The 115,343-nt window shown below is 37.5% G+C and carries 127 protein-coding genes, 1 tRNA gene, 1 riboswitch and 1 other annotated feature (2 of these 130 running past the window's edge); of the genes, 25 read left to right on the top strand and 103 right to left on the bottom strand.

All coding sequences use genetic code 11. From position 1 onward, the window contains the following. Positions 1-1,636 carry the 3' portion of a DEAD/DEAH box helicase gene (locus Gferi_RS23460; protein ID WP_069980553.1) on the top strand. 872 nt of this gene lie to the left of the window's left edge, so 1,636 of the gene's 2,508 nt are visible here — the last part of the coding sequence; the start codon falls outside the window, past its left edge; the stop codon is at positions 1,634-1,636. Between the two features lie 406 nt (positions 1,637-2,042). On the opposite strand, the gene rlmD is transcribed toward Gferi_RS23460, so the two are convergent. The 10 genes from rlmD to Gferi_RS23410 form a co-directional block, all read right to left on the bottom strand. Next, on the bottom strand, positions 2,043-3,419 hold the full coding sequence (gene rlmD / locus Gferi_RS23455; RefSeq protein ID WP_069980552.1) for a 23S rRNA (uracil(1939)-C(5))-methyltransferase RlmD: 1,377 nt from the start codon (positions 3,417-3,419) through the stop codon (positions 2,043-2,045). Between the two features lie 60 nt (positions 3,420-3,479). Further along, a complete protein-coding gene (locus tag Gferi_RS23450) occupies positions 3,480-4,844 on the bottom strand; it encodes an RsmF rRNA methyltransferase first C-terminal domain-containing protein (RefSeq protein WP_069980551.1) in 1,365 nt (454 codons plus the stop codon). A 121-nt stretch (positions 4,845-4,965) separates the two neighbouring features. Next, on the bottom strand, positions 4,966-5,619 hold the full coding sequence (locus Gferi_RS23445) for an HAD family hydrolase (protein WP_069980550.1): 654 nt from the start codon (positions 5,617-5,619) through the stop codon (positions 4,966-4,968). 148 nt (positions 5,620-5,767) lie between these two features. Next, positions 5,768-6,193 (bottom strand): thioesterase family protein, encoded by a 426-nt coding sequence (locus tag Gferi_RS23440; RefSeq protein ID WP_083273737.1) that lies wholly within the window; start codon positions 6,191-6,193, stop codon positions 5,768-5,770. Positions 6,194-7,398: 1,205 nt separating this feature from the next. Further along, positions 7,399-7,935, bottom strand: coding sequence for a GNAT family N-acetyltransferase (locus Gferi_RS23435; protein WP_069980549.1), 537 nt, complete (start codon positions 7,933-7,935; stop codon positions 7,399-7,401). A 48-nt stretch (positions 7,936-7,983) separates the two neighbouring features. Further along, complete coding sequence (locus Gferi_RS23430) at positions 7,984-8,502, bottom strand: methyl-accepting chemotaxis protein (RefSeq protein ID WP_069980548.1); 519 nt, start codon at positions 8,500-8,502, stop codon at positions 7,984-7,986. Between the two features lie 510 nt (positions 8,503-9,012). Beyond that, positions 9,013-9,210: a putative motility protein gene (locus Gferi_RS23425; protein ID WP_069980547.1), complete on the bottom strand. Its 198-nt coding sequence runs from the start codon at positions 9,208-9,210 to the stop codon at positions 9,013-9,015. 447 nt (positions 9,211-9,657) lie between these two features. Next, positions 9,658-11,025 (bottom strand): M20/M25/M40 family metallo-hydrolase, encoded by a 1,368-nt coding sequence (locus tag Gferi_RS29135; protein ID WP_069980546.1) that lies wholly within the window; start codon positions 11,023-11,025, stop codon positions 9,658-9,660. 580 nt (positions 11,026-11,605) lie between these two features. Continuing rightward, the gene (locus tag Gferi_RS23415) at positions 11,606-13,591 is read right to left on the bottom strand and encodes a methyl-accepting chemotaxis protein (RefSeq protein WP_069980545.1); all 1,986 of its coding nucleotides are present in this window, start codon (positions 13,589-13,591) and stop codon (positions 11,606-11,608) included. Between the two features lie 242 nt (positions 13,592-13,833). Then, positions 13,834-14,970, bottom strand: coding sequence for a copper amine oxidase N-terminal domain-containing protein (locus Gferi_RS23410; RefSeq protein WP_069980544.1), 1,137 nt, complete (start codon positions 14,968-14,970; stop codon positions 13,834-13,836). A 293-nt stretch (positions 14,971-15,263) separates the two neighbouring features. On the opposite strand from Gferi_RS23410, the gene Gferi_RS23405 reads away from it, so the two are divergent. After that, on the top strand, positions 15,264-15,575 hold the full coding sequence (locus tag Gferi_RS23405) for a hypothetical protein (RefSeq protein WP_069980543.1): 312 nt from the start codon (positions 15,264-15,266) through the stop codon (positions 15,573-15,575). Positions 15,576-15,746: 171 nt separating this feature from the next. On the opposite strand, the gene Gferi_RS23400 is transcribed toward Gferi_RS23405, so the two are convergent. The 4 genes from Gferi_RS23400 to Gferi_RS23385 all read right to left on the bottom strand — a co-directional run bounded on the left by Gferi_RS23400 (position 15,747) and on the right by Gferi_RS23385 (position 18,359). Further along, positions 15,747-16,172, bottom strand: coding sequence for a DUF3795 domain-containing protein (locus tag Gferi_RS23400; RefSeq protein WP_069980542.1), 426 nt, complete (start codon positions 16,170-16,172; stop codon positions 15,747-15,749). A gap of 454 nt (positions 16,173-16,626) precedes the next feature. Then, complete coding sequence (locus Gferi_RS23395; protein ID WP_330389490.1) at positions 16,627-17,121, bottom strand: manganese catalase family protein; 495 nt, start codon at positions 17,119-17,121, stop codon at positions 16,627-16,629. 200 nt (positions 17,122-17,321) lie between these two features. Next, positions 17,322-17,984: a SecDF P1 head subdomain-containing protein gene (locus Gferi_RS23390; protein WP_069980540.1), complete on the bottom strand. Its 663-nt coding sequence runs from the start codon at positions 17,982-17,984 to the stop codon at positions 17,322-17,324. Between the two features lie 150 nt (positions 17,985-18,134). Continuing rightward, positions 18,135-18,359, bottom strand: coding sequence for a hypothetical protein (locus tag Gferi_RS23385; protein WP_069980539.1), 225 nt, complete (start codon positions 18,357-18,359; stop codon positions 18,135-18,137). Between the two features lie 283 nt (positions 18,360-18,642). Here Gferi_RS23385 and Gferi_RS23380 point away from each other — a divergent pair, with 283 nt between their 5' ends. Next, a complete protein-coding gene (locus Gferi_RS23380; protein WP_069980538.1) occupies positions 18,643-18,891 on the top strand; it encodes a hypothetical protein in 249 nt (82 codons plus the stop codon). A gap of 987 nt (positions 18,892-19,878) precedes the next feature. Here Gferi_RS23380 and Gferi_RS23370 read toward each other — a convergent pair. From Gferi_RS23370 to Gferi_RS23360, 3 genes are all read right to left on the bottom strand, one after another. Beyond that, positions 19,879-20,097, bottom strand: a complete 219-nt coding sequence (locus tag Gferi_RS23370; RefSeq protein ID WP_069980536.1) for a hypothetical protein — start codon at positions 20,095-20,097, stop codon at positions 19,879-19,881. Positions 20,098-20,108: 11 nt separating this feature from the next. Beyond that, positions 20,109-20,312 (bottom strand): hypothetical protein, encoded by a 204-nt coding sequence (locus tag Gferi_RS23365; RefSeq protein WP_069980535.1) that lies wholly within the window; start codon positions 20,310-20,312, stop codon positions 20,109-20,111. 424 nt (positions 20,313-20,736) lie between these two features. Continuing rightward, on the bottom strand, positions 20,737-20,931 hold the full coding sequence (locus Gferi_RS23360; RefSeq protein WP_069980534.1) for a helix-turn-helix transcriptional regulator: 195 nt from the start codon (positions 20,929-20,931) through the stop codon (positions 20,737-20,739). A 197-nt stretch (positions 20,932-21,128) separates the two neighbouring features. Between Gferi_RS23360 and Gferi_RS23355 the strand changes: the two genes are divergently transcribed. The 6 genes from Gferi_RS23355 (at position 21,129) to Gferi_RS23335 (ending at position 25,128) form a co-directional block, all read left to right on the top strand. Next, positions 21,129-21,518, top strand: coding sequence for a hypothetical protein (locus tag Gferi_RS23355; protein ID WP_069980533.1), 390 nt, complete (start codon positions 21,129-21,131; stop codon positions 21,516-21,518). Beyond that, the gene (locus Gferi_RS23350; protein ID WP_069980532.1) at positions 21,496-21,876 is read left to right on the top strand and encodes an ASCH domain-containing protein; all 381 of its coding nucleotides are present in this window, start codon (positions 21,496-21,498) and stop codon (positions 21,874-21,876) included. The genes Gferi_RS23355 and Gferi_RS23350 overlap by 23 nt, the downstream gene beginning before the upstream one ends. Positions 21,877-22,025: 149 nt before the next feature. Further along, entirely contained in the window at positions 22,026-22,748 is a 723-nt protein-coding gene (locus tag Gferi_RS23345) for a hypothetical protein (protein WP_207645776.1), read from the top strand. A gap of 318 nt (positions 22,749-23,066) precedes the next feature. Continuing rightward, complete coding sequence (locus Gferi_RS28930) at positions 23,067-23,315, top strand: hypothetical protein (RefSeq protein WP_236932650.1); 249 nt, start codon at positions 23,067-23,069, stop codon at positions 23,313-23,315. Between the two features lie 74 nt (positions 23,316-23,389). Continuing rightward, the gene (locus tag Gferi_RS28925; protein ID WP_236932649.1) at positions 23,390-23,572 is read left to right on the top strand and encodes a hypothetical protein; all 183 of its coding nucleotides are present in this window, start codon (positions 23,390-23,392) and stop codon (positions 23,570-23,572) included. 110 nt (positions 23,573-23,682) lie between these two features. Continuing rightward, positions 23,683-25,128, top strand: coding sequence for a recombinase family protein (locus Gferi_RS23335; protein ID WP_069980531.1), 1,446 nt, complete (start codon positions 23,683-23,685; stop codon positions 25,126-25,128). 197 nt (positions 25,129-25,325) lie between these two features. On the opposite strand, the gene fosXCC is transcribed toward Gferi_RS23335, so the two are convergent. The 10 genes from fosXCC to Gferi_RS23285 all read right to left on the bottom strand — a co-directional run bounded on the left by fosXCC (position 25,326) and on the right by Gferi_RS23285 (position 30,938). Continuing rightward, positions 25,326-25,736, bottom strand: a complete 411-nt coding sequence (gene fosXCC / locus Gferi_RS23330) for a fosfomycin resistance hydrolase FosXCC (protein ID WP_069980530.1) — start codon at positions 25,734-25,736, stop codon at positions 25,326-25,328. A 60-nt stretch (positions 25,737-25,796) separates the two neighbouring features. After that, a complete protein-coding gene (locus tag Gferi_RS23325) occupies positions 25,797-26,195 on the bottom strand; it encodes a hypothetical protein (RefSeq protein WP_069980529.1) in 399 nt (132 codons plus the stop codon). A gap of 463 nt (positions 26,196-26,658) precedes the next feature. Continuing rightward, entirely contained in the window at positions 26,659-27,108 is a 450-nt protein-coding gene (locus Gferi_RS23315; protein WP_069980527.1) for a hypothetical protein, read from the bottom strand. Positions 27,109-27,553: 445 nt separating this feature from the next. Further along, positions 27,554-27,751, bottom strand: a complete 198-nt coding sequence (locus tag Gferi_RS23310) for a DUF6366 family protein (RefSeq protein WP_069980526.1) — start codon at positions 27,749-27,751, stop codon at positions 27,554-27,556. Positions 27,752-27,824: 73 nt separating this feature from the next. Further along, the gene (locus Gferi_RS23305) at positions 27,825-28,523 is read right to left on the bottom strand and encodes a hypothetical protein (protein ID WP_069980525.1); all 699 of its coding nucleotides are present in this window, start codon (positions 28,521-28,523) and stop codon (positions 27,825-27,827) included. Positions 28,524-28,844: 321 nt separating this feature from the next. Beyond that, positions 28,845-28,958, bottom strand: a complete 114-nt coding sequence (locus tag Gferi_RS27790) for a manganese catalase family protein (protein WP_156782474.1) — start codon at positions 28,956-28,958, stop codon at positions 28,845-28,847. 13 nt (positions 28,959-28,971) lie between these two features. Then, the gene (locus tag Gferi_RS23300; protein ID WP_069980524.1) at positions 28,972-29,229 is read right to left on the bottom strand and encodes a spore coat protein CotJB; all 258 of its coding nucleotides are present in this window, start codon (positions 29,227-29,229) and stop codon (positions 28,972-28,974) included. Between the two features lie 24 nt (positions 29,230-29,253). Further along, complete coding sequence (locus tag Gferi_RS23295; RefSeq protein WP_069980523.1) at positions 29,254-29,460, bottom strand: spore coat associated protein CotJA; 207 nt, start codon at positions 29,458-29,460, stop codon at positions 29,254-29,256. 127 nt (positions 29,461-29,587) lie between these two features. Further along, the gene (locus Gferi_RS23290) at positions 29,588-30,310 is read right to left on the bottom strand and encodes a PrsW family intramembrane metalloprotease (protein WP_069980522.1); all 723 of its coding nucleotides are present in this window, start codon (positions 30,308-30,310) and stop codon (positions 29,588-29,590) included. A 76-nt stretch (positions 30,311-30,386) separates the two neighbouring features. After that, a complete protein-coding gene (locus tag Gferi_RS23285; RefSeq protein WP_069980521.1) occupies positions 30,387-30,938 on the bottom strand; it encodes a GNAT family N-acetyltransferase in 552 nt (183 codons plus the stop codon). A gap of 156 nt (positions 30,939-31,094) precedes the next feature. On the opposite strand from Gferi_RS23285, the gene Gferi_RS28350 reads away from it, so the two are divergent. Further along, positions 31,095-31,265: a hypothetical protein gene (locus Gferi_RS28350; RefSeq protein WP_156782473.1), complete on the top strand. Its 171-nt coding sequence runs from the start codon at positions 31,095-31,097 to the stop codon at positions 31,263-31,265. A 65-nt stretch (positions 31,266-31,330) separates the two neighbouring features. Here Gferi_RS28350 and Gferi_RS23280 read toward each other — a convergent pair whose 3' ends face one another. After that, entirely contained in the window at positions 31,331-31,885 is a 555-nt protein-coding gene (locus tag Gferi_RS23280) for a DUF6648 family protein (protein WP_069980520.1), read from the bottom strand. A gap of 135 nt (positions 31,886-32,020) precedes the next feature. Continuing rightward, the gene (locus Gferi_RS23275; protein ID WP_069980519.1) at positions 32,021-32,347 is read right to left on the bottom strand and encodes a DUF1904 domain-containing protein; all 327 of its coding nucleotides are present in this window, start codon (positions 32,345-32,347) and stop codon (positions 32,021-32,023) included. Positions 32,348-32,418: 71 nt separating this feature from the next. Between Gferi_RS23275 and Gferi_RS28345 the strand changes: the two genes are divergently transcribed. Continuing rightward, on the top strand, positions 32,419-32,562 hold the full coding sequence (locus Gferi_RS28345) for a hypothetical protein (RefSeq protein WP_156782472.1): 144 nt from the start codon (positions 32,419-32,421) through the stop codon (positions 32,560-32,562). Between the two features lie 4 nt (positions 32,563-32,566). Here the strand turns inward: Gferi_RS28345 and Gferi_RS23270 are convergent, their stop codons facing one another. The 5 genes from Gferi_RS23270 to Gferi_RS23250 form a co-directional block, all read right to left on the bottom strand. Then, complete coding sequence (locus Gferi_RS23270; protein WP_069980518.1) at positions 32,567-33,127, bottom strand: hypothetical protein; 561 nt, start codon at positions 33,125-33,127, stop codon at positions 32,567-32,569. Between the two features lie 65 nt (positions 33,128-33,192). Beyond that, on the bottom strand, positions 33,193-33,924 hold the full coding sequence (gene pflA / locus Gferi_RS23265; RefSeq protein ID WP_156782471.1) for a pyruvate formate-lyase-activating protein: 732 nt from the start codon (positions 33,922-33,924) through the stop codon (positions 33,193-33,195). A 19-nt stretch (positions 33,925-33,943) separates the two neighbouring features. Then, positions 33,944-36,172 carry a formate C-acetyltransferase gene (gene pflB, locus Gferi_RS23260; protein WP_269466099.1) on the bottom strand — a complete coding sequence of 743 codons (2,229 nt, stop codon included), beginning with the start codon at positions 36,170-36,172 and terminating at the stop codon, positions 33,944-33,946. A gap of 277 nt (positions 36,173-36,449) precedes the next feature. After that, entirely contained in the window at positions 36,450-36,878 is a 429-nt protein-coding gene (locus tag Gferi_RS23255; protein WP_069980515.1) for a zinc ribbon domain-containing protein, read from the bottom strand. Positions 36,879-36,973: 95 nt separating this feature from the next. Continuing rightward, positions 36,974-37,666 (bottom strand): metallophosphoesterase, encoded by a 693-nt coding sequence (locus tag Gferi_RS23250; protein WP_069980514.1) that lies wholly within the window; start codon positions 37,664-37,666, stop codon positions 36,974-36,976. A 107-nt stretch (positions 37,667-37,773) separates the two neighbouring features. On the opposite strand from Gferi_RS23250, the gene Gferi_RS23245 reads away from it, so the two are divergent. Continuing rightward, positions 37,774-38,355, top strand: coding sequence for a flavin reductase family protein (locus tag Gferi_RS23245; protein ID WP_207645775.1), 582 nt, complete (start codon positions 37,774-37,776; stop codon positions 38,353-38,355). Positions 38,356-38,384: 29 nt separating this feature from the next. On the opposite strand, the gene Gferi_RS23240 is transcribed toward Gferi_RS23245, so the two are convergent. The 12 genes from Gferi_RS23240 to Gferi_RS23185 form a co-directional block, all read right to left on the bottom strand. Beyond that, entirely contained in the window at positions 38,385-38,984 is a 600-nt protein-coding gene (locus tag Gferi_RS23240; protein ID WP_069980513.1) for a coiled-coil domain-containing protein, read from the bottom strand. Positions 38,985-39,016: 32 nt separating this feature from the next. Next, a complete protein-coding gene (locus Gferi_RS23235; RefSeq protein WP_069980512.1) occupies positions 39,017-39,820 on the bottom strand; it encodes a GTP pyrophosphokinase in 804 nt (267 codons plus the stop codon). Between the two features lie 184 nt (positions 39,821-40,004). Then, positions 40,005-41,282 (bottom strand): SLC13 family permease, encoded by a 1,278-nt coding sequence (locus Gferi_RS23230; protein ID WP_069980511.1) that lies wholly within the window; start codon positions 41,280-41,282, stop codon positions 40,005-40,007. A gap of 253 nt (positions 41,283-41,535) precedes the next feature. Continuing rightward, the gene (locus tag Gferi_RS23225; RefSeq protein ID WP_069980510.1) at positions 41,536-42,069 is read right to left on the bottom strand and encodes a LysM peptidoglycan-binding domain-containing protein; all 534 of its coding nucleotides are present in this window, start codon (positions 42,067-42,069) and stop codon (positions 41,536-41,538) included. Positions 42,070-42,197: 128 nt separating this feature from the next. Beyond that, the gene (locus Gferi_RS23220) at positions 42,198-42,992 is read right to left on the bottom strand and encodes a hypothetical protein (protein ID WP_069980509.1); all 795 of its coding nucleotides are present in this window, start codon (positions 42,990-42,992) and stop codon (positions 42,198-42,200) included. Between the two features lie 73 nt (positions 42,993-43,065). Then, positions 43,066-43,404 carry a 4a-hydroxytetrahydrobiopterin dehydratase gene (locus Gferi_RS23215; RefSeq protein ID WP_069980508.1) on the bottom strand — a complete coding sequence of 113 codons (339 nt, stop codon included), beginning with the start codon at positions 43,402-43,404 and terminating at the stop codon, positions 43,066-43,068. Positions 43,405-43,433: 29 nt separating this feature from the next. Continuing rightward, on the bottom strand, positions 43,434-45,425 hold the full coding sequence (gene tkt, locus Gferi_RS23210; protein ID WP_069981580.1) for a transketolase: 1,992 nt from the start codon (positions 45,423-45,425) through the stop codon (positions 43,434-43,436). 196 nt (positions 45,426-45,621) lie between these two features. Then, the gene (locus tag Gferi_RS23205; protein WP_069980507.1) at positions 45,622-46,119 is read right to left on the bottom strand and encodes an AbrB family transcriptional regulator; all 498 of its coding nucleotides are present in this window, start codon (positions 46,117-46,119) and stop codon (positions 45,622-45,624) included. Between the two features lie 12 nt (positions 46,120-46,131). Further along, on the bottom strand, positions 46,132-46,824 hold the full coding sequence (locus tag Gferi_RS23200) for an HAD family hydrolase (protein ID WP_069980506.1): 693 nt from the start codon (positions 46,822-46,824) through the stop codon (positions 46,132-46,134). A gap of 171 nt (positions 46,825-46,995) precedes the next feature. Continuing rightward, the gene (locus Gferi_RS23195) at positions 46,996-47,751 is read right to left on the bottom strand and encodes a gamma-glutamyl-gamma-aminobutyrate hydrolase family protein (protein ID WP_069980505.1); all 756 of its coding nucleotides are present in this window, start codon (positions 47,749-47,751) and stop codon (positions 46,996-46,998) included. Between the two features lie 72 nt (positions 47,752-47,823). Next, the gene (locus Gferi_RS23190) at positions 47,824-48,789 is read right to left on the bottom strand and encodes a TIGR01212 family radical SAM protein (protein ID WP_069980504.1); all 966 of its coding nucleotides are present in this window, start codon (positions 48,787-48,789) and stop codon (positions 47,824-47,826) included. A gap of 166 nt (positions 48,790-48,955) precedes the next feature. Beyond that, positions 48,956-49,363: a universal stress protein gene (locus Gferi_RS23185; RefSeq protein WP_069980503.1), complete on the bottom strand. Its 408-nt coding sequence runs from the start codon at positions 49,361-49,363 to the stop codon at positions 48,956-48,958. A gap of 230 nt (positions 49,364-49,593) precedes the next feature. On the opposite strand from Gferi_RS23185, the gene Gferi_RS23180 reads away from it, so the two are divergent. Further along, complete coding sequence (locus Gferi_RS23180; protein WP_069980502.1) at positions 49,594-49,839, top strand: hypothetical protein; 246 nt, start codon at positions 49,594-49,596, stop codon at positions 49,837-49,839. Between the two features lie 14 nt (positions 49,840-49,853). Here Gferi_RS23180 and Gferi_RS23175 read toward each other — a convergent pair whose 3' ends face one another. The 18 genes from Gferi_RS23175 to Gferi_RS23090 all read right to left on the bottom strand — a co-directional run bounded on the left by Gferi_RS23175 (position 49,854) and on the right by Gferi_RS23090 (position 62,224). Beyond that, complete coding sequence (locus Gferi_RS23175) at positions 49,854-50,651, bottom strand: hypothetical protein (RefSeq protein WP_069980501.1); 798 nt, start codon at positions 50,649-50,651, stop codon at positions 49,854-49,856. Positions 50,652-50,735: 84 nt separating this feature from the next. Continuing rightward, a complete protein-coding gene (locus tag Gferi_RS23170; RefSeq protein ID WP_069980500.1) occupies positions 50,736-50,948 on the bottom strand; it encodes a nitroreductase family protein in 213 nt (70 codons plus the stop codon). Positions 50,949-51,044: 96 nt separating this feature from the next. Continuing rightward, positions 51,045-51,245 (bottom strand): cold-shock protein, encoded by a 201-nt coding sequence (locus tag Gferi_RS23165; RefSeq protein ID WP_069980499.1) that lies wholly within the window; start codon positions 51,243-51,245, stop codon positions 51,045-51,047. Positions 51,246-51,374: 129 nt separating this feature from the next. Then, complete coding sequence (locus tag Gferi_RS23160) at positions 51,375-51,737, bottom strand: hypothetical protein (RefSeq protein WP_069980498.1); 363 nt, start codon at positions 51,735-51,737, stop codon at positions 51,375-51,377. A 74-nt stretch (positions 51,738-51,811) separates the two neighbouring features. Further along, positions 51,812-52,225 (bottom strand): hypothetical protein, encoded by a 414-nt coding sequence (locus tag Gferi_RS23155; protein ID WP_069980497.1) that lies wholly within the window; start codon positions 52,223-52,225, stop codon positions 51,812-51,814. A gap of 155 nt (positions 52,226-52,380) precedes the next feature. Next, positions 52,381-53,427, bottom strand: a complete 1,047-nt coding sequence (gene rlmN, locus Gferi_RS23150) for a 23S rRNA (adenine(2503)-C(2))-methyltransferase RlmN (protein ID WP_069980496.1) — start codon at positions 53,425-53,427, stop codon at positions 52,381-52,383. A gap of 60 nt (positions 53,428-53,487) precedes the next feature. Further along, complete coding sequence (locus tag Gferi_RS23145; RefSeq protein WP_069980495.1) at positions 53,488-53,886, bottom strand: DUF6762 family protein; 399 nt, start codon at positions 53,884-53,886, stop codon at positions 53,488-53,490. 11 nt (positions 53,887-53,897) lie between these two features. Continuing rightward, a complete protein-coding gene (locus Gferi_RS23140; RefSeq protein ID WP_069980494.1) occupies positions 53,898-54,143 on the bottom strand; it encodes a DUF1292 domain-containing protein in 246 nt (81 codons plus the stop codon). A 205-nt stretch (positions 54,144-54,348) separates the two neighbouring features. Next, positions 54,349-55,269 (bottom strand): DMT family transporter, encoded by a 921-nt coding sequence (locus Gferi_RS23135; RefSeq protein ID WP_257785951.1) that lies wholly within the window; start codon positions 55,267-55,269, stop codon positions 54,349-54,351. An 87-nt stretch (positions 55,270-55,356) separates the two neighbouring features. Further along, the gene (locus Gferi_RS23130; RefSeq protein WP_069980493.1) at positions 55,357-55,851 is read right to left on the bottom strand and encodes a YajQ family cyclic di-GMP-binding protein; all 495 of its coding nucleotides are present in this window, start codon (positions 55,849-55,851) and stop codon (positions 55,357-55,359) included. A 272-nt stretch (positions 55,852-56,123) separates the two neighbouring features. Beyond that, a complete protein-coding gene (locus tag Gferi_RS23125; RefSeq protein ID WP_069980492.1) occupies positions 56,124-56,333 on the bottom strand; it encodes a hypothetical protein in 210 nt (69 codons plus the stop codon). A gap of 126 nt (positions 56,334-56,459) precedes the next feature. After that, positions 56,460-57,215 (bottom strand): LytR/AlgR family response regulator transcription factor, encoded by a 756-nt coding sequence (locus Gferi_RS23120; RefSeq protein WP_069980491.1) that lies wholly within the window; start codon positions 57,213-57,215, stop codon positions 56,460-56,462. A 13-nt stretch (positions 57,216-57,228) separates the two neighbouring features. Further along, complete coding sequence (locus Gferi_RS23115) at positions 57,229-58,911, bottom strand: LytS/YhcK type 5TM receptor domain-containing protein (protein ID WP_069980490.1); 1,683 nt, start codon at positions 58,909-58,911, stop codon at positions 57,229-57,231. 248 nt (positions 58,912-59,159) lie between these two features. Beyond that, positions 59,160-59,918: a peptidylprolyl isomerase gene (locus tag Gferi_RS23110; RefSeq protein WP_069980489.1), complete on the bottom strand. Its 759-nt coding sequence runs from the start codon at positions 59,916-59,918 to the stop codon at positions 59,160-59,162. A gap of 108 nt (positions 59,919-60,026) precedes the next feature. Continuing rightward, complete coding sequence (gene nfsA, locus Gferi_RS23105) at positions 60,027-60,764, bottom strand: oxygen-insensitive NADPH nitroreductase (RefSeq protein WP_069980488.1); 738 nt, start codon at positions 60,762-60,764, stop codon at positions 60,027-60,029. 79 nt (positions 60,765-60,843) lie between these two features. After that, positions 60,844-61,563 carry a zinc dependent phospholipase C family protein gene (locus tag Gferi_RS23100; protein ID WP_069980487.1) on the bottom strand — a complete coding sequence of 240 codons (720 nt, stop codon included), beginning with the start codon at positions 61,561-61,563 and terminating at the stop codon, positions 60,844-60,846. A 130-nt stretch (positions 61,564-61,693) separates the two neighbouring features. Next, complete coding sequence (locus Gferi_RS23095; protein ID WP_156782470.1) at positions 61,694-61,963, bottom strand: carboxymuconolactone decarboxylase family protein; 270 nt, start codon at positions 61,961-61,963, stop codon at positions 61,694-61,696. Positions 61,964-61,981: 18 nt separating this feature from the next. Further along, complete coding sequence (locus tag Gferi_RS23090; RefSeq protein WP_069980485.1) at positions 61,982-62,224, bottom strand: carboxymuconolactone decarboxylase family protein; 243 nt, start codon at positions 62,222-62,224, stop codon at positions 61,982-61,984. Positions 62,225-62,339: 115 nt separating this feature from the next. On the opposite strand from Gferi_RS23090, the gene Gferi_RS23085 reads away from it, so the two are divergent. After that, positions 62,340-62,918 (top strand): YdcF family protein, encoded by a 579-nt coding sequence (locus Gferi_RS23085; RefSeq protein WP_069980484.1) that lies wholly within the window; start codon positions 62,340-62,342, stop codon positions 62,916-62,918. Positions 62,919-62,952: 34 nt separating this feature from the next. Here Gferi_RS23085 and Gferi_RS23080 read toward each other — a convergent pair whose 3' ends face one another. From Gferi_RS23080 to Gferi_RS23045, 8 genes are all read right to left on the bottom strand, one after another. After that, positions 62,953-63,669, bottom strand: coding sequence for a phosphatase (locus Gferi_RS23080; RefSeq protein WP_069980483.1), 717 nt, complete (start codon positions 63,667-63,669; stop codon positions 62,953-62,955). A 19-nt stretch (positions 63,670-63,688) separates the two neighbouring features. Beyond that, positions 63,689-65,032 (bottom strand): glucose-6-phosphate isomerase, encoded by a 1,344-nt coding sequence (locus Gferi_RS23075; protein WP_069980482.1) that lies wholly within the window; start codon positions 65,030-65,032, stop codon positions 63,689-63,691. 58 nt (positions 65,033-65,090) lie between these two features. Then, the gene (locus Gferi_RS23070) at positions 65,091-66,041 is read right to left on the bottom strand and encodes an ROK family protein (protein ID WP_069980481.1); all 951 of its coding nucleotides are present in this window, start codon (positions 66,039-66,041) and stop codon (positions 65,091-65,093) included. A 132-nt stretch (positions 66,042-66,173) separates the two neighbouring features. Further along, positions 66,174-67,115, bottom strand: coding sequence for a phosphoglycerate dehydrogenase (locus Gferi_RS23065; RefSeq protein ID WP_083273733.1), 942 nt, complete (start codon positions 67,113-67,115; stop codon positions 66,174-66,176). 41 nt (positions 67,116-67,156) lie between these two features. Further along, the gene (locus Gferi_RS23060; protein WP_069980479.1) at positions 67,157-68,347 is read right to left on the bottom strand and encodes a DEAD/DEAH box helicase; all 1,191 of its coding nucleotides are present in this window, start codon (positions 68,345-68,347) and stop codon (positions 67,157-67,159) included. Positions 68,348-68,486: 139 nt separating this feature from the next. Further along, positions 68,487-69,305, bottom strand: a complete 819-nt coding sequence (locus Gferi_RS23055; protein ID WP_069980478.1) for a M55 family metallopeptidase — start codon at positions 69,303-69,305, stop codon at positions 68,487-68,489. 40 nt (positions 69,306-69,345) lie between these two features. Further along, positions 69,346-70,695, bottom strand: coding sequence for a D-serine ammonia-lyase (locus Gferi_RS23050; RefSeq protein WP_069980477.1), 1,350 nt, complete (start codon positions 70,693-70,695; stop codon positions 69,346-69,348). A gap of 53 nt (positions 70,696-70,748) precedes the next feature. Beyond that, positions 70,749-71,102 (bottom strand): PilZ domain-containing protein, encoded by a 354-nt coding sequence (locus tag Gferi_RS23045; RefSeq protein WP_069980476.1) that lies wholly within the window; start codon positions 71,100-71,102, stop codon positions 70,749-70,751. A 189-nt stretch (positions 71,103-71,291) separates the two neighbouring features. Here Gferi_RS23045 and Gferi_RS23040 point away from each other — a divergent pair, with 189 nt between their 5' ends. Together Gferi_RS23040 and Gferi_RS23035 are read left to right on the top strand one after the other, a co-directional pair. Then, positions 71,292-71,735 (top strand): cell wall hydrolase, encoded by a 444-nt coding sequence (locus tag Gferi_RS23040; protein ID WP_069980475.1) that lies wholly within the window; start codon positions 71,292-71,294, stop codon positions 71,733-71,735. A 110-nt stretch (positions 71,736-71,845) separates the two neighbouring features. Next, positions 71,846-72,379 (top strand): hypothetical protein, encoded by a 534-nt coding sequence (locus Gferi_RS23035; RefSeq protein ID WP_069980474.1) that lies wholly within the window; start codon positions 71,846-71,848, stop codon positions 72,377-72,379. Positions 72,380-72,820: 441 nt separating this feature from the next. On the opposite strand, the gene Gferi_RS23030 is transcribed toward Gferi_RS23035, so the two are convergent. Further along, positions 72,821-73,453, bottom strand: a complete 633-nt coding sequence (locus tag Gferi_RS23030) for a class I SAM-dependent methyltransferase (protein WP_069980473.1) — start codon at positions 73,451-73,453, stop codon at positions 72,821-72,823. Between the two features lie 93 nt (positions 73,454-73,546). Between Gferi_RS23030 and yeiL the strand changes: the two genes are divergently transcribed. From yeiL to Gferi_RS23015, 3 genes are all read left to right on the top strand, one after another. Continuing rightward, on the top strand, positions 73,547-74,212 hold the full coding sequence (yeiL, locus tag Gferi_RS23025; RefSeq protein WP_236932648.1) for a transcriptional regulator YeiL: 666 nt from the start codon (positions 73,547-73,549) through the stop codon (positions 74,210-74,212). 180 nt (positions 74,213-74,392) lie between these two features. Next, positions 74,393-75,028: a DUF4397 domain-containing protein gene (locus Gferi_RS23020; RefSeq protein WP_069980472.1), complete on the top strand. Its 636-nt coding sequence runs from the start codon at positions 74,393-74,395 to the stop codon at positions 75,026-75,028. Between the two features lie 166 nt (positions 75,029-75,194). Further along, complete coding sequence (locus tag Gferi_RS23015; protein ID WP_069980471.1) at positions 75,195-75,800, top strand: DUF502 domain-containing protein; 606 nt, start codon at positions 75,195-75,197, stop codon at positions 75,798-75,800. A gap of 45 nt (positions 75,801-75,845) precedes the next feature. Here the strand turns inward: Gferi_RS23015 and asnB are convergent, their stop codons facing one another. Both asnB and Gferi_RS23005 read right to left on the bottom strand, forming a co-directional pair. Further along, entirely contained in the window at positions 75,846-77,690 is a 1,845-nt protein-coding gene (asnB, locus tag Gferi_RS23010; RefSeq protein ID WP_069980470.1) for an asparagine synthase (glutamine-hydrolyzing), read from the bottom strand. Positions 77,691-77,867: 177 nt separating this feature from the next. Further along, a complete protein-coding gene (locus Gferi_RS23005; RefSeq protein WP_069980469.1) occupies positions 77,868-78,635 on the bottom strand; it encodes a DUF2935 domain-containing protein in 768 nt (255 codons plus the stop codon). A gap of 338 nt (positions 78,636-78,973) precedes the next feature. Further along, a riboswitch (cyclic di-GMP riboswitch) is annotated at positions 78,974-79,058 on the top strand. A gap of 71 nt (positions 79,059-79,129) precedes the next feature. On the opposite strand from Gferi_RS23005, the gene Gferi_RS23000 reads away from it, so the two are divergent. After that, positions 79,130-81,103, top strand: coding sequence for a methyl-accepting chemotaxis protein (locus tag Gferi_RS23000; protein WP_069980468.1), 1,974 nt, complete (start codon positions 79,130-79,132; stop codon positions 81,101-81,103). A 50-nt stretch (positions 81,104-81,153) separates the two neighbouring features. Here the strand turns inward: Gferi_RS23000 and Gferi_RS22995 are convergent, their stop codons facing one another. The 4 genes from Gferi_RS22995 to mnmA form a co-directional block, all read right to left on the bottom strand. After that, positions 81,154-82,095 carry a dipeptidase gene (locus tag Gferi_RS22995; protein ID WP_069980467.1) on the bottom strand — a complete coding sequence of 314 codons (942 nt, stop codon included), beginning with the start codon at positions 82,093-82,095 and terminating at the stop codon, positions 81,154-81,156. A gap of 98 nt (positions 82,096-82,193) precedes the next feature. Further along, entirely contained in the window at positions 82,194-84,629 is a 2,436-nt protein-coding gene (locus tag Gferi_RS22990; protein WP_069980466.1) for a sensor domain-containing protein, read from the bottom strand. Between the two features lie 171 nt (positions 84,630-84,800). Next, positions 84,801-87,899 carry an isoleucine--tRNA ligase gene (gene ileS / locus Gferi_RS22985; RefSeq protein ID WP_069980465.1) on the bottom strand — a complete coding sequence of 1,033 codons (3,099 nt, stop codon included), beginning with the start codon at positions 87,897-87,899 and terminating at the stop codon, positions 84,801-84,803. 56 nt (positions 87,900-87,955) lie between these two features. After that, positions 87,956-88,173, bottom strand: a binding site (T-box leader). 178 nt (positions 88,174-88,351) lie between these two features. Further along, positions 88,352-89,482: a tRNA 2-thiouridine(34) synthase MnmA gene (gene mnmA / locus Gferi_RS22980; protein ID WP_069980464.1), complete on the bottom strand. Its 1,131-nt coding sequence runs from the start codon at positions 89,480-89,482 to the stop codon at positions 88,352-88,354. 273 nt (positions 89,483-89,755) lie between these two features. On the opposite strand from mnmA, the gene arcA reads away from it, so the two are divergent. Then, positions 89,756-90,982, top strand: coding sequence for an arginine deiminase (gene arcA / locus Gferi_RS22975; RefSeq protein WP_069980463.1), 1,227 nt, complete (start codon positions 89,756-89,758; stop codon positions 90,980-90,982). Between the two features lie 109 nt (positions 90,983-91,091). Next, positions 91,092-91,319, top strand: a complete 228-nt coding sequence (locus Gferi_RS22970) for a hypothetical protein (RefSeq protein WP_069980462.1) — start codon at positions 91,092-91,094, stop codon at positions 91,317-91,319. Between the two features lie 129 nt (positions 91,320-91,448). Here Gferi_RS22970 and Gferi_RS22965 read toward each other — a convergent pair whose 3' ends face one another. The 3 genes from Gferi_RS22965 to Gferi_RS22955 form a co-directional block, all read right to left on the bottom strand. Then, positions 91,449-91,649 (bottom strand): small, acid-soluble spore protein, alpha/beta type, encoded by a 201-nt coding sequence (locus Gferi_RS22965; RefSeq protein ID WP_069980461.1) that lies wholly within the window; start codon positions 91,647-91,649, stop codon positions 91,449-91,451. 283 nt (positions 91,650-91,932) lie between these two features. Further along, the gene (locus tag Gferi_RS29245; RefSeq protein WP_330389487.1) at positions 91,933-92,757 is read right to left on the bottom strand and encodes a LysM peptidoglycan-binding domain-containing protein; all 825 of its coding nucleotides are present in this window, start codon (positions 92,755-92,757) and stop codon (positions 91,933-91,935) included. A gap of 61 nt (positions 92,758-92,818) precedes the next feature. After that, on the bottom strand, positions 92,819-93,514 hold the full coding sequence (locus tag Gferi_RS22955; protein ID WP_069980459.1) for a LysM peptidoglycan-binding domain-containing protein: 696 nt from the start codon (positions 93,512-93,514) through the stop codon (positions 92,819-92,821). A gap of 223 nt (positions 93,515-93,737) precedes the next feature. Here Gferi_RS22955 and Gferi_RS22950 point away from each other — a divergent pair, with 223 nt between their 5' ends. Further along, positions 93,738-95,009: a M14 family metallopeptidase gene (locus Gferi_RS22950; protein WP_069980458.1), complete on the top strand. Its 1,272-nt coding sequence runs from the start codon at positions 93,738-93,740 to the stop codon at positions 95,007-95,009. 84 nt (positions 95,010-95,093) lie between these two features. On the opposite strand, the gene Gferi_RS22945 is transcribed toward Gferi_RS22950, so the two are convergent. From Gferi_RS22945 to Gferi_RS22930, 4 genes are all read right to left on the bottom strand, one after another. Beyond that, positions 95,094-95,169, bottom strand: a tRNA-Thr gene (locus tag Gferi_RS22945). Positions 95,170-95,518: 349 nt separating this feature from the next. Further along, positions 95,519-96,430, bottom strand: coding sequence for a DUF4846 domain-containing protein (locus Gferi_RS22940; RefSeq protein ID WP_069980457.1), 912 nt, complete (start codon positions 96,428-96,430; stop codon positions 95,519-95,521). Continuing rightward, positions 96,427-96,594 (bottom strand): rubredoxin, encoded by a 168-nt coding sequence (locus Gferi_RS22935; RefSeq protein ID WP_069980456.1) that lies wholly within the window; start codon positions 96,592-96,594, stop codon positions 96,427-96,429. Before Gferi_RS22935 ends, Gferi_RS22940 begins: the two co-directional genes overlap by 4 nt. Positions 96,595-96,607: 13 nt before the next feature. Then, a complete protein-coding gene (locus tag Gferi_RS22930) occupies positions 96,608-97,270 on the bottom strand; it encodes a B3/B4 domain-containing protein (protein ID WP_069980455.1) in 663 nt (220 codons plus the stop codon). 293 nt (positions 97,271-97,563) lie between these two features. Between Gferi_RS22930 and Gferi_RS22925 the strand changes: the two genes are divergently transcribed. Next, positions 97,564-97,974: a C-GCAxxG-C-C family (seleno)protein gene (locus Gferi_RS22925; protein ID WP_069980454.1), complete on the top strand. Its 411-nt coding sequence runs from the start codon at positions 97,564-97,566 to the stop codon at positions 97,972-97,974. Positions 97,975-98,067: 93 nt separating this feature from the next. On the opposite strand, the gene Gferi_RS22920 is transcribed toward Gferi_RS22925, so the two are convergent. From Gferi_RS22920 to Gferi_RS22905, 4 genes are all read right to left on the bottom strand, one after another. After that, positions 98,068-98,571, bottom strand: a complete 504-nt coding sequence (locus Gferi_RS22920; protein WP_236932772.1) for a phosphatase PAP2 family protein — start codon at positions 98,569-98,571, stop codon at positions 98,068-98,070. A gap of 48 nt (positions 98,572-98,619) precedes the next feature. Then, positions 98,620-99,816, bottom strand: a complete 1,197-nt coding sequence (locus Gferi_RS22915) for an RtcB family protein (RefSeq protein WP_069980452.1) — start codon at positions 99,814-99,816, stop codon at positions 98,620-98,622. A gap of 170 nt (positions 99,817-99,986) precedes the next feature. After that, entirely contained in the window at positions 99,987-100,868 is an 882-nt protein-coding gene (locus tag Gferi_RS22910; protein WP_069980451.1) for an SPL family radical SAM protein, read from the bottom strand. 82 nt (positions 100,869-100,950) lie between these two features. Then, on the bottom strand, positions 100,951-102,240 hold the full coding sequence (locus Gferi_RS22905) for a homoserine dehydrogenase (protein WP_069980450.1): 1,290 nt from the start codon (positions 102,238-102,240) through the stop codon (positions 100,951-100,953). A gap of 167 nt (positions 102,241-102,407) precedes the next feature. On the opposite strand from Gferi_RS22905, the gene Gferi_RS22900 reads away from it, so the two are divergent. Further along, positions 102,408-102,620, top strand: coding sequence for a hypothetical protein (locus tag Gferi_RS22900; protein ID WP_069980449.1), 213 nt, complete (start codon positions 102,408-102,410; stop codon positions 102,618-102,620). Positions 102,621-102,638: 18 nt separating this feature from the next. Here Gferi_RS22900 and Gferi_RS22895 read toward each other — a convergent pair whose 3' ends face one another. From Gferi_RS22895 to Gferi_RS22835, 13 genes are all read right to left on the bottom strand, one after another. Further along, the gene (locus Gferi_RS22895; protein WP_069980448.1) at positions 102,639-103,106 is read right to left on the bottom strand and encodes a GyrI-like domain-containing protein; all 468 of its coding nucleotides are present in this window, start codon (positions 103,104-103,106) and stop codon (positions 102,639-102,641) included. 117 nt (positions 103,107-103,223) lie between these two features. Then, positions 103,224-105,008 carry an NADH-dependent [FeFe] hydrogenase, group A6 gene (locus Gferi_RS22890; protein ID WP_069980447.1) on the bottom strand — a complete coding sequence of 595 codons (1,785 nt, stop codon included), beginning with the start codon at positions 105,006-105,008 and terminating at the stop codon, positions 103,224-103,226. Between the two features lie 19 nt (positions 105,009-105,027). Further along, a complete protein-coding gene (locus Gferi_RS22885; protein WP_069980446.1) occupies positions 105,028-106,674 on the bottom strand; it encodes a NuoF family protein in 1,647 nt (548 codons plus the stop codon). A gap of 91 nt (positions 106,675-106,765) precedes the next feature. Continuing rightward, a complete protein-coding gene (locus Gferi_RS22880) occupies positions 106,766-107,158 on the bottom strand; it encodes a (2Fe-2S) ferredoxin domain-containing protein (protein ID WP_083273730.1) in 393 nt (130 codons plus the stop codon). Between the two features lie 11 nt (positions 107,159-107,169). Continuing rightward, entirely contained in the window at positions 107,170-107,682 is a 513-nt protein-coding gene (locus tag Gferi_RS22875) for an NADH-quinone oxidoreductase subunit NuoE family protein (RefSeq protein WP_069980444.1), read from the bottom strand. 200 nt (positions 107,683-107,882) lie between these two features. Then, the gene (locus tag Gferi_RS22870) at positions 107,883-108,818 is read right to left on the bottom strand and encodes an AEC family transporter (RefSeq protein WP_069980443.1); all 936 of its coding nucleotides are present in this window, start codon (positions 108,816-108,818) and stop codon (positions 107,883-107,885) included. 82 nt (positions 108,819-108,900) lie between these two features. After that, a complete protein-coding gene (kduI, locus tag Gferi_RS22865; protein WP_069980442.1) occupies positions 108,901-109,728 on the bottom strand; it encodes a 5-dehydro-4-deoxy-D-glucuronate isomerase in 828 nt (275 codons plus the stop codon). 181 nt (positions 109,729-109,909) lie between these two features. After that, complete coding sequence (locus Gferi_RS22860) at positions 109,910-110,653, bottom strand: SDR family NAD(P)-dependent oxidoreductase (protein ID WP_069980441.1); 744 nt, start codon at positions 110,651-110,653, stop codon at positions 109,910-109,912. Positions 110,654-110,738: 85 nt separating this feature from the next. Beyond that, positions 110,739-111,746 (bottom strand): 2-dehydro-3-deoxygalactonokinase, encoded by a 1,008-nt coding sequence (locus Gferi_RS22855; protein WP_069980440.1) that lies wholly within the window; start codon positions 111,744-111,746, stop codon positions 110,739-110,741. Next, complete coding sequence (locus Gferi_RS22850; protein WP_069980439.1) at positions 111,734-113,242, bottom strand: tripartite tricarboxylate transporter permease; 1,509 nt, start codon at positions 113,240-113,242, stop codon at positions 111,734-111,736. Before Gferi_RS22850 ends, Gferi_RS22855 begins: the two co-directional genes overlap by 13 nt. A 10-nt stretch (positions 113,243-113,252) precedes the next feature. Continuing rightward, entirely contained in the window at positions 113,253-113,705 is a 453-nt protein-coding gene (locus tag Gferi_RS22845) for a tripartite tricarboxylate transporter TctB family protein (protein ID WP_069980438.1), read from the bottom strand. 90 nt (positions 113,706-113,795) lie between these two features. Then, positions 113,796-114,761 carry a tripartite tricarboxylate transporter substrate binding protein gene (locus Gferi_RS22840; RefSeq protein ID WP_069980437.1) on the bottom strand — a complete coding sequence of 322 codons (966 nt, stop codon included), beginning with the start codon at positions 114,759-114,761 and terminating at the stop codon, positions 113,796-113,798. A 76-nt stretch (positions 114,762-114,837) separates the two neighbouring features. Beyond that, positions 114,838-115,343, bottom strand: the 3' portion of a protein-coding gene (locus Gferi_RS22835) for a bifunctional 4-hydroxy-2-oxoglutarate aldolase/2-dehydro-3-deoxy-phosphogluconate aldolase (RefSeq protein WP_069980436.1). 124 nt of this gene lie beyond the right edge of the window; 506 of the gene's 630 nt are visible here — the last part of the coding sequence; the start codon falls outside the window, past its right edge — the gene reads right to left on this strand; its stop codon occupies positions 114,838-114,840.

The following is a 115,343-nucleotide window of genomic DNA, read 5'->3' as shown; positions in this document are numbered from 1 at the left end:
TGAGGATGGCAATGAGCGTGAAGCAACTCATACAGACTTAGGAACTTGTATTGATTTATTAGAAGAGTCTATAGGACGAAAATTACAACCTGGCGAGGTTGTTCATACATTTAATGACCGCGGTACACTTAAAGTGCGCGACATTGAAATACAACAAATAGAAGCATCTAGAATAAATGACGAAGAAAACGTAATGGTTGTATTCTTTAAAATGAACCTCTCTACAGGATGGGACTGTCCACGTGCCGAAACAATGATGTCATTCAGGAGTGCACAGGATTATACTTACATTGCTCAATTATTAGGGAGAGTTATTCGTACTCCTTTAGCTAGAAGGATATCTTCCGATGCTGAACTTAACAGCGTCAGCTTATTCCTTCCATACTTTGATGAAAAAACGGTTGAAAATGTTGTCAAGGCTCTACGTGATAGTGAAGCTATTATGCCAACTGAAACTGGGACCAACAAAGAACTTGTAACATTAGGGAGAAACTTGGCTTATACAGACGTATTTGATGCGATGGATAATCTTATCACTTACAGGATAGATTCAACTCGTAAGCAAGCACCTTTAAAATTATTGATACAGATTTCTCGTGCTCTAACTATGGATGGTATCGATTTAGAATCTCAGAAGACTGTAAAAAACGCAGTGTTATTAAAAATGCAGGAAGAAATCACAAAGCTCAAAGAAAGTGGTCTTTTTGAAAACCGAGTAGCTGCAATCACTGGCTTTTCGCTTGGAACGCTGACATTTGACTATGGTGACAACGCCTATTCTTTTGATGAGTCCTCACAGACTATGACAGTGTCAGATTTTGATATTTCCCGTCATTTTGAACAGTCCGGAAAGATTTTAGGTGAAGGGTTGCACAAAGAATACTGGATTAAGAATAGTAGTAGAGATCATATTGATGTAAAAGTTGAAATCATAGTTCTTACTAACGATACAGATGCAATGGAAAGAATAAATGATTTGGCTGAGAAAGAGTTTATCAAACTGTATGAACATAACAAACGCTCTATTGCAAAATTGAATGAAGCTCGTAAAACAAGCTACGAAAGATTAATCAACGCTTCAGTACAACCTATTTCTGTTCCATGGATAATGCCAGATTCAATCGATTTTTATCTGCCAGAAGATAGTGTAAAGTTTGAACAACACCTCTACTGTAATGAAGATGGTACATTCCAAACAACACTAAATAAATGGGAAAGTGGATTGCTTGATGAAGAGCTTAAAAATGGAGCTATCTGCTGGTTGCGTAATCTTGATCGTAAAAAGTGGTCCCTTGAAATTCCATATGAAGTTAACGGTGTCACCACTTCCATGTTCCCAGATTTGGTAGTAGTAAGAGTTGATACAGACGGTTACATTTTTGATATTCTTGAACCACATGACCCTAGTCGTAAAGACAATTACCCTAAAGCAGTTGGTTTAGCAAAGTTTGCAGAAAAACACTGGGATAAATTTGGTAGGATTCAGCTCATTAGGCTAAAAAAAGGTGTTGATGGTCGCGAGCATTTCTATCGACTTGATATGGAAAAAACAACCATTAGAAAGAAGGTTAGGGGTATTACCTCAAATGAAGAGCTTGATAGAATTTTCGATGAGGATGCTGTGAGAGAGGATTAATCTCTTCATATATCATGTCAGCTTCACATCATTGATTTCATAGTAGTTGATAAGTCCCCACGAAAAAAAATAAGGGTTTCCTGGTATTAGCATCATGGTAAAAACAATGACACTAAAGATGCAATGTCAGGAACCCTTTATTTTATTATTATCATTCTTAGGAGAGTTACTTCGAATTCTTTTCACCAACGACACCTATGCTGATTTCGTTAGTCATCTTATCAACTCACCACGTCTTTGCCAGCAATCGTGTCAACTCACCACATCAATATCCATATCATCTTCTTAATCATCTAGCCTGCCTATCTTGGATAAGTTCCCGCAAAACAAATATCCGTGATTATCCTGCCGGCTTGAAACCAGATCTCAAATCACGGAAACCCTTTATTTATAAAGTTTTTTATCCCTAAAACATCGTATTTACCTTCACCCTTGACATCAATACTACCGTCTCAACATGCGATGTATGCGGGAACATATCCATACACTTCACCTTCTCCACACGGTACCCTGCCTGCTGCATATCTTTCAAATTTTCTGCTAAAGTCTTAGGATTACAAGAAACATAAATGATTTCCGCTGCTTTATAATCTAATATCTTTTTTAATGCCTTCGGATGAATCCCGGCCCGTGGCGGATCTAATATAATAATATCCGGTTTTTCCTTTAATTCATCAATCTTTTTCAATACATCTCCTGCAATAAAAACACAATTATCCAATCCGTTTAACCTTGCATTTCGATTTGCTGCAGCCACTGCTTCTTCCACAATCTCAATACCAATAACCTTTTTGGCTTTTTTTGCTGCAATTTGCCCAATAGTACCTGTTCCGCAGTACAAATCAAATACTGTTTTATCTGCTGCTGCTCCCATAAAATCCATTACCAGACTATACAATTTTTCTGCGCCTATAGAATTCGTCTGGAAAAAAGAGAAAGCAGAAATCTGGAAACACAATCCAAGTATTTCTTCAGTAAAATAATCTTGTCCCCAAAGAGTATCGGTTCGATCACTGATAACTACATCAGAAACCCCATCATTAAAGGTATGTAAAAAGCCTACAAGCCTTCCCTCATAATTCTGCTGCTTAAGCAGTTCCACTAGCTCTGTCATATCTACCTGCTGCTGTGTAGACGTTACCAGGTTGACCAATATCTCTTTTGTCTTCTTCGCCTTTCGGACTACCAGATGTCGCAGATAGCCTATATGTGTCTTATTATTATAAAGAGGTATTTTTTTCTCACGAAAATAATGAAGAATCGTGCGCAAAATCAGATTAAAATCCTCATCAGCAATGCGGCACCGATCAACAGTCACTACATCATGAAACTTCCCTTTTTTGTGCATTCCCAGTGTGATCTCTCCACCCTTTTCCTCATCCCCAAAAGAATATTCCATCTTGTTTCGATAAGCAAATGTCTCTGGACTTCCCTCGATGCCTAAGAATTGATAATCCCTGATCCCTGCATCCTCTAGAAGCCTATACACCAAATTTGCTTTCATTTCTAACTGCGCTTCGTAGGGCAATGTTTGATGAGCACATCCTCCACAGCTTCCAAAATGCTCACAGAAAGATTCTACCTCCTGTGGCGATCTTTCTAATACCTCTATCAATTTTCCTTCCGCATAATCATCCTTCACCTTACTGATATTTACGCGAACCAATTGGCCGGGTACTGTATTTTTTACGAATAGCTTTTTCCCATCAATTCGTGCAATTCCTTTGGATGGAAATTCTAAATCTTCAATTTTCGCCTCAACAATATCTCTTTTCTTTACCATAGCTCCATCCCTCCTCATGATTTTTCTTCTTAATCTAATCTTATCGTAAGCTGCTTTTTTCTACCACCGAAGACCTTTCGGGTAATGGTTCTTCAAAACAGATTGTACCAGTTTACCCCATCCAATCGAATAACCCTCCACACATATGAGATTCCAGCCATCTATTCCGCTTGTTTCTATAGTCTCACCCTTTAGATATGAAAGGATTTCTTCTGATACTGCTGAAAAAGATATGACATTCTGTGCTTCAAAGCTTTTCAAACTCAAGGCTAGGGCATGAGAGGGCTCAAACCTGCTTTTTTTCAATGTTCCCAAATGCCAACCGGGCCGAAGGACTCTTAACTGTTCTAAAGAAACCTCTATTTCCGGCAAGCAGTAGAGATTTTCACCAAATTGGATAAAATCTCCCTGCGGTACCTCCTTTAAGTAGTTTTTTCCGAAATCAAAATAATCCTTCATACTATTTTTATCCAAAGGTTTTAATTTTGTCTTGACTTTCTTTGGCAAGTCTCCATCCTCTTTTTTTAGTATTGCAAGAAAGTGCCCTTCTCCCCGCAATCGGTGGGGCCATAGCCGTAATGCCTTTTGAAGTGTTCGGGTTCTATGGGTTGTCCATTCAACCCTTCCAGGCTTAAAGCCTTCAAAAATACTGGCTTCTATTAGCGAGAATTCCTTATGCTCACACAAAAATTGCTCTAGTACTCTTTCATTTTCTTCTGGAGAAAAAGTACATGTAGAGTATACAAGCTTACCTTGTGGTTTGAGCATTGCTGCAGCACAATTTAGAATCTCAAGCTGTCTTACAGCACAAAGCGCCACATTTTCCAAACTCCATTCCTGACAAGCTTCGGGATCTTTGCGAAACATCCCTTCTCCAGAGCAAGGAGCATCTACGAGTATCTTGTCAAAGTAACTTAAAAATTTTTGTTTTAATCGTGGCGGTTCTTCATTGGTAACAATACAATTTCGAATCCCCATTCGCTCTACATTTTGAGACAGAATCTTCGCCCGTGCAGGATGGATTTCGTTGGATACCAGAAGTCCTTCTCCCTGCAGCATCGCAGCGATATGCGTTGATTTCCCTCCTGGCGCAGCACACAGGTCCAATACCCGCTCCCCTGGCTGGGGATCGAGCAGTGCTCCTGCTGCCATGGCACTAGGCTCTTGTATGTAGTATAAGCCCGCTTCATGAAAAGGATGTTTTCCAGGTCTGTCTCCTTCCTGATAGTAGAAACCCTCTATACACCAAGAAACTGATTCCAGATGAAAGGGACTAATCTTTAAAAAATCATCCTTATCAATTTTTAAAGTATTTATGCGAAGTCCTTGTACCTTTCCCTCATTATAACTCGCTTCCAGTTCTTCATACTCTTCGCCCATCAACCTTTTCATTTTTGTTATGAAATCTTCCGGTAGTTGTATCATGACATCACCTCGTCTACGAAGCTGCTTCTTATAACTCTATTGTTTCCATAAAGGGTAAAATTGACTATCATTGACCCTTTTTTCTTTATACTTTTTAGACAAAAAATCAAGCCGAGTAATGCTACCCGACCTGCACAATTTCCTCAAAGCTTTCAATATATTGATCTGCCAGGGATCGAATCTCTTCCGCATAGGCTAGTGAAGTTGCATCAGCGATTGCAATGACTCTCATGCCCGCACGCTTTGCAGCCAAAACCCCTGCATAGGTATCTTCGAAAACCAAACAAGCTTCCGGCTTAACTTTTAAATCTTCTGCCACCTTAAGAAAAATATCCGGATGCGGCTTTCCTTTTTCTACCTCACAGGAAGTTCTTATAGAATGAAAAAATGGTAGCAAATTGTGTTTTCCTATGACCGCTTGTGCTAAATCTTTAGCATTGCTTGTACCGATGCCCATCTTAATATTCTTTTGCTGAAGCGATGAAAGGAAGGTCCATGCGCCATTCTTTAGAGGAATTTGATTTGCATAAAAATCCTCCGCCATTTCCATCCACTCTTTTTTTATATCTTCAAGATTTTCAGAGAGTTGAAACCGATCCTTAAAGTACTTAGCTGTTTCTGTAAAGCTCATGCCCTCAATAGTTTTTTGTAAATCCTCTGGCAATGGTATTCCTCTCTTCTCGAGATAATCAATATCAATCTGCTTCCAGATCCACATCGAATCCACTAAGGTTCCATCCAGATCAAAAATGACTGCTTCAATATCTTTAATCATGGTTCATCTCCAATCTAATTTTCCATTCATCTCACTTGAATTATAGATTACCATAATCAACTTATTCTTTCAATCGATTTGATAAATATTTCAATGAGAAAGAATTGTATATCCTCTAAAAAAGTGACTTCTCAAAGAAGTCACTTTTTTAAAAATCCATATTCTTTAATTTTTCTGCCCGTGACATTGTACGTTCCAACAAGGCATTCTTGTTTACAATGATTCTTTCATGGGTTCCCCTTCCTATCATACCGATCTCATCATAGGCGATCATATCAAATACAATTTTGGCACCGTCAAAGTCTTTCACTTCTACTTTTACACTCACAGTAGCACCAATACCGGTGGGCTTTTCATGCACAATTTCCATTTTCCTGCCTACCGTAATCATTCCTTCCGGCAGCCTATGATCTACCGCATTGACAGCGGCTTCGATCATCAATGCTACCAGGGAAGGTGTTGCCAATAGGGTTTCTAACTTTCCGCTTCCGTAATTTAGGGCTGTATCTTCCTCTACAATCTTTTTTTGAATCGTTACCGATGTACCCACATCAATCATAGGAATTTCTATCATACCATCGCCCCCTTTGTTTTTATATTATATATGTACCGTATATTTATTTAAATATTCAAAATTTTTAAAATATGTTATACAAGCAATAGGTAAGCATACAAAAATATAATTATTCAGCGGTTCAGCTAAATTCATATTTTCTAATATTTCTATCGTTTGACCTACGATTGCCTCGGCTTAAAGAATTCTCTCATTAATCTCCATATTTTCATAGTTAAACTCTCTAAACTAAAATAACATCCTATAGGGATGTCATTCATGTTTTTTCTTATAATACGGCTTCTCTTTTGTTATCATTATCAAACCATTCAAAAACATAGTTATCCTGCATAATAACTTCTATCGCCGAATTCATATTCTGTTTCTTCTGCAACACCTGGTTTCAAGGATCCTTAATATCTTTTTGATTATTTCCAAGTCTCTTTTATCCATATACTCAACCCCTTTCCATTATTTTTTTCGACATATAATAAAAAATTCCTACATAAATCGTTCGACAAATAGGTATTTAGTCCCAAAATTATATTCATTTCTGGATACCCGTAACTTCTGTATAGCTGTAAATAGGTGTGCTAGATGCTCATAATAATCATCCAGCACACCTATTTCTGCAAATATAAAAAGAGCGTCTACGACGCTGAGATCATCGAAAAAAGGACCTATTCTTGAAAAATTTCGAGAATCTGGTCCTTTTTTCGATGATCTCAAACAAGGCAGAACCTTGTTTTTTTGCATACATAAAAAATTCAACGCCATATGTTGGTGAGAACAAAAATTTGTGATATTTTTCTGCCTTTATCTACGTCTTCAATAGTCACACAAAAGCTAATTAAGGTACTTAGTAATAGTATCGGTAATCTCTTTCTTTATTCTTTGAGTACTCCTACCCATTTTATTCTTGGATTTCAAATGATGGTGAAAATGACTTGACCTTGTGTTTAGAATGTATGCATAAACTATCGCTATATCTTCTCTATAAAGAACAATACGGTAATTGCTCTTTTTATACTTAGTTGATTCCGAGTATTTTTTGTATTATATTCTTCGACTTAATAATTTTTTCATCTACCTTCTATTGCCAGAGAATCTCTCAGCTATTCTTTATTTAAGATTCCCAACGGATGGGCAATTTCAACCAATTAGATATTCCGGTGACCGTGCGTAATGTAAAAAACTGCCCTCCTTAGTCCTTTCTGGCATGAATATCATCTGCTATCTAGGTTAAACCAATATCTTCTAATACTTCTATTGCTTGCTTTATCTATTATCTCTGATTCGAAAATTCCTCCGTTTGTTTCGATAATCTTCATTGAAGCAAAATTATCAGATTGGCAGGTAATCAATACATGTGAAATATTCATTTGTGCAGCCTTTTCTAAGCCTAATTTCAATATGAGTTTACCATATCCCTTTCCTCGATATGAAGGAGATATATCATAACCAATATGTCCACCTATTTTCCTTAAGAAATCTGAACCTAATTCTTTTCGAACTCTAATGCCACCCAAAATTCTATTATCTTCATCTGCTAACCATAAAGCCGTATATGCTCCCCATTCTTTTGGTAATCCTATACCTTTCTCTCTACGCTGAAGCTTTTCTACATATTTATCGAAATCATCCAGAGCCTCTTTATACATAACAAAATACTCTCTTTCACCATATTTTTCATAATCTAATATCATTTTCTTTAATCCACTGGAATATTTTGTTGAAAGCTCAACTAAAGATAATCTCCCCATAAATAATCCCTTCTTTTCCTTTTTTTATTCAATAGACACAACATTATATTACCATGTCCTTCCAAAATCATAAATAGTATTTCTTATTATGAAACAATTTTCTACTATGAACTTTTTAAAAAAGAATAAACAAACCACCGTAACCTTTTCAACTTTTTTGGCTACAATATCAATTTCATTCAATATCTCTACAAAACTATCACTTGCTCTATTGACGATTTGCACACCCACTTCAACCTCATTATTATTTTGATCCATAGCATTTACCGCATGTTTTACCTGTCCCTGTATATCTGAAATCAGCATTGCAATCTGCTTAGATGATTCAGATGATTGCTCCGCCAGTTTTCTTACCTCATCGGCAACGACTGCAAATCCTTTTCCGGCGTCGCCGGCTCTAGCCACATCCGCAATTGTTGTAGCTACTTCTTCTGAAGCTACAGCTGATTCTTGTGAGGACGCAGAAAGTTGTTGTGATGTTGCTGCAACTTGATCAGCCACCTGAGAAATTTGACCAATAATGTTTCTTAGGTTAGCTATCATTTTATTAAATGAGTCAGCCAACATACTAATTTCATCCTTTCCAATCACCAGTAATTTCTGCTATTTCCCGCTCATTGGAATCATAAACAAAAAAACCGCCGCCAATGGTTAATATGTTTCCCTTAAAGTATCCAATAGAGTTTCCATCGTTATTGTAAACAAATACTTTTGACCGTAGAAAACTTAACGGTTTCTGGATATAAAATACCAAACTCTGATTTTCAGTATCATAGACATTGATACGATTTGGTAAGAGTAATGTTCCCTATTTTAAAACTGCCTTTTTTAACTAAAATCATGAGAAATACTTAAATTTTTCATGATTTGTTCATATTTTATTCATAATCTTGTTTTAAAATATGTTTATGAGGCCCCCCTCTTTTTATATAGAGTTCTCGCGATTTGCGAGGGCTCGTCTTAATTTTTGATATAAATTATCTAACTTGATATATTTCATTCTCCCCCAACCACCTATAAACATCGGCTTGCTTATCAGCTGCATAAAAAAGACACTCTGTGCAGAGTGCCTATCTCCTAAAGTGAGATATCAACATTTCCACCAATATGTGGTGTTACAGAATTCTCCATAATGCTTTTGTTTACATTTACCATATCCTGCATAAGGGTGCCTACCGTAGTACTGTCCATATGCATTGTCTTCTGGAGCATTGCCATGCTCACAGCACGCTGGACACTGTATAAACCTTGTGCGGCATAGCTGCTTATATCCATATAATCATCCCTCCTTGTTCATTCTCTTAATACTATCATTCTTCATATATCTACAAATACCTTCGTAGAATATTTTAAACCATAAAAAATAGTAAATTTATCCTATTCTCTATGTTAATCAGCAAACAAACAGCTTTACGTCAAAAAGTTTTAGTTTCTTGAAAAAGACAAAGTTTGAGGCACTCATTGCTGAATGCCTCACCTTTACATAGCAGTAGATAGATATTTGTGAGATATGCTCCCTGCTTGTTACCTGCTATTTATCATTTTCCGAGAAATTTTTATGTAAAAATTTCTAATTCAATGTAAACTTATTTTCATGGGTACGTATTTCCTGCTTCACCCGAGTATATATTCTTTCATCTGGATTGCTTAAGTCTCTGCTTATCTCATTCCTCTCCAAAATATAGAAATCATCCATTTGTGGATGCTTCTATAAACCCATATTTATTCCATTGGAGTTTCCGGGTTATGATATTTATTGACTTTAGCCTTACGTCCTCTTTCCGCCTTTGGCATAGGCGTTTTGGCCATATCATATATCATTGCTGTTACAAGGCTGCCCATGTTATATAGTTTATCTTTCTCAATCTTATCTAACGAATCCTGGTCTGTATGATAATATGGGTCTGGACCATAATTTAAGAATACTACCGGTACACCATATGATTCAAATGGCGCATGGTCACTAGCACTGGATGTGCCCCGGTTATAGCGGTGTCCAAACTTTTTAATATAAACTTCAGCTAAATCTGCTATAAAGGATTTTGCATTCTCACTTACGGTCATGACACCCATTGTATTTCCGACTCCGACCATATCCATATTCAGCATGGCAACAATATTTCCAAGTTCCTTTTCACTTAATGATTCTACATATTCCCAAGATCCAACCAATCCTACTTCTTCTGCACCAAAGGCTATAAATTTAATATCGTAGGCAAGTTTTTGTTTGGATAATACTCTTGCAATTTCTAGCATGGTGGCTGTTCCAGATGCATTATCATTTGCGGCAGGAACATCAACGCCATCATAGTGCGCACCGATTACAATTGTTTGAGCATCTTTATTTCCTCTATTGGCTTTCAAGGTTGCAATAATATTTTGAGAAAAGCTGTCTTCTAACTCTGTCATAGCTTTTATTGTTGCTTCCAGAACTTCAGAGTTATTCAGCAGCTTTACAAGCTCCTCACCATCTTCTTGGGTTAAGGCTACAACTGGAATATCAGTAGGGCTCCCCAATGTCCCACTAATTATCCCTGTGCTGTTATTAAATATAATCGCTCCGACAGCTCCTGCTGCTGCTGCATTTTGGGTTTTATCATAAAACGTATAAGTGCCCCGTTTTATCAGCGCAATCTTCCCTCTTACATCAATTTTTTCGAAGTCTTCTTGTGATCCCAGATTAGCATAAACAAGCTCAGCGGATACACCTTCTTCCGCTGTAGGAGGTGTAAATGTAAATGATTTAGACTCATACACTGTACCACTGACGCTTACCTCAGTTCCATGACTTAAGAAGGCTAGAATTGGAAACTCCTGCCTTTCAACTTCTAAGCCATAGCTTTTGAACTGCTCTTCAATATAATCTGCAGCCATGTGCTCTCCAGGGAACCCTGTAACTCTAGCATTATCAACACCATTGGGATTGTCTTCATCTGCTCTTACCAGGGCTTTAATATGATCGAAAATTGCATCTTTTGATACTTCATTAAAGAGATCCTTCTGTACCGGTTCTGCAAAAACAAGAGATGATGAAATCAGAATAAAGATTAAAACAAGTGCAAGGCATTTAAACTTTTTGTTTCTCAACATTTTTTCTCCTCCTCATATTTTTTTTGCAAGATAGACTTGCTTAGAAAAATTATAAAGGACAAGAAAAAATTTTTTTGTAACATCATGTTGTTGAATATGTAAAATTTTCCATCCCATTACGACAACTTGTTCAACTGAACGACAAATAACCTGATTGTAAATTTTCTGAGGGTCTTATCTTTGATATTGCAAATATTTGGTTCGCTATCTCTATGTAATTTTTACGTCCGCATTTTCTAGATTTGATTTCTAATAATAAGCTTTTTCCCTTTCTGCATTATTTCTTTACTTCTTCTCCACACCGTGGACAAATATAGCATCATCCTTGTGGAACCATAGGTGTTCCGCACTCTGGGCACTTCATCTTTAGTCACTCCTCTTCTGTTAGCTCATCCCCCGTTTATTGGATCAGGCATTTGATACTTTTCCTTATACCCCGTTTCTATCCTCTGCCTTCAAAATTCTTAATAAACAGTTTTCCATATAATCATTGCAAATTACATGGGAATTGAAATATGTTATAAATTAGAAAATGGCAACGCTGAAATGTCCATTTTATCAAGAAAAGGTCAAGCCTGCATTATTTAGTTTTAAACCGGTTTGTTTGTTCCCTGAGAATCTTTGAAATATTACTCATTTCCTCGATACTTGCACCAATCTCTTCAAATGTGCCGACTTGTTCTTGAATACTTGAAGTAATTTGTTGTGAAGCTGCTGCACTCTGTTGAGTTGAGCTTGAGATTTCATCCATAGCCCTTGCCATGTCACTTGCAATCTCAGATTGCTGTTTGGCTGTTTGTGAAATAATTGAGATTTTTTCCGTTGTCTGTTCAATTAAACGAAGTATACGCTTAAACTCCAAGTCTGTTTCATTTACTTTTTTCACACTTGTAGTAACCATTGACTGCTCTTCGTTCGTAAAACTATAGGCACTTTTAATCTTATTTTCAATTCCTTTAATCAGCGTGGTAATGTCATCGGCTGAATGTTTGCTTTCTTCTGCAAGTTTTCTTACTTCATCCGCCACTACAGCAAATCCTTTACCGCTTTCTCCAGCTCTGGCCGCTTCAATGGCTGCATTTAAGGCTAATAAATTTGTTTGCTCTGATATTCCTGTTATTAGAGAAGCAATTTCACTTATTCTATTAGAAGATTCTTTTAACTCTCCAATCACTGTAGACATATTGTTTGAAGAATGCTGAACACCATCAATCGCTTTTACCACTTCCGCCAACTTCTCGGCACCATGCTTTGCAGCAGTTAGTACTACTTGACTATTTTTTACAGCATCCTCAGCCTCCTGCGATACAATCAGCGCACCACTAGCCATTTCCTGTATACTTGCAGTTGCTTCTTCAACGATACTTGCATTGTTTTGTAATCCATCTGTTATGGTTGTAATCTCTTTTGCTATACTATCGATTCCCTGATTGGCTTGTTCCGTAGCAGCAGCCAGTTCCTCAGAAGATTCTGCAATCGTATTGGCATTGCTTTGTACAAGGGCTACGATTTCTTTTATTTTATTTGTAAATAGGTTAAACCACATTGCCAGAGTGCCCAATTCATCCTTGGTTTCAACAGATAACTGCTTAGTTAGATCTCCTTCTCCTTCAGCAATATCATGGAGCATATGATTTGCTGCATAAATAGGTTTAGTAATAAACCTCGCTATGAAAAAACTAAATATCACTGCGACAATCAATATGACAAGAGATAAAGTTACCGTGATTTTACGTATATTTTCAACCTTCTTATTCGTCATTCCTGAAATATCGTTGTAAGTATCATTGAGCAATGGCTCTAGCCTATGTATCGCTTTTCGATATTCACCTTTTAAACCTTCATCATCTGTCAATCCGATTTCTTTTTCAATAGCTGCAACCTTATTGAATTTTTCACGATATTCCTCTAAAAGCTTGACTTCTTGGGTATGTCCCGAAGATTGCAGAGAGAGTTTAAGGTCTGCTGCAATTTCATCTAATCTTACAATATAGTTTGGATCCCGCCTTAGAAAATAGTCTTTTTCTGCTCTTCGAGCCTGAAGCATTAGAATAAGATGTCCCGGTTGTGAAATGCTCTTTTCTATACCATGAACGGCACTTCTTAGTTCCCCTTCAAGTCCATAATCCTGAAAACCTCTTTCTTTTGTCTTGTCTACAACCTTTAGAAAACTGTCATGATAAACCTTTGCATCATTAAGAATTTGATCCAATTTCTCAACCAATCCTGCATTGTTTGCAACATCCTTATTCGCTTTGATAAGCATTACATTTTTATTGATTATTTCATAGTTTTTTTCAAAACTATCAAGATATGGACTTTTCCCTTCTTTGAAATAATTTAGATTTGAAGTTTCTCTTATCAGAAAGTCCTTCTCATCTTTTCTCATTTTCAGCATCGCTTTATTAACTTCTTCATTGGCCAATAGTAGAGGCACCATATTGTCATTAATGTCTGCGATAGCAAGGTAAGATTGTCCTACTACGAATAAAAATAAGAGTACCAGTGTCATAAATCCGGCAAAAATCTTTGTTCTTATTTTCCAATCTCTAATTTTAAAACTCATTAATAAATTCCTCCTGTCTATACGATTATTAGCAGCGTCTGCAGTATTTAGCTGTGCTAAATATCATTCGACATATTTCGTCAAATTCCTCCATTTTTCACGTATCGTTCTAAATAAGTCAAGGTGTCTCAGCCACATATCTATAAAATAAATTACAAATAAAGAGCCGGGTTTTCCCGGCTCCTGGTGGCGTATGATATTTTTTCTTTGAAAGTTCTATAGCAACTTATAAGATATGTATTCTAATCCCATTTAGGTTGCTTTTCCGGCCCTTTAATAAAATCAACTATCTTTCCCTCTGACGGTGTCTCATATAAAACTGTAATACTGTCTTTCATATCAATAGGAAAAAATCTTCCAACTGCTTCCCTTCGATTGTAACCAATGGGGATTTGATTATCAGCTTGGTAACTTATAATAATCTTTATTTGATAAAGCCTTCCTCTATCACCATATCTTATTATACATTCTTCTGGGAAATCTTTCAGATCATCTACCGTTACAATATCAATAAAGCCTTTATAATCACTCATTGGATATTTTACAAAATCTATAATATAATACTTTTCATCCTGTTTTATATAATTGATTATATGGCCTCCTTGCCCGCTATCTGCTGAAAAGAATACAAAGCCTACCTCATCATAATCATCTTTTAATATATAATTCGCTAAGTTGGAAGTAGCACCACAGTTACCTTCATTTACTTTTATTGTACTTAAAGCTGGTCTATTAAAACTCCAGTTATAAACTTTTCCTTCTATATGTGTATCACCGCTCACGCTTCTATAGCCTGCAGATTCCATATATTGAATGAAATCATATACTGTTGAAATTTTTTCTTGAATTATTTGTGGATCTGCTCCAACAAGTTCATTAATTTCTTCTTTTGATAATTTAGGCATGCCTAATTCAGGCGGCAGGTTAAATCTAAGTATACTGCTATTTTTTGCAGTTGTTATAAAAACTGTTTGGGCACTTGAATCCCATTTTACCTCTCCGCCATAACTCTCCATTACTTTTCTAATAGGAAGGTAGGTTCTGCCATCTTTAATTCTCGCCGCTGTGTCAATTTCGATTTGCGTATAATTTTTTGTTATATAATTCTTCCCTATTGGTATCTCTACTCTAACTCCGTCTTTTTGTGTTATTACTGTCCTGTTTTGATCGTCCCAAACAACAAATATACCACAGCTTTCAAGAACAGCAGACACAGGAACTTGAATACGACCGTTTTCGTCTATATAAGGAAATCCTGTGTTCTGATCAAATTGAACCTGAAATCCATCGATCATTATTTTTATTTCTGAATCTGCGAATCCCAAATTAGGTATTAAGATCAATAAAACTGCAATCAGTAATAAATATCTTTTTTTCATGTTATGCCCTCCTGTAAGTATTAGATAATTTATTTCTACATTCATCAACAAATTCCTCTAACAATTATAGGTTAGGGATTTTCTACATTTTTTCAGAAGATCTTCAACTACTGCACACAGCTTTTCACCTATAGTTCATTTTCCACTTATTGGATCAGACATTTGATATTTTATATATCCCCTATTTCTTTCTCCTGTGCTCAAGATTATATTTAGTGTATATTACTTTTCATTGTTTTCCATATGATTCCATAGTATGATTATCTTAGTAATTTATATAAGGGAGGATCTATATGAATGAATTGTTAAAGACCGTACGCGCCCTTTTAGTAGCATTATCATATTTTCTCAGCGGCTTCAGTGCATATTCCTGGGCATCAGGCTTACGATTCAAGGGCTCTGAACTTTTACCTATACTAATGTCAACAGTTCTTAATTTACTCTGCTTTATTATTTATAAGATGTTACCATTGAATTCTTTAACAACAGTAAGAATCTCCGAAAATAAAATATATAGATTTCTTCCCTTAATAGGATTTTATATAAATTTCGTTTTTATTGGATTATGTATAATAGTTATTGTAGGCTTTAGCATTATTCCTTAGCAAACTGTAAATTTAACGCAATATTCTTAAAATGCAACATAAAAATACCGTATAACTCATTTCTGAATAATACGGTATTTTTACTAATTCTTCAGTTCCTATATCCCCTACGATAAAGTATGGATATTATTTTATTTTTGTTGCTAATTTCCTATTCTTTCTCTTACAAGTTCAACATTTCTGACATTGTTTTAAATACCAAGAATATCTTGAATTACATTTTGTACATGTCCATTTCTCTTTTTGCAACTCAAGCCATTTTTCCTTGCCAATGTCTTTTAACAAATTAAGATTGCTTATTGATTCGGCATGATGTGGTTTTCCGTCGTTATTAAATTCTTTTAATATCTTGCATGGGAAATCATCACACAAGCTACAATATTCTATCTCTCTATCTCTGGCACAATCTCTTATGCTACAATCTCCACATTGATTTTCTAATCGGCATCCGTGACAAAACTCAAGTGGTTCATTCTTTAAACGGTCATAATACGCTGGCATACGTATTATATGTTCTCGATTATTCTCCTCAAAAGCGACTTTAAAGCTACATGCGCCACAATAAAGACCACAATACGCTATAAGTTCATTCGGCATAAACCCAATCCCCCTCAATTTTTAATTTACTACATAACCGCTTATAATTTAGCCTCACTTTTAAGGAAATTATAGCATATTCTTTATATTTACTATCATTTATTTTACATAATATAGTAAATATTTTACTATCAAATACCGTATTATTCAGTTTGCACGGTTCAATACTACTTAATCAAGAACTAAAACATAATTTAGTTCACTCTTTTCCTTAATGAAAATGAATGCATCGATGCAGAGGTTAAGCAAGCCAGCTTAAATATAATCTGGAGGAAATGTATTGTGGAAAATGAAAAAATAAATTTTTTTAAGAAAGTTATCAAAAGTATTTCTAATTTTGAGTTCTATAATACAGTTTGCCTGGGACGCCTCGTGCCGCTCCGAATAAAATAAGATTTTTCAGCCACACATCTATAAAACAAATCATAAATAAAGAGCCGGGTTTTCCCGGCTTTTAGAATTGCTTTTTCCTTATATCATACTCTTCTACATTACGTAACGCTTCTCCAAATCTTTGGAAATGAACAACTTCACGTTCTCTTAAGAAACGAAGGCCATCTTTAAGCAATGGATCGTCCGTCAAAGTTAATAAATGCTCATATACAGCTCTTGCTTTTTGTTCTGCTGCCAAATCCTCATGGAGATCTGCGACTACATCTCCTATAGATTGGATATATGCAGCAGTCCATGGATTGCCTACAGAATCAGCGGGATAGATTGCCTTATCTCGAATGGCATAGTATCCACCCATATCAGCTTCTTTGATTTCCTCTATCGTTGCCTTTTTTGTCAACATTAAAATCATAGTTTGAATCATTTCCACGTGAGCCATCTCTTCTGTACCAATGTCAGTTAACAGTGCTTTTGCCATTTTTGTTGGCATTGTAAATCTCTGATTTAGATATCGAATTGCTGCAGATAATTCTCCATCCGGACCTCCGGGCTGCAATAGGGTATGATATTGGGACTTGGACGAATAAATGGTTTTTTATTAAGCTTCATATATACAAAATATCCACTTTTCTGCTTCGGTCATTCCTTGTATTAAAAAATGTAATGTTTCCTTATAATAGCAAATTTAGGCAACGTCAACATAAAGGCTGGAAATTAACCCAGCCATCATTTATGGACTTTGATGTTATATCACTTTTACTTAACCATATTTATCTCAACAACATCTAACTCAATGTCTAAAGCTCCACCTTGCAAAAGTGCAACAATTTCACTGGCTTCTTTAATCGTAAAATCTCCAGTTATCACGGCTTTTCCACCTTCGATTGGCTCGCTGATAACAGGTGCAGATATTATCTCTTCATCAATAAATATAAAGAGGGTCCTGTTCTCCACTTCTTTTTCTTTTGACAGTCTATTTGTAGCCTCTGAAAAAACATTTTTCCCTTCTTCATCAAATTCTATAGCTATAGCAGGTTTTTGATTAGCATTGTTCTCAAAAACAACTTGAGCTTCTTTTATATTTTTACCTGTTAAAATTACATCTCCTTGAAATTCAACAAAATTTAATTTCCCCGGTTTTGCAATTAATTGGGCCAGAGATTCTAACTCCTCATACTCAATATCATAGATCTTTAACTTAATATGATTTTCACTGAAACTCACTTTTGTTTCACTATAGCCAGCTATTTCTGCCCTTTTAACCAAGTCTTCAGCTGCATCTTTTAAGGTGGTGTCTGTAAATTCTTCCGACTTTACTGCATAAACAATTTCCCCATATTCTGGTTTTAGAATACAGCCACCTAGGAGTAAGAGAGCACTTGTGAGCGAAAGCAGCAAAATAAATAATCTTTTGAACACCCTTATTCCCTCCATTCTTTCTGTATGTAATAATAATACCATTTTTTTCTAGTTAGGTACAATGCAGTATTTTATTGAGTCTTCCCATATCGTTTAGGCTGTCTGTATTAGAAATTTACGACTTATGAATTTCCTGCTTTACCATCCTTACTATAGTTTTAATACCTTTCCGTAATTTTCACATCCCGGTTCCTGTTTCAGCTCCTCCAGGATCAGATCAATCTCCTCCATCTGTACTTTTGTATGTTCCTTTAAATCCATGAATTTTTTAATCTGAAAGACAATGTTTATCATCTCATCCTGCACCCTGCTGCCGCTAGGCATACCGGTATAATTGATCGCGCCGGGCAGTGAAGGGGCACCCTCCCACTTCAAACGCACGATCTCTCTGTCAATCTGCTCTAAACTGTACTTCAAATTCTTATAATGCCACAGAACTTCGTACTGCTGCTATGGCCTCAAACTCAGTATGTCCATCTTCCACAAGATCTTCAACTATTACCCGCAGTTTCTCCCCCATAGTTCAGCCCGCGTTTATTGGATCAGACATTTGATATTTTGTTTATACCCTATTTCTTTCTCCTGTGCGCAAGATTATATTTCGTTTATACTCTTCTATGTTATAATGGAAATACATTACAATTAGGAGTTGATAATTTTGTCTGTTCTATATTCAGGACTTATTGGCGCATTATCTTTCTTACTGCTTTCTTTACTAAATAAACAGTTTAATTTTAGAAGTGTTCTTCTTAAAAAAGTTAAGTTCAATTTTTTTCATGGCGCACTATTAGGAGCTCTATCTGCAATGATATTTGATTTCCTTAATGTAGGTCTGAATATATCCATGGGCCCAATTTTAGGACTCTGTTGCTTTTTAGCGGCAGAAAGACAGCATCATCCGCGTTAAATATTTATTTAATTCAGTTTCATTCCATCTTTTCCAATATCGTGTATAAATAGAGATACAGTATTCGAGAGGAGCCGACTACTTTGAGTCATGTACCTGATATATTAAAAACCCTCTTGGGTAGTAGCTTATCCGTCATAACCCTATATCTCATTGATAAGAAAACTAAATTATTAGAAAAAATAGAGTTTTTATTACTTTTTTTCATATTTCTTACACTTGGAATACCTTTTATTCTTTATCATAATCCCGGAATGGTTATTGATAGATATTTAAAATTAGGTTTTCTGATAGGTTTTTTTAGTTATTTATTTTCTAATAAACTTCGCTAAATACAACTTTCACGCTATATATTTATGGCAATGCTTATGTTGTTCTGTTATAATTGTCCTATAATCATTTCGAAAAGGACTGTGTTTACATGAATTTAGCATTTTTATTTTTACCTGCATCTATCTTGGTTTTCGTGCTTTATCTATTAAACATAGCATTTAATTATAAAGCTAAATTAATTAATCTCTTTGGCCGTGTTAAGTATCAGGGAATGCTCATAACCATGATGCTGCTTACAAGCTACACTTTGATAATCAAATATGATATCAATCCTTTTAGGAACCCTCTTGGTATATCAATATTTTGGTCCTACCTTTATTTAGTTAGTGTCCCTAGTAAACTTCGCTAAATAAAGCTTTTATCTTGATCATGTCACATAATCACCAAAATACTCTACTCCGTCAGCAGTCTCCTGATCTCTTCCTTCGCCGCTCTCACTCTATCTTCCGGTGATTTAACCGATGTACGAATGAGGCACTTCATGGATAAATTTTTCTTTCCTACATAGGGTCCGCCGTATGCATCCGTTCTACCACGAGAGTAGTGTTTCGCATTTGTATAACCCTTTCGTTATGTATTTGTGTAACTGTTTCGTATCTACGAAACCCTTATGTTCATACCATACAGTGGTGTCTTCCCCGGCTGGTAGTTTTTCTACAGTATGATGTTTTTCTCAATCAACAGCTTTAGTTGGGTCGACACATAGCTTCTTCTTCCACAGGCCTCAGCAAAATCATTTAGTGAAATCCGGTCGTTCATTTCCAGTTCACCTCCTTCTGAGCTTGTCAGGCATATATCTAAAAAACATATCCCAAATACGGGATGATATATAAAACCATTTGCCCATTCTGCGATGAGCTTTCTATGCTGCATGATAATTTCTTCTAGTATGTAGTACTAGTCTTTAGCATTTCGGGTTTTTCCTGTTCTTTCTCTGTGTCTTCCGGCACGTATCCCAGTGAAAGCATAAACTTGTCTTTCAATGCAGAGGCAATCTTCTTCTGTTCTTCTTCAGGCAAGCTGCTGATCAATGTTCTTTCCCCATCTCTTACAATATAGGATTTTACAATTAGTTCCTTGCGTGCCATAATCATCACCTCAATATATTCTATTTTCCATGAAATAGAATAGTTCTCATTTTAATAGCTTTTTTAGAAATTCATCTATTCTCTTCTCCCTATCCATTGATGTAAAATGCGACATGTAGCCTTTACCTACTCTGCTCCCCTGTATCGATAATTGCAATCTCTTTAGAATGCAAAATCTAGAATGATGTAGTTTTAAATCTTAACCCTTAGAGCATAGTCGACCTTTCAAATTTTCATCTTATATTACGCTCTATAGATTGAAACTCAGAGCATGTGATTCTATTTTTTTGCAGCAAATTTAAATTTTCATTTTCAGTTTTTTCAAAAATGCTTATATTTTTCTGCCCCTGGGCTGGAGCATGAGCCTCCAACTAAGCTACCTTTCTTTCTAGCCCCTCCACACGCTGCTCCATAGTTTTATCCATTATTCTCCCAGCTCCACCTCAAACCGTCTGCAAATGCGTGCCATCAAATCGGGCCCGGGAGAGAACTTCTGATTCTCCAGCTTGGACAGATACTCCCGGGTGATTCCCAGTTGCTCCGCCAGCTCCTCCTGGTTCAAGTCGTGGTACTCTCGATACTTTTGGATGTTGTTTTGAATGGTTGCTTGCTTTGCCATTGGAATCAGCTCCTATCGATAGTAATTCAGGCTGATAATTCACAACACTCTTCGTGTAGTCTTTTCTAAAAAAAGAGCATCGATATTTATATGTGGAAATTCATTTTTCAATCTCTTGATGAAATTGTAGCTAGGATGTATCACATACTAATAGCATTCATAAAATTTACATATGTAAAATGAAGCAGGTATCTAGTTTGCGACCTGGAGATATCTTGGTTATCTATAGAACAAAAGATAATAAAGGTCCTGCTGAGTATCGTTCAGTAGTTACATCTGTGTGCGTCGTTGAAGAGATGAAACCTAAAAACCATTTCAACAACTTCAAGCACTTTTATGATTATTGTAGAAATTATAGTATTTTCTCACAAGCCGAGCTCAGTCAGTGGTATAATCATAGTGAGAACATATATACTATAAAAATGACATACAATGCTGCACTAAATAAAAGGCTGACTAGGGGCAAGCTTATTGAAGAAATAGGTATAGAGAGGAACGCGTATGCCGGTTTTATGAAGCTTACAGATGATCAGTTTAGGCAAATTTGTAGGAAAGGTGGTATAAATGAAAGTCTTATTATCGATTAAACCAGAATATGTTGAAAAGATTTTTAACGGCGAGAAGAGATACGAATATAGAAAATCCATCTTTAAGAAAAACATTGATACTATCGTAATCTATTCCACTAAACCAGAGGGGAAAATTGTAGGGGAGTTTAAGATCGAAGATGTATTACATGATAATGTTGATGCCATATGGGATAAAACCAATGAGTACTCTGGTATTAATTATACTTTCTTTAAGGACTATTTTAAAAATAGAGACAATGCATATGCAATAAAAATCGGCAAAATAAAATTATATGATACCCCACTTGATCCCAAAGATTTCAGTAATGTATTTCGAATACCTCAATCATTTTGCTACATTGATAGAGTCCTTTAGGCAAACAGCAACAGTTTTAGTTTATTATGGGCTTTAAAGTGATTTGGATTCTGGTTCCCAAAATCAAAGTCGCTTTAAGGCCTTTAATTCTCCTGATTCAGGATTACACAATAAAGGAATTCGAATAATGAAACTAGAAAGATCAAACGTTGATTATCCGTTATGGAGAAAAAAAGGTTGATTCTTCTCTTTTTAACTACAAAGGAACCGCGCTTCCTACCTGGACATGCAACATGTGGAATATACAATCATACTTTTTTCATTGTAATTCTAAAAAAGACCCTAATTCTCATGTTAAAATTGTTTTTGGAAAATTAGAATATGATGGCTGGGTGACCGTCGCCAAAAACAAAAGAACCACACCAGCCTATAGACTATGGTTTTCTAATGATCTTCTTGGCCGAATAAAGGATGTCTATTTGATGAGTTATATGAGGAACTTAGAAGCACGATTGAGAAATGAAAAACCAAAGAAAATTGAAGACGAAATCCCCTTCTGGGAGTTTTTTGATATAGAATATGACTCAGAGAATAAAACATTCTACTTTACAGTCTATTACACTCAAAAACCTAGCTTTCCTGAATTATTTAAAAGAATGGTTGGTTCCCCTATTCTGCACAAGATTGACGACGAGCTAAATAATAAAGATACTTTCCGGATACATAAACAGGATTGGAAACCAAGATCTGAATTTGAAGCTGAAATCGGTGCCTATAATGTTATCTATACTTTGATTGATACGGAAAACAAGCTTATTTATGTATGTGAAGCTAAAGATATGGTAAAGAAGTTTAAACAAGGTCATCCATCTATATCTCATTGGAATTATTATAGATATAATGTTCTACCTAGCGAAATTGAAAAGCATTGAAAAGCATCGAAAGACTTTTGAAAGAATGGTCATCAGGGATTATACTACGCTGTTAGAAAATAAAAAGAGTATTGATACGATTGCTATCTCAGATTATCAACTAGCTAACGATAAAATAGATAAGTAGCTACAAACATATGCTTTAGAGTTCCAGTATTTCTGGAACTCTTTCTCGTTTTCCATTATATTATCGTAATGATTTTTCTTTTCTATTATATTAAAAATTTCTATCTGCTTCATCCTTTTTCTACTTTTATGGCCAGGAAATCTATGGTAAGATATTTTTCCGAACATATATTCTGTTCAGGAGGTAGTGTTTTGATTGAGACAGACAAACTTGAAAATATCATTGCCAAGTGCCGTATTATCAAGGAATTCATTCCCCTGCCCGAAAAGGTTCTCGGCTATTACTACTATGATGGCAGCTATTATATAATATTTATCAATGAGCGCATCAGGGGTAATGAGCGGTTATACCGGACTGTCCTGACAGAAGAGATCGGACACTACAGGACTACGATTGGAGATATCACACTAAGGAAATACATGTGTTATGCAGACAGGTAAGTGATTGCTAAAAAGGAGCTTGCTGCCCTCAGATGGGCTGCTGATTTTTTGATCCATAAGGCTATGCTACAAGCATGATTAAACGAAAAATAGTTGAAACCTTATATGGTCTGGCAGACTATTTCATGGTGACAGAGGAGTTTGCAAGGCAGAAACTTGAATTCATGGCTAAGCAGGAGATGTTCTGGAAGCTTGATGAGGCAAGAAGCTTATGCTTAACGGGCCTTCCTTCTGTATTTATCCATGAGAACTGTTAGGCTTTATTTAATGTGCTTTTTCTATAGTAAAGGGGGAATGCGATGTACTGATTAACTTTCTTCTTTCATATCATTAACTAAATCAAGGAATACATAAAGAAGGTGATATCATGAAAACAGCCGCCTTATATATCCGGGTCAGTACAGATGAGCAGGTAGAATACAGCCCAGACGCACAGAAAAAGGCGTTGTTTGACTATGCAAAGAGAAATAGGATACTAGTGCCTTCTGAGTATATTTTTGTTGATGAAGGAATCTCCGGCCGCAAGGCAGAAAAAAGACCGGCCTTTATGGAAATGGTCCGGCTGGCTAAGAAAAAACCAAAGCCCTTCGATATAATTTTGGTCCACAAGTTCGACCGCTTTTCCCGTTCACGTGAAGATAGTGTGATATATAAATCGCTGCTGAGAAAAGACTGTGGGATCAAGGTGGTCAGCATCACAGAGCAGCTGGAAGATGATAAGTTTTCTATCATTCTGGAGTCAATGCTGGAAGCTATGGCAGAGTATTATTCTCTCAACCTGGCCGATGAAGTAAAAAAAGGAATGACAGAGAAAGCTAAACGGGGCGGATTGCAGACCAGCGCATCCTATGGATATGAAGTAAAAGAGCAAGGAACGCTTACAGTTGTAGAACATGAAGCAAAGATCGTTCGGTACATATTTGACCAGTACCTGAATCATGATGAGAGTTTTTATAGGATCACAAAGCGGGTAAATGAGATGGGTGCCTTGACGAAGAAGAACAAGTCCTTTGATAATAGAGGGATTGAATATATTCTTAGGAATCCGGTATATATCGGAAAGCTTCGTTGGACCCCTACCGGTAGATTTAAAAGGGATTTTGATAGTGAGGAAATCATGATCGCAGACGGAAAACATGAACCCATCGTATCTGTAGATGTATTTGAAGCAGTTCAAGAAAAGATAAGAACCCGTAAGAAAATATATAAGCCCAAACAAAGACCCATTGATGAGTGCAAGCATTGGTTGTCAGGGTTGGTCCGGTGCAGCAGCTGCAGCTCGACTTTGGTCTACACTGCCACAAAAGCTCCCAGCTTTCAGTGCAGGGGTTATGCCGGAGGACGATGCAAGGTTTCTCACTCTATTACTGTCAAAAAAATCGAGAGAGCCATCCTCAGTGAATTTTCGAAGTTTATATCCGGCAAAGAAACGAAAAGTTATAATATCAGGACTACCAGCAGCGTGGATCTGGAGATAGAAGCTCTAGTCAAACAGTTAGACAAGATTTATACTAAGCTTGAAAGGGCTAAAGAAGCTTTTCTGGCCGGCATTGATACGCTTATGGAGTATAAGTCTAATAAGGAGTTGCTGCAACAAGAAGAATCCAGCCTGAGGGCAAGGATCGATGAGCTGAAAAGCAAGGAAGATAAGTGTAATATGGATGCCTTTAGGGAAAGGATCAATGTGGTATATGATATGCTGGTAAATGACAATGTGCCGATGATCGAAAAGCAAAAATCTATTCGCTCTATTGTTTCGGAAATCAGGTTCAATAAGACTAATGATACCTTGGAACTAGATTATTACTTGTGATAATATATCCTATAACCAATATCTACTCAATTACTAATTTTTTTCTACAAAAAATGATAAATTGTTCATAGTTTATTCACAATCTTGGTTTACACTGTATTTATGAGGTTACCCCCCTCTTTATAATATAGAGCTCTCAGCAGTTATGAAGGCTCGTCCTATTTTTTGTGACGACAAAGCCCTTTTTTGCATTATACTTAACCCATATATTCTTTCTGATAACGAAGAAGTCTAGTTTCTAATGTACCTGTATGAAGTTCAAATAGATGATTGTCATAATCATAAAAATATATTGAATTACCCTCTTCTATAACTCTTTTCCTTCCACTTTTTATTTCCAGGCCAAGTTTTTCTATTCTCTCAAGATACATTTCATAGTCTGATTCATTTATTTTAAAAGCTATATGATTATAGCTTTTTTCAATTTTTTCTCCCTCCATAACTGCAATCCAAAGATTATTTATCAAAAAGAACTTTTCTTTAGATATAGAAAAGGTTTTATCTCCACTAGAATACACTTCTTTAGCCTCGAATATCTCTTCAAAAAAAGTCGCTGCCTTGTCTAAATCTTTAACAATAAAGGTAATATGACTAATTCCTAATATCAAGCTCATCACTCCCCAAATATAATCAACCCCTACTGCACATAATTCTTATTATGGACAATATTACTCTAATAAAGTTTTATATTCATCCGCATCATCAAATATTGCCGGAAAAACTGTTGGAGTAGCACTAATATTTTTCATTTTAATTTGGTTTCCATCATTTAGTTTATTTATAATTATCTCAAAAGAGTTATCATTATTTAGGGTAATTTTAAAATTTTGCTTATCACTTTTCATTTTATATACATTATCATCTAATTTTTCATAGGATCCTCTATCAACTTCTCTGTTATCAATATATTCAACAAAACTATTATCTTTTTGGAGAATAGATATCTGAACAAAATATCCATTCACGTCTTTTTCTGTTTGATAAAGACCTTTTAAAGTAGGTTTTGCACATCCTCCTAATATCAAAATAATTCCTAACGACAAGACAGTAAGCATTATTTTTCTCATAATAATATTCCCCTAAATTTTTTTTGATTAATGAATATAACTTTTCCTATTATAGATTATTTATAAAAATACCGTAAAATACATCATCTGAATAATACGGTGTTTTGCTGATTATCTGTATTTTGGGTTATTACGTTTATAAAAAAATATGCAACATCACTCAGTTACATTTTTGTCTGGTACGAATTTAGAAAAAAACAGGCTTACTCCACTATAAGCAATTATCCATATTGTTAGGTCTATTACAAGGTTTATCAAATTAAACCCTTCAGTAAATACATTATAAGAAAAGCCAATTTTAAAGTTAATTACTTTTACAATACAATAAGCTATTAGAAATTTTATAATTCTACTATTTCTCAATACAATCATCCCCATTAATATTTGTCATTTCTAAGAAAAATGCATATTAAACACAACTGATCATTATGTTCATTTTGCGCAGCTTGCGGAACTTATAAAATCATTCCTTATCATCATCTTCAGTTGCATCATTTATGCTTTGTGTTGCTTGAGGAATGACTCTAATAAGCCCTTCATTGGCATTCCATATCAGTTTCTCTTTATTGTTGTCTTTAAAATAAACATTTTCAATACTTGTGGCATCTACTGATATTGTTATATCAAAATCACCCCAACGGTTAATAAAGCCCAACAATGTATTATGCTTTACACCTATATAAAGGTTACTACCCTCTATCTTATAAATATGCCCCACATAAGCTGGTGCGCTGCTTCCTATTCCTCCTTGTATGCGAACTGAATCATTCTCAACAGAAACAGTTTCAGCGTAAAGCGAACTTGGAGAATCGCACATAGAAAATCCAAATATCCTCCATCCATACCTCGACAAAACAAATATGAATGCAATTACAACAAAGCTTATTGCAGCAGCTTTTAAAAATTTCTTCACTTTATCTTCCCCCTCTACTAAATGTAAATAATCTATATATGACAATAACCTGCTGTTATCACACTTTCATCATACTGTGCCAAGAATGTTATCTTCCAGAGCCTAAATCTCCTTTATTAGTAAACCTTTTTTCATATTTATCAAGTACATACTTTAGGCTATCCTCTAGATTAGTTTCGGTTTGATTTGCAATACCTCAATACTACAAACTTAGTGATTTTCCAACGCCTAAGCATAAATATTGTTAACCGCATACACTTTTTTTCTTTTTTTTGAATACTATATGGAACTATTTCGGAACACGTATGGTAAATGTGGATTCTTTTATATGTTATTAGGCGCTGTCAAAGGAAGTGTTATTTTACATTTCTTTTTCTTTGTGATATCAATAAGGTACTTTACTGAAAAGGCTGGATTTTCCGATTCATTCTACGGTCCATTGCTCTCATCGGGAAAGAAAAAACCATATCCCGATAAATATAGCTATGGTGATAATCGTACTAAGCCATCCTTGTTTTGTTAAATTATTTAAGTCACCTATCTTTGAACGGTTTATTGAATCTGCAAAATTTATCATTGGTTTTTTTTTATACTCTTCTATTTTGCGTTGCTCTTCCTTATCTTGATAATCTCTTTTATTCATAATTTCTCCTTCCTATTATATAATCAGTATGTCTGCAAATAGTCTAAAATAACGATTCTAGGCTTAGGTAAAATCAAGAGCCAAGGCTTTTCTCAATACCTTCCAATCTATCAAAAACACCCTTTACCCATGCCTCATCTTCCCACAAATCGGGATTATTTATCTCTCTTTCCGCCGGATGACCTGTGGCAGAGGTATCTACGCCGTCCTTAGTTCCAAAGTACAGATCAGCAAGCTTTAAGGACTTGTCTTCAACAGTTATGAGTATTTTGCATGTCTGCCCTGAGCCTTCAAATTGAAAGGGGAGCTCAATATAGTAAAGGTTATCTTGTATTTGCTGTATCTCAGCTTGTCCAAACTCATTTTTCAGTCCGTAATTTACAGCACTGCCGCCTTGCAGCTTCCGTTTCTGTGTTAACTCCAACATTTTATCTGTAAATTCTCGTAGATTTTTGTTTGAAATATATTTTTCAAAGGATACTTTCTTTTGATCTCCAACTGCACCGTTATACAAGTTTACAAAGGCCTTCCCAAAGGCTGTGATTGTTTCCTCATCTGCATCAGATAGCTTTTCTCCCGGAATGAAAAATTCCTGGCTTGCAAGTTGGTTTAGTACATCCTCTGTTGATTGAGTTGAAGCTGCTTCACTATACTCTGCCGAATCTGGTTGATTTTCCCTATTTAGTGTATTGTCCTTTATATCATAGGTTTGCCTGCATCCCGGAAATACCACAAGGGAAAATATCATAAAAATCAATACTGCCTTTTTCATATCACTACCTCCTGTACAAATCAATGGACGGTTTCAATAAATTATATACATCCTTGAATGATCAATTTAATGTACAATATTCTATCAATATGAAAAAACATTGTACTATTTTATCTCATATAGTATATTTTTTGTATCATGACTAACTTCTACATAAAAGCATGAAACTCCTTTAAATCCATCTTTAAGGAAGATAGAAAGATGGTTTCAATACCTGCTGTATCTCTCTGATCCCCCATTTATACTTCACAATCCTTTCCGGACTCCCAAGGCCAAGGCTGTTCCATTCCCTGGAAGTAGATTATTACTTGTGATGACGTATCATATCCTATTGCAATCCGGACCACCTAGTTGGGTCATAATATATTTTGCCATTCTTGGATCAGTACAAGATACTTTCACTGGATATTCAAGCTTTTTTTCATAGATCCACATACATTTCCCCCCCTTAGTACTCAATTTCCCATGGCCACGGATCTTCAATCCAAGCCCATGGATACTGACTTTGAGCATACCCAAAATTAGTCATAGGTCCATAGATGCTCTCATATTGCTTTTTTAGCATCATCAGTTGATAGGTATAGCTGTTGTAATCCATTAGTGCTCTTTTATCTGTGGGATGGGTATCCAAGTACAAATTCAAATCAATACAGGCAAACTCTACTTCCTGTATTCTTCTGAGCATTTCTACTCTTTCTTTTTCCATAAATTTTCCCCCTTAATATCAAAACTAACTTCCAGCCACAGGGTCATAGTAGAAAGGTGGCCATGGTTTTACAAGTTCCGGGAACAAAGTCCCTACCTCAAGTGCTTCCGGTAATGGATATTTTATAAAATAGCATTGATAGGGTACATAGGCTCTGGCAAGAATAACTCTCAACTGCCCTATATATTCATTTAGAGCCTCATCTTCGCACATAGGATCATAGTGTTTCAAGCGGACTTCCCCCTTTTATATTATTTTCTTGCACTATCATAGTATTCAGTTTATAGAAATTGGAAACTCAATTCCCTAAATTAAAGGTTTTTCAGATTAAAAAACAGCCCTTTTTTTATAAAGGCTGTTATCTTTTATCTAAATCGTCATATAGAGGAAGATTCATGGTCTCATAAGTTCGTTTTGATTCCTCCGCATATTCATCCAACTTTCTTAAATTGACCATCCAGAGGTAGATTACAAAGGGTATAAACAAAACCATCAATATTGGTATTTGCGCCATTAAAATAAAGTTAAAGGTCCCATGAAGAATCATTGGTATAATTAAAGATCTTCGTAAATATACTTTTCGAAACTCTTCATTGCGTACAAACCGTGACAAGGATAAATAATATCCCATGGTCACGCCAAAAAGCATATGGGCCGGTACAGATAAAATTCCTCTAAATAGACCGACTTGTGGGTTTGCAGTAAATCTAAAGACTACGTACATAATATTTTCAATCGTGGCAAAGCCTAGCGCTGAAAAAACCGCATATACAATTCCATCCAGTTTCTCATTGAAAGCGCGATGATAATAGGCTGTTTTGAGTACTACGGCTCTTTTAAAGTACTCTTCCGTAAAGCCAGCCACAATAAAGGCTGTATAGGCAGCTCCTAAAACCCCAGTAAAAATATTAAAAGACAGTAAAAATCTTTCTACGATAGCAGTGGGGATTACTGACAAGCATCCAAATACAAAAACCTTTACCAATAAATGTATTGGTTCCCGATCATATCGATCTGTCAGATACATTGCCAAAGCCAAAGCAATTCCCGGTGCAACGGCAATGATAAACAATCTTGTCATTCATTCTACATCCTTTCATTGAAAGCAGTATATGTAGTATTTGTCAATCATGGATAATTTACAAAAGGTATTTTTTTCAATCTGCTCCATTGATCCACTCTCTTTGAAGAATTGCCATTTTTACCGTATCTGTATATTCCCCATGGATAAAAAAATCATCTCTCAATATACCTTCGACCTTAAATCCACATTGTTCATAACAATGAATTCCTCTCTTATTATAGGCGCGAACGGTTAATTCAATCTTATTCAACCCTAAACGATTAAATCCGTATTCCTGAAGCAGTCTTATGGCTTCTTTGCCATAGCCTTTATTCTGGTTCTCTTCTTTACCTACAATAATTCCCATAACTGCCTTTCGGTTTTTCCAATCAATTTGAAACAAATCAATCTGTCCAATATATTCTTCTGTGTCCTTATCGGCAATCACAAAACCACAAGTTTCTTTATTGCTTCCGGCAAGCATCATATCCAAAAATGCTTCTGTATTTTTTTCTGTATGTGGAAAAAGAAATATATCTGAAAGCATATCTGTAATGTTAGCATTGTTTACCCATTGTCGAATAAAAGGCAAATCCTCTTTTCGGTATTCCCGTAAAACAATTCGTTGACCATAAACTTTGGGCATTTTATTCGCCTCCTTATAAATTTCTTCTTATGTTCCGCTCTTCCATTCTTACTCTTATTCATTATTTCCACCTCTATATATAAAATCCTGCTTCAGAGATTAATTCTTATTGTAAAAGCAAATACTAAAATATATTGCTAAAGGAGGCTCAAATTTATGGATATTCGTAATAAAAATAACACCGATGTAAACGGTTATCTTAGTGAGTTGATCCGTAGTGATAAAAAGAATCCTACAACCAAAAACCCAAAGCTAGACAATGTCAGAGCTAGATTTTGCAGTGATTGTGTCAATGACGCTATAGGTAAATTAGACATAACCGTATAAAAAATCAATAGAGGCCCCATAGGTTATTTCCTGTTTTGAAAATACCATGGGGCCTTTTATAGTGCTTAATATTTTTCATTGATGTAGTTATCAATGACAGATTTTTTCTTTCCTTCTAAAAAAACGCCCTCTTCCTGCAATCGTTCCAAAAGCCAAGTATTTTTTGAATGAAAAATAACATTTTCATAATCCTTTAATACAATCTCAAATAACTTATCTTTCAAACCAGGAGATTTTACTTTTACAAAATACGCCTCTACATTCTTAAATTCTAAAAATTCCAGCAATTTAAGAGTAGATTTATCCTTTTGATAATAGTAATAGTTAGAGTCCTCTAGAAACTTTTCTGCAAGTCTTGGATGTTTTTGCTGCAGCTTAATATCCTTTGATTTCATATAACAATATTTTGCCAGCATATTAAAGTATTGATAATTGTACAAGCCTTTTTCAAAAGAATCAATTCTTCTTTGAAAGGGTTTTAAGTTTAGTTGTTGAATAAAGTTATAATGTTCTTCTAAAAATTCCCGTTTAGATATATCCCCTTTTTTAAACTGACGAATCAGGGATTCTCTATGTTTGAAGAACTTATCAAAGACATTTTCCTGCACCCTGTAGACCATTTTTAGCACCTAATTTCGCTCTTAGTAAATATCTTTAAATGATATTTTCAGTTCGTTGCAAAATAAAATCTTTTTATCATTATACTATTCATATTATGTATACTGCAAACAATATTATTAATTTTTTGAGGCATGCTAAAAGTGTTTACCATTTTCATAATATCTACGCTTCTCCAATGGCTGAAAGAAAATATCAACTTGGTCACAGCCTGCCTGCTGCAGATACTTGGTGATAGCCTTTGCAGTCTGGTCTTGAACAGACTGTCCGCGATCAAACCAAACAACTTCTACAAAAGGATATCCTTGAATAATCTCTTCATCCTGTATAAAGGTTGAAGCAATATGTTCAATGGTAAAATAATCTCTTGGACACTGTATGATTTTTGTTAATTCATCAATCATACTGCGACTAAACCTACAAATTTTCTCAATCTCCACGCCTCTAAATTTAATTTGGGGCATTATCATCACCTTCCTTAACACATTTATAGTTTGTCCTGTTTAAAGGAATTTTACAAAAGGAGGAATCAAATATGCAAGATTTTTCAGGTAAAGTTGTCCTCGTAACTGGCGGAGGTCAGGGCATCGGTATGGCTATTTCACGCTTTTATGCACAAGCCGGTACGCATCTTGTAATTGATGGGGGCATGACCGTAAAGATGATTTATGAGCCATAGTCCCTCATAGGCTTTTATCTGCATTAAAACGATGGAGTATATTGTTGCACCGAGCTCTTTCTTTGCTGTCATATTCCACCAAAAGCCTTACCTCTGGAATTTGCAGCAATGTTTCCCAGCCCATAAATACGCCCTTAACAAAGGCATCTCTAAGGTCATGAATGCGATCAAGTAGAGGGCATTGATGGATCTGCTCTTTTTCTATTACCATGGACAGTATTCCCTTCTCTAAATGGGGCTCAAAGGGATAGGACCTGCACTGAATCGGACGCAGCTCTCGAAAGCAGCCCTGTTCCTTGTCGCAGTGGAAATAATATAAAAACTTGACCCCTGGTGGGATATAATAGACCTTGCTGCTGTGCTTTTCTACCTTTAGCCGCTGCTCTAATTCAGTTCCTTGATAAACACTTTCGAACTCATGGGGCATCAGGTAGATTCCAATCTTTTCTCCGATTTCTGTTTTGTTTCTGCAGCAATGGCTGTTGCAAAGCTTTCCGCAATCTTCCTCAAGTACTTTCTCCCCCATATATTGATAAGCTTGCAAATAAATTTTTTGATAGTCCACAGTCTTGTCCTCCTAGTAAGAGCTCATATATAGATTATATACAAAAACTCCTGTTTGCACAGGAGTTAATAGGTTTGAATATCATATTTTTCAAATATTTCCCGAATATTTTTCATCTGCTCCTCTGTAGGTGGCTCTACATGCTCCAATTCATAATCAAGGCCCATCTCTTTCCATTTGCTAACACCCATTTTATGATAGGGAAGCAATTCTACCCGCTCGATGTTGTTTAAGGTTTTTAAAAATCGGCATAATTCTTCAATATCCTTTGGATCATCAGAATACCCGGGTACTACCACATATCGAATCCACATAGCAATCTTTCGCGCTGACAAGTCTTTCGCAAAAGCAAGTGTTTTTTTATTGCTAACTCCGGTAAGGATTCTATGCTTCTCCTCATTGATCTGCTTGATGTCTAATAGAACCAGATCTGTATAGGGTAAAAACTTTTCAGCATTCTCTAGATCGCAATATCCTGAGGTGTCTAAGCAAGTGTGGATGCCCTCCAGCTTACATTGTCTAAATAACTCCTCTAATACTGGCCATTGCAAAGTGGGTTCTCCGCCAGAAACCGTGATCCCGCCCTTTGAAAATTTAAAATAGGGCTTATACTTAATCACATCTGCCATAATTTCATCGATCGTCATAACTTCTCCGATATCCTTTTTCCATGTATCACAATTATGGCAGTATTTGCAGCGCAGAGGACATCCGGCTAGAAACAAAATATATCTGATTCCCGGCCCGTCTACTGTACCACAGGTTTCTATTGAATGAACCCTTGCTTTGCTTGGCATGATCATCACTCCGTAGGTATTACATATTTTCGTGGAAAGTACGATGAATTACATCTAATTGTTGTTCTTTCGTCAATTTAATAAAGTTTACCGCATATCCGGAAACACGAACCGTTAACTGCGGATATTTCTCAGGATGTTCCATTGCATCTAATAGTGTCTCTTTATCAAATACATTTACATTAATGTGATGTCCTTCTTGACTAAAATATCCATCTAATAAGCCCACCATGTTGTCTACTTGTCCTTCTCCATCTTTCCCTAGGGCTTTCGGCACAATTGAGAAGGTATATGAGATGCCATCCTGGCTGTGCTCGTAAGGTAATTTAGCTACGGAATTCATTGATGCAATGGCACCTTTTTTATCCCGTTTATGCATTGGATTGGCGCCTGGTGCAAAGGGCTCTCCAGCTTTTCTACCATCCGGTGTATTTCCTGTTTTCTTACCGTAAACTACATTAGAGGTAATCGTCAGTACGCTCATAGTTGCCACAGAATTTCTATAAGTCGGACACTTTCTTAATTTATCCATAAATCGCTTTACGATATCCTTAGCGATTTCATCTGCCCTAGGATCATCATTTCCATAGGCTGGATACTCCCCTTCAACAATATAATCAACTGCCAAGCCTGCATCATTACGAACTACTTTCACTTTTGCATGCTTGATCGCAGATAATGCATCGGTTACAACTGATAATCCCGCAATTCCGCAAGCCATGGTTCTTAATACATCTCTATCATGAAGGGCCATTTCAATTCTCTCATACGCATACTTATCATGCATATAGTGGATAACATTTAAAGTATTCACATACAGCTTGGATAACCAGTCCATTAGAACTTCAAATTTCTCCATCACTTCCTCATAATTTAAATACTCCGAAGTAATCGGTTCAAATTTGGGACCCACTTGCACTCCCAACTTTTCATCAACGCCGCCGTTGATGGCATAAAGCAATGCTTTTGCTAAGTTGGCTCTTGCTCCGAAGAACTGCATTTGCTTTCCAATGCGCATTGCAGATACACAGCAGGCGATTCCATAGTCATCTCCCCAGTATTCTCTCATCAGATCGTCATTTTCATACTGAATAGAGGAGGTTTTAATAGATGCCTTGCCGCAATACTTTTTGAATGCCTCTGGCAGGTTTACAGACCATAATATCGTAAGATTTGGCTCTGGAGCAGGCCCTAAATTGTATAATGTATGCAGCATTCTAAATGAATTTTTGGTTATTAAAGTTCTTCCGTCAATCCCCATACCTGCGATACACTCTGTTACCCAAGTAGGATCTCCGCTGAATAATTCATTGTAGTCAGGTGTTCTTAAAAATCTAACCATTCTAAGCTTCATCACGAAATGGTCCATCATTTCCTGAATTTCAGCCTCTGAATAAACACCATTCTTCAAATCCCTTTCCATATAGATATCCAAGAAAGTAGATATTCTTCCGATACTCATGGCTGCTCCATTTTGTTCTTTTACCGCTGCAAGATATCCGAAGTAAAGCCACTGAATCGCTTCTTTTGTATCTTTCGCAGGTTTTGAAATATCAAAACCGTAATCTTTCGCCATTTGAGCCAGTTCACCAAGAGATTTGATTTGTTCTGTAATTTCTTCTCTCAAACGGATTACTTCTTCAGTCATCGCGTCCATTTCTAAAGAAGCCTTCTGCGCTTTTTTATCTTCAACTAAGCGGTTGATTCCATATAAAGCTACTCTTCGATAATCTCCGATAATTCTTCCTCTTCCATATGCATCTGGCAATCCAGTGATAACCCCTGTTTTTCGGGCCATTTTCATCTCCGGTGTATATACATCAAATACCCCTTGGTTATGGGTTTTTCTATATTTCGTGAAAATTTCCTCGACTTGTGAATCTAGTGTATAGCCATAAGCATCGCAAGCATCCTTTACCATTTTAAATCCACCATAGGGCATCAGGGCTCTCTTTAAAGGAGCATCCGTTTGTAATCCAACAATTGTTTCCAACTCTTTATCAATATATCCTGGTCCGTGAGAAACAATAGACGCAATTGTATTTGCATCCACATCTAGCGTTCCATTTTTCTTTCTTTCTGCTTCAAACAGTCTAAGTACTTGTTCCCATAGTTTCAAAGTTTTTTCTGTGGGTACTTCCAAAAAGCTTTCATCCCCTTCATAGGGCGTATAATTACTTTGTATAAAATCTCGTACATTAATCTCTTCTTGCCATTTCCCAGCTTTAAACCCATTCCAAACCATGATCAGTCACTCCTTATATAATCATTTTTCTTCGTTGAGAAGTTTTATTAACATTATTATAATAAAAAAACGCCTGCTGAATTATGATAGCAACCACACTAATTGAAATTATTTCTCAATGTATACAGTATACTATCATAGGATAATATTACATGATCCATTCATAAAAATCAATAGGCTAGTTCATTTTCATATTATTTTTACATTTGTTTTCCATGTCCGCAATTTTCTTTTTTTAATAAAAAAAGTACCGGGTAATTTCCCGGTATAAAATCGATCACTATTTATGGCGGATGTGCATTTTTGCTTTGTCCACTATATCTACTTTCTTTAGTTGATTTTTCGCACTTTCTATCTCTGCCTCCAACTTACTTCTGCAGGAAGGACAAAATTTATGATGGGCTGATAAAAGAAGGCATCCACATCCTTTACATTCAATATGTACATAATCATTTGGAATTTCTACCAAACGTCCCTCCCTAACAAAATTACTAATTATATGATGCGGAATTCCTAACTCTTGTTCCATTTCAAAGGAAGTCGCTCCAGGATACTGCGCTAAATAATCTCTAATCTTTGTAAAAACTTCATCAATTCTTTTAAAGCACTTTGGACAATAGTCGTACAGTGCATTTTCAGGAATTGCTTCTCTGCATTTTCTGCAAGTTCTGATCGTAATTTCTTTTTGGGATGGATAGCGCTGCTTCATAATTCACCTCAACATAATTTAGATTTCTAATTTGGCTAATTCTTTATAAATATATCGTCAAATCTATCGCGCTTCTATACATACATTTTATTCCACTAATCATAGATCTTTAACGGCTTAAAATTCAAATAGTCACAGGAAGTTAACTGATATTCAACTCCTCTATACCTCCCCTGCAGCGCTCCGCAAAACCCATCGGTTCCATGAAGATGTCCATACACTACCTTTTCTACACCATAATCTTCATAGATTTTCGTAAACTCTGACGGCTCCATTTTATCATTGGTCGGCGGATAATGGGTCATCACAATGATTTTTTTATTTCCTTGCTTCGCACCTGTTTCTAAAGAGAGCTTTAATCGTTGTAATTCACGGTTGTATATTTTCTCATCTTGTAGATCAAATTTATATGAATTTGGACAAATCCATCCTCTGGTACCACAAATTACATAGGCTTCAAAATTCTTCGAATTATTCTGTAAAAAAAACATATTTGGAAAGAGGGTATTTAACTTCCTAACAGACCCCCACCAGTAGTCATGATTTCCACGCAATAATATCTTTTTTCCTGGAAGCTGGTCAATCCATCTTAAATCAACCATTGCTTCCTCTAAACGCATGGCCCAGGATATATCTCCTGGTATTAGAACCATATCATCCTCATGGACGCATTCTCTCCAGTGATATTCTATTTTTTCATGATGATTTGCCCATTGGTTACCGAAGATGTCCATGGGTTTTTGTACACTGCCGCTTAAATGTAAATCTGCGATTACGTATATGGCCATTGTTTCACCTGCTTGCATTTTTCAAATTTCTGAATCCTTATATGTATTTTTTCCGATTTAAGATACAATAGTATAGAAAGATCAAAATTGTTATAGGAGTGGTAGTTTTGGCAAAATTAACTTGGAAACCGGGAACTATGGTCTATCCTATTCCTGCAGTTTTAGTAACCTGTGGTGATTGTGAAGAAAACTATAATATTATTACGATTGCTTGGACAGGTACCGTATGTTCAGATCCTGCAATGACTTATATTTCAGTAAGACCTGAAAGACATTCCTATGAAATCATTGAGAGGACAAAGGAATTTGTTATTAATCTAACCACAGAGGCTTTGGTAAAAGCTACAGATTACTGTGGTGTCAAATCCGGCAGAGACGTTAACAAGTTCTTAGAAATGAACCTAACACCGTCACCTGCCAGTAAAGTAAAAGCACCTCTCATTCAAGAGAGTCCGGTAAACATTGAATGTCAGGTTGAAAAGATACTAAAACTGGGTTCCCATGACATGTTCTTAGCAAAAGTTTTAGCTGTAAATGTAGATGATACATACATGGATCACAAAAACAAGTTCCATCTAGATGCATCTAATCCTATTTGCTATTCTCATGGTCAATATTACGGCCTCAAAAAGTCCTTGGGAGGCTTTGGCTTTTCCGTTGCAAAAAAGAAAAAAGGGTCCAGAAAATAAGGAGGTGGAATATTTCCATCTCCTTTACTCTAATCCTCAACTCCTGGCGGAAAAGCTTTTGGAATCTTTACTTTTGCCACTTCACCCCGATCTACTACATTAATGATCAGTTCCTGAATTACTTCTGGATGATCTACAGAAAAATCACTAAAAACGATTTCTCTTTCTTCTCCGACCTTTAACCGTTCCATCGTATCCATTTTTGTTACAGTGATCTTCGGCTGCGATTTAGGATAGTTTGCATAACTGGTTTCAAGTCTTGCAATGGTTTTTATATCTAAGATATCCTCTTCTGTATTGTTTTTTATCTTTACAGCAGCACTAAATTTACCATAAATTTTCCCCTCCGGTTCACCTTCTTTATACATTTCATCAGAAATCAACCGAATTTCCTTGATGGACAAATCATATTTCGTTTCAATTGCCATAAGCTCTTCATGGAGGCGATTGATGGTCTCTTCCTTTTCGCTAAGATCCTCCTGAAGCTTGTTTTTTTCCTGTATAACCTCTTCTTTTTCCTGTGTCAGTTGTATTAGCTGATCATTCAATTGATCGACCTTAGCACTGTTGCATCCTGACAGCGTCATCGTCATAAGCCCGCAGATTAAAACTGCAACTACTTTTTTCATTTGTTTTCCCCCTACACCCAGTTCAGATTCAATTAGTCAAAGGCTTGAAATCTTGCTACCACATACTTAATCGTATGCAGCAACTCTTTTAAATCTCCAACATTTCCTTTTTCCCATAGGGCTTCAAATTTTTCTTGAAATTCCCGTGCCTCGCCTTTTCTTCCGATAAGATTTAGTAGTTGGATATTATTTACAATGCTGGAAACCGTATTGGATTTTACCTCAAATAGTTTTTGTGCATTGATTACTTCATCCCGAATCTCCCACATCTCTTCATCCAATCGATGGGCCGCCTCTGCTGCCTTTTTCAGACGCTCCCTGATCCTCTCAGGAATATTCTCCTTATATTTATAATGCAGAGAATGCTCTATGGTTGCCCAAAAATTCATCGCTAAGGTTCTGATCTGTATTTCTGCAAGAATTTTCTTCTGCCCATAGGCTGTTTGAACCGGGTATTCAATAATCACATGATAGCTTCTATAGCCGCTTTCTTTCTCATTATGTAGATAGTCTTTCTCATATAAGACTTTTAGATCCTTTTCATCTCTCTGACGAATCAGTTCAATCACACTATAAATATCATCAACAAATTGACACATAATCCGAATTCCAGCAATATCTTCAATTTTTTCTTCGATCTGATCATCCGGCACATTATATTTTTTTGCTTTTTCCAAAATACTAGATACCGTTTTTACTCTTCCAGTTACAAATTCTATAGGGGAATATTCGTTAATTTCTCTTAATTCGGTTCGAATCCCTTTGAACTTTACTTTTAATTCTTCGACAGCCTGCTCATAGGGAATTAATATTTTGTTCCATTGGCGGATTTGCATTTTGATCCCCTCCTCCTCCATATTCCAACTACTATTTTACCATTTTTTTTTGTAATTGATAACCAGTTTTGGAACAAAAGCTATTCTGGATATAAATAAAACTTCCTAAAAGAATGAATTTAGGAAGTTTTATTATTCTTTGCTATAGCTTATAGAGAGGTCTATTCTATATATTTTAAACCGTTTATCTTACGATGCCCAGGTATACAATCAAAGCCCCAAACAAGCTTCCTCCAAAACCTAAAATCAGTAAATCTCTAAATAATCTTCCTTTATCCACATCATCTCCTGCAGAAGCCATTGCCAAAGCACCTAGGGTTGACAGCGGTGAATTGGTTACAACATGTGCCCCCAGAATAATCGCTGAGACCAAAGTAGTAGGTGAAATATTTGCTCCTAATCTCTCGATCAATCCAGGTACTGCGGGAATTAATGTTGGCATTACTACACCGGAAGCCGATGAAACTGCAGACATCAGTCCACCAATAATCGTCATGATGGGTGCTGCGGTTCTAGCTGTCATAAAAGTAGATAGTGCATCTGTCAATGTAGTGATCCCACCAGCTATGCTAACAACGTTTACCAAAACACCAACACCACAAACCAACAATAGTGTGGACCATGGTACATTGTAAATCGAATCTTTTTCTTCTGCCGCATGCAGCAATAATAATATCGTAGCACCTACAAAGCCTGCAAATCCTAAATGTGCCTTGAAAACAATTACGGCTACAACCACTAATACAATAATAGCAATGGTCAACATTTGCTTATTATTAAAAGGTTCTATGGCAGCCTTCGCTCCCTCTGTTTTTGAAGTAAGCTTGTACCCACCCAAAATAATATATAAGACTAATGCAATGATCAACTGTGCAAAGACCATATTATAGAAAATACTCATTCCTACATTTTCCAGTCCAATACCCGCGGAAAGGGTTCCTGCAATGATTCCGGTAGGTGCCAAAGGAGATAATCCGCCTGCATTGGATCCTGCAATAACCATTCCTGCCATCAACAGATGACTAATATGTTCTTCTGATGCAATACTCATAGCGATGGGAAGTAATAATGCACAAACTGCTATATTCCCCGGTCCTATGGCTGCAATAATTGTGGCCAATGCAAAAAATATAATTGGAATCAGTTTCTTATTTCCTCCAGATAATCTGGCACTTTTTCTAGCCAATAAAGACAGTGTGCCGTTCACCTTAGCAACACTGAAAAGCAGCGTAACACCTAGCAATATAAAGAATAAGGAATTGGGCCATCCATTTACCAGCGTCGTAAACTTACCCGCCGGATCTGAAAGCGGAACAGTCTGTTGTGTTTTTTCGTTTAATTGCGTAACGAAGAATCCTAGAATATAAGCACCAGTTATACTGACTAGCCCTGTATTGATGCCCCTTTTAAATCCGATAAATATCGCAATAATTAATGCGAGCAATGATACAATTGCTATCATTTTTATTCCTCTCTTTCCTTTGTTATTTCGTTTTTTAATTTTATAAACACTTATTTTCAATAAAGCTGCATTGAGTTATAGAGTTATTCCGCTATGGTGAATCCTTCATTTTTTGGATACTGGTATTATTTTAAACCTATTTTATTGAAAGTATGTACATGAACTTTTGCCTTTATAAGTTTCTTTAAAGATCGTTTTTTAGGATTCATGACAAAAAAAATTCTTCATGTTTGTATGAAGAATTTTTTTACGCTTATTCAACCTTAGGAATACACAATTTTTGCCCAACTAAAAGTCCATAGGGGTTGATTCTCGGATTTGCCTCCGCTAACCTTTCAACAGTAATACTATATCTGCTCGCAATCCTATAAAAGGTATCTCCACTTTCAACAGTATACTGGGTAGTATTCGGTGGACACTGCACTGGAGGAGTAGCCAATGGAATACATATAATTTGCCCAATTGATAAACGATCCGGATCAATTGCAGGATTTGCTTCTATTAGATCATCCAGTGAAACATTATAAAAAAGCGCAATGGCAGATAATGTATCCCCTTGCTTTATTGTATAGTAGTTTCCTTCTGGACAGGCAGGATAAATGGGCTGTCTAGGTATACAAATTCTTTGACCAATCATTAGCAGATTAGGATTCACAAAAGGGTTTGCAGAAATAAGAGCCGGGATACTCGTGTTATATCTCTGGGCAAGGTTATAATAAGTATCTCCTACACGAATGATATAAGGCATTGTTCCTGGAGGACATTGTATTGTATTTGTATTATACATTTTTTCCACCTCACAAATTCCATTTACTATAAATATATTCCAAAGATAGGGATATGTTCTTAAAGCTTCACGATAAATAAACCTGAATGATTTAATCATTCAGATTTATTTATCAACTCATGGTTTGCTTAAGTTGTATAGATATCTCTTAGTGTGAATATAATAATATTTCTTAGAATCCCGCGTATCTGTCCTGGTGGGATACGATATGCCCGCAAATCGCTGATAAGATTTAAATTAGATTTCTCCAGCAATCTATAAATTTCATCAGCCCTTCTACGAATATTTCTCGGCGGTTCATCCACAGTACTATTTCTTAATGTAAATAATACTACCGCTCTTACAATCGAATTTGCTATACTGGCAGTTACACCATAACGATCCAGTTCTGCGAAAACAGTAGTTTGTTCTCTGATTTGATTTGTTATTCTAACAGACCTTTGGTCGATTGACTCTGGTGGCCGTACAGGCCCTGCCATTCTGGTCAATACATATTCAATCAGTGTCGTGAGCAACTTCGTGATCTGCTGCATCGGTATACCGAAGTTTCTCATCATCATGATGATCCATGAATGTTGGTTCCCAAGGTCTCTATACAAAGCTGCTGCTTTTTGTGCAACGGTACCACTATACTTCTCCGCATTATTTACTGTAAAAGATACTACGAAACGAACCAAAAACTCGGCTGTGCTTCTATCGATTCCGAAACCTTCCAGTTCACGATAAAAGCTCATAAGCTCTGTCCTTGCTTGCATAGTAAGATGATTAACCTGATATTCGCTTCTGGCTTCTTCAGATTGCCATTCTGCAATATTCGTCTCTCCATTGGGAAGTACAGGGGCCTGTGGATATATATAACCGGGCGTGTATCCTCTATAGTAAGTATAAGGATACGTATTGTAGCCATAAGGATAATAATTCATCGAAACACCTCCTTTTTCTATTCACTTCTATAATATGAAGTTGAATAGAAAAAGGTACATCTCCTTGATTGCTCTATGACAATATATTCATTGCATCCACCTTTGCCGCGAATACAAAGTCACTCTCTGACAATCCATCGATTTTATGTGTATACACTACTAATTTTACTTTTCCCCAGCTCAGATAAATATCCGGATGGTGACCTTCCTCTTCGGCTAATGCTCCAATTTGATTAGTAAAATTCAGCGCCTGCCGGAAATTTTTAAAATAGAATTCTCTCTCTATATGATGCTCATCAATGACCTTCCAAAGAGGATCTAATTGCTGGTGGAAGTCCTCCAATTCCTTTCCGTTTAGGGGTGGTGTGCCAATTGTACATGGAATGCATTGTTTTGAAGCCAATTCACTCATCTAAATACCTCCTTTTACGTTCTTTTGTTCTATTTCTTCAATAACCCTAAAGCGGATTCAACCACGGCCTCTACAGTAAAACCATACTTTTTCATTATCAATTCTCCTGGTGCCGAGGCGCCGAATTCATTAATACCAATAACCTTGCCTTGATCACCAACATATCGTTCCCATCCCATTGGCAGTGCTGCTTCTACTGCAAGTCTTGCTTTCACATCTGGTGGCAGCACTTGATCAATATATGCCTGTTCCTGTTGTTGAAAAATTTCTAGGCTGGGCATGCTGATAACTCTTGCGTGAATACCCTGATTTTCTAAAACCCCATGCGCATCAATCAATAAACTTACTTCCGAACCTGAAGCCATTAATAGTATGTCGGGTTTATCTTCTTTCTCTCCTTTTAGTATATAACCACCTTTTCTACACGCTGATCCTGTTTGTTCTAGCACAGGAAGATTCTGGCGTGACAAAATCAGCGCTGTAGGACCCTCATTATTCTCTAACGCCTGCTGCCATGCACTAACAGTTTCCTTTGCATCAGCCGGTCGTATTACAGTTAGGTCCGGTATGGCTCTGAGGGCAGCTAACTGCTCTATTGGCTGATGGGTAGGCCCATCTTCCCCTACTGAAATACTGTCATGGGTAAATACATAAATAACTGGCAGTTTCATCAGGGCAGATAGTCGAATTGCCGGCCTTAGATAGTCAGAGAATATTAAGAAGGTTGCTCCATAAGGACGTATGCCGCCATGAAGCACTAAGCCGTTTAGGATGGCCCCCATTGCGTGCTCGCGAACCCCAAAACGAATATTTCTACCCACTCGATTCGTAGCGCTAAAATCTCCTAGTCCTTTTAAATATGTCTTATTTGATGGACTTAAATCTGCAGAACCACCGATCAGATTTTCAATTACTCCTGCAAGCCTATTTAAAACTTCACCCGATGCATTTCTCGTTGCAACAGGTTTATCTCCAAAGCTCCATAGGTCATCCATATGAAGTGTTTCCTCATCCAGTTTCTTCTGATGCCACTGCTTCCATTTTTTTGCTAAGTCTGGATATTTTTCTTCGTATTCCTCCCATTTCTCCTGCCAAGCAGCCTCCAATTTTTCACCTTGCTCTGCTTGCTTTAGAAAATGTTCTCTTACATCTTCCGGTACATAGAAAGCAGGCTCTATCGGCCAATGGAGATATGCCTTCGCTAATTTTAATTCTTCCGTTCCTAAAGGCTCTCCGTGAACACCTGCAGTCCCAGCCTTATTGGGACTTCCATAGCCTATCTGGTTTCTCACCCTAATCAGTGAGGGTTGATGGGTCTTAGACTTTGCCATTTTAATAGCCTCATGGATTTTTCCTAAATCATTGCCATCTTCCACCTTTTGCACATGCCATCCATAGGCCTCAAATCTTTTTCCGACATCTTCTCCAAAAGCTAACTCTGTAGATCCATCGATCGATATTTTGTTATCATCATAAAGACAGATCAGCTTTCCCAGCTGTAGATGGCCTGCCAGGGATGCAGCTTCAGAGGCAATCCCTTCCATCATATCCCCATCTCCTGCAATTACATAGGTGAAGTGGTCTATAAGGGTAATATCCTCTGTATTAAAATGTGCAGCCAGGATAGCTTCTGCCATTGCCATACCTACCCCATTGGAAAAGCCTTGTCCGAGAGGCCCTGTGGTAGTTTCAACCCCTGGTGTATGATGTACTTCCGGATGTCCTGGTGTCTTGCTGCCCCACTGCCGAAAGTTTTTAATATCGTCTAGGCTTATGTCATAACCATAGAGGTGTAAAAGACTGTATAACAGCATAGAGCCATGGCCTGCTGACAAAATAAATCGGTCACGGTCATGCCATTTTGGATTCGTTGGGCTATGTTTTAGAAAATCTCTCCATAATATATAAGCCATTGGCGCTGCTCCCATGGGCATTCCTGGATGCCCTGATTTTGCTTTTTCAACTGCATCGACAGCCAAAAAACGCATGGTATTAATTGCCTTTTCCTCAATAGCATTCATACATCCAACTCCTTTTAATATTAAATTTTTTATATGTTTATGGATATGACTTTCAAGTAATTCTATGCTTTTAAAATACCCTTTGTCTTCTTCCATAAACATTTCCAAGCTGATAAACAACAAAGCTGCCCTAATCCTAGAGCAGCTTCATATGGTTATGATTTTAGGTTTTTTATGCCTCTTATTATCAATAATACTACCCGTGAATATATCTGATAAAACCCTTGATCACTAAAGGCAGCACGGTTATAACACTAATCAGACGAATCAAATGAAGCACTGCTACTTTACTGGTATCAGCACCGTAGGCTTCTGAGGTTAAGATCATTTCTGTCAACCCTCCCGGTGCACTACTGAAAAGAGATGTTAATAAATCCATACCTGTTGTCTTAGAAATTACAAAACCTAACAAAATACTTAATACAATCAGACCCAATATCATTACCAATGCAGGAATAAGCATTTGTTTTAATCCATAGAGGGTATCCATCGTAAAATTTAATCCCAGCATCCCTCCTACCAAAACTTGTGCAGCAATTTTAAAATTCTCCGGGATAAATCCTTTTGAACTCCAAATATTATAGACAGCTACAAATATCATAGCGCCTATCATGGCTCCGGCAGGAATCTTCAATTTCACACCCACAAGTCCACCTAAACTAGCTATGATCAGCGTAATAAATATTCTTTCCAATGATACATCCTCCTATAAATATTCTTTATCAGTAAAAATACGGAAAAATTCATGGTAATTCTCTAGATTAGCAAATAGGTGGTCTGGTTCATGTTTTCTTAGTTCTTCTAGCCCATGACTCCCTGTAGCCACAGCAATGGTTTTTACGCCCAAAGTCTTCCCACATCCGATGTCTAAGGGTGTATCCCCAATAACATATATATCCTCTGGCTGGAATATCACTTTATAGTGTTCATTGCTTCTTTTAACAGCTTGTTCGATAATTTGCCAGCGCTCTAGCGCAGCATCACCATACCCTCCTACAGGAAAGTATCGGTTCAAATCCTGAGGTGCTAGTTTAATCCTTGCTCCCCGCTCAATATTGCCTGTTCCCAGCGCATGATATATGTTAGAAAGATCTTTTATATACTGGAGAAGTTCTTGAATCCCTTGAATAGGTACCGATGCTTCGGCATCCTTCATTTCCAGTTGAAGCAATTCACAATAAGCATCAAAGAACACAGCTAAATTCTTCTCCTGTATGTTATGCATTATCAATGCATCTCGGACAATCCAGGCATCCAATCTACCGGACATTTGTATTTGTTGAAAAGCATTTTTTATACCAAATAGTTTATAAAATGTCTGTTCCATGGCTCTTCTCCCACAGCCTTTGCTATGAATCAAAGTACCATCGATATCCCAAACAAGCAAAATATTGCGCAAAAGAAACCCTCCTTCAAGCTTTCCTATTTGTATGTCATAGACTATTATACCATTTGTCAAATGATTGTTCTGAATTATTTTTATAGGAGGGAATAATAAAAAAATGCTTTAAGGGCGCATATGATGCGCCCTTAAAAATACACTTAAATGATTTTATTATCAAGTTCACTTTTAAGCCTTCCCTTTGCAGTTCTCTATAAAGGCTGTAAAAATTGCCATGTATTCAGGATACCGTTCAATCATCATTTCTGGATGCCATTGAAGACCGATAACGAATCGCTCTCCAGAAAGCTCCATTCCCTCAATCAATCCGTCCGGTGCCAGCATCGTTGCCTTGAAATCCTTTCCTAATTCCTTTACCGCCTGATGATTAAATCCATTGATTCCCATCCGCTCCTTACCAAAAATTTCATAGAGTTTGCTTCCAATTTGTATATCCACGTGATGGGTCGGATGATATTTAGGTGCAATTTTCAGGGTATGATTAAAGCCTTCCGGCCGCTGACTTTTTAGATCTTGATAAAGGGTTCCTCCCGATGCTACGGCAAGCAGCTGAATTCCTCTGCAAATTCCTAAGATTGGAAAATCTTTTTCATATAATACTTTCTTCGCCAAGGCAACTTCTTGAGCGTCTCGGACAGGATTAATATTTCCTAATCCATAGCGGGGCAACTCATCGTAGTACTGTGGGTCAATATCTGAACCACCGGAAAATATAATACCATCAATCCTCTCCAAGATGGGTTCTAAGGTCTGTTGATGCTCTACGATCGGAATGATGATAGGGATCCCTCCTGCCAGTTCTACGGCACGGATATAATCACCGGCAAGCAACTGCCAGTCCTGGCCTTCAAACCCCAGCTCCGTCATTATTCCAATGTTTTCATTCGTTGAATAGTTGGTACAAATGCCAATAATAGGCTTCATACTGTTTCCCCCTTTGTGCCTGTATTTTTTGTGTATCTTCTGTATTCTGTCTAAACCATCGTACTCCTGCTTCTATCTTTTTTCCGGAACAAAATGCTTTACAGCTTTTCCATTTAGATAATTAAACTTTTTTCCCTGATAGCTGTCAGTGTGTTCCATTTTTTCATCAATCATATCTTTGATCTTCCACCAGCTGGTTCCCCAATTGCAGAAAAGCGTATTTTCTTCCGGTGCCCTTCCGATAATCCGCTGTAAAACAATATTGGGGTCCAAATATTCTAAGAAAGTAATGACACGGTCTACATATTCTTCGAGACTGATCAATTTTATCTGTCCATTTTCATACTGCCTTCCCATCTCAGTTCCTTTGACAATATAAAGAGAATGAAGCTTGACTTGTTCAACACCTAAGGCAGATAGAATCTTTGCCCCTTCGATCACATCTGCCTCATGATCCCATGGCAGATTTAATATGAGGTGCACACAGCTGCTAAAACCGAACTTTTTTATCTTCAGCATTGCGTCAATAAATTCTGCCAGGGTATGTCCACGATTGATTTTTTGCAGTGTATAATAATTCACACTTTGCAGGCCCAGCTCTATGGATATGTTTTTACCTGTTCTATATTGCAAATCCTTCAAGTATTCTAAATAATCATCATGGATACAATCCGGTCGTGTAGAAACTGCTATTTCCACCACATTATCTTGAAGCACTTCTCCCATATACCCTTTGAAATCGGATAAAGGTAAATATGTATTTGTGAAATTTTGAAAAAAAGCAATGAATTTTCCCGCTTTATACTTTTCCTGAATATATTTTATATTTTGATCTAATTGCTCACTGACGGATATCTTATTGCATAGACTTTCAAAGCCAGTTCCTTCTTCTCCACAAAATATACAGCCATTCCTGCCCAGTATCCCATCCCTATTAGGACAAGTCACTGGAAGGTTCAACGGAATCTTATATACTTTCTCTCCATATTTTTCTCTTAAATACTGAGAATAGGTTCTATATCTGCTCTTCGTTTCCATAGCCGCTACTCCTTTTTCAAAACAATATTGAAATTGCTTCTATCAGCTTCCCCAGCTTTTAGATGGATTATTTCATTTTATTAAATGAGATAGCATTATTTTATCTCTTTTCTAATGAATTGAACAGAAAAAAAATAAGTGCACCCCTGAAAGGATGCACAAAAAGTTATACAACTTTTCTCTTCATTTTTACCGGAACAATCTCAAAACCAACATCATCTCGCAAACGTTTTCCCAGCTTGCTTACAATATTATTTTCTTCACTATCCTCTTGGGATTCTCCCAATACAATTAGATCAATATCATGCTTTTCTGCCAAGTCCTTTAAGGTTTCCAATACATCATGGGATCGAACAACGGTTAAATTGGCACCGTAGGATTTTGACTTTTGAAATAAATATTCTAAGGCATCACCCTCTTTTGTTTTTCCCAGGAAATTCCATCCCTCTTTTGCTACGTGTATGACAAATAACTCTCCGTCATACGCATCCCTTAACTCGGCACCTCTTCTAATTAGTCTTTCACAGGTCTTTTGTTGTGTTACACACACCATAATATTTCTTGGACTCTTCATTTTGAGGCCCCTTTCACCTATATTCATCATCTTTATACCCAGATTTTCTTATTATATTCTTGAATTTTTATGGCCTAGGGTCAATTCCATTATACTACAAACCTATACGCCATGCTACTGAATTAGCATAGTATACAGAATACTTCTGCTTAGATAAAACCTATAAACATTTCTATAATTTTATAAAAATATGCTATACTAACTAGTGAGGATGTCTAAGGAGGTAGATTATGAAACGCTATACAAAGATCGTTGAAATGATGGGGTATTATTTTACGAGAGAGTTGGAGAAAAAAAAGCATCATAAAAATAAGATCCGTGAAATGAAAGAGGAGACCGTGGCCAAGTTCTTTCTTGAAGGGGATACAGAGATATTAGTATATTTAGAGGAAAGCGGGCGAGAGATTTTAATAACGCCCGAAAGTGATCCTCAAGATATAAAAAAATATTTAGGTGATAAATTTCTAGAAAAATAGGCTGACGGATCAGCCTATTTTTTAAAGCCCAAAAATAGTTTTTCAAAATTTCTGCTGCTTTGGGCAGTTTCATACATATCTACATTGGTTATTTGCCAACCTTCCTCATTGTCTAAGTGATTCTTAGAAAATAATAAGACTTCTACCAGCTCTACCAGCTTCTCTCCGTTAATTTGCTGCTGATACTGGGCAATCATCCGAAGCTGGGCGTGCATGGTATGCTCTTCTTCATCAAAAGCCATGCCGATATCTTTAATTTCAAGAATCTTTACCTCCGATGTAATTTTTTGCTGCTCTACTTGTTGAACATTTTCATCATAGTTATTAAAAATATAAGCCAATCTAAAATTAAGATCAAAGGCCAATCCCAACCGGGTAGGATCATAGTTGGTGTAATGAAAACTCTGCCAGTTTTCAAATACCCATACCAATGTATCCGACATATCTGCCTTTAGGTCCTCGATATCTTCATCCTGATTATGCCCTATTGAATTTTCAAGAAGTTCACCGGTGAAAGCATTTAGAATATACACCTGCTTCACTTTACTACCCTTCTCAGCAATAACTATTTCCCAAATCGGCTCTTCCTCTGTGGGTTCGTGAATTTCTTTAATTTCTATCTCTTTCCCTGCTTCTACGATCGCCTTAATTTGTGGCAAAGTCATCAGGCGGTCCAGCGCTTCCTCTTGTGTAAGCATTTCATTGTTGTTGTCAAACTGTATCATTTCTTGATCTAAATCTGTTTTATTGCTGCATGCAGTTATGGAAATGCTCCATATCAAGATACAAACAATCCACCATCTTCGTTTCATCGTCGCCTCCTTACACTATCCATTATGTACATCCATTTTTGCTGTGTATCCATATATTCTATAATCGTTTTGTTCTAATCATTTTTAAATCCAATCTCTTCTATTTCTTGATTGGCGAAGTTTTCGCTTTACAGCCTTTTTTTCTATTCCAAAGCAATGCAAACAGCCGTTTATTTCGCCCTCTTTTATTTCTATCACATTTCGAATCAAATTTCTATCAAAAAATCCTCGAATCCAGCAAGTACCAATTCCTATTTCTGTCATTTTTAATGCGGCATCCTCGTAAATTCTATCCATGTTCGTTCTCTATATTTACTTCTACGGCACCCTCTAAGATTCCTTTAATAAAATATAAAAGCCTCTACGCTAATCTTTGTAGAGACTTTTGGTATTTTATAATCTTGTTACATTAGTAGCTTGAGGTCCACGATCACCTTTTGTAACTTCAAACTGAACTCTTTGACCCTCTTCCAAGCTCTTAAAGCCTTCTCCGGTTATAGCTGTATAATGCACAAATACATCCGGCTCACCGGGCACTTCGATAAAACCAAAACCTTTTTCGTTATTAAACCATTTCACAGTTCCTTCCTTCATTGCCTAAATGCCTCCTATACCTTTTCAAAATAAATGATGGTTAACAAGTTTTACTTGAACTTAGTATAACCGAGTTCATTAAATTTAAACCTACTCTATAAAATGTTTCATTGATTTTATGTAAGAATTTTAAAGTTTTTTATTTTTTTCTAATAAAAATTCAACAGCATCTTCTGCATCTTTTACGTTAATAATCATTTCAGCGTAATTGACTTCAAAGTTCATAATATGAGAATATAAATCAATGTTTCTTAAAAAGTGAATTGTAGCACTGCCATTCTTCTCTTTTTTACAATATCGAATAAGTATTCCACGAACCTGTGGCAACTGTATTCTTGAAATTCCTAAAGATTCAATAGAACACAGTTTTAAATTGATGCTTCGATTAGATAAATCAATAAACAAATCAACATCTGCAGTTTGTGGATCCTCCCGGAGGATTCGAATAGGATAATCGCTGTCGATCTGTAAAACGTCTTCCCTGTTATTCACTGTTCTTTTTCATCCTTCCATTGTCATTATTATTAGATGTATATAGTGAAAAAACAGGGCATTATAGCCCTATTTTATACTACCATATATTCTTTCAATTTTTGCGGTAAATTAACAGGCTCACAGTGGAGAGAGACAACTAAATCTATTGTATGATTTTGGGAAAGCGTTTCGATTTGATCGATAATTTCAGACACATTATCCATAGCAATATTCGCAATTTTTAAAAGTCCGTCAATAAAAATGACCTCAATATCATGATCCGCTGCAAGCACTCCGCATAAAAATCCTAGAAAACTTTTTTCGTCATTCACAGGATATTCATGCAAGCTGATAAAACGGATCGTGTGTTTGAGGTCATACATGTGGCGATTATCATCATCCAGGAAAACTACATTTCCTTTGCCGTTGTTCGCCAACTGATTTGCCATGTCAATCATTTTCTTCGTCTTGCCTGTACCTTTTCCTCCGGTAATTAACTTAACCATTTTAATCTCCTCCTTTGGAATTGTTGAGCACGAATATAACTTTTATTTAATTCAAAATATTCTTTCGTTACAATATTATTCGCCAACTTTTTTGAAATTCCTTCTCGTTTCATAATATTCTATGAACTAAATTTGCTCACCATTCCAAAAGATTTTTAACACTCTTTCTGTTCCTTTAAATATCTTCGCCTAAGTTGACCGCAGGCTGCATTGATATCACTCCCTAATTCTCTGCGGATGGTTGCCTCAATTCCTTTTTGCTTTAATATTTGTTGGAATCGCTTGACTCGTTCAGCATTGGGCGCTTCATATTTTCTTTCGTTGACTTTATTCAGCGGAATAAGGTTTATATGACAGAGCAAAGCTTTCAATAACGCAACTAACTCTTTAGCATGATACTCTGTATCATTAACCTCATGAATCAAGGCATATTCAAAAGTAATTCGCTTGTTGGTTTTTTCAATATAATATCGGCAGGCTTTCATAAGGGTTTGTAAAGGGTAGGACTTGTTCACCGGCATCATTTGACTTCTCAATTGATCGTTTGATGCATGGAGAGATATAGCTAAGGTAACTTGTGGCTTCTCGTCTGCCAGCTCCATGATCTGAGGTACAAGACCACAAGTTGAAATTGTAATATTTCTTAAACTGATATTCACTCCTTCTGGATGATTGATAATTTCTAAGAATCTTTTTACCTCTTGAAAATTATCCAGCGGTTCTCCACTTCCCATTAATACAACATTCGAAATCCGCTCACCCAAATCTTTTTGCACCGTTAAAACCTGATCTAACATTTCTCCGGCGCTGAGGTTACGAATAACTCCTTCCAGCGTAGACGCGCAAAAACTGCAACCCATCCTACAGCCTACTTGACAAGATATGCAGAGCGTATTTCCATAATCATAACGCATGAGCACACATTCTATAATGTTTTGATCTTCCAGCTGCATAAGGTATTTTCGCGTACCATCCACAGTTGAAACCAATTTGTCCACTATAATTAAATGATTCAAACAGGCTTTTTCCTCTAGTTTGTTTCTTAGCGTTTTAGGTAGATTCGTCATTCCTTCAAAAGATTGGACCCCTTTATGTATCCACTGATAAACTTGCTTAGCCCGATAGGAGGGTTCTCCAATCTCTTTGAAAAAAAACTCCAACTCCTCTAGTGAACAGCCTTTTAATTCTTTTGGTTGCTCCATTTAAAAAACTCCTTTTGTTGATTGATTAAATAAAAGCCCTAGCGGTATCCCTCTAAGGCTTTATTCATATTCCTCTTTCTTATCTTGAATCCCCTCATAAGTACTGTTTAATTCTGTTTTATGAATTGTTATAATCCTTTCTAACAGATTCTCCATTCCTTCTTGTGAATCAGTAAAAGGAAAAGTGATCTCCCAAACAGGATTAAACTCTTCTTCTACTTCATTAATAGAAAGAATAATCTGTCCAAAAACCTCTGTGTCATAATAATCAAATACAGCTGCATATTCCCAATCTTCTAAATCTCGATCCGTTGTCAGGCGGAGATGTACGACCTTTTCAATAAGGTAGATGGCATCGATATAGGCCCCCCCCTCCATCACCCTATAACTACCAATTTCCTTGATAAGATACCCTGTGCCCTGCTCTTTTTCCATTAGCATGACCACCATTGGCTCCATTGCAGTTCCCCCTATTCAATGTCAAAATAGGAATCATATTCCTCTAAAACTCTTTCAAATTCATCATCATCTTCAACTACTACATATTCTTCTTTTCCATCCATTTCTACAATTTTGTATACATAGGCGTCATCTTCTTCTCCTATAGGCGCTAGCAGTGCATATTTATTATCTTCCATCTCAATAATCTCTACCAGTTCAAATTCTATCTTTTGCCCATCTTCATCATAAAAACTGATAATCTGTTTATCTGCCATTTCTATTCCTCTTTTCTACTGCCAAAGCAGTGTAATATAGTTTTCTTTTAAAGTATTTCAAAATTTCTCTCTTTTTATAAGCCGTCTAAGGAAGAACTGTTTTTTCCATATCCATAGGGCTTTTTAAAACTGTATTATTTACCACTTGAGACATATGCTATTCTATTATACCTCATTGTTTCTTGTTGTGTTCAATAATTTTTATTTATCCGCTCTGCTTCAGAGATTCATCAGATATGCTTTTCATTCGAGAGTTCAAATAAACTCCGCTAATGATAATTGCTGCACTTAATAGTTTAAAACCTGTTACTTTCTCATGAAGAATCGTAGCAGAAAGAATGATCGAAAATACAGGTACCAGATTAATAAAGGCTGCTGTCTTGCTGGCTCCAATTTCCTTAATAGACATCTGCTGTACCAGATATCCAATTACAGAGGCAAAGATTGACATATACAATACGGAACTCCAACCCTTCCAACTAACCTCTGGCAAGTAACTTAAGGGTTTCTCCCAAACTACAAAGGGCAGCAGCAGTATCAAGCATACTAAAAAGCTGTAGGAGGTCAAGATTAAAGGTGAGTAACGGTGCATCACTTTTCTACTAATAACAGAGTATATTGCCCAGCACAGCACAGCTAGCAGCATTAAGAGATCTCCTCTATTGAAATTAAAAGCTTTCAGCACAGAAATATCCCCATTTGTTAAGGTAAGAACCACACCGGAGAAAGCCATCAGCACAGTTCCTAACCGTTTAATTCCAAAACTTTCATTAAGGAAAAAGGCCGCCAGTATACTGGTAATCAGTGGATTGGTAGCTCCAATCATTGAAGAATTCACTGCTGAAGTATATTGCAACGCAGAAAAGAAAAGTACATGATAGCCGAACATCCCAATAAACCCTAGCAGAATAACGGGTCCCCAATCTTTACCACTTAAACGCCAATCCTTTTTTTCATACCGGATCATTATACCAAAAATTATAAAGGTAGCAAAAAAGAAACGAAAAAATGCCAATGAAAAAGGAGGAAATTCGCTAACGCCAATTTTCCCAGCTATAAAAGCTCCTGCCCAAAATATGGTGGACATCACCATTAAAAAATAAGTTTTTTTATGATCTCCTTCCACTTCAAAATCCCCCCTATCGGATCGTAATTGATTCTGCACTGAAACACCTGCAAAAAAAGTTCCTATTCCATAGGAACTTTATAATTTTTAGGATCTATAATTGGTAAATTGCAACTCTACGCCGAAGTCTTTTGATTTTAGCATTTGGATAACTTCTTGAAGAATATCTTTGTCCTTTCCTGTAACCCTTACCTGATCATCCATGATTTGTGCTTGTACTTTCAATTTAGAATTTTTTATAGCGGCAACGATGTCCTTACCTTTTTCTTTGGATATTCCTCTTTGCACTGTAATGATTTGTCTTGCCATACTGCCGCCTGCAGGTTCAATCTTTCCGTAATCCAGTGATTTGAGAGGAACATTTCGCTTGACCAACTTGGTTTGTAGAATATCTACAATATTTTTAATACGAAAATCATCCTCAGCAGTTATTTTGATTTCATCCTTATCTAAGTCTATTGTAGCTTTACTGCCCTTAAAATCATATCTTTGCGCCAGTTCCTTTTTCGCTTGGTTTACTGCATTGTCTACTTCTTGAAAATTCACCTCTGAAACTACATCAAAAGAACAATTGCTTGCCATAATATGCCTCCTTACTATAGAGCTTTTCCTGATCTGTAACATTCATCTATTATTGTAATAAATATTTCCAGAAAATACAATCCTTATCCAGTCTTTGAAAGCAAATAAAAAACTTTTATCAGACATTTTGGTAAGTAGCATTTTTATAAACTTTCATTGAATGATGCATGAAAACAGTTTTTGATGTCTTTGCATCCTTCCAGTTTATAAAGTTCTGCTCTTAAAATGCTAATAAAAGTTTTTGGCATAAACATATATAGAACTTGTTTCTACTAAAAGAAGGTATGTAGATATTCATTCTCCAAAGCGTCCATTCTCTCTTCAACTGCCTGGTTGTCAATTTCGGTTCTCAGCTCTAGATAAATCCGATCGCCTACTTTCGCCCCTTGGGGAATCATCTCCGCAGGAACAACCACTCTGTAGTTTCGATCAGTAAGAATTATAGCCGTGTTATCCTCCATTTGTTGCAATACAGCTAACATAGTTATTTCTCCTTTCCTGAATCTTTTTTTTATTTTACCCCAGAAGAGAAAAAACATGTAGCCTGAAGAATGAAACGCAAAAAAAAAGGCATCACATGTTCTATAAGCAACATAGATTTCATATGCCTATAATCCGATAGCATTGCGAAATTCCTTTACAAAGGTTCTACTGACAGGAATTTCATCTTCACAGTTTCTCATTCGAACAACAAAGGTATTATTGAACCACAAATTGATTTCATCAATATTTTCAAGATTTACAATAAAAGCACGGTGCGTTCTAAAAAATTTCTCCTTTGGGAGTCTTACTTCCAGTTCTTTTAGGTTTAGATGTACTAAATACCGCCCAAATTCAGTAACAATAATGCTCTGTCTTCCTTCTACCGTTACATATAAAATATCTTGAAAATCAATAATCTTAATTTTTTCCTGATCCCATACGGCAATTTTATCTGTCAGCTTCAGATTCACAATACAGTCTAATATTTTTTCCTGTGTCTTACTATTATTCATTGCTTGTTGACTGCAACTTTTACGCAGTCTTTGTATCGTTATATCTATTCGTTCCTCGTTAAAGGGCTTTAATATGTAGTCTACAGCATTCAATTCAAAAGCTTGCACTGCATATTCATCATAGCCTGTTGCAAAAACTAAAAGCGGTTGACTATTTTTTTCAATGAACTGATAGGCGGCAGTAATGCCATCCAAGTTCGTCATATGTATATCTAAAAAAACAACATCTGGTTTTAGCGATTCTATCAAGTCCACCACTTCTTCACCATCATAGCCTTCTCCTACGATTTCAATATCCTCATATTTTTCCAATAGATATCGCAGTTCACTTAAAGCAGGAATTTCATCATCAATAATGACAACTCTCATCGGCAATCCTCCCTTAAAGTTCTTTAGGTATACGAACCGTCACCCTTGTTCCCTTTTGAGGTTCACTTTCAACGATTAAACCCGATCCTTCTCCATAGATTCCTCTCAGTCTTTTATCTACGTTCCTCATTCCGATACTTTGATGGCTTTCTCGGTCATGAAATAGTGACTTTATTTTATCCAGTGTCATACCAACGCCATCATCTGTGATTGTAATCAATGTCCCTGATTCCTCCATCCTTGCTGCAATGGTAATCGTCCCTCCGATTTTCTTCGGTAATAAACCATGCTTTACGGCATTTTCAACAATTGGCTGAATAATTAAGGGGGGCAGCTGACAGCTTATGTTGTCTTCTATATGATAGCTTACCTTCATCTTATGACCAAAGCGTGCTTCTTCAATTGCCAGATAGGACTGAATGTTTTTAATTTCCGTGTGAAGATCAATAAAATCCTCAACTTTTTGCAAACTGTTGCGAAAATAATTACCTAGATGAATGAGTAGCTTTCTCGCAATATCTGCATCTGTCCTTGTAAAGGAAACTATCGTATTCAGTGCATTAAATAGAAAATGAGGATTAATTTGTGCTTGCAGTGCTCTTAATTCTGCCTTTTCTAAAAGCCTTTCCTTATTATCCGCCTCGCTGATTTCCAACTGCGTAGAAAAAAGCTGCGCAAGCCCCAAAGCTAGCTGTATATCTACAGATGTAATACTATTCTCTGTATTCTTATACAATACCAGTGTACCAATTATTTTTTCATTCATCTTAAGGGGAATGGTGATCGCAGCCATTAGTTGACAATTTACAATGCGACAGCCAATTTTTTCCCTTGTTTGAGAAATTGTATATTCACCAGTCCGCAATACCCGTTTGGTGCTGCGATTCATAATCTTATCTCTCGGACAATGATGATCCACACCAGTACCTATATGGGATAAGATCAATTCTCCTCTCGTTATTGCTACGGCAGAAACATGATCCACCATATTATAAATGATTTCCACAGCTTTTTGAGCATTTTCAAAATCTAACCCATGTCTTAAATATGGAAGTGTTTTATTGGCAATATCAAGTGCAAGCTGAGCTGTAAAGGCCCCGACCTTATCCTGCTCTTTAAAAATATTATCCAGTATAGAAATAAAAATAGCTACACCGAAAGAATTTACTGCGATCATTGGAAAAGCTATAATTCCAACAAGCTCTCTAGCTGCCTCAAAAGGTTTTGCTAAAAGAAGGATCATTAAAAATAAAAATATTTGACAGACGAGTGCAACCACAAAGCCATAGACCCCTTTATTTCTCACTTTTAAAAAATGAGGGTTAAGCATTCCGCTTAAAGTTCCCGCGGCTATCGTCGTCAACGCACTGGCGGGAGCTACATATCCTCCCATGTACAGACGGTAGAGAGCTACCAGCAAACTCGTTCCAATACCCACCTCCGCCCCTCCCAATAATCCGCCTGCTACAACCCCGGTAATGCTGCTGTTTGCAATAGCATTCTTAATGGGAATACCATAATAGGTTCCGATTATACCAAATATTGAAAAAATTAAAATCAAAAAAAACTTATCCTGTGTACTAAGGCTTTTTTTCAACAACACGTTTTTAAAAATCGGAATCTTAGAAAGCAAAAAAGCAATCACCAAAATGACTGAAACCTTATTGGTCAGTTGCACCACAATGTCTAAAGCCAACGCTCTCCCCCCTCTATTATCTTCATTTTATCATATCTAATGCTTAGGGGATACGAGAATTATGCTTCTTTACAAGGGTTTATACGGATTACTCAAAAATTAATTTAAGAGAATTTGATATGTATCGGGCGAGTGCAGGTCGTCCCTACGGAAAATCTAGTTTTCCTGAAGACCTCTGTTCTGTATTAAACTTTTGCAAATAAAAAGAGAAGGATCATTTAAAATTGATCCTTCTCTTTTTATTTGTATTATACTAATTGATCCTCATGAATGACAATCGGGTAATGTTCCCTTAATTGGTTTGCATGCTCTACTACTTTTTTATTTTGTAGGTTTTTTTCCAGATAACTAATAATTTGACCTTTAACTTGCTCAAAAGGGACAACCGTAGCTTCCTTTTTATCTTCTAATTTAATAATATGATAACCAAACTGTGTCTTTACTAAATCACTTACCTGGCCTACCTCTAATTCAAAAGCTGCCTTTTCAAACTCCGGAACCATTTTGCCCTTTTCGAAATATCCTAAATCTCCACCTTGTGCTCTTGACGGACATTCAGATAATTCAGCAGCAGCCTCCTCAAAGGATTTCCCGCTTTTCAATTCTTCAAGGGCACCTTTTGCAGTTTCTTCTTCATGAATCAAGATGTGCCTTGCTCTTACAGACTCTCCTTGTTGAAATTGGTTTGGATGAGATGTATAATATTCTCTTGCCTCTTTTTCTTCCACTACAACACTTTTTAATAACTGATTAATCGCATGTTGCTTTAATAGATTTTCTTTGAGTGCTTCTAATTCTTTTTGATAAGCTGCATCTTTATCTAATCCCTTATCTTTTGCTTCAAGGTATATTAATTCCTGCATAATCATTTCATTTAACAAATACTTTTTTCCCTCAAGGGTATTAAATTGAGCAGCTTGCTCTCTAGGCGCATATTTTAAAGCGATGTTTAAATCCTCCTGTGTAATCTCCTTTTCCCCTACTTTTGCTAAAATCTTGTTCTCCATTATAAATCTCCTTTAGTAAAATATTTTTCCTAATCATACCACAACTTCCATATGAAGTCTATGTTGCCTCTATTCATGCCAATATGTATATATCTTCTTTTAGAAAATTTATTTTAAAAGAAAGTTTCGTTTTTGTAAAAATTCCTTCATGTGGGATCTTGTTTCTGCCTGCATCTTTTCAGCCATTTGCTCGGTCCATGTATCTGATCGCTTGCCCTTTGTACGACGGGTATAATAATCACTGATAATCTTGTCATATTCTAAGATTCTTTCTTTGTCTCCTGAATCATCATACCGTTCCTCTTTATAAACTACATTCATGGGCAGTCTTGGCTTTTGCTCTGGATCTTGAGCCGGATAACCCAATGCAATTCCAAAAACAGGATATACATACTTAGGCAATGTCAGCAATTCACTTACTATTTGCGGTTGGTTTCGAATTCCTCCGATATACACACCACCAAGTCCCAAAGATTCCGCTGCAATCATAGCATTTTGTGCGGCTAATGCAGCGTCGACGGTTGCCATGATGAAAGACTCTGTATACTCTCCAATCATTGCTGTATTATGGATGCTGCAAGCATGTTCCAATCGATGCAAATCTGCACAAAATACTAAAAAAACGGGGCAACTCTCTATATAAGGCTGTTCTCCACATAGGGCTGCTAATCTTTTTTTTGTCTCTATTTCTCTGATACCAATAATACTGTAGGCTTGTACAAAAGTAGAACTAGATGCCCATTGAGCTGCTTCAACGATCTCTTTTAGATGCTCCTGTGAAATATCTTGCGTGGTAAATTTTCGAATGGAACGATGTGCTCTTAACAATTTAATTACTTCATTCATTATATTCCTCCTCGTATTTTTCATACTGTGATTAGGCTTATTATACCCTAAAAATAGCACCTATGAAAAATAGTTTTATTTAATGCAGCTTTTTTCTTTGTTCTTTTTTCATATCATCATAAAAAGTCAGCATGCATCCGGCTGTTGTTCTTGCTGCTAATGGGAGTATACATTTTGTTGTTCTATAATAGCGAAGTTCTGTATCCGGTATAATCTTAAACTTTTTATAAATTTTCAACGCGATTCTGGCATTGAAGCGAATATATTCATCAATAGTATTCAGCCGGTATGCACCACTTTCAACTTTAAAATCATCACAATATTGATAAGTCCTTTTCACAAAATTTTCGTACTGCCTATGATTATCCAATAGTCTTATATTTGCGTGCTGTGGAATTGTCATGTCCTGTATGATATGCAAAGCAGCACCAAGATAAAAAAGAGACTTCTCCGGCTCCTTCAATCCCCAAAGATCAAGAGATTTTTGATAATAGGCTCTTCCCAGATTCATAGCATTTTGTGCACCATACATGCCCTTCTTCTTATGAGGATTATAGAAGTGTCCACTACTTTTGAAGTCTTGATCTGCCCAAACAGCTCCATCATTTAATGCCATAATATATTTGCCGAAAAATTCGTATGCACTAGTATGGTTATCATTTTTTAATATCTTCAATGCTTGTATGTTAATATACTTATGAACCTTGCATTGTGTTTTTATTACAGCTTTTTTGAATGGATTTAAAACCAAAAAAGACATTCTCAATAGATTTCCATAGGTCAACTCTAATGCTTTCATTCACTCACCCTCTGCTACATTTATTTTTATTTAGTATTTGTTATTTTCTCAAGAATAGACAAAAACTTCTAGGATCGCTCTAGAAGTTTTTGTCTATTCTTAAAACTATATTTTCTGCAAAACATCACTTTTATTTTGTTATATCTACTTTCAACGCATTATTAAAGCGGTTAAAATAGTTAAACACTCCTATAACGCAGGCAATTTCAATAATTTCACCTTCATCAAAATGTTCTTTTAGCCGATTCCATAAATCCTCATCCACGTTATTGGAATCCACGGTCATTCGTTCTGCAAATTCCAAGGCAGCTTTTTCCCGCGCTGTAAATAATTCCGGATTATCTTCCTTATCTGCCATCGCATAAATCGCTTCTTCCGATACACCGAACTGTTTTGCCAAAACAGTATGCGATGCTAGTCAGTAGGCGCATTGATTCATTTGAGATACACGGACACCTACCATTTCTTTTAACCGGATGTCTACAGTTCCTGTATTTAGGATCGTAGAAAAATGCTTATATGCAGTTTTGAGTAACTCTGGCCGATGCGCCAATGTTCTAAACATATTGGGGATATTTCCCCGCTGTTTCAAAAAAGCTTCAAATATTTGCTGACTATCCTGATCCACCGCTTCAGGTGCCAGCGGCTTTATTCTCGTCATTTTGACTCCTCCTTTATTTTATAAATATATAGTTATTGTATAAACAATTTGAGTTTACGATCAGAAAGAAATACAATATAATAAATGATGTCAACTACTTTTGCAGGAGGTCTTTATGCTTCAGACAAAGCAGCTGTTGCTGGTACTTTTATTAGCTTTCACTTTATTATTTTGCGCTATTCAATGGAAAATTATCGCTGCACCTTTTCGGGAGAAGCCAGTACCCTCTGATACTTTGATCGTATTAGGTGCCCATCTTTGGGGCGACCAGCCAAGCCCCTTACTTCGATACCGTCTGGATAAAGCCATCGAGCTTTATCATTTGGGATATGGGCAAAAGATCATTGTCAGCGGAGCCCAAGGACATGATGAGATTACAACAGAAGCCAAGGCCATGGCCGCTTATCTCGTCCGGAACGGAATTCCTCAAGAAGATATATTTTTAGAAGAAAACTCTTACAATACCTTTCAAAATCTAAAGTTTAGCAAGGAAATCATGGAAAAAGAAGAACTCCGCCACGCTGTAGTAGTTACCAATACCTTTCATTTGTATCGGGCACTCCGCATCGCAAAATATCTCGACATAGAAATCAGCGGCAGTGCAGCAAAGATGCACCCCTTTATCGGTACAAAGGTTAAATATTATACAAGAGAGTTTTTTAGTGTTATAAAGTTTCTGCTGCTGCGAAGTTAAATCTGATAGAAAAGGATGCTGCATCAAGCATCCTTTATATTTTTTTCCCTTTCTCCAAAAGAAAGTTTTTTAGTTTCTCTACGGATGCATTTATTACCAGTTCTTCAGGCATATTGATTCTGCGGAAAATTTCTAAAACTGTATCGAATTTGCCTACATCATAGCTAATATGTGCATCACTGCCTACCACAACCCTACAGCCCAGCTCCTTTGCTTTTAATGCAATGGCAGTACAATTGTCTTTACTGCCTTGTCTTACGTGGAAAGAACTGTTGTTTACTTCAATTAATACGTTTTTTTCCTTTGCAGCGCGAACCATGCGGTCAATGTCTATAGGATAACGCGGATTACCAGGGTGTCCAATGATATGAACATACGGATTCGACATTGCTCCAATCAGCGCATTGGTGTTTTCTTCTATGGTTCCCGGTTCAATACAAGCATCATGGAGGCTGGCTATGACTAAATCAAGCCTTGTTAGAATATCTTCGTCTAAGTCAATCGTTCCTTGGTCATCAAGTATATTAACCTCTACGCCTCTAAGAATCTCCACCCCATGGATGATTCGGGGAATCACTTTTAAGTTCCAGAAATGATAAATGTGGCAGGCTCCAGGAAGCTTAGGTGCATGGTCTGTCACAGCCATTAGTTTTAATCCTTTATTTTTTGCACCTTCAGCCATTTCCTGTATGGTACTGTAAGCATGCCCGCTGGATATACTGTGAGTATGCGTGTCTAGGATTAGTTTCAAATAAAACACCCCCGATCCTTTATTTTGAGAGTCGTTTCTCTAAACCTTCCCGTAGCGATTCAAATCCTGGCTTTCCTAACAATGCAAACATATTTTTCTTATATTCCTCAACACCCGGCTGATCAAAAGGGTTCACTCCTAATAGATATCCGCTCATGCCGCAGGCCTTTTCAAAGAAATAAACCAACCTTCCAAAGTTATATGCATCTGCTTCAGGAATGCGAATAATCAGATTGGGTACCTGCCCGTCCGTATGTGCAAGCAGTGTTCCCTCAAAGGCTTTTTGATTGACAAAATCCATCGTTTTGCCGCTGATAAAGTTTAAACCGTCTAAATTATCAGGATCTTTTAAAATACATACCTCCTCTTTTGGCTGCTCTACCCAAAGCACTGTTTCAAAAAGATTCCTTGTTCCATCCTGCAAAAATTGTCCCATGGAATGAAGATCCGTAGAAAACTCTACAGAAGCAGGGAAAATGCCCTTCCCGTCTTTTCCTTCGCTTTCACCAAAAAGCTGCTTCCACCATTCTGCAAAATAACGTAAGGCAGGCTCATAAGCAGCCAGCACCTCTATCCCTTTTCCTTTCCTATATAAAATGCTTCTCAGTGCAGCATATTGATAGCATGGATTCTCCATTAGATGCGCATTATTATACTCTTCATAGGCATCTCGTGCACCTTCCATGATCCTTCTGATATCAATACCCGCTGCAGCAATTGGCAGGAGTCCTACCGGTGTCAAAACCGAATATCTTCCCCCTACATCGTCAGGGATTACAAAGGTCTTATAGCCCTTTTCTTCTGCCAGCTTTCTCAAGGCACCCTTGCTTTTATCTGTAATGGCATAAATTCTTTTGCCTGACTCTTCTCCATATTTTTCTTCCATAAAAGCTCTCAACAATCTAAAAGCAATGGCTGGCTCTGTGGTGGTACCTGATTTGGATATGACCAGCAGGCTTACATCCTTGTCCTGGATAAGTTCCATGAGTTGGCGATGATATGCACTGCTGATATTCTGTCCTGCAAAGAATATTTGCGGCGCCTGCCGTTGGTTCTCCGGCAGTAGATTGTAAAAGGAATGGGTTAACATTTCAATTGCAGCTCTAGCACCAAGATAAGAGCCTCCAATCCCGATTACGATTAGCACCTGTGAATCTTTTTGGATCTTTTCCGCGGCTCTGATGACTTCTTCAAACTCCTCTTTATCATAACATATGGGATAGTCCACCCATCCTAAGTAATCCCTGCCGGCTCCTGTTTTTTCATGAAGCAGTCGATGCATCTGTGCCACAGGCTCCTGTAAATAATCCAGTTCATGCTCCCGTATTGCTGCCTTAGAAAAATTAAATAGAATTTTATCCATGGTTAATCCCTCCTGAATATATTTTTCGTAATAACCTTACTGACTCCGCTCTATAACACTACAGACTTTCACCTAAAAAGGCGGCTCCGATAATCCCAGCATCGTTACCCAATTGAGCCAATGTAATATCTCCATAGATTACACCTTTGCAAAATGCTAGTTTTGCTACAGCCTCTCTCAGCGGCTCTAAGAGGGCATCTCCTGCCTTGGATACGCCACCGCCAATCGTTATTCGGTCTGGGTCCAGCATATTATGGATATTTGCAATACCGATAGAAAGGTACTTGATCATTCTTTCTACTACTTCTGTTGCTAATTGATCTCCTTTTTGGGCGCTATCGAAAATCACTTTTGCAGTAATATTCTCTATATTTCCTTCAGCTATATTCAAGATTTCCGTATCAACAACACCTTCCCGAATACGCTTTTGGGCATACCGAATCATTGCTGTAGCAGAAGTGAAGGTCTCTAGGCAACCATTTCTTCCACAGTTGCATTCATAAAAATTTTCTCCCACAATCATGTGCCCGATTTCTGAACCTGCGCCATGGCTTCCGCTGTAAGCCTTGTGGTTAATAATGATTCCGCCGCCCACACCCGTACCAAGCGTGAGGAATACAGAGTTGGCCAGGCCCTTTGTTGATCCGGATACACTCTCTGCCAGTGCCGCTACGGTTGCGTCATTTTCTATATAAACAGGTTTATTGAAATGCGTTCTGATCATTTCTCCCATTGGCACATCATACCATGACAGATTTGTACAGTAAATCACATTTCCAGTTTGAAGTTCTGCAATTCCCGGAATTCCGATACCAATAGACTTGATATCCTCTACGGTTCCATTTAATTGTGACACACACCCTTCGATTTGCTCGATGATATCCTGGATGATCAACGGATATGGCCTGCTGGGATTTGTTGTTCGGCTATTTTGATATAAAATCTGTCCTTCCTGGTTAACAATGCCTACCTTGATATTCGTGCCGCCTAGATCTACGCCTATCAGCATTTCTGTACCCCCTTAATATGTAAATTATCACCATTATTATAGCACATCGTCATAAAGCGATAAAGCATTCATTGCTATTGAAATCCACATAGAAAGGAGCAGATGGTTACTGCTCCCTAAGAACCCTTATCCCTAGTATCCCTTCTTTAGATCCACTACATTTATTAAAAGCTCTCCTTTTTGAAAACGGGATAAATTCTCATAAATAGTTCTAAATCTTCGTTCATTACGCATTTCAGAAATCCATGAATTATGGGGTGTAATAATCGCATTGTCTAAACTCCACAGGAGGTTCCCGAGAGGCAGCGGCTCTTCCTCAAATACATCCAAAGCAGCAGCCTGAATCTTTCCATCTTGTAATGCCTCGACCAGTGCTTCTTGATCCACGATGCTTCCCCTGGAAACATTAACAAAGTAAACGCCCCTCTGCATGGCTTCGATCCTCTTTTTGTTGATCAAGTGATGGGTGTTTTCCGTATAGGGTATCGCCAGGACTACAACATCACATTTTCCAAGGGCTTCATCTAAGGCTTTCATCGGATAGCACCTTTGGAAATACCCGCTGTTTCTTCCTGTTGTATTTACACCTACAATCGTGACACCAAAGCCTTGCAACCGCTTTGCTGCTTCATGGGCAATAGTTCCTGTTCCGATAAAGCCAACGGTTTTTCCGTATAACTCCAATAAACCCGTATCAATCTCCCACTGCTTTTTTTGCTGCTGTGCATACAGCTCCTTGCTATGCTTTAACATCTCCAAGATTTTCATAACAATCCATTCGCCCATAGGGATACTATATCCGCCACGATTGTTCGATAGAATGATATTCCTACCCTGAATATATTCTAAAGGTACCTGATCTATACCAACGCTTGAAAGCTGAATAAGCTTCAGCTGTTTCATCCGGCGAAGATCTAAACGTGAAAAGGGATTATAACACACAAGGATATCTGCATCCTCCGTAACAGCATCCATTAGGACTTCATTTTCATGAACATAGATCAATTCATAACCTAACTGTCGGATACGATCCATTTTCTCCTGCCCATAATCATAAGTAAATAATACCTTCATGTCTATCATCCTCCCCCTAAGCGTCATCTATGCTCAAAAACTTATAAGCGCAGTTTATTTCGATGCTCTTCCCGTCTCCTGTTTCTTTGAATAATCTCTTGTACCGGTACAACCTTTCCTCCAATAATATCAACAGGTTTTACTTGAATATTCAGCAGCTTCATCATCTTGTAGAGAACGAATTTTTCCCGATCTCTAACAATATTTATTACACTGCCTACCTTGTACATTCTCCCTGTACGACCAGCCCGATGCAAATAATCCACTTTATTGAGGGGTAAGTCCATATTGAAAATATGGGTAACATTTTGAAAATCCATTCCCCTCGTAAATAAATCAGTGGTAACTAATATTTTTATCTTCCCACTGTTAAAGGAGCTTACCAGATGCTGCCGATCCTGATTTTTTGTTCTTGTCTGAATTCCACCTACAGAAAACCCTTTGGATTTTAGTCCCTTTACAAAACGGTCTACATTTTCATTTTTATTGATAAAGACCAATGATTTTTGAGGCTTTATCACTTGAAGCAACTCTTCTAAGGTTTCGATCTTCATCGGCGTTTTACTAATAATGTATTGATGCTCAATCTCTGTAGGAACTGGCTTCGCATGATCTAGGTTAATAAAATCAGGCTCCTGCATTAACTGCAATAAGGTCTTCTTTGCTTCCTCTGATAAGGTTGCAGAAAAACTCACTAACTGCCGGTCCTTTAATGTTGTTTTTACAATAGCCAGCACCTTTTCTTGCAGACCCTGCTCCAATATTTGATCCACTTCATCAAAGGCAATGCCGCAAACGCCGTGCATTTTGATCTTATTCATTCCAATAATATGCACCAGTCTTCCTGGTGTAGCTATGATTAATTGCGGTTTCTGTTTCAACTTATCCAACTGCCTGTTGATATCCATTCCTTCCAGAACTGTATCCACGAGAATCTCTGTACTTTTCGTAATTCGTTTTGCTTCTCGCTGAATTTGAAGGCAGAGTTCCCGACTCGGTGCTAAAACCAAGATTTGCAGTTCTTTTTTTTCCGGATTGATCTTTTCAATCAAAGGTACCAAATAAGCAAAAGTTTTTCCTGTCCCGGTTTTCGCTTTTCCAATGACATCTCTTCCCTGCAGTATAAGTGGAATGGTCTCCTTCTGAATCTCTGTGGGTTCATGGATTCCCTCCGCTGACAGGTTATCCAGAATAAAAGATTTTAATTGAAATGCTTCAAAATTATTTTTCACGTTAAACTACTCCTTTTTGATTAATAGGTATAGTATACCCATTATAACTTGATCTCATCTTTAGCGTTCGAGTCTTAACAGAAGCTATAAAGATAAGGATAGCCCGAAGCATAAGCTGTGGGCTATAAAAATTGACTTTCTATAGTATAGATCCTGCCATGTAAGTCATCGCAGCACGAGCCAGATATGCTTCTTGAATATCCTTTGCCTGGTAAAGAACTTTATTGGGTGCTGTCATTTCTGTACCTGGCATGATCGATGCAACCTCTGCCATGCCGCTATGTATAAAAGTAACCTCTAATGAAACTGGACCTTCTATCCTACAGGGTTTCAATAAATCTTCTCTCTGAATGATTTGCTTCACTGCATCCTTTATCCTACCGTGTACAATGCAAGGTTGAATGCTTCTAGCAGCATATCTGCTTTGTGCATATTTAACTACAACTGTTTCAATTTGATCATTAACAGCCTTTACTTCCTCTGCTAATATATTATCTCCAGACACAAGCATTACCGGCACATGATAGTGCCCTGCTAAAAATGCATTAAATGCAAACTCTCCTACTTCCATCCCGTTTATAGAAATGTTTGTGATTACACGCCCATGATAAGAATGACTAAGTACACCGGGTTGATTCATTCTTGCGTGATAACCGATAAACATTACACTGTCAAAATCGCTCTGAATGCCTTCCATCATCCCCAAGCGCTTTGGGGTACCGGTGATTAGGGAGGCTGCAGGATGTAAGTTCTCAATGAGAATATTTGTCATTGGCCCATGTGAATCATTTACTACAACCTCTTTTACACCGGCTTCTATTGCGCCTTCTATTGCTGCATTTACTTCGTTGGTCATCAGTGTTCTGGCGCGAAAATAATCCTGGCCTTCCGCGCTGACATGACATTGATTTACCACACCGCTAATTCCCTCAATATCTGCAGAAATATAAAGTCTCATTTTTTATTCCCCCTTGAATTTAGATTAACAATGCATCAAATCAGGACTCTTCCTCTAGAATTTTTTTGCCTTTATTATAAAAATCCTCCATGTGGTCCAGGGGTACAAAAATTCCTCCTGTTGCCCAAGCAATATGTGTTGCCTGCCTTCCTGTCCACTTAGGTTTTTCCTGATCTTCTGCAAACAATCGTACAGGTCCTAAAAATGCAGCTGATGCAGATGGTTCTATTTGTATATCTTCCTGATCTTTCAAAAGTGCAAGGATAGGATACAGTTCTTCATCATCAACAGTATATATCCCTTCAATCCATCGCCCTACCACCTTAGCTGCTAAAGCTGAAGGGGCACCTACTGCTAGTCCATCGGCATCAGTAATATTGTCGATACCAAATTCCTGAACCTTAATGCCTTCATTTTTCCCGGTCATTAGTCCCATGAGCATACAGGGAGAATGGGTGGGTTCCGCAAAATAGCAATGAACATGCTCACCAAAGATTAATTTCAGTCCAAAAGCTATACCACCGGGAGCACCGCCTACACCGCATGGAAGATATACTATGAGAGGATTTGATTCATTCACTGATATGTTTTGTTGCTCCAGCTGTTCTTTTAAACGATAAGCAGCCACACTATATCCTAAAAACAATTCCTTTGACTGTTCATCATCCACAAAATAACTTTTGGGATCTCCTTCTGACTGCTTCCGTCCCAATTCCACTGCTTTGCTGTAATCTGATGCATATTCAATAACGGTTACTCCTTTTTCCCGCAGCAGCTTTTTTTTCCACGTTTTTGCATCCGCTGACATATGTACGGTAACACGAAAACCCAAAGCTGCACCGATAATACCGATACTAAGTCCCAGATTTCCTGTTGAACCAACAGCAATGGCATATTGGCTGTAGAAATCTTTAAATGATTTAGAGGCCATCCGACAATAATCTTCTTCTTCTGACAGCAGGTTATTTTCTATGGCCAGCTGCTCTGCATGCTTTAGTACTTCATAGATCCCTCCCCTAGCCTTGATGGAACCTGCTATAGGCAATTGATTGTCACATTTTATGTATAATTTTCCCGGTATTGAAAATCCCCAATGCCGCTCCATCACCCTTTTCATTTTTTCGATTTCCAAGAGCGGAGATTCGATTAAACCATTACTGGAAGCAGTTTCCGGAAACAGTACTGTAAGCAATGGTGCAAATCGCTGCCAGCGCTTTTCTGCTTCCATGACATCCTTTTCGGATAACGTTAAAGTGGGTAATACCTCTTCTACTGGAGTCAGCGCAGGATTTAACCAGACTAGCTTTTCATATCGCTTGAGGCGCTTTAGGAGTGGGTATTCACGTTCCCAAGTTTCCATTGCTTTTCCCAGAATTATATTCTTCCTCATGACAAGCTCCTTCCTTCATTTTCAATTACAGTGCATATTTCCGTCCATCAATATTACTCTTTTCTTTCTTCGATTTCTTCAACATATAAATCGATATTCTTTCCTAGTATGTTCGCTAAACCAATAAATTCACATCCAATTTGATATCCTTGATTAATCTTCTTGCATCTGACAATCTTTAATACACAATAAAAGGTTTTTTCTTCATCTATTTTTATTTTTGCATTAAAGTAATGGTCGAGCGGCAATGAACTACTACATAAGAAACCAATTCCTCTTTTTGATATGTTAGTAACCGTAATCTCTTCACTGATACTGATTTTTTCTGTTTCACCAGATTTATATAAAGATTCTATCGTTAAATGCATATGGACTGGAACTCTTTTGTTCATTCTTTTTTCGTCCATTCTCATTTCCTCCATTTCTTTTCCAGTTTTGTGATAGAACCAAGCTTCTTTATAGTAATTTTATTCTATACAACTTTCAAAGCTCCTTTATTCTTTTATATTTTATACCGAAAATCGTCAATTATTTAGTACCTTTTCTCTATCATGCGAATAAATTAATAGTATCAGCATTGAAAAGAGGTGAGTTCTATGTCATTCTCAGATCGAGAACTATTAGCAAGAATCATTAAGTGCGAAGCTGGTGGTGAAGGTGAAAATGGAATGAAAGCTGTTGCCACCGTTGTTATGAATAGAGTTAGAATCGATTTTGGCGAGTATCATCGGGTGTGTCAGGGCGACATCCGAAAAGTAATCTATCAGCAAGGACAATTTGACTGCGTACGCAGTGTCCTCCGAGGTATTCCCAACCCTCAAACCATCTGGGCCAGTCCACCAGAGCAGATTCATTATGATATTGCCGATTGGGCTTTAGCAGGTAACAGATTATTTACAGTAGGGTGGTCTTTATGGTATTTTAATCCTTTCCAGCCTATATGTCCTGATATATTTCCCAGAAACGGCGTAGGCACCTACCAAGTGCGTGTCGGGGATCACTGTTTTTATAATATGACTGAGCTGTATGCACAGACATAAAAGATCCCGAACGAAGTTATTAATGTATTTCTTTTTTGTAATTTTAAAAATTTAGGTTGTTTTAATTCCATATCATTACCATTAAATTCATTGTTATGAGGAGGAGTATTATGTATTGTAATGATTATGCTAATGCTTATTTGGGCGGGGCAATGCAGCCTGGTGTCCCCAAAATGCCTATGATGCCGACTACCCCGTCGCTGCCTTGGATGCCAACAATGCCTGCAACGCCAGCAGTCCCTACTATGCCCAATATCCCAATGGGGCCCGGTATGCCCACAACCCCTTACATGCCATCCACGCCCATGATGCCTGAAATGCCAACGACACCTATGATGCCCATTCCGCCAGAAAGGCCTTTAGAGGATACATCCCCATCTCCTACGATGCCCATGGGGCCCGATTTTATCATTCAACCTGGACCACCTGTACAAGAAGATATCAACTACAACCAAGGTTTCTTAAAGACACTAATCGGCAGATACGTGAAAGTGGACTTTCTCATCGGTACCAATATGTTTATTGACCGAGAAGGTACACTCGTTGCTGTTGGGATCAGCTACATTGTGTTAAGGGAGCCACAAACCAATCGATTGGTGATGTGTGACATTTATTCTATTAAGTTTGTAAATATTTTGAATTAGTGCCATAAAGTTTCTATTGTAAATTAACGTTAATGAATACTTGTTGTATGATGCGACCTAAGGATTCTTCACTCCATTTAGGATGATAATTCATCCTACGGACGACCACAGGTCGCCCCTACTATTTATCTTTAACCCCTCAGCACCGTAGGGGCGACCTGTGGTCGTCCGCGACCCTGTTGTGACGCATCATTTATCTATTATGTATTTAAGAGTCTACAAATAAAAAATAGTAGAAAAATCTGCCACACTCAACAATAAAGCTTTATCATAAAAACACTTCAAAGCCGCGTGAACTCTATGTTTTCTCGGCTTTTTGCATTTTTACGCCGGCGTTTTCTTCCGCCGCTTTCTTTGTCAAGGTACAAAAAGCAAGGTGAAAGTCTTACCGTCTGCGGAAGAGTTACTATGGGATTGTTACCGTGTTTATCTCGATTTTTATCAGTTTCTTCTTCCAATGTAATAAAATCCATTGGATTTATTACCATTCATAGTTGTAAAGGTCAAATGCTGATACTGGAGAGTGGTAAAGCCAGTTAAAAGATTATAAATCCAATCTTCGGAGTGGTGACGGCATGTAGCACCCTCTGGCAATTCAAAGATGCCATAAGTCCCATATTTTTCTTGAAATTCTTGATAGCGTTTTATATTCCTTTCATCTGAATTTAGAAGAAAGTCATTCACATATAAAATGCCATTTGGTTTTAATACTCGTTCTATTTCATGGATAAGAAATTGCTGCTCATTATTATCATATATGCAAGTCAAAACCGCAAACAGAATAACCGCGTCAATGCTGCTATCTTGCAGGTCAATCCTTTGTTCTTTTTTTACACGTAAATCAAGATAAGGGAATTGTTCCTGTCCTCGTTCTATCATGCCGTCTGAAAAATCAATTCCAATCAAGCTATGATAACCAAGTTGGTATAATTCATTAAGTGTTCGCCCATAACCACACCCAACATCAAGGACAGTATTACCTGTTCCGACATATTTGGCAAATTCTTCTGCGTGAAACGGGGTCGTAAATTCCTTTTTAGTTGATACTTTGTTCCAATAGTCTTGTTGTTTCATGTTAATATCCAACCTCCTTTTCTTGCATTATACAATAACCTGCGATAATCTGTTATGAGAAATCTCATGCTATTTACAGAAAGGGTGGCTACATTGATAACGATAAAAGAACACGGAACCTTAGAAGATTACTACAACCATTTTCCTCTGACAGATTATTTTAGTTTTGATATATGCCCTTACACATCTATTGTAAAATTTGAAAGTAACGAAGAAATATTATGCGAAGGTGAAAAGCCCGATTATTTGTATTATTTAATTGATGGACGGGCAAAACTGTTTATTTCTCAAGGAAACGGACGCATTTCTCTAATCAATTTCATAAATGCTCCCTGCTTTGTAGGGGAAATGGAATTGATTGGCGCTCAAGATACAGCGAATGGCATAATGGCTATTACACCTTGTACTTGTTATGCTATTCGTATAGAAAAATGCAAAGACAGAATATTAAATGACACAAAATTCCTTCGTTATCTTTGTCTATTTTTAAGTCAAAAGGCAATCAGAAACACCTATAATTATTCAAAAAATCAAGCCTACCCTTTAGAGATTCGTCTGGCAAAATTTATTTTAATGACTTCTTGCAATCGCTTGTATAGAGAAAATCATACAGAGGTGTCGGAATTTTTAGGTGTAACATACCGTCACTTACTGTATGTATTGGCTGATTTTGTAAAACGAGGTTTGTTAGCAAAAACAAAGCAAGGATATTTTATTCAAGATATAAGCACCTTGCGTAATATAGCCGAAATAAAATAATTATACCAAAAAAAGTATAATTTCTTAGACAATAAAAAATAGGCTCTTTTTTGTTTCCAAGAATTAGCCCAATACCCTATCGGAAATCTTTATATGTGATTTTATCTGCTTTATTTTGTAACCTCTGTCACGGGGCTAACATATTTATATTTTATATATAGAATGAAAGGATGGAACACCATGTATTATCCGCACTACCAATATGTTTATAGCATTCCTGTAACTTCTGCTTATGTCAGAATATTGCATGCTTCTCCTGATGCCCCAGCAGTAGATATATATGCAAACAATGTTCTGATTGCGCAAAACCTGGCCTATCGAGGTTTTACACAATACCTATCCTTGGCACCCGCAACATATAGAATCCTTGTCTATCCTACTGGAACAAGAACAACACCGGTTATTGACACACAAGTAAATATCGCTCCCAATGGCATGTATACCATAGCTGCTGCAGGGCTTCTGCAAAATATTGAGGCCGTAGTCGTACCGGATACGGCAGCTATTCTCCCCCCCAATCGTACCCAATTAAAATTTGTACATTTATCCCCTAATGCACCTGCCGTAGATATTACACTTCCTAATGGCACTGTTCTTTTTCCAAACATCAGCTTTGGGCAAATCAGCAACAACATTACCGTTGTACCTGCTAACTACACACTACAGGCTCGAATTGCAGGAACAAATCAAATTGTCCTAACGGTACCCAACACATTGATTCGCGGTAATCGATATTATACCGTTTATGCTGTGGGTTTGGTTGATGCCAATCCACCTCTGCAAGCGTTAATTGCCCTTGATAAAGCATCTTATTAACAAATTTAGAAACAGTGAAATGATTGCTCATTTTCTACTGTTTCTTTTCTTTTATTCATTTCTATAGTGCACATACTATATTTATGAAGTATATCTATACAAAGCCTTTCTTTCCCATTATAATTACTAATGGATACATTATCCTGATAAATATTGGAGGATATATATGATAAAGCACTTGCGTAATATCTTTATAACCGGATTATTTGTTTTAGTACCAATCTTTGTTACTTTAAGTATCGTGATTTGGCTATTTAACCGTATAGATGCTGTATTTCGCGAGCCACTAGAACTTTTCTTAGGCTTTCCGCTTGTAGGCATTGGTGTCATTCTCACAATCCTGATTATTTTGATCACAGGTTTTATTTCTACTAATCTTCTAGGTAAAAAAATTATTTTATTTACAGAAGCTGTTTTTAAAAAAATTCCATTAGTCAATACAGTCTATATTTCTATGAAGCAGTTGACAGACACCCTTTTTACCAGTCAAAAAAATGCCTTTAAGTCAGCTGTTTTGGTTGAATATCCATCAAAAGGTATTTATGTCATTGGCTTTATCACCGCAGATGCGGCAGAAGAAATTAATCTGAAAACGCAGAGCGACTTGAAAAGTGTTTTTATCCCTACAACACCTAATCCAACCTCCGGCATGCTCGTAATGATCCCGGAAGAAGATATCCAATTCCTGGATCTTTCTATAGAAGCAGCTATTAAGCTCATTGTTTCAGGAGGCATTTTACTGCCTGAAAATCAAAAAAAATTAGAAGACTAAAACAAAACCTGGTATCCTATAGGAAGCCAGGTTTTGTTTTAGTTTTTATAAAATCGTTACCTTATATTTTTTTAACCATGTATTCATTTGAATAAGATAAGCGAACATCTGCGGTCCTGTCATGAGCTGCCCAAACCACGGTCTGTCAAACTTGATTTCGCCTTTTTGTATCATTGATTCCATGCCCTTCCCATCAACCAACTGATGGATCGGTTCATTGGGACTTGAAAGAATCTCTAAAAGAATCTTTTTTACAGCCTCAAGATAATTCGGATTATGGGTTTTAGGATAAGGACTTTTTCTTCGGTATAACACTTCCTCAGGCAATATTCCCTTTAAAGCACGTCTCAGAATCCCTTTCTCAATATTATCACAATACTTCATTTCCCAGGGAATGTTCCATACATATTCCATTAAGCGGTGGTCACAGAAGGGTACTCTTACCTCTAATCCTGTAGCCATACTCATTCGATCCTTTCGATCTAATAGGGTAGTCATAAACCAAGTTATATTTAGGTAAAATATTTCTCTTCTTCTAGCATCTTCTGGGCTTTCCCCCGGCAATCTGGGTACTTCTTGTATCGTCTCTTCATATCTTCTTGCAAGATAAGCTTCTCCATTAATCATGTCTTTTATTTCTGGTCTTAAATACTTAAGCCGATCCTGTAAATTTCTCGCCCAAGGAAAGGTATTGTTTTCAAGGCCTTCTTTGCTTCTAAACCATGGGTAGCCTCCAAACATTTCGTCTGCACATTCTCCTGAAAGTGCAACAGTAGCTTCCTTTTTAATTTCTTTACAGAATAAATACAATGAAGAATCTATATCTGCCATTCCAGGCAAATCTCTAGCCTCTGTAGCTTTTTCCAACGCTTCAACCAATTGTGGCGTATCCACATAAATGTTATGGTGAATTGTATCCAAATACCTTGAAACCAATTGTATATAATCGGCATCCGAATTCGGCTGAAATTCACTGGCCTTGAAATGGCGGTCATTATCTACATAGTCAATCGAATAGGTATGCAATTGACCTACCCCACTTTCCTTAAATGCCGAAGCTGCGTAGGCTGAGATAGCGCTGGAGTCAACACCGCCTGATAAAAAGGTACATACAGGTACATCGGCAACTAACTGCCGTATAACTGTATCCTTCAACAGTTCTTGAATTCTATCAACGGTAGTATCAAAATCATCCTGATGCGGTTCACTTTTTAAACTCCAAAATTTCCAAACCTTCGGTCCATTCCGATCAAATAGCATACAATGTCCAGGCCTTAGTTCTTTCATTCCTTTATAAACACCATGACCTGGGGTTCGAGCCGGCCCTAATACAAATACTTCTGCAATACCTTCCTGATCTATTTCCGCTCTAACGGAAGGATGGGCCAATATCGATTTTGGTTCGGAGGCAAATAAAAGCCTGTCACCTTGATGCATATAGAACAAAGGTTTTACCCCTAACCGGTCACGGGCTAAAAACACCCTTTGATCTCTTTCACTCCATATAGCAAAAGCAAATATTCCGTTGAATCTTTCAACACAACCAGGTCCCCATTCCATATAAGCAGTTAACAGCACCTCTGTGTCGCTGTTAGACTGAAATGAATACCCAAGTTCCTCCAAATTCTGTCTCAATTCAAGGGTATTATATAATTCACCGTTGTAAATAATTACATAAGGATACTCTCCACCGTATCGGACCATTGGCTGACCGCCCCCCGTTGGATCTACTACAGCCAATCGCCTGTGCCCTAAGGCCGCATGTTGTGCTATCCATGTGCCTTCGGTGTCAGGACCTCTATAGGAAAGCAAATCCGTCATTTTCTTAAGTGCACCATACTGTTGTGAGCAGTCTCCTTCCCAGCTAATCCATCCTGTTAATCCACACATAACGCTTCCTCCCTGCTCTTATAAAGTTGTCACAATTCACCATGCTAGAATTTATATTGATCCAAACCATACTGCATCATATTATTTTAAGAAACCTTTCGTGCTTGTTTCATGTATAAAAACAAAAAACCCCCTGTTAAAAGTACTGCTCCCTTTACAGAGGGTTTTTTGAGGACTTTATTTGTAAAGCAATTGGATGCGATAAAGATAATATTTTTCTTCTCGTATCATATGATCCGGCATCAGTGGGCCAAATATGCCTGTTGCCTGCACGACACACTGTTCTCTTGCTGTCTTGACTTCTTCCAGATAACAGATAAATGCGTCTATTTCCTTTGCAACCTCTTCATTGAAATATCCTAAGGATCCATCTTGCAACCCTGTTCTCTCAAATATCTGGTACATCTCTACGGCTTTCTTGAAAAGCTTATCAAAGGTTTTTACAAAATACTCTGCCTTTTTGATTAGTTTTGTTTCTACAGGGTCTAATTCAGCGCCAACTGCAGAAGCATGGCCCGACGCATCCGGAAGCCATATGTTGTGCAATCTGATGTTTTCTAATGCGATATTCATAGGCATTGTGCCTTGAGCCATACAAAGCACTCTATAATATTCCATGGCTTCATTAATCATATGATTGATAAAGGAAGGCGGCAGACCTATTTCTATGCTACAGGTCATCAAACGATAGACGATTGATCTTTTAAATTGAATAAAATTTAACAAAGCCGTCATGTTCTTTTGAATTAGATTTGCTTCATCAGCCGGTGTAGATTTATCCTTATATCCTTTTGCTTCTTGATTTAAGCTTTCAAAAAGCTGCATGTAATACTGCGCTTGTCCTATGTACTCCACTTCCCTCGGTGACAGTGTAGTATACTGAAATTCACTATGATCTCGCATTATTTCTGTCCAAAAAATAATTTCTTCCCTTAAATTCAACATAAAATTCCCCCTCTAAGTGACATTGGTATAGTTGGTATATTATATGTTGGATGTCTTGTCTATCTTGACCAAAACTTTGCCTCCCCTTCAATAAATTTTTATTGGATTGTATAAAGGCTGTTTTCTTTTTTGTTAATTTTTATACATTTTAGGTATATAAGCCTATTTTTTGTCGTTTACAGTAAAATACTGTATTTTCTTGTAGAAATTTGGTTGACAATCCAATCCCTTTCCTTATATAGTAATTATGATTAAATAAATCTAAATACTTAGATTTCATCACTCTGTCAAGAATCTGCATTGTCAAATCCACTAGAAAACACGAAAAAGATGCAGCTCATTCGACAAGGCAAACTTATTGAAAAATAAGGACGCAAAGCCACGGGTCTAACGTAGCCATACTATGATCGTCGAGCTGTCAAAACTCCTTATATTCTTTTCTTATTTGTCCAACTATCGATCTGAGCAAAATCAATAAAAAAGGAGAGAATAGTATGCTAAACCGGATTACACTACGTACAAAAATCATCCTACTGCTTATTGTATTAACTGTATCCTCCGTATCCACTGTAGGATATATGTCTGCAAAAAGCCAGATGAACAGCCTTCAGGATAGCCTTACCAGCACTGCAACAGGTCTAGCGGACAACCTTAGCCATGAAATCAATTTGTTTTTAACCCAGAATGTTACGGTTCTTGAGGGAATCGCCTCACTTCCTCATGTGCGGGCTTTTGATCCTAATGATCAGAAAAACATTTTAGAAGCATTAATTAAAGAGCATACCAGCTTTGCAGTAATTTTCGCCTCAGATACTACAGGCATGCAGGTAGCCCGTTCTGATGGCAGGGATCAGTTTGACGATCTAAGTGAACGGGATTATATGAAAGCTGTATTAGCTAGTAAAAAAACTACGATTAGTGACGTGCTTATATCTAGAACCACAGGAAAGCCTTCAGTCGTTATTGTAACACCGATTTTAGGTCTTAATGGAGAATTTACCGGAACCATCGGCGGAACCTTAGACCTTTCTGTTATAGAAGAAATGCGCAAAAGAATCATTTTAGGCGAAACAGGTTATGCCTTTATCACCGATAATCAAGGGCAGATATTAGCGCATCCGGATACCGCAATGGTAGACGCTCAGGAAAATGTGGCAGATATTCCTGCTGTAGCAAAGGCTCTGCAGGGACAAAGGGGCAATGAAGACTACATATATAAAGATGCACATATCTTTGGCGCTTATACAACAGTTCCTCTTGTAGGATGGCCCGTCGTTGTAAGACAACCTTATGCAGAAGCCTATGCCCCAGTACAGACCGCCAAGCAAGAAACCATCGTAATAATAGGAATTGTTCTCCTTATCTCTATTTTGATCGGGTATGCATTTTCTCTTTATCTGCTTAAACCAATTACCGTATTGGTAGAAGCATCTAGTGAATTTGCCAAGGGTAACCTCGCTTATGATTTTTCAATCCATACCCAGGATGAAATTGGCAATCTTGCAAACTCCTTTCACAACATGCGAGACAATCTTAAGGATTTAATTAAGAAAATACTCCTTGCTTCTGAACAAATCGGTACCACTTCAACAACCGTGTTGGAATCCTCACAACAAACCAATATCGTTGCAACACAAATTGCAGAAGCCATTAGTCAACTGGCTTTAGGAAGTGATGAACAGGCAAAAAGTGTTCAAACAAGTTCTGAATCCGTTCGCAGCATCGTAGACTCTATTGACTATATCACAAAAATTAGTATGGAATCCTTTGAATCTGCTTTCGACGCAGAAAGTTTCATCACTCACGGTGTAAAAACGGTTGAAGAGCAGGAACAAAAAATGAAAGAAAGCAGTATTACTGTGCGTCATGTTGCAGACACCATTCTATCTTTGAATGAAAAATCTCTGCAAATTGGTGAGATTGTTGAGGTAATTCAAGGTATTTCTTCCCAAACAAATCTTCTTGCCCTTAACGCTGCCATTGAAGCAGCCAGAGCAGGAGAACACGGGAAAGGTTTTGCAGTAGTTGCCGATGAAGTAAGAAAGCTGGCAGAAGAATCACAAAAGTCTACAGAAAAAATTCAGCAATTAATCAAAGATATACAAAGTGCCATTAATGCAGCAGTGCGTGAATCAGATTCAGCAACAGAAACCATCGTTGAGCAAGAAAAGAATACCAGAAATACTACAGAAGTTTTTAGAAAGATCATGGACAATGTACAACGCATTACACTGCAAGTAAAAGACATCACTACAGCTACACAATCTGCAACGGCTGAAGGTAAGTCCATTGCTTCCGAGATCGACAGCATTTCAGCGATCTCTCAAGAGACCGCTGCAAGCACAGAAGAAGTAGCTGCATCCACTGAAGAACAAACTGCTTCTTTAGAATATATCAATACCTCCATCGAGGAATTGCATGAATTAGCCAAACAATTAAAAGTATCTGTAAACAACTTTAAATTATAAAAATTTATTATAAAAGACGCGTATCCAAGATACGCGTCTTTTATAGCCTTTTATAATAATACATCTTTAATAACTCTTAGTCCATTTTTATAACATATCTTTTCGATCTCATCCTCATTGAACTTATTTTTCTTCAATTCTATAACTAATTTTCCCAACTCACTTATATCTGCAATCTCCAGTTCAGGACTGGTGCCGTCAAAATCAGAACCAATAGCAATGACATCTATGCCCCCTACATTTCTAATATGCCGGATATGGCGCACCATATCTTCTACTCGACTTTGCAGCGGATTACCTAAAAATTCCTTTTCAAAGTTGATCCCCATTACACCGCCCTTTTCTGCTAGAATCCGAATCATCTCATCTGTCAGATTGCGGCTGTGATTTGTGACCCCTCTGGCATTAGAATGAGAGGCAATAAAAGGTCTCTTCGAAAGCCTTGCTACATCATAAAACCCTTGATCGGACAAGTGGGATACATCAATCAGCATGCCTAAATGATTCATCTCTTTCACCACTTCTTCGCCGAAGCCTGTGAGGCCTAAATTTTTAAACTCCGGATGACAGTTTGGATATCCGATCTCATTTGGGTAATTCCAGGTTAATGTAATCAACCTTACCCCTAAACGGTAAAAATTTCTTAAATGATAAAGTTCACCCTTCAGCGCTCCACCTTCCTCTATGGTCAAAAATGCTGAAATTTTCCCTTGTTTATCATTTGCCATCACTTCATTATAATTTCTTGCTAAACTTATTTCTCTTTCATTTTCTGCTAGTTCTTCAAAAAACTTATCTGCCATCTCCAGACAAGTCTCCAACGGATCTTTTTCGCCCCGGTAGTTGATATATAATGCAAAAAACTGAGCCATTGAATTGCTGCGACGGAGCTTCTCAATATCTACACAAAATCTGTTGCTGTTTAGATGCAGCGCTTTCCGCTCCGTCATCAACTGCAATATTGTATCACAATGAAAATCAATAAATCGCATGATCTCCCCCTCACTCTCTTAATGCTCTATCTACTATAAAAACAGAATACCTTATAATATTCTGTCTCTATTTATAATATCCTTTTGTTTTTATTCATTTAATAGACTAAAAATGTTTCTTCATGATAATTATGTATGAGAAATTTTTCGAAATCTTCTGCGGGTATAGGCGGACTAATTAAATAGCCTTGAATTTGATCACACTGATGGTTTTTAAGGTACAGCATCTGGTCTATGGTTTCCACACCTTCTGCCACTACTTTTATACCTAGATTTCGGGACATAGCGATAATCGCCGAAACAATAGCTTGATTGTCCTTATCCGAAGTAATATCTTTAATAAAGGATTTGTCAATCTTCAGCTTATCTAGTGGCAGCTGATTCAGCAATCCCAATGAAGAATAACCCGTACCAAAATCATCAATCGACAACTGGATACCCAGCCTTTTAAATTCTTTTAATACTTTTATCGTTAACTGTGGATTCTGAATAGCACTGCTTTCCGTAATCTCCAGTTCGAGATAGCACGGATCCAATCCAACTTCAGACAGGCAATTCGTAACCTTATGCAATAAGTTTTTCTGCTGAAATTGAACGGCAGATAAATTCACTGAAATGCATATTTTCTTCACCCCACTATCTTGCCATCGTTTATTTTGTAAACAGGCAGTCCGAAGTACAAAATCCCCTAGGGGTTTTATCAGGCCTGTTTCTTCTGCCAGAGGAATAAATTCAACAGGGGATAGAAAGCCTAGCTGAGGATGCTTCCATCTTACCAATGCCTCCGCACCAACCACTCTGCCAGAGCTTAAATCTAGCTTTGGCTGATAATATATCAGAAATTCTTCTCTTTCTAAAGCTTTTCGCAACTCATTCTCCATGGCCAATCGTTGCAATGCCTTGTCGTTCATTTTGGGTGTATAAAGCCTGTGTTGGTTTCTACCACCCTGCTTTGCTTGAAACATGGCAGTATCTGCATGTTTCAACAGCGTATCTACATCCTGTCCATCAGCTGGATATAAGCTAATGCCAATACTGGTACTTATATGTAAATCATGGGCTTTAATGCGTACAGGCTTATCCATCTTACGCAGAATTTTTTGCGCTACTTTGATCACACTTTCTACACTATGTATATCTTCTAGAATCACAGCAAATTCGTCACCCCCAAGCCTTGATACCGTATCCCCTTCGCGAAGACAATTTACTAATCGCCTTCCTACTTCCTGGAGTAAAATATCTCCAACAGGATGTCCCAAAGTATCATTAATGCGCTTAAAACGATCTAGATCCAGCATCATAACAGCGATCATCTTACCGCTCCTATGTGCATGGGCTATTGCAATAGAAAGACGATCATATAGTAAAGACCGATTTGGGAGACCTGTCAGGGCATCATGGTATGCTTGATATTTAATGTGTTCTTCTCGCTTAATTCGTTCTGTAATATCATTAAAAACAGATACGTATTGAATCGTTTTTCCAGACTCATCCTTAATAGCAGATATGGTAAGCCATTCTGGATAAGTTTCTCCATTTTTTCTCCTATTCCAAATTTCCCCTTGCCATTGCCCCTTTCTTTTTAAATCCTTCCACATCTCTCTATAAAATTTATCATCATGTCTTTGAGACTTTAAAATCCTAGGATTTTTTCCTATTGCTTCTGATTCACTATAGCCGGTGATTTTGCTGAACGCAGGGTTTACCCACTGAATTGTTCCCTCAATGTCTGTAACCACAACCCCTTCAATGGTGTTTTCAAATACCTTTGCTGCCATTCGCAATTGTTCATCATTGCGCTTTGACTCTGTTATGTCAATCAATGTGCCAATGACAGCAGGAGATCCCTTATAGAGTATTTTGCTGCCTAATACCTTGATATAAATAATACTTTTATCTTTTTTGACACCTTTAAATTGATATTGTATACTTTCAATTTCCCCTTCGATTCTTTTTCGAATGTTTTCCCATACCAGTCCATAGTCTTCTGGGGATACGATTTCTCGAACAGCCTTAAAAAGCATCTCTTCTTTTGTATATCCGAATATATCTGCCATCTGAACATTCACGTATGAAAATAAACCATTCTGTATAATATAAATCCCTACAAAGGACCCATCTACAATGCTTCTATATTTTGCTTCTGCTTCCTTTAGGGCAATTTCCGCATTTTTACGCGCTGTTATATCTACTAAATATTCTTCACAATGACAGGTACTTTCATCTTTCTCTTTAACGATTACTGTTAAACTATGTATCCACCGAATCTCTCCTGCAGCTGTACAAATTCGGTATTCCTGCTGAAGATAGTCTTGGTTAGACAGCATAAACTGCTGCTGATTCCTTTGAACCCTGTCTAAATCATCGGGATGAATAATACTGCAAAAGGTAATACGCTCTTGAATTATGTCTTCCGATCGATATCCGTACTGCATCATATTGGGAGATATATAAGCTATAGTCTTAGTTTTCCCTGGCTTCCATTTCAAAACAGTTATAGGTCCTTTATCAAAATCGCCCATTCTCTCATCCATATAATAATCTCCTTGTATATTGATACCTGCGATGATGTTATCAACAGATCTTAATCTACAAAATTCTACAATATTTTCTTTTTTCCTGCTATTATTTACCCAAAAACTGGAGAATTAAAAGATAACTTTGTGTATGTAAAAAAAATCAGCCCATCAGGCTGATTTCCTTTTTTATATACGTTCAATTTTAATACCGGTTTCATGCTCGTTTAGATCTTGCTTTTCTAAGTCCATGTCCGTTACTTCTTCAACAGAAACAGCTAGGGTTTCATGCATGATATATTCTTTATGTCCTTGGACCGCTTTGCTTACTTCTTTGTCACCATTGAAGCAGATTTTAATTTGATCCATCATTTCATAGCCATTGTTTTTACGCATTTGCTGTACCTTTGAAATAAACTCCCGGGCAAAGCCCTCATCGATCAATTCCTCTGTCAAGGTTGTATCTAGAATTACAAATAGATTATTTTCCATCTCTACTGTAAAGCCTTCCTTTGCAGAAATGGAAATCAATACATAATCCTTTAAAATCTCAGTATCTTCTCCGTTGAGCTTTAACATTATACGTTCTCCGGCTTCCAGTTTCGGTGCTACCTCAGCAGCATCTAACTGTGCAAGAACCTTTCCCAATTCCTTAATCTTAGGGCCTAAGATGGACCCGGCAACCTTGAAGTTTGGCTTTAAGCTGAAATTCATATATTCTTGAAGATTTTTCTCAAATACTACATCCTTAACGTTGAGTTCCTCTTCAATTAATTCTACTAAGTCTGAAATAAGCGACTCATATTTGCCGTCAATGAGAATCTTTTGAATCGGCTGCCGCACCTTGATTTTCGCCTGTGCCCGAGCCGCACGGCCAAGTCCCACGAGGTCTCTTACTAAGTCCATTCTCTCTTCTACTGCATCATCAATCATTTCAGTATTTCCTACCGGATAATTCGCTAAATGTACTGAAAGTTCTCCTGTTAAATTTTGATACATTTCATCGGATAAGAACGGAGCAAAGGGTGCTACCAATTTAGAGATACCAATAAGAATCTCATAGGTTGTATTATAAACTGCTTTTTTGTCGTCATTTAATTCTGTTGCCCAGAAACGGCGTCTCGCTCTTCGAATATACCAATTAGATAAATCTTCGTTTACAAACTCTTGAATTTTACGGACAGCTTTTGTTAAATCAAAGATCGCTAGCTCTCCCTCTACTGCTTTCAGCAAACTGTTATATTTTGACAATATCCAACGATCCAATTCTGGTCTATCTGCATAAGCCACAAAGAATTCATTCGGATCAATTTCATCTGTATTGGCATATAAGGTAAAGAAGTTGTATACATTTCGAATGGTACCAAAGAACTTGCTTTGTACCTCCTTCAGTCCATCTATATCAAAACGGGTCGGCGTCCATGCCGGGGACACATACAACAGATACCATCGCAGTACATCGGCTCCATATTGGTCAAACAGCTGGAATGGATCAACTGTATTTCCTTTGGACTTGGACATCTTTCTTCCTTCTTTATCCAGAATAAGATCATTTACCAATACATTTTTATAAGGAGATACACCCTTTACAAAGGTGGAAATGGCCAACAGCGAATAGAACCATCCACGGGTTTGATCGATCCCTTCACAAATAAAGTCTGCTGGAAATAATTCATTAAAGTTTTCACTGTTTTCAAAAGGATAGTGATGTTGTGCAAATGGCATAGCACCGCTGTCAAACCAGCAGTCAATTACTTCTGTTACACGGGTTGCTGTTCCTGCACACTTGTCACATCGAAGATGAATATCATCCACGTATGGCCTATGCAATTCCACACTTTCATCAATAGTTTCCACCGCTTTCTCAATTAATTCTGCGCGAGAGCCTACTGACTGTATATGACCGCATTCGCAACGCCAAATGTTTAGTGGAGTACCCCAATAACGATTTCTGGATAAGGCCCAATCATTTAAGTTTTCGAGCCAATTTCCAAAACGCTTTTCCCCTACATAGTCTGGATACCAAGATACAGATTTATTATTGGCAATCAGTTGTTCCTTCATTTTTGTAACTTCAATGTACCAGCTAGGCTTTGCATAGTATAAAAGTGGCGTAGAACATCTCCAACAGTGTGGATAGTTGTGATCCATCTTTTCCTTCTTAAATAGCTTTCCTTCACCATGAAGCCATTTAATAATGTCTACATCACAGTCCATAACAAATCTGCCTTCCCATGGTGTTGTGATATATTTGCCCTCTTCATTTACCGGCTGTAATACCGGAAGGTCATATTTTCGTCCAATTTGATAGTCATCTTCTCCAAATGCTGGGGCAATATGAACGATTCCCGTACCATCTTCTGTTGTTACAAAATCACCTACTGTAACAAAAAATGCTTTCTTCTCTGCCTTTACAAAGGGCATTAATTGCTCGTATTCTATATATTCTAATGCTTTCCCAGGCATTTCTTCCAAGACTTCATATTCTCCGCCGATTACCTTTGGCGCCAAGTTTTTTTCTACATAGTAAACTTTATCATTGAATCTCACCTTCACATAGGTATGTTCCGGATGTACTGCCAATGCTACGTTGGAAGCAAGGGTCCAAGGTGTTGTGGTCCATACGAGAAAATATTCATCTGCATCCTTTCTTTTAAAAGTTGCAATTACCGTATTAGACTTAATTTCCTTATATCCCTGAGATACCTCATGGGAAGCCAGGCCGGTTCCGCACCTTGGACAGTAAGGAAGAATTTTGTGACCTTCATAGATATATCCTTCTTTAAAATATTTATCTAAGATCCACCATATGGACTCAATATAGTCATTATTCAGTGTAATATAAGGATGATCCAAATCAATGGAGTAACCCATCCTTCTGGTCATTTCACGCCATTGCTTTTCATAAGAAAAGACAGACTCCCGGCATTTTTCATTAAAAGCTGCAATCCCATAATCCTCTATATCCTGCTTACTGGAGAGTTTCAGCTGCTTTTCTACTTCAATTTCCACAGGGAGACCATGGGTATCCCATCCAGCCTTACGTTTTACCTGATGTCCTGTCATTGTCTTATATCGACATACCGAATCCTTCAGCGTTCGAGAAATAACGTGATGGATTCCTGGTTTACCGTTGGCAGTAGGTGGTCCTTCAAAAAATACAAAGGATTTTTTTCCCTCACGGTTTTGAATACTTTTTTCTAAAATATCAATTTCGTCCCAAAAATCTGAAATCTGATTTTCCCGTTGGGCTACAGGCAGTTCTGATAAAGGTTTGAACTTTTTCATTCAATTCATCCTTTCGTTACATATTAATTAAAATGTAAAAGTCCCTAAGTCAATGACTTAGGGACGAATTAACCGCGGTACCACCCTGATTATAAGATAGTTCACCTATCCTATCACTTCATGCATATAACGTATGCCTACGGGATTCCCTACTGTCATTCAGGCATCCAGCTCTGAGGTGATCTTCACAAAAGGCCGTGTTGATAATCTTCCACCCTAGGATTATCTCTCTGTAAACCGTCTCTTTTATTACTCTCCTCTTCATCGCATTTCATAAATACTATTTTACATAATATAGTATACGTTATATCTTTAAAATGTCAAGGAAATTTCATCAATTTAATTGTTTTTCTTCTAATTTTTGCATATTTTTAAAAATTTGCAAGAAATTTTTGTGACATTCCTTGAAAATTCTTGAGAATCTATATCTAAATTCTCAAAATAATTTTTGATTAAGGCAGTAGATTCAGTTGCTGGATTTCTGACAACTTCTTATATACCTTATCAATAATTCCTCCACCAAGACATGCCTCCCCATGATAAAATACTACCGCCTGCCCTGGCGTCACAGCTTTTTGCGGTTTTTTAAATATTACCTCCGCTCGGCTCCCCTGCTTCATATAAACAGTAACCTCCTGATCCGGTTGGCGATAGCGAAATTTTGCAGTACATTCAAAAACCGGCGGCGTCTGCTTTTCTGTTACCCAATGAAGCTGCGTTGCTTCAAGGCCATATGAAAATAGCAAGGGATGGTTTTCCCCTTGAACCACATACAAAATATTATTGCCTAAATCCTTTTCCGCCACAAACCAAGGCTCTCCGGTTCCAGCACCGCCAATCCCTAAACCTTTTCTTTGTCCAAGGGTATAATACATTAACCCTTCATGATTTCCTTTGTATTCTCCTGAAATGGTCCTAATCTCTCCCGGCTGAGCCGGTATATAATTACTTAAAAACTCCTTAAAATCTCTTTCTCCAATGAAACAAATTCCCGTACTGTCCTTTTTCTTAGCCGTTTCTAGTCCTGCTTTTTCTGCGATTTCACGAACCTCAGTCTTTTCAAGATGACCTATGGGAAACATGGTTTTAGACAACTGCTTCTGCCCTAAGGTGCAAAGAAAGTAGGTCTGATCCTTGTTTCCATCCTTGCCCCGAAGAAGATGATATTCATCCTCCCAGAAACCAATTTGTGCATAATGTCCAGTGGCTAAATAATCCGCACCGATCTTTAAAGCGTATTCTAAAAAAGCCTTAAACTTGATTTCTTTATTGCACATCACATCTGGATTCGGTGTGCGGCCTCTTTTATATTCCTCTAAAAAGTATGTAAATACTCTATCCCAATATTCTTTCACAAAATTAATGGTATAATAGGGAATATGGATTTGATCACATACTTTTCGCACATCCGCATAATCCTCTTCCGATGTACAAAAGCCTTCATCATCTTTTTCTTCCCAATTCTTCATAAAAACACCGATTACATCATATCCTTCTTTCTTCAGTATATAGGCAGCTACAGATGAGTCTACACCGCCGGACATGCCGATAACTACTTTGGTATCCTTTGGAGCCTTATTCATTTTTCTAATCTCATCCTCTCTGAAATTTTTATGGGTCTACTCTATAATCTTGCTGCATGCACCCTCGTGTTTAAATCACGCCTATTAGAATTTGCTTTACTAAAAGTAATATCTTTTTTAAGATACCCACAGCTATCAAAGATATACCTAGCGATATAATCTTTGATTAAAGTAGTAGTTTTGAATAAAATAGATGAAGATTTCATCATACTATCCTTGTAGATAATGATTCATTTTTGGGTGTCACGCTAGAGCAAGGAGGATGATTATATAATGAATACTGACAATAGCATTTTCATTTACAGCGAAATTGGACAGTTAAAAAGTGTTCTGCTCCATTGTCCAGGAGAAGAGATAGAAAATATTGTACCGGATTATTTGAGGAGATTGCTTTTCGATGAAATCGCATATCTAAAACAAGCAATAAAAGAACATAATCAATTCGCACAATTATTGCGCAACGAGGGTGTAGAGGTAGTCTATTTGACTGATTTAATGAAAGAAGTACTTCAGTCAGAGGAAGTCAAAAAACAATTCTTATTGGACTTTATTAAGGAAGGCAGAATCGATACTGAGGGATTGACAGAAGCCTTAGTGGAATATTTCAGCCACTTTTCAAATAATGAATTAATTCATAAATGTATCTCCGGTGTGCGAAAGGAAGATTTACATCATATTAAAAGAAAATCTTTAGGTGATATGGTAAAGAATGCATATCCTTTTTACCTTGATCCCATCCCAAATCTATATTTTCAACGGGATCCCTTTGCCTCCATTGGAAGCGGTATTACTTTAAATGTAATGTCTGCCAATACACGTAACCGTGAGACTCTTTTTGCTAAGTATATATTCGATCATCATCCTCGATTTAAAAATATACGTCGATGGTATGATAGAGACACTACCCATGCAATTGAGGGCGGAGATATCTTAGTTCTATCTGAAAAAGTAGTGGCTATTGGAATTAGTCTACGTACAGAAGCAGAGGCAATTGAAAAAACTGCAAGAAATCTATTTGAATCCAACGAATCTTTTGAAACAGTTCTTGCTTTTGATATTCCTAAAACACGGGCTTATATGCATCTAGATACGGTCTTTACAATGGTAGACTACGATCAATTTACTATTTTTCCGCAAATTGAATCCCCCTTGGATGTGTACAGTATCAGAAAAGGAATTGGCGATCATTTACAAATATCATCTGAAGCTGATGAACTATCAGCCATCCTAAAAAAATACCTAGACCTACCAGCAGTAAATTTAATTCCCTGTGGCAATGGAGACCCAATTGCTGCGGGTAGGGAGCAGTGGAATGATGGAAGCAATACACTGGCAATCTCACCGGGTAAAGTCGTATGTTATAATCGAAACTATGTTACCAACGAGGCATTACGCCAACATAATATTGAAGTATTGGAATTTGAATCTTATGAATTATCAAGAGGGCGTGGTGGTCCACGCTGCATGAGTATGCCCCTGGTTCGAGACATTCTTCATTAGAATTTAACAAATTTTTGTAACCTGCCTTCTTTTACTTGCATATTTTATAATATCGGAAGATAAAACATAAAAGTAAATCTTTTTATTAAGTAAAAGGAGGTAGTGATAGATGAGTGATAAAGCTGCAGTAAAACCTGGTTATGGTTTGTTTGGTAGCGATACTAGTTTACTTTTCTTCTTCTTGCTTTTGGTTGTATTATTTGGTGGAGGACTATTTGGACCAGGATGCGCACCAGGCGGTTTCTTAAACAACCCTAGCTTGTTATTCTTCTTCTTGTTGCTAGTTATATTGTTTTGTGGACCCGTTTTAGGGATCGGCACCGGCCCTCTTTGCTAAGCATACACCACAATAGAATTGAGAACCTTATTCTCAATTCTATTACATAAATCTGCAGCTGCAATTTATGTATATAATCACCTTCTTAAATGTAAATGCAGCAACCGGGATCTCTCCCGGTTGTTGCATTTACTGCTTATCAATTAATTGCCTTTCTCCTATCTCCACCAACTTCTTGGTCATTTGTCCTCCAATAGTCCCGCCATAAAATCCAATAATCCTGGATGGCAAATTTCCTTTGTCGATGGATATTTCACTTTCATTTCCAAACTCTTCCTTCATCTTATTTGCTGCTTCTATTGCCTTTGAATTGATCTTCATATGCTCCATTCGACTTCACCTCACTTTTCCAGAGTTAACACTCATTATTATTATTCTGCAAAGCTTTTTTGTCATACCCGGTAATTATCGCCGAATAATATTTATAATTCCATTTTATATACAGGGAAAGAAAATCAAAACCATTGCGGATCCCTTCGTCTGCAATGGCTGGTCCATAACAATATATTTTTGATCTTCTGTTTTCTAATCATCCACCTTTTCTCTAATCTAAACTTATGATAATCCTATGCTTTAACTGCTTTGTTCTTTTAACACATTCTTTTGCTTATTATTAGAAGATTCTAACCGTTGTTCCAACAGGCACAAAATTAAACAGTTCATTTACATCCCTATTATGCAACCGAATACATCCGTTAGATGCCATCGTGCCGATGGAAGCCGGATTGCTGGTGCCATGGATCCCATAACTTGGTTTTGACAAGCCTATCCACCGTGTACCGAAGGGTCCACCTGGATTTACCTGTTTATTTACTGTGCTAAATGTCCCCTCAGGGGTAGGTGTACTGGGTTTACCGATTGCAACAGGATAGGTCTTTACTACATTTTCGTTATGATACAAAGTAAGTGTAAAGGCAGCCTTATTAATCTCAATACGAACCGGTGACGGTGCAACAGGTATGCAGATTGCCTGACCTACTATGATATAATTGGGATTGATATTGGGATTTAACTGCTGAAGTTCACTGATGGATACATTGAAGTATTGTGCAATACCATAGAAAGTATCTCCGGGCATAATTACGTAATAATTATCTTGAGGGCATCGTACATGTACTGGTGGTTCCACTGCTGGTATACAGATCCGCTGTCCAACTTGAATCCAATTAAGATCTACTTGCGGGTTGATATTTATAATTGCCTGTACCGTCGTATTATATTGTTGTGCAATTGTACCCAGTGTATCTCCTGCTTTAATTACGTAAGGTATGGAGCCTGCCGGACAATTCACCGCTAAATTTTGCGGTATGCAAATTTGCTGCCCGATAAAAAGCCTATAGGGATCTATACCCGGGTTTGAACTGATTATTGCCTGTACCGTCGTATTATATTGCTGTGCAATTCTATTCAGTGTATCTCCGGTTTTAATCGTATACACCACTGTCCCCTCAGGGCACTGAACAAGAGAAACGTAACTATGCATTAAATCACCTTCACCATTAAAATATTTTTATAATTGTTTCTACGGGTACCAGATTAAAGAACTGCTCAATGTCCTCATTGGCCATAACAATATTTCCATTTGTAGCTTCAGTCCCTATTAAATGGATATGACTTGTACCATGGATAATATAATTAGGTACCGATAATCCCAACAATCGAAGACCAAATTTTTCTTCTGGCGTTACTTCCTTATATAGAATCTTATAGGTGCCTTTAGGGGTTTGTGCATTTGCTCTTCCTACGCCAACGGGATATGTCTTAAATATGCTGTCACCATGGTATAGTATAAGCATTTTCGTACTTGTATTTACTTCAATTCGAACTACCGGCGGCGCAACAGGTATGCAAAGATACATATTTACATATAAGTCTTCAGGTCCAATTCCCAGGTTCGTTTGTAAAATTTCTTCCACAGTCATATTAAAATACGTTGCAATAGATTCCAGTGTATCGCCCGCCTGAATAACATAATAATTTGTAGTCGGGCAGGAAGGGTACTCCTGCTGTCTTGCAGGAATACAAATCTGCTGTCCGATTTGAAGCATATATGGATTAATTCCGGGATTCACACGGATAATTGCCTGTATTGTTGTCCCGTATCTCGGGGCAATGCTGCTCAATGTATCCCAAGGCTGGATTACATAGGGCATCGTTCTCTTTGGGCATTGGTGAGAAGGCGTATAATCAAACATTAAAATCACCTCCTAAAAAGTTTATTAATATATCATACGCAAATGCTGTTTGTGGTGTAACCTTTAGGAGTTATTTCCGTTCCACCATCCTTACTTTCACAGTGATCTTACATGAGTAGATCTTATCCCCGGCAGTCTTTCCTTGTTTATTTGTAATGGAACCATTTGATCTTTTGGTAATATTATATCTAGTAAGAAACCAAATAAGTGTGGTGGTGATATTATGGAAACTTTATTTTTAGGTTCAAGAGGCCCTAATGTAAAGCTTATACAAAGTCTTTTGGCTAGAATCGGCTATAACCCTGGCCCTGTGGATGGTGTGTTTGGTACGCAGACCCGACAAGCAGTTATAGCATTTCAGAGAAACAATGGCCTTGTACCTGACGGTATAGTTGGTCCCGCAACCTGGAGGCTTTTTGAGAGATTTTTAAGCGGATATGACACTTACGTAATCCGTGCTGGGGATACCTTATACAACATAGCTCTCAGATACTATACTACGGTGGATGCCATACTCACAGCCAACCCAGGAATAAACCCCCTGCTGCTTAGAGTGGGGCAAACGATTACAGTACCGTACGGAATTGATGTAGTCTTTACAGACATAGATTATACTTATGATATAATGGAGCGAGATATACAAGGACTTAAGGCAATATACCCTTTTATTGAAGTAGGTGTAGCCGGTCAAAGTGTTCTTGGCAGAAACTTATATTATATCCGCCTAGGTACAGGTCCTAACGAAGTACATTATAATGGATCTCACCATTCCCTTGAATGGATTACGACTCCACTCTTAATGAAATTTATAGAAAATTTTTCCCGAGCCTATTCAACTGGTGCCAGTATACGGGGTTATAATATCCGAGATATTTGGAATAGGAGCAGTATCTATATCATTCCCATGGTAAATCCTGATGGCGTAAATCTTGTACTTGAAGGTTTAAGACCAGACAATCCATATTATCAACAACTTCTCCAGTGGAACACCAGTGGTCTACCTTTTTCTCAAGTATGGCAAGCAAATATAAGAGGGGTAGATCTAAACCGCAATTATCCAGCGAGTTGGGAAGAGGGCAAAGCACAAGAAGCAATTTTGGGCATAACGGGCCCAGGCCCAACCAGATACGGAGGACCTTCTCCACTTTCGGAACCGGAGACACAAGCACTGGTTGATTTTACAAGGCAGCATAATTTTAGAATGGTGTTAGCATATCATTCTCAAGGAAGGGTTATATTTTGGCTTTACAAGGATATATTTGTTCCCCGTGCACAGGAAATTGGTCAGGTTTTTGCGAGGGCAAGCGGCTATACCCTTGCTTACACACCTTACGAAGCAGCCTTTGCAGGATATAAGGATTGGTTTATTGAAGAATTCAGAAGGCCCGGATACACCATAGAAGTAGGATTAGGCAGAAATCCGCTGCCGATTACACAGTTTGACACAATATATAGGGAAAATGAAGAAATACTGCTGTTAGCGCCAATTATATAGTTGAGACAAGTAAAAAATCCGTATTTATTGTCCTAAGAAATTAAAAATTTCGGCAGAAACTTTTCTGCCGAAATTTTTAATTTCTGGAGCTCGCGGGGGGATTCGAACCCCCGACCTATTGATTACGAATCAATTGCTCTACCGACTGAGCTACGCCAGCATCTACCCTTTGATTACTATTATATTCCAATTTCTTTCCCTGTCAACAAATATTGTGTCCAAATCCATCTAATATTCATCCGTTTCTTCCTCTAACGATTTGCTAAATATAATTTTTTTCCAACTTTAGCTATAGTTTTGACACCTTAATCTCCTCTGCTGCATATCTTATATCGAAAAAAGGGGCAAGCTTCATACAAAATATGCCTTTCAAATAAGCTTTTATCTTTCTTACAAAAGATCATACAATACACGAGTGACAACTACTATCGTTTCCCCCTTAAAAAGATAAGGATCTGTTTCTTTATTGAACAGATTCTTATCTTTTTCTATCCATTATATTATCTATTTTAATTTGGAAATCTTTTTAAATCTCTGCTATAAAAAGTCCATTCCGGTGTTTGCAAAGGACCTTCAAAGTCTGCTGTGTACCAAGGGCTAATCTCCTCATCCATAGGATTTTTTAAAATCTGAATTTCCTGAGCAGGCATATAGCTTTGAGCCAGCAAAAATATTCTCCTACCGGTTTCATTATGCTCAGCCATATCTACAACGATCACAGCATGTCCAGGACTTCCACCCTGAATAAAAACATCTCCAATCTGCATTTCACTGAGCGTAATCGGTTCTAACTCCTTTGACAATGAAAGGGTTCCTGCATAAGCAAAAACTAAGTTCAAATATTTCCGAAAATCCTGATAGGAATCAGAAGCGTTTGTCTTTTTTACCCAATAGGTTCGATTGCCGTCTAGGGCAATTCTATACCCGTTCCTCCATTTTTGATAATCAACAGGAAAACCATTGGTCAGATGGAACAATATTTCGTCGTAACGCCCTTGTCCATACAAATATTCCGCCCGTAATCGCATAATTGCATCGGCACACTGCTGTAAATCTCTTTCTCCAATATCCATGTCCACTACAGCATCATACACATTGCTTCTTCTCTTTATCGTCCCATCATAATAGTGTACGAAAGAGCCATGGGGTTTCAAAGGTAATTCCCTTAAATAAGACTCAAAAGAATCATCGGGTATCACGGTCCTCTTATAACTTCCCGGTGGCACAAAACGTTCCTGTATCCTTTCCCCTTCCGGCAGAATTAAAATATCTTTTTCCATAGTAGAAGCATTACTATCAGAAGCTATAATTTCTGCCGGCATATCGTTTATCTCAATTTCTGGCGTGTTCCATTTTTGATATGCAATCATACTTATGAGGCACAAGACAGGTATAAGCACGATGGATAGTCTTCTTTTCATTTGCCGGGTACCTTTTTAAAGGCCATCTTGGGTTGATTACAGGTTGGACACCGCCACGTATCCGGAAGCTTTTCAAAGGGAGTGTCGGCTGGAATTTCATGAGTCCAATCTCCACGCTCCGGCTTATAAACATAACCACAAACAGTACATCGATAATGTTCCATGGGAAATCCTCCTTTATTTAATAATCTTGGATTCGATATTCTTTCCTTCCCCATAAGCAATTAGCAGATTTTTCGCTTTTTCAATCCACTGTTCCATTGAATCATCCCAATCGAAAGAAACAATATACAGCAGGATTTCCTTGGTATCCATAGTTACCATAGCACGCTCTGAATCCGAAGTCGTACTGCCAAACTTACCTAAAGTATCCTCAAAAACTGGGATATGCTCAATAGAGATCAATCCCCTTCCTATACCGCTATAGGCTTCCCCGGCATCCCCCACAGTCAAGGAAAGGGGGAAGGCGATTTTTTTTAAATCATAGGTGCATACCGGATGATAGGACTGCAGTGAAATGAGGTTATTTATGTCTACGATATTGTTGATCTGATAAAGTCCCTTATCTTTTATCACCCTCCGCAGCAGCGCCTCTGAAGATACTCTATAGCGTGTGGGGTCTTGTCCTAATTTTCTATATGCGGTTCTTGCAGCCTTAACGGCTTTAAGCTTTGCAATATCCTCAGAAACCATTGTATCATTCAGCTGCTTACAGGTTGCTGAGATCTCCTGCCAAAGCTGAGGTTCATGAGGCTTCATTACTATGTTTGCTTGAATACAGCCTAGCGTTAAGGACGGGCAGGCCTCCCGCAATTTTTCTGAGATACTTATTTCGATCATGATAATTCTACTCCTTTAATCTATACTTTGTTTATCATTTTATATCAAGTAAATTTATTTTTCTATAGCTTCTCCAACATTTGGTAAAGTTATTTTCTTTTCTGCTTTCTACCCATTACTGGCCTGTGATTCCCGTCTCACTGCTTTCTGTTTGCAACTTCTTTCCCAGAGCAATTTGCAGCGCAGAAAGAAGGATTTTTGCGGTTTATACATAATTATATACTTATATAAAAAAGCACTTTACTGTTTTTTCTAAGGTATTGCTGGAAAAAGATAAGGAGAGGATAAATCATATGCTAAAGGAAATGATTGAAAAAGGTTTTGGAAAAGATAAGGATTTAAACTGTGCTGAAAAAATACTATATGGGGCGAATGAAGCTTACGATCTGGGACTAGACAGTAACAGCCTGAAGCTGGCAGCTGGCTTTGGCGGCGGTATGGCTATTGAGAGTACTTGCGGTGCTTTGACCGCTGCTGTAATGGTACTTAGTAAATTGTTTGTTGAAGACACGGCACATAAAAACAGCAAGATAAAAACCCTAACAAAAGAACTTTTTGATGACTATGAAAAAGCTATGGGAAACATCGACTGTAAGCCGCTGAAAAAAGATTACCGTACATCGCTTTCCGGGTGTGATAAAGTGATTATAAAGGCAGCCGAAATCCTGGATAAAATCGTAAGCCGGGAATTAGAAATGAATTAACCGGCTGTTCTAAACAAAGCTTGCCTCTTTAAAAAACCCTGCTTCTTTAGCTGAAAACTCCCGCATTTGAAGTGCAGGAGTTTTTTAGTAGATCTAAGCCAGAAAGCTAAATGTGCCTATTCCAATAATGATTCCCAAAACTGCTCCGAAAATAATGTCCAATGGATAATGTACGCCTACCATAATCCTTGATATTCCTGTAATCGAAGCCAATAGCAATATACCATACCCAGGCACCGGGTAAATGCATAAGACAGAAGTTGCGATCACAAAAGCAGACAGGGCATGTTTACTTGGCAGTGAACTGCTTTCTTCATGATCAATTAGGCTCTGTACTTTCAAGCGGGTAAACGGGCGGGGCCGGTAATAAAAAAAACGGATAATATATACGGTGCCTAATCCCAGGGCTGGCCCCAGGACCAGCGGTATGAGCAGTGTATTTCCTTGCCGGACAACACACACAATACTGCTAAGATAAATTACCGCAAAAACCTTCGATGACCATTCGGTTATAAAGACCATCCACCGTCCAATCCACTGAAACTGACCCGTTATCCCAAACAAGAACTTAAAAATCCTTTCATCTATGGCAAACATTCCTAGCAATCACCGCCCTCTATTCATGATGTTATTCAGAGACTTCATCTATCCCTTGATCACACAAAGGGTTTTCAGCTTTTTCACAGGACGGGCTAAATCCAGCTCTTGAGAAATTACAAAATCAATATCCTTATAAGCCCATCTGCACTCATCACTAACATCAGACTTTTTTGTTTTACCTAGTACAATGCCTTGCTGATTTAAATCCAGTATTGTTTTTTCTACGGAATAAAGTTGTTTAGCTTTTGACCGGGACATTTTTCTTCCTGCACCATGGGAACAACTGTTAAATGCTTCTTGATTGCCTAATCCTTCAACAATATATGAAAAACTCCCCATAGCGCCGGGAATGATTCCCAATTCTCCTTTTAATGTACGGATAGCACCTTTGCGATGAATCCAAACCTGTTCTCCATAATGCTCCTCTAATGCCGCATAATTATGATGGGCATTCACTTCATTATTAAAGACAATATGGGAAAGCCGCTTCTGAAGCTTATTTTGTACTACCATGAGCATTTTTTGCCGATTTTCTCTTGCAAATTCCAGTGCTAAATTCATCCACTGAATATATGCTTTTCCCTCTGCAGTATTCGTTGGAAGATAAGACAGATCATAGAATTTTGGTATAGGAGATTTCCATTTTTCATTTAAATCCTTTGCCACTTGATTAAAGTAATTGGCAATCTTTAATCCAAAATTACGACTGCCTGAATGAATCATAATTCCCAGAACCCCTTGCACATCCTCTTGAATCTCAATAAAGTGATTTCCACCGCCTAAAGTTCCAATCTGATAATATGCTCTCTCGATTTCATCAACCAATTCCCTAGGATATGCATCAAGACACTTCAGCGCTTCATCCAGTATCGTACTAGACTGTTTGGCCTTATGATGTGCAAAACCCGTAGGAATATCTCGCATTATATCTCCCACCAGCTGTTTATATTCATTTTCACTGAACTCTGATTTATGAATATTTGTCGCAACAAATGCCATGCCGCAGCCAATATCCACACCCACTGCATTAGGGATAATCATATCTTTAAGCGCAATTACTCCTCCGATGGGCATGCCGAAACCTTCATGGGTATCAGGCATCAAGCATACCCATTGATGTAGAAATGGCAGTTGTGAGAGATTTATTGCTTGCTTTAGACAGCCTTCCTCTACCTGCGTTTGATCCTGCAGCCATACTTTAATCGTTTTATACTGCTTCTCTTTAGGTTCTATTACAAACATAATTCACCCCTTATTTCAGTAATCTACATATAAAATTTATGTAGAACATGAACTTTAACTTGAACCTTAAGAATATGCCACTACGCTTTATTATACCTGATTCATCAATAGGATAAAAATAGATGAAGCTTTCTTATTTTTATCATTCTTCTGCAAATAAAGGATATGGTCTAAAAAAAACTTAACTGTTCTGCCTCATCAGAACTTTCATAGTTTTTCACCATTTCCATATTGTAAACAACATCATATTCTCTACACAATTCCCGAAAACGGCCGTACAATTCCTTAATCTTTTTAGCATTACAGCCATAGCTGTCTCCATAAGTATCTTCATACTGCTTTTTTATACCAGGAAAATGTTTATCTAATTGATTATAAAAATATATACGCTGACGGTCTCTCAAAGATACACCAAACCAAGGGATAATAAATTGAGCTCCACATTCTTTTGCTCTTTTAACAACGGTTTCAATATTTTTCCACGAGTCTTGAAGAAAGGGAAGTACCGGCATTAGAAGTACCCCTGTATAGATTCCTTGATCAGATAGTTTTCTCATTGCCTTAAGTCGATCAGTAGGCTTTGGGGCGAAGGGTTCAATTTTTTTTGCAAGCATATCATCATAAGTAGTAACGGTCACTGCAACCGAAAGAAAAGCTCTATTAATCGACTTTAATAGATCTATATCTCTCAGAATCAAATCACTTTTGGTATTGATATGCAGTGGAAAACCATAATCAGCAATAACCTTTAAAGATTTTCGAGTCATTTCATATTCTTTTTCAATAGGGGTATAGGGATCACTCATCGCTCCAGTTCCAATAAGGGCTTTTTTTCGCTTGTTTCTAAGTTCCTTTTCCAAAAGCTCGACAGCGTTGGTCTTGATCTGCACGCTTTCAAAATCTTCGATACCGTAACACTCACTTCTCGAATCACAATAAATACAACCATGCTCACATCCTCTATATATGTTCATATTGTATGTTACACCAAACCACTTCTTTGGTTCTTTTACCCGTGATAATATAGCTTTTGCACGAATCTCTCTAGTCAATCTTTCACCCCTTAACCGATTCATATCAAAAGCCGGGGGTCTCCCGGCTCAGATTGTTGATAAAAGAATATTTTCCGATCTATTAGCTCATTTTTTCTACCCGGATCAGATTGGCTAACTTTACAACTTCAGAAATATTGACAATGTCCTTTATAGCCATTTGTACGTTCTGCTCTGTAGTCTCGTGGGTAACAAATACTAGAGACACCGAAGGCTCTTCCCTTCCCTTTTGAATGACAGAGGATAAACTTACTCCATGCCGTCCGAACTCTGTTGCCACTTTCCCAAACACTCCCGGAACATCCTTTACCAACAGGCGGACATAGTATTCTGACTGATTTTCCTCCATACGGATAACCCGCTTACTATTTTGATCAAATCCATTTTCATAGAGACGCTTTTGCAAATCCTTTTTCTTGATAATATTAATCAGATCACCCAGGACTGCACTGCCCGTTGGAAGATCTCCTGCCCCTCTGCCATAGAACATTAGATCTCCTACCGCATTTCCTTTTACAAACACCGCATTAAAAGCATCTCCCACTGCAGCCAAAGGATGCTGTTGCGGCACAAATGTCGGATGTACGCGTAAAGCAATCTTTCCCTCTTCTTCCTTTGCTATTGCCAGCAACTTTATCACATAGCCCAATTCCTTAGCATACTCGATATCAATAGGCGTGATTTTTGTAATTCCCTCCCGGTATACATCTTCAAAATGAACATAGCTTCCAAAAGCCAATCTAGCTAGAATCGTCAGCTTATAAACTGCATCGTGTCCCTCTACATCACTGGTAGGATCTGCTTCTGCATATCCCTTTCCTTGTGCTTCTTTTAAGGCTGTCTCAAAGTCCATATTTTCTGCAGTCATTTTGGACAGAATATAGTTGGTAGTTCCATTTAAAATACCCATGATATTATAGATTCTATTAGCAGACAGGCTTTCTTTTATAGCATGTATGATCGGTATCCCGCCTGCAACACTAGCTTCATAGCATAACTCAACCTGAGCCTTTTTGGCAGCATGAATCAGTTGATCTCCGTGAGTTGCAATAAGCGCTTTATTGGCTGTAACAATATGTTTTCTATTCTCGATGGCCTTTAGAATATATTCCCTTGCAGGCTCAATACCACCCATCACTTCAATCACAATCTCAATTGCGGGATCCTCTAAAATATCTTTTGGATTATCTGTAAATATGTCTTTTTGCTCTATACCATCTCTTTTTTTCGTCATATCTTGCACGAGTATTTTTGAGACTTCTACTTCATATCCACAGTTTTTTCCAATAATTTTTTTGTTTTCCTGAAGAATTTTCCATACACCACTCCCTACAGTTCCAAATCCCAATAATCCGATTTTTATCTTTTGCATTTTTTCATCCCTCCGATTGCAACACTTCTATCTATTTTCTCCAAATTCTGAAAAGATTTATTTATCATTGTATATCTTTTTGAACTACTTTGCAATCAAAATGATGAAATTTATATGATTTTTGTAAATTATATGAATACAAATGTATTTGTATCGAGGACAAATGTATGAAATGTCTTTTTTGGGCAGATATTTTGCCGGAAGGCTATCTCCTAAACAAATACGAAGCTGGTGCACGTTTGCTGGATAACACGAGACTGGTAGGTACAACCTATGATCATCCATTAATGGTATGTATCGGGCGATCACAGATCGCCCCTACACAAATTCCTGTATATTTATGGGCCGCACAGTGTGCATCCAGCCCAACCCTATTGTAAAATAATACCCTTTCCACACTATCTTGATTCAACTAATGGGAATGCAATCCGGGTCTGGAGTTCATCTTCCGGTGTTTCAGCCGGGTCATTCAAGTAGAATTCATAGGCGACACCTGTAGCTGTATGTCCATTGCTTTCCATCCACTGTATTAAAGCATTATAAGGTTCTTCCATTTGTTGATAGGAACCTACATAAAGACAAGTTGCCTGCTTTCCCCCTGGAATCATTCCTGCTTGAATCTCTCCTCTTCCATCCAGTTCTTTCGAAACAGGAAAACCAATTTCCAAATCTAGATCCTCCATATCCATGTTATAGTAGGCTACAAAAGGTGCCCCTGCTAGATATTCCCCTATTTCAGTAACATACTGATAAATCTTGCCATAATTTTCTCCAAGTATCTTTGGCAAATCTCCTACCGCTGCTCTCGTACGAACAGATAAAACCGGTTGTGCACTTTGTTCTACCAATTCACATTTGTAACTCATTTTATTAACCTCCCTGTTTTTTCCTAATCGTAACATAAAAAACATGACAACTGTCTGTCATGTTTTTTGAAAAAATTAACTTTTATTGTATTTAATCTTCTATTGAAGATAAAGCGATTAAATTCGCTCTCTTTCTTCAAAGTGAGTATGCAGCAATCGATGGGCTGTTTCTCCAAAGGGTTCTCCCAGATATGTTTTGTATAGCTCTAATATCTCAGGATTTTCATGAGATTTCCTTAGCTTTTTATTTCTATCCTCCTGATAAATTGCCTCTTGCCGTTTTTTTACAATCTCATAGTTTCCATGATGATAGGGTTGCCCTCCTCCGGCAATACAGCCTCCGGGACAAGCCATAATTTCAATTGCGTCATACGTGCCTTTTCCCTCTCGAATCTCTTCAAGAAGTTCCCTAGCATTTCCTAAACCACTGGCAATTCCAATTTTTAATTCTTTGTCGCCTACCTTCACGGTTGCCCGTTTAAAGCCATCCATTCCCCTCAATTGCTGAAACTCAACATTTTCGAGTTCTTCTCCTGTCATCCATTCATAAGCTGTACGAATTGCAGCCTCGATTACACCACCAGTTGTTCCAAATATGACAGATGCTCCAGTTGTTTCCCCTAATGGTCTGTCATATTCACTTTCTGGAAGGTTTTCAAATTCTATCCCTGCTTCTTTTATCATTGCACCCAATTCACGGGTAGTTACTACAATATCCACGTTGTTGTGCTCATCCTTTGTAAGTTCAGGTCGTTTGGCTTCTGCTTTTTTTGCAATGCAAGGCATAATCGAAACCACAACGATATTATCAGGATCCAATCCATTTTTTTCAGCATAGTAGGTTTTTGCAATGGTTCCAAACATGATGTGAGGAGATTTACAGGTTGATGGCACGTCTAGCAGTTCTGGAAACTGATGCTCAATAAATTTTACCCATGCCGGGCAGCAGCTGGTCAAAATAGGCAATGTCTTATTGTTCTGAATACGGTAAATTAACTCTGAAGCCTCTTCCATGATCGTTAAATCTGCGCCAAAATCCGTATCAAATACAGCATTAAAACCCATACGTTTTAATGCTGTTACCATTTTCCCTGTCACAATGGTTCCTGCCTCCATGCCAAAAAGTTCGCCCAATGCTACGCGTATTGCGGGTGCAGTCTGCACAATCACATGTTTGTCAGGATCATTTAATGCTTCCCAAACTTTATCTACATGGTAGGCTTCTGTAAGGGCAGCTGTAGGACATACTTGAACACATTGTCCACAATAGGTACATGAAGATTCCACCATAGGTATGTTAAATGCAGGCCCTACAAACGCATCAAATCCACGGCCTATTCCAGAGAGAATCCCGCAAGTTTGAACCTCATTGCACATGGTTTCACAACGTCTGCAATAGATGCATTTATTCGAATCCTTAACGATGGCATCACTGGATAAATCTTTTGGATAATCCATCCGCTCTCCTTCCCACCGAATTTCCCGTACATTCAACTCCTCTGCTAAAGATTGCAGTTCACATTCTAGGTTTCTGGGACAGGTAAAACACTCATTTGGATGGTTGGATAAAAGCAATTCTACCGCCATTCTTCTTGCAGTTATGGCCCGAATGGTATCGGTTCGTATAGCCATCCCTTCATGGGCTTTTGTTACACAGGCAGGTACAAGCCTATTTCTGTTTCCTCTTGCATCTACCAATTCCACCATACAAACTCTGCAAGAAGCAGTTTGATTTACCATTTTTATGTCATGCAAATCTAAATGGCATAATGTTGGGATTTTTACACCAGCTTCATGAGCCGCCTCCACTACAGAAATTCCCTCTGGAACCGTTAAATCCTGATCATTTATTTTAATATGAATCATTTTTTTATCCTTATGTCGTTTCTCATTTTCAGTCATATTTTCACCTCGCTCCTCCTTAAGATTTCATTCCGATCTTATTTTTAGGCGTATATCTTCCTTCTCCTTGAGGATGGTCCTCATCCTTTATAAAGGCCATATACTCATCCCAGAAATGCTTCATTGTGCTGATAATCGGATTCGGTGCTGTTTGGCATAGTCCACATAGAGAACTGTCTTTTACCATATAAGCCAGCTGTTTTAAAGCATCTATGTCTGCCATGGTTGCTTTTCCACTGGTTATTTTGTTTAACATTTCATAAAGCCTCTTCGTTCCAATACGTCCTGTACCACAACGTCCACAGGCTTCATCCATAGTAAATTCAAGATAGAATTTCGCAATGTTTACCATATTATCATCTTCGTCCATAACAATCATTCCTCCTGAGCCCATCATAGAGCCCCGTTCCAGAAGACTGTCATAATCAATGGGTGTATCCAGTCCTTCCTCAGTAATCACACCGCCGGAAGGACCCCCAGTCTGTACTGCTTTAAATTTCTTTCCTTTTGGAATTCCTCCGCCAATATCAAAAATAATCTCCCGAAAACTAATGCCCATAGGCACCTCTACCAAACCTACATTGTTAATTTTTCCTGCTAAGGCAAAAACCTTTGTTCCCTTGCTTTTTTCTGTTCCCATAGAAGCAAACCACTCTGCTCCTTTCATCATGATGGGAGGAATATTTGCAAAGGTTTCTACATTATTTACACAGGTTGGGTGTCCCCAATACCCTTCCTCAGCCGGATAAGGAGGTTTATAATTCGGTTCCCCACGCTTCCCTTCACAAGAATTGATCAGCGCAGTTTCCTCTCCGCATACGAATGCTCCGGCACCATACTTTAAATCAATGTCAAAGCTAAAATCTGTTCCAAAAATATTCTTTCCTAATAACCCCAGCTCTCTTGCTTGTTTCAATGCAGTATTCAGCCTAGATATCGCAAGTGGATATTCGGCACGTATATAAATAATGCCTTTATCTGCTCCAATGGCATATGCACCAATCGCCATTGCTTCAAGTACGCTATGAGGATCTCCTTCTAGAATACTCCGGTCCATAAAGGCTCCCGGGTCTCCTTCATCTGCATTGCAGATAATAAACTTTACATTGCTTTCATTTTTCTTAGTAATCTCCCACTTTAATCCTGTAGGAAATCCACCCCCACCCCGTCCTCTAAGTCCTGATTGTTTTACCACTTCTATCACTTGATCCCTAGTCATCTCTGTGATCGCTTTGCCTAATGCCTCGTATCCGCCAAGGGCGATATATTCATAAATATCTTCAGGATTGATTAAACCACAATTTCTTAGTGCGACACGTACCTGTTTCTTATAGAAAGGCATGTCCTCTTGTTTTTTTATTTTTTCCTTTTCTACAGGTTCCTCATATAATAAACGATCAACTTTTCTTCCTTTTACGATATGTTCATCGACGATATCTTTAGCATCCTTTGGCCCAACCTTTACATAAAACACATCATCCGGTTCAATTTTTACGATAGGACCTTGTTCACAGAATCCAAAGCATCCAGTTCTAATGACCTGTACTTCATCTGCATATCCCCGGGCTTTAAGAATTACTTCCAGATTTTTCATAACTTTGTCGCTCTCAGTAGCTAAACAGCCTGTACCACCACAGACCATAATATTTGTACGTGCTCTTGCCATGACTAACCTCCTTTACTAAATTAAGCTTCCGGTTGAGATTGAACTTATTAGGCAGCCTTTTTATTGCAAATCACAACACTTTTTAGTTTGATTAAGCCCTTTCAAAATCAATATGTAATACCAAACTTTCTACTGGTGTTCCACCTTTTATATGCTTTTCAATAATCTCATGTACTTTATTTGCTTTTACTTTTCCATACAATACCGGTTTATGACCTGGAGCATTCACCTGTACTGTAGGTTCTGAATGACAGTAGCCGATACAACCTACCGGCACTACTCTTACATTATCTATCTTTTCTTTTGCTAGTTCCTCTACAAAGGTATTTAGCGTTTCTCTTGCGCCTGATGAAATTCCACAGGTTGCCATACCAATCAAAATTTCTATTTTGTCCCCTGTTACTTCTCCATAATCTCGTAAACTCACCTTATCCTGATGGGCTTCCCTGATTTTCCTTAATTCCTCTAAAGATTTTACCTTCACCTTCATACCTCCTAACTACGATAAGCTTTAATAATATCGTCTAAATCCTCTTCCTTTACACGTCCATATACTTTATCTCCAACTGTCACTACCGGTGCTAGGCCACAGGCTCCGATACATCGAACATCTTTCAATGTAAAAAGACCATCCCTTGTGATTTCATTGGATTCAACCCCCAGCTTCTCTTTAAGCTTCTCAATAACTTTATCTGCGCCCCTAACAAAACATGCTGTTCCCATACAAACGCTCATCGTATGTTTTCCTCCCGGTTTCGTTGTAAAATAGGAGTAAAAACTTACAACACCATAAACCTCTGCGCCTGGAATGCCTAGTTTTCTTGCTACATAAAGCTGAACATCCCGAGGGAGATATCCAAAAATCTCCTGCGCCTTATGTAGGATTTCAATTAAAGCTCCTTTTGTGGTTTCCATATTATCGATAAATGCTTCTAATTCGTCGAATTTTTCTGTCGGCAAATCTTCTACGATCGGTTTTGTTACACTAATCGTTTGTGGTTTTGTCATGCTTTTCACCATCCCTTCTATTCAATGAAGCAATTTATATCCCTCTTAATATTTCCTATTCATAAAGGATTTAAAACAGTTTCTTTCTATTATTTTAAAGATACGATAAAAGAAAAAAACTGTAACAATTTTACTTATTACAGTTTTTTATCATCGTATTTAATTTAAATGGGCATATCTTACCTCTCACGAATTAAAAGCTAAAGGGTCAAAACAAATAAAATATATAAAACTATGCTAAATACAGTACTTACAACAACCACATTATTTGCTAGTTCTTCATGTTCTTTTGTACTATAGGTACCCATAAAAATAGGTAAAGAAAGCGGTGGTGGCAGGATCAAAAAAGTAAAATATGCATAATTGAATATTGGGTCCGGCGACATAATCCGGTCAATTATCAACATTTTAAAAGCATATCCAATAACAAAACCTAGTATCATCCGTATGAAAAGAAAATAAACACTCTCTTTCATATATCTTTTATCAAATTTCAACCCATATCCTATAATTATCAAAATGAGCGGTGTCGCCAAGCTCGATAAATATTGCAGTGTGATATAAAAACCTTTTGAAAAGGGGTTTTCTTGAATGAATGTACCAAGACCCGTAATGTTAAAAAGTATCCCTAGAGCGATACTTATGATTAAGGGTGATTTTATAATATCTTTCATCACAACAAATGATATTTTCTCTTCCCTAAATTTTACCCGCAGAATTGTAATAAATACAAGCCATATAAAAAATTCATGCCCAACGCCAAGAATAGATAGTTTGCCCACATTCTCTGCGCCAAACACCGTTGTAAACAAGGGGATTCCCAATAACCCAAAGGAGTTTCCTGTAACGATAAAGGGAATGAGCGGATGATTCATTCCCTTTATTTTACTTACCATAAATCCGCTAAAAAACAATACGTTTAATAGAATGAAAACAATAACAAAAACCATGAAATATTCTGCCTTTAATTCCATGTTTATAAATGCAATAAAAAGAACTGCGGAGAGAGCAACATTTGTTATAAAATGTTTTATCTCGTCGATAGTACTTTGCTGAAATGTGTTTTTATACTGAAAATACTGACCTATAGAAATAAGTAAAAGTATTGGTATTATCCTTGCAAAAATATCAGCCATAAATTCTTTACCTTCCTTTGCCCCGTCCTTTTTCTAATATTTCAGTATTATATCCCCTATTCTTTCTGTTGTCAAATAATTACTATTTTAGGTCTTTCAGTTCAATTGAATTCGCATCACTAAACAGTTGATTTTCTCCAGCCATTGCCCATAGAAAAGAGTAGTTTTTAGTCCCAACGCCGCTGTGGATGGACCAGTATGGTGAGATAACAGCTTGCTCGTTTTTGACCAGGATATGTCTTGTCTGTGTTGGCTTTCCCATAAAATGAAATACGACCTCTTGCTCCGGTAGGTCAAAATACAGGTAAACCTCACTCCGATTGCTATGGGCATGCGGTGGTATACTGTTCCATACACTGCCAGGTTTTAAGGTGGTCATACCCATCAGAAGCTGGCAGCTTTTTATACTGTCAGGGTGTATATATTTATATAGGATTCTTTGATTTGAGGATTCCTGTGTTCCAAGTTCCATTGCATCCACATCACTGTGATTTATTTTGCTCGTTTCATAAGCACAGTGAGCAGTCGTACTTATAAAATAAAATTTAGACAGATTTTCGGCGTCTACACTGACAAAAGTAATCTCCTTCGTTCCCATTCCAATATAAAGTCCATCTTTGTTATCCATTGTATATTCAATACCATCAGCAATAATGATGCCTGGTCCTCCAATGTTTATTACGCCCATTTCTCTTCTTTCAAGAAAAATTTCACTTTTCAACACTTCTATTAATGTAAGATTTAAGCTAGTTTTAGGGTATGCACCACCGATGATCATTCGGTCTCCATAGCTGTAAACAGTCTTAATTTCATCTATCACAAATAGATTTTCAACCAAATATTCTTCTCTTATCCGATCCGTATTGTATTGCTGTGCATCTTTCGGATGGGTCATATTTCTTTCTTCCATTCTGTAAACCTCCTATCGTAGTATTTTGTTCTATGCAACTTTTCTCATACCTTATGCTAATGTGAGAAAAAGCTGCACTTGCCTGAATAATATTTAGACAAGGACAGCTCTTCTCATGGGTGGGGAAGAAAATCGAGAAAAAATCCTCTATATAAAATCCTAATGTCCTTTTACTATATAATTATCTAAAATCTTGACCTCCATTAATTTGAATAACTTCTCCAACTAAATAAGAGGCTTGCTCAGAGGTCAAAAAGTAGATAACGTTAGCTACTTCTTCCGCTGTTCCAAAACGCTTTGCTGGTATTCCTTGTTTCCAGCTTTCCATAAGTTCTTTATTGGTTTGACTATGGAATTCTGTATCAATCACCCCTGGGGATACTGCATTTACTCTTATATTAAGCGGCATCAATTCCTTAGCTGTAGACCTTGTAAATGCCAGTATTCCTGCTTTTGCTACTGCATATGCTGCAATCCCGGGACCTCCGCCATTATAAGCTGCGATGGAAGTAATGTTGATAATACTTCCTCCTGTGTTCTTCATGTATGGTGTAACTGCCCGTGTACAATAAAATGGATTGTGAAGATTTAAATCCAATACTTTATTCCAAAAAGCTGTATTCATTTCTTCTACAGGGTATCTCCCGAGAAGTCCTCCTGCATTATTTACAAGTACATCGATTCTGCCATATTTTTCTGCAACTGCCTTTACCATTTTATTTACTTGTTCTTCCTTTGTAACATCTGCCAAGAAAAAACTTGCTTCATAACCTTGGCTTTCAAGCTGAGCAATAGCCTCTTTTCCAGCATGCTCATCAATACCGTTTATAGCGAGTACATATCCCTCTTTCGCAAATCTGATAGCCGTTGTAAGACCGATTCCTCTTGTAGCACCTGTGATTAATAGAACTTTTTTATTTTGCATAAAATTATCCTCCTCAAAATTTTTTATTATAATCTTATTGCCAAGCGGTTTAACAACTCTCAACAAATAAGCTTCAGCATCTATTTTAGACTAAAACACACTCAGCTTTTCGCATGCCCTCTACGATTTTTAACGATCCAACAGAAGATGCCCTGTCCGTTATATCGTCTGTAAGCAATGTTATCGTAGTGTTTTTTAGTCCCTTATTTTCCAACACAATCTTAAATATATCTTTTAACGGAGAGGATCCTCCTATGATAATTTGTTTATATCCACCTTCGTTAATATCCAACATAATTTTAGGCCCTATGTCGTTAGAAACCAATGCCCCAGCCAAAAAGTTTGCCCTCTGATTCGGTGTAGTGTTCATAGAAATATCCATCAATCTAGCAGCAAAGGCTGCCTTTGTAACCCCATTTTTTCTTTCAAAGTCTATGCCTCGTACAACATATTCTTCATCTACATTGGATACCAAATTGGATGGAATAGAATTCGAAAGAATTGTGGATTTTGAAAGTGCATGCAAAAATTCACCTAGCATTGTTGTTGAACATTTTTCAATCTCATTTTTCTTGCCGATATATACAAACTTTGTATGTGATCCTGGGAGTATCATTAGAGCAGGGCCTTCTATTTTGCATAATTCCATAATTCCAAAAGCCTCTACTTCCTCTCCTCTCATCACATCTATCTGATCCAAACGATCCATACAGGGCACTTCTACACCATTCTTAACACCTGGAATAAAATAAAAGGGGATATTCTTTATCCATTCAAATTCCTTTTTAACAATGCCCTTCGTCAAGTCATCCATGGATACAGGGCTGATTCTGTGGGGTATCTCAACTAACCCTAAGTTTGACGTAATCATACCTGATGCAACAAAAAATTCAACCTCGTCTATTTCTCTTTTAGCATTTAAAAGGCCTTGATAAATGATTTTTGACAATGCCGACTCCAATATTTCCTTACTGCCTGTTATAGCCACATCTTTAATGCCTACTTCAGATTTAACCATAGACAGTATTTCTCCATCTTCTATAACTCTTATACGACTGTTTGTTGTTCCTACATCTACCGTTACTGCAAGCATTTACTCTCATCCTTTTTTTCTTTAATTTTAGATCTTATGTTTTTTATGATCGGCATAAATAGTGTTATAGTAGCAATGATCAGAAGTGTCGCACTAATAGGTCTGGTAAATAATACACTTATTTGTCCTCCAGACATGATAAGTGCTTTCCGAAGTTCTCTTTCAGCCATCGGACCCAATATTAAAGCAAGCACAACCGGAGAAGCCGGGAATTCAAGCTTTTCCATTAAATAGCCAATAATCCCGCTTATGAACATAACCTTCACATCGAAGAAATTATTGTTGATCGCATAAGAACCTACAATACAGAGTACAAATATTACCGGTGTCAGTATATAGGAAGGTATCGCTATTATCTTCGTAAAAAACCGGATACCTACCAATCCTAAAATTAGCATAAATACGTTAGCCATTAAGAATCCTGCAAATATTGTATAGACTAAAGGCCCGTGATCTCTGAATAACAAAGGTCCTGGCTGAAGTCCTTGCATGATCAGGGCGCCTAGCATGATTGCTGCAACAGCATCTCCCGGAATTCCCAAAGTAAGCAGCGGTACCATAGCTCCTCCTGTAACCCCATTATTTCCTGCTTCTGGAGCTGCAATGGCTTCTGGTATCCCTGTACCAAATTTTTCTGGATGTTTAGAAAATCTTTTTGCTTCATTGTAGGATACAAAAGCTCCAATATCGCCTCCAGCTCCTGGGATGATCCCTATAAAAGTTCCGATGATACCAGATCGTAAGACAGAGGGCAAAATTGCCTTTAGATCACTAAGTGTAGGAAGCACCCTTTCTACAGACTGTTTAATATCTACTTTTTTAAGCATATTTTCAATGCTGGAAAATGCCTGGGATAATGCAAATAAGCCTATCATAACGGGAATAAAAGATAGTCCGTTAAATAAGTTAATATTACCGAAAGTAAACCTTGGATAACCGGTAACAAGGTCAATACCAATAGTTGACACGATTAAGCCTACAACTCCGGCAATAAGACCCTTTAACAGCGATTTTCCAGAAATACTTGCAATGATACTAAGTCCAAACATAGCGAGGCCAAAATACTCCGGCGCACTAAATTTTAGAGCCACCTTTGCAAGTTGAGGAGAAATAAGTATCAGCAGAATAACACTAATAAATCCTCCACCGAAAGAAGAAACCGTGGAGATCCCTAGTGCTCTTCCAGCTTCACCTCTCTTCGCCATTTCAAATCCATCCATTGCTGTAGCGGCTGCAGCCGGTGTTCCAGGGGTTTTAAGCAATATCGCCGAGATGGATCCCCCATATATAGCACCTGCATAAATTCCTAGCAGCAGTAATATTCCTGAAACAGGATCCATACCAAAGGTCAGTGGTAATAAGAGAGCTACACCCATGGTTGCAGTTAATCCGGGAAGTGCACCTATGGCAATACCGGCAGCAACGCCACATACAATCATTAACAACACTTTAAAATTTAGAACTGTTATAAAGCCATGTGCAAGTAAAGAAAACATGTTTTACCTCCTATCCAAATAAAATTCCCATTGGTAATGGTACTGCCAGCAGCACTTTAAATACCCCATAGATAATAGCCGTTGCAAGAACAGACGATGCTGCAATTTTAACGTAATTTTCCATTCCATAGAACCGGATAAGACCAAATAGGAATACAGGTGTAGCAATAGCAAAGCCTACTATATTGATAGCAACCAAATAAAGTATTAAAGCTGCCATCGTTATATAAGCCTTTATTGCACTTTTTTCTAGCAACCCAACTTGCCTATCTTCCTTGTTTAAAACAGTAGAAACAAAGAGCAGTATACTAAGAGCGATTAAAATTCCTGACAATACCTTTGGAAAAAAATCCGGTCCAGTAACTTGGTCTCCTCCTGGATTAGGAAATTTATTCGATAGCATAGTGACATATATACCAAGTATAATAAACAAACAAGCGGAAATTAAATTCCCCTTCTTCAACGCTATCACCTCCAATTTTTTATTAATAAGTAGTAATAAGCAGGGATGTTTCCTGCTTATTACTAAGTGGATCATACTTGTTAAAAATCATTACTTTATTTGATCGATTAGTTCCTTAAACAGTTTATTATCATTTTCAATTTTCTCTGTATACTGGGCACTATCAAGAACAGCAATCGTTAACCCATTTGTCTCCATAAATGACTTAAATGCATCCTCATTAACTGCTTTTGTAAATCCTTCGCTTAAGATTTTCACGATGTCGTCCGGCGTATCTTTAGGAACTGCTAACCCTCTCCAAGTACCCACTGCAACATCATATCCCTTTTCCTTTAGCGTTGGCACATCCGGGAAGTTCTTAGATCTTTCATCTGCTACTACACCAAGAATTTTTAGTTGGCCGCCTTTAACCTGTGAAGCAACTTCAGCAGGACTTACTGTTACCGCATCAATATGTCCGCCAAGAAGCGCTGCAATCGCAGGTGCTGCACCTTCATAGGGTATATGATTGAATTTAGCCCCTGTTTTTGTTTCGATCGCAGCTGCCGCCAGATGCCATATCGCTCCAACTCCTGAGTTACCTACTTTAACCTGCCCTTCGTTTTCCTTTGAATAGGCTAAAAATTCTTCAACGGTGTTCCAAGGTGCATCTGCCTTTACTGTGATCGCAGCAGGCTCCGCATTGATCTGCATAATCGGTTTAAAGTCTGCATTGGTAAATGGTGCAAGACCCTGAGGCGGAAGCGTTGTAAGTTCTACCGTTATCATTGTTACAGTATATCCATCAGCCTTGGCGTTGGCCCCTTCACCCATACCAACAGCTCCACCGGCACCAGTCTTATTTACAACAACTACTGGCTGTGGAAAATGATTCTTAGAAGCGTCTGCAACAGCTCTTGCAACTACATCGGTCCCGCCACCGGCTGCATAAGGAACGATGACCTGTATTGTCTTTTCCGGAAAGCTAGCTTTTTCTGTAGCACCACATGCCCCTAAAGCAAAGCTTAGAGCAAGTACCAATACTACCGATAATACTTTTTTAATTGCTGGACTCATTTCTATACCTCCATTTTTTTAAAGTTTAGTTACCTTAGTAACTTAATTTATTTTAAGACATTATTCGTCTTAAAACCTAGCCGATAGCCTCTAGAAACTCTTTGAAACGTACTTTTAACAGATCATATCTTCCTTCTTTAACCAGGTTGGTTGGTACTAAAGCAGACCCTAAACCAACTGCGTCTGCACCCGCCTTAAAGAACTCATGGATGTTGTTTAATCCTATGCCACCAACCGCCATTATCCTTATATTATCCAATGGAGCTTTTACTTGCTTGATATAGTCACTTCCTAAAGAAACAGCAGGAAACAATTTAACAACTTCACATCCTAGTTCATAGGCTTTTACAATTTCAGTAGGTGTAAAAACCCCAGGCGCGATCAATACATTTTTTTCCACAGCAACAGCTACACTGCCCTTAGAAAGATTGGGTGTAATTAAAAACTGTGCTCCAGAATTGATCGCTGCTAAAGCATCCTCTGCATTTTTTACTGTTCCTGCACCAATAAATCCATCCTTTTGATATCTTTTTGATGCCTCTTCAATAATTTTTAATGCTCCTTTTGTATTTAGCGTTACTT

Source organism: Geosporobacter ferrireducens, from assembly GCF_001750685.1.
Taxonomy (GTDB): domain Bacteria; phylum Bacillota; class Clostridia; order Peptostreptococcales; family Thermotaleaceae; genus Geosporobacter; species Geosporobacter ferrireducens.
The sequence above is the reverse complement of the archived record's forward strand: the minus strand, read 5'-3'. Positions and strand labels throughout refer to the sequence as shown.

What these genes read in the sequence shown, in the direction of transcription:
- rlmD (WP_069980552.1), bottom strand. Translation starts at nt 3,419, where the DNA reads ATGGTAAAGAAAAGAGATATTGTTGAGGCGAAAATTGAAGATTTAGAA.
- Gferi_RS23450 (WP_069980551.1), bottom strand. Translation starts at nt 4,844, where the DNA reads ATGATACAACTACCGGAAGATTTCATAACAAAAATGAAAAGGTTGATG.
- Gferi_RS23445 (WP_069980550.1), bottom strand. Translation starts at nt 5,619, where the DNA reads ATGATTAAAGATATTGAAGCAGTCATTTTTGATCTGGATGGAACCTTA.
- Gferi_RS23440 (WP_083273737.1), bottom strand. Translation starts at nt 6,193, where the DNA reads ATGATAGAAATTCCTATGATTGATGTGGGTACATCGGTAACGATTCAA.
- Gferi_RS23435 (WP_069980549.1), bottom strand. Translation starts at nt 7,935, where the DNA reads ATGGGGAGATTATCTTTAGTTGAGCTTTCAACAAAATATTCCAGTGGA.
- Gferi_RS23430 (WP_069980548.1), bottom strand. Translation starts at nt 8,502, where the DNA reads ATGTTGGCTGACTCATTTAATAAAATGATAGCTAACCTAAGAAACATT.
- Gferi_RS23425 (WP_069980547.1), bottom strand. Translation starts at nt 9,210, where the DNA reads ATGGATATAAGCAGCTATGCCGCACAAGGTTTATACAGTGTCCAGCGT.
- Gferi_RS29135 (WP_069980546.1), bottom strand. Translation starts at nt 11,025, where the DNA reads ATGTTGAGAAACAAAAAGTTTAAATGCCTTGCACTTGTTTTAATCTTT.
- Gferi_RS23415 (WP_069980545.1), bottom strand. Translation starts at nt 13,591, where the DNA reads ATGAGTTTTAAAATTAGAGATTGGAAAATAAGAACAAAGATTTTTGCC.
- Gferi_RS23410 (WP_069980544.1), bottom strand. Translation starts at nt 14,970, where the DNA reads ATGAAAAAAAGATATTTATTACTGATTGCAGTTTTATTGATCTTAATA.
- Gferi_RS23405 (WP_069980543.1), top strand. Translation starts at nt 15,264, where the DNA reads ATGAATGAATTGTTAAAGACCGTACGCGCCCTTTTAGTAGCATTATCA.
- Gferi_RS23400 (WP_069980542.1), bottom strand. Translation starts at nt 16,172, where the DNA reads ATGCCGAATGAACTTATAGCGTATTGTGGTCTTTATTGTGGCGCATGT.
- Gferi_RS23370 (WP_069980536.1), bottom strand. Translation starts at nt 20,097, where the DNA reads ATGCAGCATAGAAAGCTCATCGCAGAATGGGCAAATGGTTTTATATAT.
- Gferi_RS23365 (WP_069980535.1), bottom strand. Translation starts at nt 20,312, where the DNA reads ATGGCACGCAAGGAACTAATTGTAAAATCCTATATTGTAAGAGATGGG.
- Gferi_RS23360 (WP_069980534.1), bottom strand. Translation starts at nt 20,931, where the DNA reads ATGGCAAAGCAAGCAACCATTCAAAACAACATCCAAAAGTATCGAGAG.
- Gferi_RS23350 (WP_069980532.1), top strand. Translation starts at nt 21,496, where the DNA reads ATGAAAGTCTTATTATCGATTAAACCAGAATATGTTGAAAAGATTTTT.
- Gferi_RS28925 (WP_236932649.1), top strand. Translation starts at nt 23,390, where the DNA reads ATGATTAAACGAAAAATAGTTGAAACCTTATATGGTCTGGCAGACTAT.
- Gferi_RS23335 (WP_069980531.1), top strand. Translation starts at nt 23,683, where the DNA reads ATGAAAACAGCCGCCTTATATATCCGGGTCAGTACAGATGAGCAGGTA.
- Gferi_RS23325 (WP_069980529.1), bottom strand. Translation starts at nt 26,195, where the DNA reads ATGAGAAAAATAATGCTTACTGTCTTGTCGTTAGGAATTATTTTGATA.
- Gferi_RS23310 (WP_069980526.1), bottom strand. Translation starts at nt 27,751, where the DNA reads ATGAATAAAAGAGATTATCAAGATAAGGAAGAGCAACGCAAAATAGAA.
- Gferi_RS23305 (WP_069980525.1), bottom strand. Translation starts at nt 28,523, where the DNA reads ATGAAAAAGGCAGTATTGATTTTTATGATATTTTCCCTTGTGGTATTT.
- Gferi_RS27790 (WP_156782474.1), bottom strand. Translation starts at nt 28,958, where the DNA reads ATGTGGATCTATGAAAAAAAGCTTGAATATCCAGTGAAAGTATCTTGT.
- Gferi_RS23300 (WP_069980524.1), bottom strand. Translation starts at nt 29,229, where the DNA reads ATGGAAAAAGAAAGAGTAGAAATGCTCAGAAGAATACAGGAAGTAGAG.
- Gferi_RS23290 (WP_069980522.1), bottom strand. Translation starts at nt 30,310, where the DNA reads ATGACAAGATTGTTTATCATTGCCGTTGCACCGGGAATTGCTTTGGCT.
- Gferi_RS23285 (WP_069980521.1), bottom strand. Translation starts at nt 30,938, where the DNA reads ATGCCCAAAGTTTATGGTCAACGAATTGTTTTACGGGAATACCGAAAA.
- Gferi_RS28350 (WP_156782473.1), top strand. Translation starts at nt 31,095, where the DNA reads ATGGATATTCGTAATAAAAATAACACCGATGTAAACGGTTATCTTAGT.
- Gferi_RS23280 (WP_069980520.1), bottom strand. Translation starts at nt 31,885, where the DNA reads ATGGTCTACAGGGTGCAGGAAAATGTCTTTGATAAGTTCTTCAAACAT.
- Gferi_RS23275 (WP_069980519.1), bottom strand. Translation starts at nt 32,347, where the DNA reads ATGCCCCAAATTAAATTTAGAGGCGTGGAGATTGAGAAAATTTGTAGG.
- Gferi_RS28345 (WP_156782472.1), top strand. Translation starts at nt 32,419, where the DNA reads ATGCAAGATTTTTCAGGTAAAGTTGTCCTCGTAACTGGCGGAGGTCAG.
- pflA (WP_156782471.1), bottom strand. Translation starts at nt 33,924, where the DNA reads ATGCCAAGCAAAGCAAGGGTTCATTCAATAGAAACCTGTGGTACAGTA.
- Gferi_RS23255 (WP_069980515.1), bottom strand. Translation starts at nt 36,878, where the DNA reads ATGAAGCAGCGCTATCCATCCCAAAAAGAAATTACGATCAGAACTTGC.
- Gferi_RS23250 (WP_069980514.1), bottom strand. Translation starts at nt 37,666, where the DNA reads ATGGCCATATACGTAATCGCAGATTTACATTTAAGCGGCAGTGTACAA.
- Gferi_RS23240 (WP_069980513.1), bottom strand. Translation starts at nt 38,984, where the DNA reads ATGAAAAAAGTAGTTGCAGTTTTAATCTGCGGGCTTATGACGATGACG.
- Gferi_RS23235 (WP_069980512.1), bottom strand. Translation starts at nt 39,820, where the DNA reads ATGCAAATCCGCCAATGGAACAAAATATTAATTCCCTATGAGCAGGCT.
- Gferi_RS23230 (WP_069980511.1), bottom strand. Translation starts at nt 41,282, where the DNA reads ATGATAGCAATTGTATCATTGCTCGCATTAATTATTGCGATATTTATC.
- Gferi_RS23225 (WP_069980510.1), bottom strand. Translation starts at nt 42,069, where the DNA reads ATGTATAATACAAATACAATACAATGTCCTCCAGGAACAATGCCTTAT.
- Gferi_RS23220 (WP_069980509.1), bottom strand. Translation starts at nt 42,992, where the DNA reads ATGAATTATTATCCTTATGGCTACAATACGTATCCTTATACTTACTAT.
- Gferi_RS23215 (WP_069980508.1), bottom strand. Translation starts at nt 43,404, where the DNA reads ATGAGTGAATTGGCTTCAAAACAATGCATTCCATGTACAATTGGCACA.
- tkt (WP_069981580.1), bottom strand. Translation starts at nt 45,425, where the DNA reads ATGAATGCTATTGAGGAAAAGGCAATTAATACCATGCGTTTTTTGGCT.
- Gferi_RS23195 (WP_069980505.1), bottom strand. Translation starts at nt 47,751, where the DNA reads ATGAAGCCTATTATTGGCATTTGTACCAACTATTCAACGAATGAAAAC.
- Gferi_RS23190 (WP_069980504.1), bottom strand. Translation starts at nt 48,789, where the DNA reads ATGGAAACGAAGAGCAGATATAGAACCTATTCTCAGTATTTAAGAGAA.
- Gferi_RS23185 (WP_069980503.1), bottom strand. Translation starts at nt 49,363, where the DNA reads ATGAAGAGTCCAAGAAATATTATGGTGTGTGTAACACAACAAAAGACC.
- Gferi_RS23180 (WP_069980502.1), top strand. Translation starts at nt 49,594, where the DNA reads ATGAAACGCTATACAAAGATCGTTGAAATGATGGGGTATTATTTTACG.
- Gferi_RS23175 (WP_069980501.1), bottom strand. Translation starts at nt 50,651, where the DNA reads ATGAAACGAAGATGGTGGATTGTTTGTATCTTGATATGGAGCATTTCC.
- Gferi_RS23170 (WP_069980500.1), bottom strand. Translation starts at nt 50,948, where the DNA reads ATGGATAGAATTTACGAGGATGCCGCATTAAAAATGACAGAAATAGGA.
- Gferi_RS23165 (WP_069980499.1), bottom strand. Translation starts at nt 51,245, where the DNA reads ATGAAGGAAGGAACTGTGAAATGGTTTAATAACGAAAAAGGTTTTGGT.
- Gferi_RS23155 (WP_069980497.1), bottom strand. Translation starts at nt 52,225, where the DNA reads ATGGTTAAGTTAATTACCGGAGGAAAAGGTACAGGCAAGACGAAGAAA.
- rlmN (WP_069980496.1), bottom strand. Translation starts at nt 53,427, where the DNA reads ATGGAGCAACCAAAAGAATTAAAAGGCTGTTCACTAGAGGAGTTGGAG.
- Gferi_RS23145 (WP_069980495.1), bottom strand. Translation starts at nt 53,886, where the DNA reads ATGGAGCCAATGGTGGTCATGCTAATGGAAAAAGAGCAGGGCACAGGG.
- Gferi_RS23140 (WP_069980494.1), bottom strand. Translation starts at nt 54,143, where the DNA reads ATGGCAGATAAACAGATTATCAGTTTTTATGATGAAGATGGGCAAAAG.
- Gferi_RS23130 (WP_069980493.1), bottom strand. Translation starts at nt 55,851, where the DNA reads ATGGCAAGCAATTGTTCTTTTGATGTAGTTTCAGAGGTGAATTTTCAA.
- Gferi_RS23125 (WP_069980492.1), bottom strand. Translation starts at nt 56,333, where the DNA reads ATGTTAGCTGTATTGCAACAAATGGAGGATAACACGGCTATAATTCTT.
- Gferi_RS23120 (WP_069980491.1), bottom strand. Translation starts at nt 57,215, where the DNA reads ATGAGAGTTGTCATTATTGATGATGAAATTCCTGCTTTAAGTGAACTG.
- Gferi_RS23110 (WP_069980489.1), bottom strand. Translation starts at nt 59,918, where the DNA reads ATGGAGAACAAGATTTTAGCAAAAGTAGGGGAAAAGGAGATTACACAG.
- nfsA (WP_069980488.1), bottom strand. Translation starts at nt 60,764, where the DNA reads ATGAATGAAGTAATTAAATTGTTAAGAGCACATCGTTCCATTCGAAAA.
- Gferi_RS23100 (WP_069980487.1), bottom strand. Translation starts at nt 61,563, where the DNA reads ATGAAAGCATTAGAGTTGACCTATGGAAATCTATTGAGAATGTCTTTT.
- Gferi_RS23090 (WP_069980485.1), bottom strand. Translation starts at nt 62,224, where the DNA reads ATGACGAGAATAAAGCCGCTGGCACCTGAAGCGGTGGATCAGGATAGT.
- Gferi_RS23085 (WP_069980484.1), top strand. Translation starts at nt 62,340, where the DNA reads ATGCTTCAGACAAAGCAGCTGTTGCTGGTACTTTTATTAGCTTTCACT.
- Gferi_RS23075 (WP_069980482.1), bottom strand. Translation starts at nt 65,032, where the DNA reads ATGGATAAAATTCTATTTAATTTTTCTAAGGCAGCAATACGGGAGCAT.
- Gferi_RS23070 (WP_069980481.1), bottom strand. Translation starts at nt 66,041, where the DNA reads ATGCTGATAGGCGTAGATCTAGGCGGCACGAATATCAAGGTAGGCATT.
- Gferi_RS23065 (WP_083273733.1), bottom strand. Translation starts at nt 67,115, where the DNA reads ATGAAGGTATTATTTACTTATGATTATGGGCAGGAGAAAATGGATCGT.
- Gferi_RS23055 (WP_069980478.1), bottom strand. Translation starts at nt 69,305, where the DNA reads ATGAGACTTTATATTTCTGCAGATATTGAGGGAATTAGCGGTGTGGTA.
- Gferi_RS23050 (WP_069980477.1), bottom strand. Translation starts at nt 70,695, where the DNA reads ATGAGGAAGAATATAATTCTGGGAAAAGCAATGGAAACTTGGGAACGT.
- Gferi_RS23045 (WP_069980476.1), bottom strand. Translation starts at nt 71,102, where the DNA reads ATGGACGAAAAAAGAATGAACAAAAGAGTTCCAGTCCATATGCATTTA.
- Gferi_RS23040 (WP_069980475.1), top strand. Translation starts at nt 71,292, where the DNA reads ATGTCATTCTCAGATCGAGAACTATTAGCAAGAATCATTAAGTGCGAA.
- Gferi_RS23035 (WP_069980474.1), top strand. Translation starts at nt 71,846, where the DNA reads ATGTATTGTAATGATTATGCTAATGCTTATTTGGGCGGGGCAATGCAG.
- Gferi_RS23030 (WP_069980473.1), bottom strand. Translation starts at nt 73,453, where the DNA reads ATGAAACAACAAGACTATTGGAACAAAGTATCAACTAAAAAGGAATTT.
- Gferi_RS23020 (WP_069980472.1), top strand. Translation starts at nt 74,393, where the DNA reads ATGTATTATCCGCACTACCAATATGTTTATAGCATTCCTGTAACTTCT.
- Gferi_RS23015 (WP_069980471.1), top strand. Translation starts at nt 75,195, where the DNA reads ATGATAAAGCACTTGCGTAATATCTTTATAACCGGATTATTTGTTTTA.
- asnB (WP_069980470.1), bottom strand. Translation starts at nt 77,690, where the DNA reads ATGTGTGGATTAACAGGATGGATTAGCTGGGAAGGAGACTGCTCACAA.
- Gferi_RS23005 (WP_069980469.1), bottom strand. Translation starts at nt 78,635, where the DNA reads ATGTTGAATTTAAGGGAAGAAATTATTTTTTGGACAGAAATAATGCGA.
- Gferi_RS23000 (WP_069980468.1), top strand. Translation starts at nt 79,130, where the DNA reads ATGCTAAACCGGATTACACTACGTACAAAAATCATCCTACTGCTTATT.
- Gferi_RS22995 (WP_069980467.1), bottom strand. Translation starts at nt 82,095, where the DNA reads ATGCGATTTATTGATTTTCATTGTGATACAATATTGCAGTTGATGACG.
- Gferi_RS22990 (WP_069980466.1), bottom strand. Translation starts at nt 84,629, where the DNA reads ATGGATGAGAGAATGGGCGATTTTGATAAAGGACCTATAACTGTTTTG.
- ileS (WP_069980465.1), bottom strand. Translation starts at nt 87,899, where the DNA reads ATGAAAAAGTTCAAACCTTTATCAGAACTGCCTGTAGCCCAACGGGAA.
- mnmA (WP_069980464.1), bottom strand. Translation starts at nt 89,482, where the DNA reads ATGAATAAGGCTCCAAAGGATACCAAAGTAGTTATCGGCATGTCCGGC.
- arcA (WP_069980463.1), top strand. Translation starts at nt 89,756, where the DNA reads ATGAATACTGACAATAGCATTTTCATTTACAGCGAAATTGGACAGTTA.
- Gferi_RS22970 (WP_069980462.1), top strand. Translation starts at nt 91,092, where the DNA reads ATGAGTGATAAAGCTGCAGTAAAACCTGGTTATGGTTTGTTTGGTAGC.
- Gferi_RS22965 (WP_069980461.1), bottom strand. Translation starts at nt 91,649, where the DNA reads ATGGAGCATATGAAGATCAATTCAAAGGCAATAGAAGCAGCAAATAAG.
- Gferi_RS22955 (WP_069980459.1), bottom strand. Translation starts at nt 93,514, where the DNA reads ATGTTTGATTATACGCCTTCTCACCAATGCCCAAAGAGAACGATGCCC.
- Gferi_RS22950 (WP_069980458.1), top strand. Translation starts at nt 93,738, where the DNA reads ATGGAAACTTTATTTTTAGGTTCAAGAGGCCCTAATGTAAAGCTTATA.
- Gferi_RS22940 (WP_069980457.1), bottom strand. Translation starts at nt 96,430, where the DNA reads ATGAAAAGAAGACTATCCATCGTGCTTATACCTGTCTTGTGCCTCATA.
- Gferi_RS22935 (WP_069980456.1), bottom strand. Translation starts at nt 96,594, where the DNA reads ATGGAACATTATCGATGTACTGTTTGTGGTTATGTTTATAAGCCGGAG.
- Gferi_RS22930 (WP_069980455.1), bottom strand. Translation starts at nt 97,270, where the DNA reads ATGATCGAAATAAGTATCTCAGAAAAATTGCGGGAGGCCTGCCCGTCC.
- Gferi_RS22925 (WP_069980454.1), top strand. Translation starts at nt 97,564, where the DNA reads ATGCTAAAGGAAATGATTGAAAAAGGTTTTGGAAAAGATAAGGATTTA.
- Gferi_RS22920 (WP_236932772.1), bottom strand. Translation starts at nt 98,571, where the DNA reads ATGTTTGCCATAGATGAAAGGATTTTTAAGTTCTTGTTTGGGATAACG.
- Gferi_RS22915 (WP_069980452.1), bottom strand. Translation starts at nt 99,816, where the DNA reads ATGTTTGTAATAGAACCTAAAGAGAAGCAGTATAAAACGATTAAAGTA.
- Gferi_RS22905 (WP_069980450.1), bottom strand. Translation starts at nt 102,240, where the DNA reads ATGCAAAAGATAAAAATCGGATTATTGGGATTTGGAACTGTAGGGAGT.
- Gferi_RS22900 (WP_069980449.1), top strand. Translation starts at nt 102,408, where the DNA reads ATGAAATGTCTTTTTTGGGCAGATATTTTGCCGGAAGGCTATCTCCTA.
- Gferi_RS22895 (WP_069980448.1), bottom strand. Translation starts at nt 103,106, where the DNA reads ATGAGTTACAAATGTGAATTGGTAGAACAAAGTGCACAACCGGTTTTA.
- Gferi_RS22890 (WP_069980447.1), bottom strand. Translation starts at nt 105,008, where the DNA reads ATGACTGAAAATGAGAAACGACATAAGGATAAAAAAATGATTCATATT.
- Gferi_RS22885 (WP_069980446.1), bottom strand. Translation starts at nt 106,674, where the DNA reads ATGGCAAGAGCACGTACAAATATTATGGTCTGTGGTGGTACAGGCTGT.
- Gferi_RS22875 (WP_069980444.1), bottom strand. Translation starts at nt 107,682, where the DNA reads ATGACAAAACCACAAACGATTAGTGTAACAAAACCGATCGTAGAAGAT.
- Gferi_RS22870 (WP_069980443.1), bottom strand. Translation starts at nt 108,818, where the DNA reads ATGGCTGATATTTTTGCAAGGATAATACCAATACTTTTACTTATTTCT.
- kduI (WP_069980442.1), bottom strand. Translation starts at nt 109,728, where the DNA reads ATGGAAGAAAGAAATATGACCCATCCGAAAGATGCACAGCAATACAAT.
- Gferi_RS22860 (WP_069980441.1), bottom strand. Translation starts at nt 110,653, where the DNA reads ATGCAAAATAAAAAAGTTCTATTAATCACAGGTGCTACAAGAGGAATC.
- Gferi_RS22855 (WP_069980440.1), bottom strand. Translation starts at nt 111,746, where the DNA reads ATGCTTGCAGTAACGGTAGATGTAGGAACAACAAACAGTCGTATAAGA.
- Gferi_RS22850 (WP_069980439.1), bottom strand. Translation starts at nt 113,242, where the DNA reads ATGTTTTCTTTACTTGCACATGGCTTTATAACAGTTCTAAATTTTAAA.
- Gferi_RS22840 (WP_069980437.1), bottom strand. Translation starts at nt 114,761, where the DNA reads ATGAGTCCAGCAATTAAAAAAGTATTATCGGTAGTATTGGTACTTGCT.